93 protein-coding genes and 3 pseudogenes are annotated in these 115,343 nt (G+C 58.9%); 51 read left to right on the forward strand and 45 right to left on the reverse strand.

What is annotated here, in order from left to right:
- The first annotated feature begins 213 nt into the window (after nt 1-213).
- Nucleotides 214-4,344: a helicase-related protein gene (locus tag AC2LD7_RS09910; RefSeq protein WP_484597587.1), complete on the forward strand. Its 4,131-nt coding sequence runs from the start codon at nt 214-216 to the stop codon at nt 4,342-4,344.
- A gap of 421 nt (nt 4,345-4,765) precedes the next feature.
- Here the strand turns inward: AC2LD7_RS09910 and AC2LD7_RS09915 are convergent, their stop codons facing one another.
- The 3 genes from AC2LD7_RS09915 to AC2LD7_RS09925 all read right to left on the reverse strand — a co-directional run bounded on the left by AC2LD7_RS09915 (nt 4,766) and on the right by AC2LD7_RS09925 (nt 6,441).
- The gene (locus AC2LD7_RS09915; protein ID WP_045430973.1) at nt 4,766-5,011 is read right to left on the reverse strand and encodes a hypothetical protein; all 246 of its coding nucleotides are present in this window, start codon (nt 5,009-5,011) and stop codon (nt 4,766-4,768) included.
- A gap of 41 nt (nt 5,012-5,052) precedes the next feature.
- On the reverse strand, nt 5,053-5,496 hold the full coding sequence (locus AC2LD7_RS09920) for a hypothetical protein (RefSeq protein WP_045430974.1): 444 nt from the start codon (nt 5,494-5,496) through the stop codon (nt 5,053-5,055).
- A gap of 108 nt (nt 5,497-5,604) precedes the next feature.
- Complete coding sequence (locus AC2LD7_RS09925) at nt 5,605-6,441, reverse strand: FAD binding domain-containing protein (RefSeq protein WP_052649222.1); 837 nt, start codon at nt 6,439-6,441, stop codon at nt 5,605-5,607.
- Here AC2LD7_RS09925 and AC2LD7_RS09930 point away from each other — a divergent pair.
- Nucleotides 6,400-7,698, forward strand: a pseudogene (locus tag AC2LD7_RS09930) (transposase); the annotation flags it as partial. The gene AC2LD7_RS09925 and the pseudogene AC2LD7_RS09930 sit on opposite strands and share 42 nt — an antisense overlap.
- A gap of 698 nt (nt 7,699-8,396) precedes the next feature.
- On the opposite strand, the gene AC2LD7_RS09935 reads toward AC2LD7_RS09930, so the two are convergent.
- The 4 genes and pseudogenes from AC2LD7_RS09935 to AC2LD7_RS09950 all read right to left on the reverse strand — a co-directional run bounded on the left by AC2LD7_RS09935 (nt 8,397) and on the right by AC2LD7_RS09950 (nt 12,673).
- Complete coding sequence (locus AC2LD7_RS09935; protein ID WP_196766729.1) at nt 8,397-10,352, reverse strand: c-type cytochrome; 1,956 nt, start codon at nt 10,350-10,352, stop codon at nt 8,397-8,399.
- A 52-nt stretch (nt 10,353-10,404) separates the two neighbouring features.
- Complete coding sequence (locus AC2LD7_RS09940) at nt 10,405-11,739, reverse strand: molybdopterin-dependent oxidoreductase (protein WP_196766728.1); 1,335 nt, start codon at nt 11,737-11,739, stop codon at nt 10,405-10,407.
- A gap of 187 nt (nt 11,740-11,926) precedes the next feature.
- Nucleotides 11,927-12,175 (reverse strand): annotated as a pseudogene (locus AC2LD7_RS09945) (putative sulfate exporter family transporter); the annotation flags it as partial.
- Between the two features lie 90 nt (nt 12,176-12,265).
- Nucleotides 12,266-12,673 (reverse strand): hypothetical protein, encoded by a 408-nt coding sequence (locus AC2LD7_RS09950; protein WP_045430986.1) that lies wholly within the window; start codon nt 12,671-12,673, stop codon nt 12,266-12,268.
- A gap of 160 nt (nt 12,674-12,833) precedes the next feature.
- Between AC2LD7_RS09950 and AC2LD7_RS09955 the strand changes: the two genes are divergently transcribed.
- Nucleotides 12,834-13,346, forward strand: a complete 513-nt coding sequence (locus AC2LD7_RS09955; RefSeq protein WP_045430988.1) for a sigma-70 family RNA polymerase sigma factor — start codon at nt 12,834-12,836, stop codon at nt 13,344-13,346.
- Nucleotides 13,347-14,524: 1,178 nt separating this feature from the next.
- On the opposite strand, the gene msrQ is transcribed toward AC2LD7_RS09955, so the two are convergent.
- The 3 genes from msrQ to AC2LD7_RS09970 all read right to left on the reverse strand — a co-directional run bounded on the left by msrQ (nt 14,525) and on the right by AC2LD7_RS09970 (nt 17,460).
- Nucleotides 14,525-15,172: a protein-methionine-sulfoxide reductase heme-binding subunit MsrQ gene (gene msrQ, locus AC2LD7_RS09960; RefSeq protein WP_045430994.1), complete on the reverse strand. Its 648-nt coding sequence runs from the start codon at nt 15,170-15,172 to the stop codon at nt 14,525-14,527.
- The gene (msrP, locus tag AC2LD7_RS09965; RefSeq protein ID WP_045430997.1) at nt 15,172-16,185 is read right to left on the reverse strand and encodes a protein-methionine-sulfoxide reductase catalytic subunit MsrP; all 1,014 of its coding nucleotides are present in this window, start codon (nt 16,183-16,185) and stop codon (nt 15,172-15,174) included. The genes msrQ and msrP overlap by 1 nt, the downstream gene beginning before the upstream one ends.
- 276 nt (nt 16,186-16,461) lie before the next feature.
- Nucleotides 16,462-17,460, reverse strand: a complete 999-nt coding sequence (locus tag AC2LD7_RS09970) for a YeiH family protein (protein WP_045430999.1) — start codon at nt 17,458-17,460, stop codon at nt 16,462-16,464.
- A 99-nt stretch (nt 17,461-17,559) separates the two neighbouring features.
- On the opposite strand from AC2LD7_RS09970, the gene AC2LD7_RS09975 reads away from it, so the two are divergent.
- Together AC2LD7_RS09975 and AC2LD7_RS09980 are read left to right on the forward strand one after the other, a co-directional pair.
- Nucleotides 17,560-18,507, forward strand: a complete 948-nt coding sequence (locus AC2LD7_RS09975; RefSeq protein ID WP_045431003.1) for a LysR family transcriptional regulator — start codon at nt 17,560-17,562, stop codon at nt 18,505-18,507.
- Between the two features lie 712 nt (nt 18,508-19,219).
- Nucleotides 19,220-19,525 (forward strand): histone-like nucleoid-structuring protein, MvaT/MvaU family, encoded by a 306-nt coding sequence (locus tag AC2LD7_RS09980; RefSeq protein WP_081262867.1) that lies wholly within the window; start codon nt 19,220-19,222, stop codon nt 19,523-19,525.
- A gap of 178 nt (nt 19,526-19,703) precedes the next feature.
- Here the strand turns inward: AC2LD7_RS09980 and AC2LD7_RS09985 are convergent, their stop codons facing one another.
- The 3 genes and pseudogenes from AC2LD7_RS09985 to AC2LD7_RS09995 all read right to left on the reverse strand — a co-directional run.
- Complete coding sequence (locus tag AC2LD7_RS09985; protein WP_045431008.1) at nt 19,704-21,164, reverse strand: YncE family protein; 1,461 nt, start codon at nt 21,162-21,164, stop codon at nt 19,704-19,706.
- Between the two features lie 13 nt (nt 21,165-21,177).
- Nucleotides 21,178-21,609: a DUF305 domain-containing protein gene (locus AC2LD7_RS09990; RefSeq protein ID WP_045432266.1), complete on the reverse strand. Its 432-nt coding sequence runs from the start codon at nt 21,607-21,609 to the stop codon at nt 21,178-21,180.
- 205 nt (nt 21,610-21,814) lie between these two features.
- Nucleotides 21,815-21,886, reverse strand: a pseudogene (locus AC2LD7_RS09995) (integrase); the annotation flags it as partial.
- On the opposite strand from AC2LD7_RS09995, the gene AC2LD7_RS10000 reads away from it, so the two are divergent.
- The 7 genes from AC2LD7_RS10000 to AC2LD7_RS10030 all read left to right on the forward strand — a co-directional run bounded on the left by AC2LD7_RS10000 (nt 21,879) and on the right by AC2LD7_RS10030 (nt 37,914).
- Nucleotides 21,879-22,496 carry a hypothetical protein gene (locus AC2LD7_RS10000; RefSeq protein ID WP_484597663.1) on the forward strand — a complete coding sequence of 206 codons (618 nt, stop codon included), beginning with the start codon at nt 21,879-21,881 and terminating at the stop codon, nt 22,494-22,496. The pseudogene AC2LD7_RS09995 and the gene AC2LD7_RS10000 overlap by 8 nt on opposite strands.
- 16 nt (nt 22,497-22,512) lie before the next feature.
- Nucleotides 22,513-23,169 carry a hypothetical protein gene (locus AC2LD7_RS10005; protein ID WP_156155734.1) on the forward strand — a complete coding sequence of 219 codons (657 nt, stop codon included), beginning with the start codon at nt 22,513-22,515 and terminating at the stop codon, nt 23,167-23,169.
- 1,361 nt (nt 23,170-24,530) lie between these two features.
- Nucleotides 24,531-28,001, forward strand: a complete 3,471-nt coding sequence (gene recC, locus AC2LD7_RS10010; protein ID WP_484597588.1) for an exodeoxyribonuclease V subunit gamma — start codon at nt 24,531-24,533, stop codon at nt 27,999-28,001.
- Complete coding sequence (gene recB, locus AC2LD7_RS10015; protein WP_484597589.1) at nt 27,998-31,672, forward strand: exodeoxyribonuclease V subunit beta; 3,675 nt, start codon at nt 27,998-28,000, stop codon at nt 31,670-31,672. Before recC ends, recB begins: the two co-directional genes overlap by 4 nt.
- Complete coding sequence (gene recD / locus AC2LD7_RS10020) at nt 31,669-33,786, forward strand: exodeoxyribonuclease V subunit alpha (RefSeq protein ID WP_484597590.1); 2,118 nt, start codon at nt 31,669-31,671, stop codon at nt 33,784-33,786. Before recB ends, recD begins: the two co-directional genes overlap by 4 nt.
- A 117-nt stretch (nt 33,787-33,903) precedes the next feature.
- A complete protein-coding gene (locus tag AC2LD7_RS10025; protein WP_484597591.1) occupies nt 33,904-36,249 on the forward strand; it encodes an McrB family protein in 2,346 nt (781 codons plus the stop codon).
- Nucleotides 36,250-36,252: 3 nt separating this feature from the next.
- The gene (locus AC2LD7_RS10030) at nt 36,253-37,914 is read left to right on the forward strand and encodes a nuclease domain-containing protein (RefSeq protein ID WP_484597592.1); all 1,662 of its coding nucleotides are present in this window, start codon (nt 36,253-36,255) and stop codon (nt 37,912-37,914) included.
- A gap of 874 nt (nt 37,915-38,788) precedes the next feature.
- On the opposite strand, the gene AC2LD7_RS10035 is transcribed toward AC2LD7_RS10030, so the two are convergent.
- The 4 genes from AC2LD7_RS10035 to imuA form a co-directional block, all read right to left on the reverse strand.
- Complete coding sequence (locus AC2LD7_RS10035; protein ID WP_484597593.1) at nt 38,789-40,183, reverse strand: tyrosine-type recombinase/integrase; 1,395 nt, start codon at nt 40,181-40,183, stop codon at nt 38,789-38,791.
- Between the two features lie 964 nt (nt 40,184-41,147).
- On the reverse strand, nt 41,148-44,225 hold the full coding sequence (locus AC2LD7_RS10040; protein ID WP_484597594.1) for an error-prone DNA polymerase: 3,078 nt from the start codon (nt 44,223-44,225) through the stop codon (nt 41,148-41,150).
- Nucleotides 44,222-45,634, reverse strand: a complete 1,413-nt coding sequence (locus AC2LD7_RS10045) for a Y-family DNA polymerase (RefSeq protein ID WP_484597595.1) — start codon at nt 45,632-45,634, stop codon at nt 44,222-44,224. The genes AC2LD7_RS10040 and AC2LD7_RS10045 overlap by 4 nt, the downstream gene beginning before the upstream one ends.
- Nucleotides 45,635-45,641: 7 nt before the next feature.
- Nucleotides 45,642-46,259, reverse strand: coding sequence for a translesion DNA synthesis-associated protein ImuA (gene imuA, locus AC2LD7_RS10050; RefSeq protein WP_484597596.1), 618 nt, complete (start codon nt 46,257-46,259; stop codon nt 45,642-45,644).
- Nucleotides 46,260-46,690: 431 nt separating this feature from the next.
- Between imuA and ccoN (AC2LD7_RS10055) the strand changes: the two genes are divergently transcribed.
- The 11 genes from ccoN (AC2LD7_RS10055) (at nt 46,691) to rpsA (ending at nt 61,980) form a co-directional block, all read left to right on the forward strand.
- On the forward strand, nt 46,691-48,136 hold the full coding sequence (gene ccoN / locus AC2LD7_RS10055; RefSeq protein WP_484597597.1) for a cytochrome-c oxidase, cbb3-type subunit I: 1,446 nt from the start codon (nt 46,691-46,693) through the stop codon (nt 48,134-48,136).
- A 119-nt stretch (nt 48,137-48,255) separates the two neighbouring features.
- Complete coding sequence (locus AC2LD7_RS10060; RefSeq protein ID WP_484597660.1) at nt 48,256-48,546, forward strand: alpha/beta hydrolase; 291 nt, start codon at nt 48,256-48,258, stop codon at nt 48,544-48,546.
- A 74-nt stretch (nt 48,547-48,620) separates the two neighbouring features.
- Complete coding sequence (locus AC2LD7_RS10065; protein ID WP_484597598.1) at nt 48,621-49,259, forward strand: peroxiredoxin; 639 nt, start codon at nt 48,621-48,623, stop codon at nt 49,257-49,259.
- 347 nt (nt 49,260-49,606) lie between these two features.
- Nucleotides 49,607-50,683 (forward strand): S-methyl-5-thioribose-1-phosphate isomerase, encoded by a 1,077-nt coding sequence (mtnA, locus tag AC2LD7_RS10070; RefSeq protein WP_484597599.1) that lies wholly within the window; start codon nt 49,607-49,609, stop codon nt 50,681-50,683.
- A gap of 196 nt (nt 50,684-50,879) precedes the next feature.
- Complete coding sequence (gyrA, locus tag AC2LD7_RS10075; RefSeq protein WP_484597600.1) at nt 50,880-53,681, forward strand: DNA gyrase subunit A; 2,802 nt, start codon at nt 50,880-50,882, stop codon at nt 53,679-53,681.
- Between the two features lie 142 nt (nt 53,682-53,823).
- Nucleotides 53,824-54,909 carry a 3-phosphoserine/phosphohydroxythreonine transaminase gene (gene serC, locus AC2LD7_RS10080; protein WP_484597601.1) on the forward strand — a complete coding sequence of 362 codons (1,086 nt, stop codon included), beginning with the start codon at nt 53,824-53,826 and terminating at the stop codon, nt 54,907-54,909.
- Nucleotides 54,909-56,006, forward strand: a complete 1,098-nt coding sequence (pheA, locus tag AC2LD7_RS10085; RefSeq protein WP_484597602.1) for a prephenate dehydratase — start codon at nt 54,909-54,911, stop codon at nt 56,004-56,006. Before serC ends, pheA begins: the two co-directional genes overlap by 1 nt.
- Nucleotides 56,007-56,089: 83 nt before the next feature.
- On the forward strand, nt 56,090-57,199 hold the full coding sequence (gene hisC, locus AC2LD7_RS10090; protein WP_484597603.1) for a histidinol-phosphate transaminase: 1,110 nt from the start codon (nt 56,090-56,092) through the stop codon (nt 57,197-57,199).
- Nucleotides 57,196-59,439: a bifunctional prephenate dehydrogenase/3-phosphoshikimate 1-carboxyvinyltransferase gene (locus tag AC2LD7_RS10095; protein ID WP_484597604.1), complete on the forward strand. Its 2,244-nt coding sequence runs from the start codon at nt 57,196-57,198 to the stop codon at nt 59,437-59,439. The genes hisC and AC2LD7_RS10095 overlap by 4 nt, the downstream gene beginning before the upstream one ends.
- On the forward strand, nt 59,436-60,122 hold the full coding sequence (cmk, locus tag AC2LD7_RS10100; protein ID WP_484597605.1) for a (d)CMP kinase: 687 nt from the start codon (nt 59,436-59,438) through the stop codon (nt 60,120-60,122). Before AC2LD7_RS10095 ends, cmk begins: the two co-directional genes overlap by 4 nt.
- 172 nt (nt 60,123-60,294) lie before the next feature.
- Nucleotides 60,295-61,980, forward strand: a complete 1,686-nt coding sequence (gene rpsA, locus AC2LD7_RS10105; protein ID WP_484597606.1) for a 30S ribosomal protein S1 — start codon at nt 60,295-60,297, stop codon at nt 61,978-61,980.
- Between the two features lie 104 nt (nt 61,981-62,084).
- Here rpsA and AC2LD7_RS10110 read toward each other — a convergent pair whose 3' ends face one another.
- A complete protein-coding gene (locus tag AC2LD7_RS10110; RefSeq protein ID WP_484597607.1) occupies nt 62,085-62,528 on the reverse strand; it encodes a MarR family winged helix-turn-helix transcriptional regulator in 444 nt (147 codons plus the stop codon).
- Nucleotides 62,529-62,608: 80 nt separating this feature from the next.
- Between AC2LD7_RS10110 and AC2LD7_RS10115 the strand changes: the two genes are divergently transcribed.
- Together AC2LD7_RS10115 and AC2LD7_RS10120 are read left to right on the forward strand one after the other, a co-directional pair.
- Nucleotides 62,609-63,775, forward strand: a complete 1,167-nt coding sequence (locus AC2LD7_RS10115; RefSeq protein WP_484597608.1) for an aminotransferase-like domain-containing protein — start codon at nt 62,609-62,611, stop codon at nt 63,773-63,775.
- 36 nt (nt 63,776-63,811) lie between these two features.
- Nucleotides 63,812-64,417: a glutathione S-transferase family protein gene (locus AC2LD7_RS10120; protein WP_484597609.1), complete on the forward strand. Its 606-nt coding sequence runs from the start codon at nt 63,812-63,814 to the stop codon at nt 64,415-64,417.
- Nucleotides 64,418-64,516: 99 nt separating this feature from the next.
- Here AC2LD7_RS10120 and folE read toward each other — a convergent pair whose 3' ends face one another.
- From folE to AC2LD7_RS10140, 4 genes are all read right to left on the reverse strand, one after another.
- Nucleotides 64,517-65,062 carry a GTP cyclohydrolase I FolE gene (gene folE / locus AC2LD7_RS10125; protein ID WP_484597610.1) on the reverse strand — a complete coding sequence of 182 codons (546 nt, stop codon included), beginning with the start codon at nt 65,060-65,062 and terminating at the stop codon, nt 64,517-64,519.
- 106 nt (nt 65,063-65,168) lie between these two features.
- Nucleotides 65,169-65,726: a Smr/MutS family protein gene (locus AC2LD7_RS10130; protein ID WP_484597611.1), complete on the reverse strand. Its 558-nt coding sequence runs from the start codon at nt 65,724-65,726 to the stop codon at nt 65,169-65,171.
- A gap of 98 nt (nt 65,727-65,824) precedes the next feature.
- Nucleotides 65,825-66,142 (reverse strand): hypothetical protein, encoded by a 318-nt coding sequence (locus AC2LD7_RS10135; protein ID WP_484597612.1) that lies wholly within the window; start codon nt 66,140-66,142, stop codon nt 65,825-65,827.
- 89 nt (nt 66,143-66,231) lie between these two features.
- On the reverse strand, nt 66,232-66,825 hold the full coding sequence (locus AC2LD7_RS10140) for a cysteine hydrolase family protein (protein WP_484597613.1): 594 nt from the start codon (nt 66,823-66,825) through the stop codon (nt 66,232-66,234).
- A gap of 188 nt (nt 66,826-67,013) precedes the next feature.
- On the opposite strand from AC2LD7_RS10140, the gene prmB reads away from it, so the two are divergent.
- Nucleotides 67,014-67,934, forward strand: a complete 921-nt coding sequence (gene prmB / locus AC2LD7_RS10145; protein ID WP_484597614.1) for a 50S ribosomal protein L3 N(5)-glutamine methyltransferase — start codon at nt 67,014-67,016, stop codon at nt 67,932-67,934.
- A 42-nt stretch (nt 67,935-67,976) separates the two neighbouring features.
- Here prmB and AC2LD7_RS10150 read toward each other — a convergent pair whose 3' ends face one another.
- Both AC2LD7_RS10150 and AC2LD7_RS10155 read right to left on the reverse strand, forming a co-directional pair.
- Nucleotides 67,977-68,765, reverse strand: coding sequence for a hypothetical protein (locus AC2LD7_RS10150; RefSeq protein ID WP_484597615.1), 789 nt, complete (start codon nt 68,763-68,765; stop codon nt 67,977-67,979).
- Between the two features lie 68 nt (nt 68,766-68,833).
- Nucleotides 68,834-69,799, reverse strand: coding sequence for an alpha/beta hydrolase family protein (locus AC2LD7_RS10155; protein WP_484597616.1), 966 nt, complete (start codon nt 69,797-69,799; stop codon nt 68,834-68,836).
- Nucleotides 69,800-69,953: 154 nt separating this feature from the next.
- Between AC2LD7_RS10155 and aroC the strand changes: the two genes are divergently transcribed.
- From aroC to AC2LD7_RS10195, 8 genes are all read left to right on the forward strand, one after another.
- Nucleotides 69,954-71,045 carry a chorismate synthase gene (gene aroC / locus AC2LD7_RS10160; protein ID WP_484597617.1) on the forward strand — a complete coding sequence of 364 codons (1,092 nt, stop codon included), beginning with the start codon at nt 69,954-69,956 and terminating at the stop codon, nt 71,043-71,045.
- Nucleotides 71,046-71,113: 68 nt separating this feature from the next.
- Nucleotides 71,114-72,265: an MFS transporter gene (locus AC2LD7_RS10165; RefSeq protein ID WP_484597618.1), complete on the forward strand. Its 1,152-nt coding sequence runs from the start codon at nt 71,114-71,116 to the stop codon at nt 72,263-72,265.
- Nucleotides 72,262-72,891, forward strand: coding sequence for a methylthioribulose 1-phosphate dehydratase (locus AC2LD7_RS10170; protein ID WP_484597619.1), 630 nt, complete (start codon nt 72,262-72,264; stop codon nt 72,889-72,891). The genes AC2LD7_RS10165 and AC2LD7_RS10170 overlap by 4 nt, the downstream gene beginning before the upstream one ends.
- 79 nt (nt 72,892-72,970) lie before the next feature.
- Complete coding sequence (locus AC2LD7_RS10175) at nt 72,971-73,516, forward strand: 1,2-dihydroxy-3-keto-5-methylthiopentene dioxygenase (RefSeq protein WP_484597620.1); 546 nt, start codon at nt 72,971-72,973, stop codon at nt 73,514-73,516.
- A 2-nt stretch (nt 73,517-73,518) separates the two neighbouring features.
- Entirely contained in the window at nt 73,519-74,202 is a 684-nt protein-coding gene (gene mtnC, locus AC2LD7_RS10180; RefSeq protein WP_484597621.1) for an acireductone synthase, read from the forward strand.
- Between the two features lie 74 nt (nt 74,203-74,276).
- Nucleotides 74,277-74,486 (forward strand): PLD nuclease N-terminal domain-containing protein, encoded by a 210-nt coding sequence (locus AC2LD7_RS10185; RefSeq protein WP_255976634.1) that lies wholly within the window; start codon nt 74,277-74,279, stop codon nt 74,484-74,486.
- A gap of 4 nt (nt 74,487-74,490) precedes the next feature.
- Nucleotides 74,491-74,682 carry a PLDc N-terminal domain-containing protein gene (locus tag AC2LD7_RS10190; RefSeq protein WP_484597622.1) on the forward strand — a complete coding sequence of 64 codons (192 nt, stop codon included), beginning with the start codon at nt 74,491-74,493 and terminating at the stop codon, nt 74,680-74,682.
- A gap of 27 nt (nt 74,683-74,709) precedes the next feature.
- Nucleotides 74,710-75,237, forward strand: coding sequence for a histidine phosphatase family protein (locus AC2LD7_RS10195; protein ID WP_484597623.1), 528 nt, complete (start codon nt 74,710-74,712; stop codon nt 75,235-75,237).
- Here AC2LD7_RS10195 and AC2LD7_RS10200 read toward each other — a convergent pair.
- Complete coding sequence (locus AC2LD7_RS10200) at nt 75,194-76,138, reverse strand: DNA-3-methyladenine glycosylase family protein (RefSeq protein WP_484597624.1); 945 nt, start codon at nt 76,136-76,138, stop codon at nt 75,194-75,196. The two genes, AC2LD7_RS10195 and AC2LD7_RS10200, sit on opposite strands and share 44 nt — an antisense overlap.
- Nucleotides 76,139-76,305: 167 nt before the next feature.
- On the opposite strand from AC2LD7_RS10200, the gene speE reads away from it, so the two are divergent.
- Nucleotides 76,306-77,166, forward strand: a complete 861-nt coding sequence (gene speE / locus AC2LD7_RS10205; RefSeq protein ID WP_484597625.1) for a polyamine aminopropyltransferase — start codon at nt 76,306-76,308, stop codon at nt 77,164-77,166.
- Between the two features lie 348 nt (nt 77,167-77,514).
- Entirely contained in the window at nt 77,515-77,856 is a 342-nt protein-coding gene (locus tag AC2LD7_RS10210; RefSeq protein WP_484597626.1) for a ribonuclease E inhibitor RraB, read from the forward strand.
- A 13-nt stretch (nt 77,857-77,869) separates the two neighbouring features.
- Here the strand turns inward: AC2LD7_RS10210 and AC2LD7_RS10215 are convergent, their stop codons facing one another.
- Nucleotides 77,870-78,826 (reverse strand): LysR family transcriptional regulator, encoded by a 957-nt coding sequence (locus AC2LD7_RS10215; protein ID WP_484597627.1) that lies wholly within the window; start codon nt 78,824-78,826, stop codon nt 77,870-77,872.
- Nucleotides 78,827-78,932: 106 nt separating this feature from the next.
- Between AC2LD7_RS10215 and AC2LD7_RS10220 the strand changes: the two genes are divergently transcribed.
- A complete protein-coding gene (locus AC2LD7_RS10220; RefSeq protein WP_484597628.1) occupies nt 78,933-79,688 on the forward strand; it encodes a sulfite exporter TauE/SafE family protein in 756 nt (251 codons plus the stop codon).
- 19 nt (nt 79,689-79,707) lie between these two features.
- On the opposite strand, the gene AC2LD7_RS10225 is transcribed toward AC2LD7_RS10220, so the two are convergent.
- Nucleotides 79,708-81,096: an MATE family efflux transporter gene (locus AC2LD7_RS10225; RefSeq protein ID WP_484597629.1), complete on the reverse strand. Its 1,389-nt coding sequence runs from the start codon at nt 81,094-81,096 to the stop codon at nt 79,708-79,710.
- 122 nt (nt 81,097-81,218) lie between these two features.
- Here AC2LD7_RS10225 and pdxB point away from each other — a divergent pair, with 122 nt between their 5' ends.
- From pdxB to AC2LD7_RS10265, 8 genes are all read left to right on the forward strand, one after another.
- Nucleotides 81,219-82,364, forward strand: a complete 1,146-nt coding sequence (pdxB, locus tag AC2LD7_RS10230; protein ID WP_484597630.1) for a 4-phosphoerythronate dehydrogenase PdxB — start codon at nt 81,219-81,221, stop codon at nt 82,362-82,364.
- Between the two features lie 114 nt (nt 82,365-82,478).
- Nucleotides 82,479-84,521: a DNA polymerase III subunit gamma/tau gene (gene dnaX, locus AC2LD7_RS10235; RefSeq protein ID WP_484597631.1), complete on the forward strand. Its 2,043-nt coding sequence runs from the start codon at nt 82,479-82,481 to the stop codon at nt 84,519-84,521.
- Between the two features lie 15 nt (nt 84,522-84,536).
- Complete coding sequence (locus tag AC2LD7_RS10240; protein WP_484597632.1) at nt 84,537-84,863, forward strand: YbaB/EbfC family nucleoid-associated protein; 327 nt, start codon at nt 84,537-84,539, stop codon at nt 84,861-84,863.
- A gap of 154 nt (nt 84,864-85,017) precedes the next feature.
- On the forward strand, nt 85,018-85,617 hold the full coding sequence (recR, locus tag AC2LD7_RS10245) for a recombination mediator RecR (RefSeq protein WP_255976611.1): 600 nt from the start codon (nt 85,018-85,020) through the stop codon (nt 85,615-85,617).
- A gap of 199 nt (nt 85,618-85,816) precedes the next feature.
- Nucleotides 85,817-86,806 carry an ABC transporter substrate-binding protein gene (locus tag AC2LD7_RS10250; protein WP_484597633.1) on the forward strand — a complete coding sequence of 330 codons (990 nt, stop codon included), beginning with the start codon at nt 85,817-85,819 and terminating at the stop codon, nt 86,804-86,806.
- 94 nt (nt 86,807-86,900) lie between these two features.
- Nucleotides 86,901-87,644, forward strand: a complete 744-nt coding sequence (locus AC2LD7_RS10255; protein ID WP_255976607.1) for an ABC transporter ATP-binding protein — start codon at nt 86,901-86,903, stop codon at nt 87,642-87,644.
- The gene (locus tag AC2LD7_RS10260) at nt 87,644-88,417 is read left to right on the forward strand and encodes an ABC transporter permease (RefSeq protein WP_484597634.1); all 774 of its coding nucleotides are present in this window, start codon (nt 87,644-87,646) and stop codon (nt 88,415-88,417) included. The genes AC2LD7_RS10255 and AC2LD7_RS10260 overlap by 1 nt, the downstream gene beginning before the upstream one ends.
- Before the next feature lie 38 nt (nt 88,418-88,455).
- Nucleotides 88,456-89,139 (forward strand): type 2 periplasmic-binding domain-containing protein, encoded by a 684-nt coding sequence (locus AC2LD7_RS10265; protein WP_484597635.1) that lies wholly within the window; start codon nt 88,456-88,458, stop codon nt 89,137-89,139.
- A 23-nt stretch (nt 89,140-89,162) separates the two neighbouring features.
- On the opposite strand, the gene AC2LD7_RS10270 is transcribed toward AC2LD7_RS10265, so the two are convergent.
- The gene (locus AC2LD7_RS10270) at nt 89,163-89,771 is read right to left on the reverse strand and encodes an SCO family protein (protein ID WP_484597636.1); all 609 of its coding nucleotides are present in this window, start codon (nt 89,769-89,771) and stop codon (nt 89,163-89,165) included.
- Nucleotides 89,772-89,790: 19 nt separating this feature from the next.
- Nucleotides 89,791-90,339, reverse strand: coding sequence for an adenine phosphoribosyltransferase (locus AC2LD7_RS10275; protein ID WP_484597637.1), 549 nt, complete (start codon nt 90,337-90,339; stop codon nt 89,791-89,793).
- A 301-nt stretch (nt 90,340-90,640) separates the two neighbouring features.
- On the opposite strand from AC2LD7_RS10275, the gene nadE reads away from it, so the two are divergent.
- Entirely contained in the window at nt 90,641-91,468 is an 828-nt protein-coding gene (gene nadE, locus AC2LD7_RS10280; RefSeq protein ID WP_484597638.1) for an ammonia-dependent NAD(+) synthetase, read from the forward strand.
- 71 nt (nt 91,469-91,539) lie between these two features.
- Here the strand turns inward: nadE and AC2LD7_RS10285 are convergent, their stop codons facing one another.
- The 9 genes from AC2LD7_RS10285 to ccoN (AC2LD7_RS10325) all read right to left on the reverse strand — a co-directional run bounded on the left by AC2LD7_RS10285 (nt 91,540) and on the right by ccoN (AC2LD7_RS10325) (nt 100,198).
- Nucleotides 91,540-92,274 (reverse strand): sulfite exporter TauE/SafE family protein, encoded by a 735-nt coding sequence (locus AC2LD7_RS10285; RefSeq protein ID WP_484597639.1) that lies wholly within the window; start codon nt 92,272-92,274, stop codon nt 91,540-91,542.
- A complete protein-coding gene (ccoS, locus tag AC2LD7_RS10290) occupies nt 92,267-92,473 on the reverse strand; it encodes a cbb3-type cytochrome oxidase assembly protein CcoS (RefSeq protein WP_484597640.1) in 207 nt (68 codons plus the stop codon). The genes AC2LD7_RS10285 and ccoS overlap by 8 nt, the downstream gene beginning before the upstream one ends.
- A 49-nt stretch (nt 92,474-92,522) precedes the next feature.
- Nucleotides 92,523-94,967 carry a heavy metal translocating P-type ATPase gene (locus tag AC2LD7_RS10295; RefSeq protein ID WP_484597641.1) on the reverse strand — a complete coding sequence of 815 codons (2,445 nt, stop codon included), beginning with the start codon at nt 94,965-94,967 and terminating at the stop codon, nt 92,523-92,525.
- Nucleotides 94,968-94,974: 7 nt separating this feature from the next.
- Nucleotides 94,975-95,478 carry a FixH family protein gene (locus AC2LD7_RS10300; protein WP_484597642.1) on the reverse strand — a complete coding sequence of 168 codons (504 nt, stop codon included), beginning with the start codon at nt 95,476-95,478 and terminating at the stop codon, nt 94,975-94,977.
- Between the two features lie 11 nt (nt 95,479-95,489).
- Entirely contained in the window at nt 95,490-96,902 is a 1,413-nt protein-coding gene (gene ccoG / locus AC2LD7_RS10305; RefSeq protein WP_484597643.1) for a cytochrome c oxidase accessory protein CcoG, read from the reverse strand.
- Between the two features lie 138 nt (nt 96,903-97,040).
- Complete coding sequence (gene ccoP, locus AC2LD7_RS10310) at nt 97,041-97,958, reverse strand: cytochrome-c oxidase, cbb3-type subunit III (RefSeq protein ID WP_484597644.1); 918 nt, start codon at nt 97,956-97,958, stop codon at nt 97,041-97,043.
- Nucleotides 97,959-98,141, reverse strand: a complete 183-nt coding sequence (locus AC2LD7_RS10315) for a cbb3-type cytochrome oxidase subunit 3 (protein ID WP_255976578.1) — start codon at nt 98,139-98,141, stop codon at nt 97,959-97,961.
- Nucleotides 98,142-98,147: 6 nt separating this feature from the next.
- On the reverse strand, nt 98,148-98,759 hold the full coding sequence (gene ccoO / locus AC2LD7_RS10320) for a cytochrome-c oxidase, cbb3-type subunit II (protein ID WP_484597645.1): 612 nt from the start codon (nt 98,757-98,759) through the stop codon (nt 98,148-98,150).
- An 11-nt stretch (nt 98,760-98,770) separates the two neighbouring features.
- Nucleotides 98,771-100,198: a cytochrome-c oxidase, cbb3-type subunit I gene (gene ccoN / locus AC2LD7_RS10325; RefSeq protein WP_484597646.1), complete on the reverse strand. Its 1,428-nt coding sequence runs from the start codon at nt 100,196-100,198 to the stop codon at nt 98,771-98,773.
- A 598-nt stretch (nt 100,199-100,796) separates the two neighbouring features.
- On the opposite strand from ccoN (AC2LD7_RS10325), the gene AC2LD7_RS10330 reads away from it, so the two are divergent.
- Complete coding sequence (locus AC2LD7_RS10330) at nt 100,797-101,423, forward strand: alpha/beta family hydrolase (protein WP_484597661.1); 627 nt, start codon at nt 100,797-100,799, stop codon at nt 101,421-101,423.
- On the opposite strand, the gene AC2LD7_RS10335 is transcribed toward AC2LD7_RS10330, so the two are convergent.
- Nucleotides 101,413-102,981, reverse strand: coding sequence for a methyl-accepting chemotaxis protein (locus tag AC2LD7_RS10335; protein ID WP_484597647.1), 1,569 nt, complete (start codon nt 102,979-102,981; stop codon nt 101,413-101,415). The two genes, AC2LD7_RS10330 and AC2LD7_RS10335, sit on opposite strands and share 11 nt — an antisense overlap.
- 185 nt (nt 102,982-103,166) lie before the next feature.
- Nucleotides 103,167-105,842: an aconitate hydratase AcnA gene (gene acnA / locus AC2LD7_RS10340; RefSeq protein ID WP_484597648.1), complete on the reverse strand. Its 2,676-nt coding sequence runs from the start codon at nt 105,840-105,842 to the stop codon at nt 103,167-103,169.
- Between the two features lie 301 nt (nt 105,843-106,143).
- On the opposite strand from acnA, the gene rlmM reads away from it, so the two are divergent.
- The gene (rlmM, locus tag AC2LD7_RS10345; RefSeq protein ID WP_484597649.1) at nt 106,144-107,193 is read left to right on the forward strand and encodes a 23S rRNA (cytidine(2498)-2'-O)-methyltransferase RlmM; all 1,050 of its coding nucleotides are present in this window, start codon (nt 106,144-106,146) and stop codon (nt 107,191-107,193) included.
- 282 nt (nt 107,194-107,475) lie between these two features.
- Nucleotides 107,476-107,727, forward strand: coding sequence for a sulfurtransferase TusA (tusA, locus tag AC2LD7_RS10350; protein WP_484597650.1), 252 nt, complete (start codon nt 107,476-107,478; stop codon nt 107,725-107,727).
- Between the two features lie 54 nt (nt 107,728-107,781).
- Here tusA and AC2LD7_RS10355 read toward each other — a convergent pair whose 3' ends face one another.
- Genes AC2LD7_RS10355 through coxB form a run of 3 tightly spaced genes read right to left on the reverse strand, consistent with a single transcriptional unit; the run spans nt 107,782 to nt 111,562 of the window.
- A complete protein-coding gene (locus AC2LD7_RS10355; protein WP_484597651.1) occupies nt 107,782-108,141 on the reverse strand; it encodes a hypothetical protein in 360 nt (119 codons plus the stop codon).
- On the reverse strand, nt 108,141-110,672 hold the full coding sequence (gene ctaD / locus AC2LD7_RS10360) for a cytochrome c oxidase subunit I (RefSeq protein ID WP_484597652.1): 2,532 nt from the start codon (nt 110,670-110,672) through the stop codon (nt 108,141-108,143). Before ctaD ends, AC2LD7_RS10355 begins: the two co-directional genes overlap by 1 nt.
- Nucleotides 110,669-111,562: a cytochrome c oxidase subunit II gene (gene coxB / locus AC2LD7_RS10365; protein ID WP_484597662.1), complete on the reverse strand. Its 894-nt coding sequence runs from the start codon at nt 111,560-111,562 to the stop codon at nt 110,669-110,671. Before coxB ends, ctaD begins: the two co-directional genes overlap by 4 nt.
- A 144-nt stretch (nt 111,563-111,706) precedes the next feature.
- Between coxB and AC2LD7_RS10370 the strand changes: the two genes are divergently transcribed.
- Nucleotides 111,707-112,171, forward strand: coding sequence for a DUF2231 domain-containing protein (locus tag AC2LD7_RS10370; protein WP_484597653.1), 465 nt, complete (start codon nt 111,707-111,709; stop codon nt 112,169-112,171).
- A gap of 74 nt (nt 112,172-112,245) precedes the next feature.
- Here AC2LD7_RS10370 and AC2LD7_RS10375 read toward each other — a convergent pair whose 3' ends face one another.
- Complete coding sequence (locus AC2LD7_RS10375; protein ID WP_484597654.1) at nt 112,246-112,659, reverse strand: CopD family protein; 414 nt, start codon at nt 112,657-112,659, stop codon at nt 112,246-112,248.
- 160 nt (nt 112,660-112,819) lie between these two features.
- Nucleotides 112,820-113,671: an ion transporter gene (locus AC2LD7_RS10380; RefSeq protein WP_484597655.1), complete on the reverse strand. Its 852-nt coding sequence runs from the start codon at nt 113,669-113,671 to the stop codon at nt 112,820-112,822.
- Between the two features lie 329 nt (nt 113,672-114,000).
- Between AC2LD7_RS10380 and moaA the strand changes: the two genes are divergently transcribed.
- Nucleotides 114,001-114,996 (forward strand): GTP 3',8-cyclase MoaA, encoded by a 996-nt coding sequence (moaA, locus tag AC2LD7_RS10385; protein WP_484597656.1) that lies wholly within the window; start codon nt 114,001-114,003, stop codon nt 114,994-114,996.
- The last annotated feature ends 347 nt before the right edge of the window (nt 114,997-115,343 follow it).

The following is a 115,343-nucleotide window of genomic DNA, read 5'->3' on the forward strand; positions in this document are numbered from 1 at the left end:
TGAGAAGCGACATTTACTGAGCCTGGAAAGTGTCTAAGAAATCCGGGGCGATTCATCACTACTGACATCGTTTTCTTCCAAAAACTAGAGGCTGGCAGCAAGGCCGCCGATAGAACATGGCTCGATGTCGGCGAAGTACGAGACAGAGAGAGTGGAGAGGCAATATCGATCAATCGGTATTTTGCCGAAAATCCGCAGCAGATGATCGGACACATGGCGATTCAGCATCGCATGCACCGCGATGCTGCGGACTGCATCGCACCTCCCGGCACTGACCTTCGTAGCGCAATCACGACGCGCTTAGCTTCGATTGCGCCACGCTACAGTGCCAGCCATGCGGAAGAGCCTCCCCAAGATGTGAAACCGACGCTCAGTCTGGACCCGCACTTGAAGATCGGCTCGCTGTTCGTCACGCCGGATAGACAGATAGCGAGGCGGCTCCCTGATCTTCTGGACCAGCCCGACTACCAGATTGTGGTCCCGAAAAATGAGCGGTCGGCGGCGCGGATCAAGGGCATGATTGAGGTCCGCAACGCTCTGACTGAGTTGATGCGGGCCGAGCAATCTCCCACTGCGGCCGGCGCAGACATAGACCGGGCGCGCCTTACCTTAAATCACGTCTACGATCGTTTTGTATCTCGGCATGGCCACGTTAGCAGCCAAGCTAACAAGCTGGTAATGGCTGAAGACCCCGAGTACCCACTGCTCAACGCTCTGGAGAGCAACTACGATAAGGGTATCTCCCGTGACGTTGCGCGCAAGCATGGCGTAGAGGCGCGACCGCCATCTGCCGAGAAGGCGGCGATATTTGTAAAACGGGTTATGTCGCCTCGCGTGTCGGTAGAGCGTGTTGATACTGCGAAAGAAGCGCTCGTGGTTTCGATGAATGAAGCCGGTCGCGTTGACCTCGGGCGGATGATGCGACTGACGTCAAAAGCAGAAGCTGACCTTGTGGCCGAGCTGCAGGGTTTGATCTATTTCAATCCCCAGGGGCAGCGATGGGAGACATCCGATCAATACCTCACCGGCAACGTGAAGCGGAAGCTGCAGGAGGCGGAAGCGGCTGCTGAGCACAACCCGAACCTCAACGCTAACGTCGAAGCGCTGCGGTCGGTTCAGCCCCAGGACATCGAGCCCGTCGACATCTCGGTTCAGCTGGGCTCAAGTTGGGTACCTGCGCGTTACGTCGAAGATTTCATTCGGCACACGTTGGGAGACGTGACTCAATCCGTGTCCTACCAGGAGGCGCTGGGGAAATGGATTGTCAAAATCACCGGTGGTGACCATACGACGAATTCCGTCACTTGGGGAACTGACTCGTATCGGGCGCCTGAGCTTATCGAAGCAATCCTGACCAACCGGCCTATTCAGGTAAAAATTGAGATTGGGCGCGACGAGCAGAACCGTCCGATCTACAAGATCGATGATGCAAAGACCGCGGCAGCGAACCAGAAGGCCGACGAAATCAAGCAGGCGTTCTTGGATTGGGTGTGGGAAGACAAAAGCCGGCGAGAACACCTTGCCGACATCTACAACAGCCGATTCAACACGAATGTTCCAGCTCGTTACGACGGGTCCCATCTCGAGCTTCCGGGCGCGTCGCTTGGGATCAGTTTGCGACCGAACCAGAAGGACGGTATCTGGAGAGGCATTCAAGACGGCACAGCACTATTCGATCACGTCGTAGGCGCAGGCAAAACCTACACCTGCATCGGGACAATTATGGAAAGTAAACGCATGGGCCTGATGAACAAGCCCATGCTTGTGGTTCCGAACCATTTGTTACTGCAATGGAAGGACGCTTTCTATTCGCTATACCCGCACGCGAATGTTCTCGTGGCAGAGAAAACGGACTTCAAGAAGGAGAATCGTGAGCGCCTATTCGCGCGCATTGCGACTGGCGATTGGGATGCAGTGGTCGTCGCACATAGTTCTTTCAAAAAGATTGGAATGCCAGCCGATACGTTAAATGAGATTCTCTCGGAGCAGATAAGCGACCTGACTCGCGCCATCTCTGAGTTGAAAGCTGAGAGAGGCGACCGCATCACGATTAAGGAAATGGAAAAAGCGAAGGAGCGCATGAAGGAGAGGCTTGAGCGCAAGGCGGATACCGGCGCGAAGGACAAAGCAGTCGACTTTAGCCAACTTGGTGTTGATGCGTTGTTCGTCGACGAAGCCCAAGAGTTCAAGAATCTTTTCATCACCACAAGTCTTAGCCGAATCTCGGGACTGGGCAATTTGTCCGGTTCTGAAAAAGCGTTCGATCTTTTCGTTAAGTGCCGCTATCTACAGAAGAACAATGACGGGCGCGGCGTCTTCTTCGCGACCGGAACGCCACTAAGCAATACTATCGCTGAGCTTTACACCATGCAGCGATATCTTCAGTACGACGAATTGAAGGCGAGAGGCATAGTGCATTTCGATGCATGGGCCAGTACGTTCGGGCAAGTAGTGACCGGATGGGAGCTTGATGCTACCGGCGTAAACTACAAACTAAATAGCCGTTTCTCAAAGTTTCAAAACGTCCCTGAGCTTACCTCGATGTATCGCACGTTCGCGGACGTAATCACCAAGGCTGACCTTGATCGTCAGGCAGAAGAGCGTGGAACACGTTTTCCAGTTCCAAAAATGAAGGATGGCAAGCCACAAAACATCATCGTTGATCGAACAGAGGCGCAGGCAACCTATATGGGTGTTCAAACCCTTGTCGCAGACGATCAGGGCCAGCCAGTCATCCGGCCCGACGGAATGCCAATCCGACAGTGGAACGCCGGCTCAATCATCCACCGGATGGAGAACTTGCCGGATGATCCGAGGATCGATAACCCGCTGAAAATCACCAACGATGCTCGTAAGGCCGGTTTGGATTTCAGGCTTATCGATCCGGAGGCAGCGGACGAGCCCCAGACTAAGATCAATGTGGCGATCGAGAACATTCTTAGGCTCTATTACGAGTGGAGCACCGATCGCGGCACTCAACTCGTCTTCTGCGACTTATCGACACCAAAAGCTAAGAAGCAAACGTCTCTAACGCCCAGCGGTGCGGCTGAAGATGGTGACGACGTTCCGGCGCTTTCAATGGATGAGATCTTGGCCGGAAGCGCTAAATGCAGCGTGTACGACGATATCAAAGCGAAGCTACTAGCGAGAGGCATTCCCGAAAGCGAAGTGCGCTTCATCCATGACGCGACTACCGATCTGCAGAAATCGAAGCTCTTCGACGAGATGAACCGGGGCGACGTGCGGATTCTGCTCGGCTCAACAGCCAAGATGGGGGCAGGCACCAACGTCCAGCGCCGGTTGGTGGCCCTACACCACCTCGATGCGCCTTGGAGGCCTAGCGACCTTGAGCAGCGGGAGGGGCGCATCCTGCGGCAAGGTAACGCCCTGTATGAGCGTGATCCGGACAACTTTCAGATTGAGGTACTTCGGTACGCGACTAAGCAAACGTATGACAGCAGGATGTGGCAGACCATTGAGTACAAGGCGGCGGGGATTGAACAGTTTCGCAAAGGCGACAGCCTTCAAAGGGTGATTGAGGATGTGGCCGGAGAAGCTGCAAATGCGGCCGAGATGAAGGCAGCAGCAACCGGCAACCCTCTGATCTTCTTGCAGGTCCAGCTGTCCTCCGACCTCAAGAAGCTCGAGGCTTTGTATTCCAACCATAAGCGGAACCTCCATTCCCTTGAACGGCGGATAGAGTGGCTATCCTCGGCTGACGAGCGAGCAGACAAGGCTGTTCAGCGCTGGACCAAAGAAATCGACCGGCGGAATGCGGCAGCGACACCCGACTTTAAGTTCGTGGCGGGAGGGCGGACCTATGGAAGCGACGACAAGCCGGCGCTAGTAAACCGATTTGCCTCAGTGATGAAAGAGGCGCATCAGATGAAGACGGCGTCACCTTGGGAAGCGCCCCGGCTTGTAGACGTCGGAGAGTACCGCGGCTTTAAGGTGCAAGTGTCGGTGCATTTAGATACCGCACGGTTCACCGTCTTTGGCCATGACAGTTACGAGCCGGACAATATGCGCTACTCCAAGGACGACAGCTTTAGCCTCAACGGATTTATCAATCGGATGGACAATTTCCTAGATAAATTCGAAGCGTGGCGTGCCGCAGCGGAGCACGGGCGACACCGCGAGAAAGAAGAGCTCCAGAAAGCCGTGGCTGAGAAAGCCAAGCCGTTCTCTCAACAGGCGCGCCTGGAAGCTCTGCGTCAGGACGTGCGCGACGTCATGTCCGAGTTGAAAATTATGCAAGGCGATCCGGAGTACGTGTCCACATGGAAACCTAGTAGCCAGCAACAAAATGACCAGAGCCGGTACAGGGCTAAAGCCGCTAGCTAGTGGTAGTTACCATCGATCTGACGTCAGCAAGAACTTAGCGGCCGGTGTTGCGTGTACGCCTCTAGGGGCGTACATTAGCCGAATCAGGGGACGGTAGAGAAAACGGACAAAATCGTACGCTAAGCATGCGGCCTGTCAGGTTGAGGCCATAGAGTTTGACGTTTAGGCGTCAGATAATGCAGAAAGCGGCCCTAGTCTGACGCGATGCCAGTGAGCCGACTGACGCCCAGTTGAGGTGTACCCTAACTGGGCGCGGCTTCTGCGACTGCGTGACATCCGTAGCTTCGCACTTAAAATTGTCAGTTTCAGAAGACGACTGCACGAAATGTCAGAAGTCGACTGCACTGCAGTCGGTAGAGCTGGATTGGGATGGTCGGTGAGGCGCCTAGATGGTCGGGCCGCTATCGACCCAGAGCCGGCATCACGGGCGGCTCTCGGCGTCGTGGGCGTGGCCGATCGCCTCCCGCAGGCGCCGGTCCAGCTTGCCGCAGTCGAAGATGACTTTCTGGAAATGCACCGCCTCGACGGCATCCAGCGGGACGTGGAAATCGCCCGCGTTCTCCACGTACACCACCAGGCTGTCGGCGGAAACCTCCCGAATGGCGCCGAACGCATCGTCTCCGTCGGAAACGAATGTCTGATAGCCGATATCGATCTGCTCGCGCATCATGCACCTCCTTTCACGTGAATCCAGTGTACGGTGAGTCGTCAGCCACGCAGCAGCGCCGACTCCTCCAAGTCGAGCTCGCGCTGTACGCGACGGAAGGCCTCATTGCTCAGCCGGCCATCGTCGCGCAGCCGAACGAACTGTTCTCGCTCGGCGGCAATCATTTCGCGCGCGAGCTGGCGGTAAGTTTCTCCTGCAGATGCCTCGGGCTCGCCCTCGTCGAGCTCCTCCTGTGCGGCCGTCTGGCGATTCTCGGCGCGTTGGCGGAGCTGGTCGACCACTTCCGTACGCGCGACCCCCGCTTCCACGATCTCGTCCAGGCGATGCAATGCAGCCGTCGCCGCCGCGCGGCGCGCCTCGACCTCCTGCTCGGTATCGCGCCGGGCCTCCTGGTCCGGGTGCGATGACCGCGGCATCGGCAGGGTGAACGCCTTGCCGTCGGGGCCGCTGTACTCGCGGTCGTCGTTGGGCCGGCGAGTATACACGTTGCAAACGGCGTTTCTATCGCCATTGACATTCGGATCAATCGTAGAATATCGGGCCTTGAGCGGCTGCCCGCGCCGAACCCGCGCGGCCGCGCGGCCGCTCGGGCGCTAAGCGCGCCGGGCCGGCCAGTCGCTGCCGAGTGCGATACCCTGCTCGACCAGCCGCCGGCCGTAGCGCAGTTGCGCGCGCTCGGCCGCAGCGAGCGCGGCATCGATATCGTTCCCAGCATCGACCAGCGCCGCAGCCAGCCGGGCCGCATCGAAACAGGCCTTGGCCGCCGCAGCGGCGGTATGCGGGCGTACCAGAAAGGCGGCGTCGCCGAGCAGCATCACGCGCTCGAACACCGTGCGCTCCACCGCGATATCGGTGATCTTCTGGATGAACGGCTCGGCGGTCGCGGCCACCAGCTCGGCCATGACCGGGGCGAGCTCGCCCTCCGCCCGCCGTCGCAGCGACACGAGCGCCGTTTCCGAGGCACTGCCGCGCGGCAGCGAGGCGTGGTGGCGCGTGCCAAAGCGGTCGGTGAGGCAGGCGGCGAGTTCGTCGTCGTCGGCAGCCACGTACCACACCCAGTTCAGCCGCCGCTGGCCGACGCGCACATCGGCACCGTCACCGGGAATGAGATAGACCAGCATGTGCCCGCCGGAGCGCGCCTCGCAGAAGGTGAAGCAGTCATCGAAAGCCGCCAGCAGGTCGGCGCCGACCTCGGCTTCGGGTACCGTGCCGCGCCAGGCAATGTAACCGGCGTAGCGGGACTCGACCCGCGGTTGCAGCGCGCGCCGGGTGGCTGAATGGGCGCCGTCCGCGGCCACCAGCAGATCGGCCTCGATCGTATCGTGGTTGACAATTTCGACCGCGACGCCGCGCGCGCTGTTCTCGTAGCCCGTGACCTGGGTGTCCAGGTGGAACACGGTTTCTTGCGCGTGCGTTGCGGTGACTGTCATGCGGAGCGGCTCGTGGCTTTCAGTTGCAAGCGCCGGGGGTTTTGCCCCAGTTGCGGGGCCCGGCGCATGGCCGAAGCCGCGGCGTTGCTGGTGGACGAGGTCTTTCCTGAGCAGCCGGTCAGACAGTGGGTACTGAGTTTCCCTTATCCGCTGCGCTTTCTGTTCGCTAACAAACCCGAGGTGATGACCCGTGTGCTGGGCATCGTCTACCGGGTTATCGCCACGCACTTGATTAGCAAAGCCGGCTTCACCCGCACCCATGCACGCACGGGCGCAGTCACCCTGATCCAGCGCTTCGGTAGCGCCCTCAATCTGAATCTGCACTTCCACATGCTGTTTCTGGACGGGGTGTATGTTGAGCGCGGCGATGGCCGGATTCGCTTTCGCTGGGTCAAAGCGCCGCTGAGCGCGGAGCTCACCCACTTGGCCGACACCATCGCGCGCCGGGTCGGGCGCTACCTGGAGCGCCAGGGACTTTTGGAGCGCGATGCCGAGCATAGTTGGCTGGCAGGCGAAGACCTTGATCAAGACCCTATGAGCACCGTACTGGGGCATTCGATTACCTATCGTATTGCGGTGGGGCCCAACGCCGGACGCAAGGTGATGACGCTGCAGACCCTGCCGGCGGAGGATCCCCCGTTTGGCGAGCAGGCGGGACAGGTCAGCGGCTTCTCCCTGCACGCCGGCGTGGCCGCGCGCGCGGATCAGCGGGACAAGCTGGAGCGACTGTGTCGCTACATCAGCCGACCGGCGGTGTCGGAAAAGCGTCTGTCACTGACAAACAGCGGCCTGGTGCGTTACCAACTCAAGACGCCGTACCGCGACGGCACGACCCACATCTTCTTCGAGCCGCTGGATTTCCTGGCGCGCCTAGCCGCTCTGGTGCCACGGCCACGGGTGAATCTCACCCGATTCCATGGGGTGTTCGCACCGAATAACAAGCTGCGGGCGCAGGTGACACCGGCCAAGCGTGGTAGGCGGCGCCACGGTAGCGGCACCGAATCGGATGACAAAACCCCTGCCGAGCGCCATGTAGCCATGACCTGGGCGCAACGTCTCAAACGCGTCTTCGATATCGACATACAAACCTGCCAAGCGTGCGGCGGCGGCGTCCGGATCATCGCCGCGATCGAGGATCCCGCGGTGATCAAGAAGATACTTGACCATCTGGATCGACAGGGCGCCCTGCCACTGGCGAACCATCAACCGGTGGCGCGCGCGCCACCCGTCCCACAGCTTGTTCCGATTCTGCATTGACGCTTCGGCGCCGTTGACTCACACGACGGCAAGGTTGAGTTCGTGCCGGCGTTGAGGATGCGGCCTTCTGAGGCGCTCAGGGGTTGATTCTGACCGTATCGCGCGCCTGCCGCGCGCAGATTGGCTCAGCACTGGGAGAGACAACGCCCCCACATTGCCCCAAAGCCTGACACGAACTATGATCAGCTACTCGGGAAAGGGCGTTTGTTGTTCCTATACTCGCTAATGCTACGCCGACAGCGTGGCCAGCGAAAGCACGCAACACGCATGGCTGCAATGCATTCAGGCTATGGACGGTGGAATCAATATGGGTATCACCACTCACGCGCCTTATACGCAACGCTGAACTCAGCCGATGCCTTTTCGATGCATATGCCCACAATCAATTTCGGGCTAGACGATCCGCCCACACTGACCTTAAACCGCGCGGACGATAGCTGAGACCGTCAGCCAAGGCGCATTTTGCACTGGCCGCGGCGCCCATTGCACTCACGTCGCGAGCGGGGCGCAGCGACCCGCGTCATGAGGCAACAAAACCTGTCGATTTGTTCGCCGTGGTCATCGCAAATACGCTTTGGATGAAACACCGGACCGTTCGCCTATCCTCGACAGGGCCGTTTACATCGCTACAAAGCAGCCACCATCGATCCTATCCACGACTCAGGGATAAGGTCTGAGCACGGCTGGCAACAGTCGTGTCATGCGTTGCCCGGGACCGCCACCCAGAAAGGAAATCCGCCCTGAGTCGCTACGTCCCGCACGACCTTGAAGGTATTCATATCAATCACCGCGATCTTGTCGTCCGCAGTCACGCTGACATACAGCCAGCGCCCATCGGCGCTCGCACGCACTCCATGTGGGCTCTGGCCCACTTCGATCGTGGTGACCTTCTTCAATGTCTTTTGATTGAGGATCGTGACTTCGCGACCTCCGATGGCAACCGTGGCTACGTAATCACTATCTGGAATCACGTCGATGCCCCCGTGACTGGGCCCGATGTCGAAATGCGCCAGAACCTTCTGCGTGGCGATCTCCAGCACGGCCACGTGGCCCGTGAAGTCGCGTATCCACAGGCGCTTGCCGTCGGGAGACAGATCCAGGTTATGTGGCGTGGGCATCCCCTCGACCGGGATTTCGCCACTCTTCGTCTGCGTTGCCATATCGATGACGGCGATAGCCCCGCCGCCCTGCAGGGTCACATAAGCGGTCTTGCCGTCGGCCGTGAAACGCGCATTGTGCGGCGTCTTTCCGACCGCGATCTTCTTGATTAGCTTGTGCTTTTCAAGATCCAGCAGCGCAACCTCGCCGGGACCCGGCACGGCCGCCAGGCCGTAGTGGCCGTCGGGCGAGATCTTGACGCCCTGGGCGGCTTCGCCCACATCGAAGGTGGCCAGCTTCTGACCGGAACCGGTATCGAGCAGATAGACCGCGCCGGTATCGATATTGCTGACCAGTAATTGCTTGCCGTCTGCGCTCAGTGAATCGTAGTGGGCGCTGCCCATATCCGGGTAGACCTTGCCGGACGCAATATTCTCGACCGCATTGGCGTTTTGCAGCGCGGCATAGACAGGCCCCGGCACAGCCGTCGCCAACGACACGTCGGCCTTGAGCGGCTTGCTGGCCTTGGCCGCCTTGTCTTGCTCTGAGTCGGCAGCCGTGGCGCCTGCATCGGCCCCGAGATTCAAGCTCGAACGCGCATCGTGAACCGCGCTGGCACTGAGCGATTTGCTGCGCTCGGCGGCGATTTCCTTAGCCGTGTACGGCTTGAAATCGGCCGATAGATCCTGGTTGTTGCCCCAGGCTGTCAGCACATAATTGAGTGCATCAGCGATCTGGGTATCGTCGAGTCCATCTGCCCAGGGCGGCATGGCGCCGTTGTAGGTCGTGCCGTCGACGTCGATAGAGCCGGTCAGCCCGAACAGCAGCACATGCGCCAGATACTCGCGGCCACCCTCGACTGCCAGCACCGACGGCGCATGCCCGGCCTGAGGCGGAAAGGCGCCGGGTATGCCCTTGCCATCGGCCTGATGACAGGCCGCACAGTTCTGGTTGTATACGGACGCGCCGGGGCCGTCGCTTTTGGCGGGCGCGACCGCAGCAGACGCCTGATCGCCCGAGCCACCCGCGGCAGACGACGACGCGCCCGCGGCCTGTGCCGAGCTATCGCCGCTCTGACTGACCTGTTCCGGGGTGACCGTATCCTGATCTATGGTGTCGGGCGTGTAATGCGATTGCAGATACTCGATGATCTGCGGCACCGCGTTTTCCGGTATGTACTGCTTGGCACCAAAGGTGTTGAGCATCTTGTGAACGGTGTCGTCCCATTGCTGGGCGGACAGCGGCGGCTGCATGCTGATATAGGTCGTGTTGTGACAGACCGAGCAATAAGCCTCGACCTGGGCCTTGCCCTTGCCGTCCGCCAGCGGCGGGGTATAGCTCGGCCAGTCGCCGTGAATACCGTAGCTGGATCCGGTATCCAGGCTCTCCGGTTTGGGCTGATCGGCGCTGCCGAGCACGCCCTGGCCGTATTGGCCTTCGCTGACATAGCCCGGCGGATTGGCGTTCGCGCCGGCCTCGTCGGACTGATATGCCCAGGCGCCACCGGCCGCAACGACAAACGTGACCGCCAGCATCGGGATGGCCGCGCGCCGCAACCGTCTTGTATGTGTCTGCTTCATGTTGTTCTCCCTGCCTGCTGTACCGCGCTCAAGCCGCCGGCCCGACGGTGAGTTGTTGTTGTTCGATCTTGTTCCATAGATAACCACCCGGGTTCCAGAGCCCGTCCTTTGGCTGGATATTGCCCTTGGCGTCGGTAGCACGCACGGCGAGCATGTACTGGCCCGGCTTGTCGGGCGTGAAGTCCGCATGCCATTCGCGAAAGCTGTAGGGGCCGTGATCGGTACCCAGCGTGGCCTCGCGCCAGTTCCGGCCGCCGTCGGTGGAGAACTCCACCCTGGTGACCGGCCCGGTACCGGAGAACGCCACCCCGCGCGCGGTCAGCGGCATGCCGGCCACGGCCTTGGTCGCGCCGTCGGGCGTGGCCATGAACGAGCGCACCGGCATGTTGACGTTGCCGATCGGCACCATCGCGACCTCGTCGTTTTTCACGGCCTCAGGCGTGGTCGCACCATCGGGCGTATCCGGAATCTTGTAGGCCTTGGCCATCCAGAAGTTCGTATCCTCGTGGTCGAGCAGGCGAATCCAGGACACGTGCTTGACCCAATAGGTCGCGAACTTGCCGGGAAAGACCATTCGCGTGGGAAAACCGTTGAGCATGGGCATCGGCGCGTCATTCATGGCATAGGCAATGATCGCCTCGTCCAGCGCCGGGTCGTCGATATCCCACGATTTCATGAACGCATGCGACCCGTAGCCCGCCGGGCCCTTGCCGAAATCCAGGCCCTGGAACTGGATCTGCACCGCGCCCTTGGTCACGCCCGCTTTTTCAAGCACATCACGCAGACGCACGCCGGTCCATTTCGCGTTGGCGATCGCGCCGTTGCCCCACTGGCCACCGGCCATGCGCGGGGTGAAATAGCTGCGGCTGTTGCCCGAGCATTGCAGCACGGCCGCTACATCGTGCGGCTCGTAGTCGTTGAGCAGGTCGGCAAAAGTCAGCGACAACGGGCTGTCGACCTTGCCTTCGACCTTGAGCCGCCATTTGGCCAGGTCGACGCGGTTGGGTTCGCCCGGCAGGTGATAACGCACGAACATCGCCTCGTTGGGCGTAAACGCAGACGCGAAGTAATGGCGCGGCGTCTCCAACTGCACCGGGCGATCGGTCAGGCGCAGCAGAGGCAGCTTCTGCGGAAAAATGACGTACGGCCCGATCGAGTTCCAGTAGGGATTGGGCTCGGGGCCGATATACGCCGGCATCGCGGTTCCGGTCTGATTGGCCACCGCCGCATTGGCCCGCCCGCTTGCTGCCTCCAGGCCGAGCCCGGCAAAGGCCAGCCCGGCCGCGCCCATGCCGGCGCCGCGCAGCAGCGCGCGCCGTGACGCATCGGTCGGCTTGTTGTCGCTTGGATCGTTATCTCGCATGGTCTGTCTCCCGTTATCTATTTATTCAGCTATACCCCGCGGCTTGCCGCGGCCACCTTCCCAAAGGGTGAGAGACATCAGTTCTCCTCTGTGGTCGACCGCGTGGTTTCATACCGCACGGTTGAAAGACATTTGATTGTGCTGCGGCGTTTGCGTGCCGCTTGTGTCGACTGTACGACCCGGCCTGTCAGCCTGCAAGCAGCAGGCCACCGCCCAAGGCCAGGCCACTGATCCACAGCGCGACGACCGCGCCCAGAAACAAAGGCTTCCACCCCAGCCGGGCAACCGAGACCAGACGTGTCTGCAACCCCATGGCCACCATGGCCGCAGCCAGCAACGCGGAATCGGCCGTGATCAGCGTATGGTGCATCGTCTCGGACATCGGTACGAAAGAGTTCACGACCACCATGAGCACGAACAACAGTACGAACAGCGGAAACGGTGACCCGGCCTTGGCCTCGCCGGCCCGCCGAAGGCCGCCTTAGGGCAGCTAAAAAGCGATGCTCTTCGCTTGAGCGGAGGCCTTCTACTTAACAGCCCAAACCTCGTCCGCCAGCTGACCCTTCCGATAGGTCATGGTTTGAATAACCTGAAGCTCTTTTTGGCCTTTATACAGGACCCTGGCAGAGACAGTTGTTTCGTCCACAGATGCTTTCTCAACCAGCTCTTCTATGTTTGCGGATAGCGGACCTTGGCCTTCCACGAACTTTTGCCACACTTTTTCGATCGAGTCTGTACCGTCATACGATCCCTGCAATGGCCCACCTTTCCAGGAAAGATGGGCATAGGGTGCATACTGGCCTAGCAACGCTGGCAGGTCATTTTCCGCTATTGCCCGGATGTGTAGCCTGGCGTCATCTTCAGCCGTGCCGGCTTGTGCAAGACCTGCAGAGGCCAGGAGAAAGAGAGTCATGGGGAGTGCTTTGATATTCATAGGGGCGTCCTAAAAGGAAAGAACCAGCGTACTCCGTGTGAGCACACGCTAGTACTACGCCCCGCTAAGGTTTTTATTCCGAATTTTTTCTGGAGACTGGAATAATTTGCTCACCTGATCGTCTAGCGTCTGACAGCTAACCAAGCAGGCCTCTAATCAAATGACGCAAGGGATCACAGACGAACAGTTCCGAGAGCTTCTTCCTCGTCTTCGCCGTTTTGCTCTATGGCTCACGCGAAACAGCGCTACCGCTGACGACCTAGTGCAGTCTTCGGTCGAGAAGGCTTTAACTTGGCGCGGTACGCGTCAGGAAGACGGCGATCTACGCGCTTGGTTGTTCACCATTTTGTATCGGCAGTTCATCGACGGCCAGCGTCGCCAGCGTCGCTATGCTCGAATACTTTCAATTTTCACTTATGTTGACGAAGAGACCAGCGCTACTGAGGATGTAGCCGAAGCGCAATCCACGCTTGAAGCTTTCGGCAAGCTCACAGCTGAGCAACGAGCATTGCTCCTCATCGTAGGAGTTGAAGGGCTAAGTTACCGCGAAGCGGCAGAAAGCCTGGGTATTCCTATCGGGACCGTAATGTCCCGGCTGGCCCGCGCCCGCCAAGCGCTACGCGTTTTAAGCGAAGGGCAGATTAATCTTCCATATATGCGGTTACTGAAATGAAGCCGACCCTACCGACCTCAGATGAATTGAGCGCTTTCATAGATGGCGAACTCCCACCACGTCGAATGGCAGAAATCGAATCGTTAGCGGCCAAGGACTCAGAGCTAGCTCAAAAAGTCGCCTCGCTTGAATACGATGCTCAGCAGCTTCGGGCAGCGTTAGCTGGGCTTCCTACAAGTGCGCCTGCGATTGAGTTAGATCCGGCACGGCTTCGAGTTGAAATAAAGCAACGGCGGCAACGGCTCGTTGCGACTGCGGCTTCGCTAGTCCTAGCGCTAACGCTTGGCATCACTGGGGGGTGGCATGGTCGAGGAGCATTCACTCCATCAACTGGCCTGCCGATGGCTGACGCTGTTGAAGCCTATCGCTTATTTAACAGCGTTAGCTCTCCGGCCGTTGATCTCGCTACCCATGAAACCAGCACACTGCAGCGTTGGCTTGATTCGCACTTTGAGGCCGCAGCACCCATGCCGGACTTCGAACCGTACGGATTTCGGCCGGTCGGCGCGCGCTTGATGGCCACCGACCAAGGAGCCGCCGCCATGGTGCTGTATAGGGATGATCGAGGCGAGACCATACTGTTTTACGTTCGGCCTCCAGGGCACAAAACTATTGGCCGAGGTAGCCGACGAGCTGAGGGCTTAGTCGCCCAATACTGGGCGGACGGGACGTATCACTATGCTGTTGTGAGCCAAGGCACCAGTCCAAGATCCGCAGCCGTACAGCAAGCTATAGCTCCTTTGATATAGCGCGAATCGATAGAGCAGGTCCGGTGTAAGGTTCAGACGTGAGGAATGATAACGGCCTGTAAGCAAATATTAACAACTGGCCTATGAATGCGATATTCCAGGCAAAGGCGCGTGAGAAGCTCTGGGCGATATCTCGAAGACTGGAACCAGCCGGCCGCTTACAGATGACGGAATTAGGGATTCCTCTACCGCCCCTGCAGCGAGTCCATCCGGACGCTTAGAGTGGGTTGAGGCGTTCCGATGTGAGGCCGAACTGCGCTTCGGCAAGCTCCACCATCGTCCGAGTCGAGTTCGCCAGTGCAGTGGGCCGGGGTAGCTTCCGCATCCGTGCTCAGTGTCGATCAGGTATTTTGAAGAGTGGGCAAAGTAGGCCTAGCCGCTTGGCACCCCGAGAGCGCGGCCCTGTCATTGTTCGGCGCCCCCTTACTCTCAGTGATCCGCACTGGCATGTCGCGCTGAGGCGAGCCTGCCAGTTCGCGGCGGGGGTTGTCGGAGCTGCTTTAGACATCCCCTGGCCCGTGGTGTGCGCAACAGCATCAAAGCTGCGCCCAAGCTGAAGTAAAGTGTCCAAAGTGCGATATCCGATCGAACCACCCACAACATGTGCAGCAGCACTAAGCCGAGTATCAGGTAGACCAGCCGGTGCAGTGTTTTCCAGCGAGCACCAAGCATACGCATGCTAAAACGGTTAGATGTCGCCGCGAGCACGAGCAGACTCAGCCACGCCAGTGCTCCAACGATGATGTAGGGACGCTCGGTCAGCTCTGTACTGAGCTGCGACCATTCCTCCCCTAAGATAAACAGCAGATACGACACCAGGTGTAAGCATCCATAGGCGAAAGTCCATAGGCCGAGCTGTCTTCGGACTAGAGACCAGCCGGCCCAGCGCGTCACCCATTGCAAAGGCGACAGCGACAGCGTGAGGAGCAGGAGAATTAGGCCTCCAAGCCCTAGCCGCTCGACCAGTACTTTCCCCGGGTCAGGCCCGAGCGCAGAAGTCCACGCCTGATAGAGCCATAGCAGCGGCCAGACGGCCGCAGCGATGAACACTGCGCTGCGAAAGACCGGATGCTTCATCAGTAGAACTTGCTCAGATCCATCCCCTGATAAAGGCTCGCCACCTCGTCCTCGTATCCATTGAACATTAGCGTGTCGCGTACGTTCGGGCTGAAGAGATTGGTAGGCAGGCGCCGCTCGCGGGATTGCGTCCAGCGCGGGTGATCCACCTTGGGATTAACATTGGCGTAAAAGCCATACTCCTGAGGCGCAAGATTCTGCCAAGTCGTGTACGGTTGCTCTTCAACGAGGCTGATGCGCACTATCGACTTGATGCTTTTGAAGCCGTATTTCCAAGGTACGACCAGCCGCATCGGCGCACCGTTTTGCTCGGCTAGGACGCGACCATACATGCCGACCGCCATAATCGTAAGGGGATGCATGGCTTCATCCATTCGCAGCCCTTCGCGATACGGCCAGTCAATCAGACCAAAGCGTGACTTCACGGCTGGCATCACTTCGGGCAAAACCGCCGTCTGGAAGCTCACATACTTGGCGCCACCCGTGGGTTCGGCACGCTTGATCAGCTCAGCGAGGGGGAAGCCCAGCCAGGGAATAACCATCGACCAGGCTTCCACACAACGCAGCCGATAGATGCGCTCCTCAAGCCGGTGGGGCTGCACGAGGTCTTCAATACTATAGGTGCCAGGCTTGCCTACCGCGCCGTCTATTTCAACCGTCCAAGGCTGCGTATCCATTGCACCGGCACGTTTCGCCGGGTCATCCTTGTTTGCGCCAAATTCATAAAAATTGTTATAGCCAGTTGCGTCGTCGAAGGGCGTAATGGCTTCTCCACTGGCTATCATTGCCTTCCACCGAGCGGCCTGCAGTTTGTTGGAAAACCAAGCCGGTTGCTTGCCTGGCACCTGAACGTCATATGGCCCCGCTCCCTGCTCCGCGCGGCAAAGCCCCGGCAAGGCGATTGCAGCGACGCCAGCAGCACCTGCTATGAACCGCCGCCTAGATAGATATAAAGCTTCCGGAGTGATCTCCGATGGCTGGCAACGGGAATTGCTTGGTATCTCTACTAGCATGAAGGCCTCGCTATGATTCGTTGGCCTTGCAGCGATCCACTGCGGGCCTTGACCCGTCCGATGCCGCTCCGATTGCGCGTTGCAGGCGTACCTGCCCCAGCCGGGATAACTGCAGCATCAAGTCGGCTGGGATTATGAACGCACTCGGTTGCATACCGGCGTACTCGTATTACGAGCGCCACTACGATTTATTCCCAAAAGCGTTAGGCTTCATCGAAATCTCTTTTCATGGGCATCCAGTGCCTGGAACGAGGACTGCTTCGTAGTCCACTGACGTCAAATGCGAGCAAGGACACTCACCGATGCCAGCCCACCACCGGTCAGAAGGACAAACAGGCACAGCGCGAGAGCAAACGGTTTGATCCCCAATGCAGCCAGCTTTTCCAGCCGCGTCTCGTATCCCAGCGCCGCCATGGCCATGGTTAGCGCGACCTGACCGGCCAGCACCAACCCGTCATGTAGTGCTGTCGGCAGATGCACAATGCTGTTAAAGCCAACCATCACCAGGAACCCAAAGGCGAACCAAGGGATCACCAAGGTCCCCCGCCTGGTGCTATCCGCCGCGGTTCGCCGCTTGAGCCACCATTGGCCTACCAGCAACAGGAAGGGGACCAGCAGCATGACGCGTACGAGCTTGACGATCACAGCGTTGGCCAAGGCCGCTGGTCCCACTGCGTCGCCAGCGGCGATAACCTGCGCCACCTCGTGAATCGTTGCTCCGAGGTAAACGCCAAACTGAGCTTCGTCCATTCCGGTGAGCGGGTACAGCAGTGGATACACGAGCATCGCCAGCGAGCCGAACAACACTACGGTTGCCACGGCCATCGAAGTCGCCGCAGGACGTGCGCGAATGGTCGCTTCGGTCGCCAGTACCGCAGCCGCCCCACAAATCGCACTGCCTGCGCAGGTTAGCAGCGTGGTCTCGCAATCAAGCCCGAGCACCCGGGTGCCGAATTGATACCCGACCAACATCACGGTTCCGATGACGAGTACGTCGAGGAGCAGGATAGACGGACCCAGTGCGCCGATCTGCTGCAGCGTCATCGACAGGCCGAACAGCACGATGCCACCCCGCAGCAACCAGCGCGTAGCGAAATGCAGGCCGGGGCGCGCTGCCGACGCCAGCCGTTCGAGACGGGGCAGATTACCCATAATCAGGCCCAGCAAAAGCGCAAACACCAATGGACTGAATCCGCTCTCGCGCAGCCCAGGGATTAGCTTTAAGCCGTAGCCGCCGGCAGTCAGGATTCCACAGAGCATTAGCCCCTGCCACATAGTCGCTCTCCTCTGGCGCTTGTCGTTGCCCAAGGCTAGGTGCAAGGTAACGGCTATGTGAAAGTGGTTATAACGATATAACTAGTCGGAAAAAACACTATGCATTTAGGAGTTAGTTTTCGTCACCTACAGGTTTTCGTCGCCGTAACGCGCGCCGGCACCGTCAGCGCGGCCTCGCAAAACCTGAGTCTGTCGCAGTCGGCCACCAGCCAGTCGCTTGCCGATCTCGAGAAACACCTCGGCGTGCCCCTCTTCGAGCGACTCGGCAAGCGGTTGCAACTTAATGAGCTAGGCCGTCGACTGCTGCCCAAGGCCGAGCAACTGCTATATGACTTGGACACCTTCGTCGAGTCCGCTCGCGAGCCAGATGGTGAACTCCAAGGCATGCTGACCGTTGCGGCCAGTGCAACTATCGGAACCTACTTACTGCCTGGGCTGGCTGGGCGGTTCAGCGAGCGACACCCAGCGGTGGACCTTCAGATACGGCTTCGCAATACCGGCGAAGTGATCGCTGACCTGTTGCGGCTTGAGGCTGACCTGGGCCTGATCGAAGGCCAGTGCAGAGATCCGAAGCTCAAATCTGAAGTCTGGCGGCACGACGAGATGGTGGTAGTTTGCAACCCGGCGCACTCACTTGCCTCGCAAGGGCGTCTAGCCGACTCGGACATTCCGACCGAGCCTTGGATCTTGCGTGAACCCGGCTCGGGTTCGCGTGCGGTATTCGAAGCGGCCGTCCGTCCGCTCGTCGAGCGCATTAGGGTGCGAATGGAGCTGAGCCAGCACGAGGCCATCAAGCAAGCCGTACGTACCGGCTTCGGGTTGGGCTGCCTGCCGCGGCTAAGCGTGGCTGGTGAACTGGGGCGCGGCGAGCTGGTAGCGCTGGAGACAGACTTGCCGCTGACCCGCACCTTCTCGCTCGTATGGCACCCTGAGCGCTATCGCAGCCCGTTGTGGCAAGCCTTTAAGGTGTTTCTGCAGGAAGACGACCAGACGCTCGCAAAGCAAAAAGCCACCCAGTCAACGGCCAACCAGGTCAGGTCACTTTAATCTCGACCATTAGGCCAGCGATGCACAGCGCGGTGGCCATGAAGCCATCATTCAGGCGCCGCAAGGGAGCGGCGCTTTAGTGTGGCAGGTCGCTTTTCAATCCGTCCTCTCGGCCTGCTTCAGCTGGCCAAAGCCTGTTCATGGGATAAATCCGCGCACCGTTCGTACTCCGTCGGCCCTCTGGCACAAGGTGCCCGTCCTCGAAGATTTCTACGAAACCCTCAATCCGGGCGGCGGTTCGACACATGACTTCATAGGCCAGATATTCTTTGCGTGCTTATAACAAGGAAGGTGTACGCGGATGATGTAGGGGTAGCATGGCGGTGATCGTCCAGCATTTGAAACCCGTTTAGATATCCAGTAGTGAGCTTGGTGATAGCTACGCATGCTGCCGAAAAAGAACTCTTGTCCCTACCTCTAGCTTACCCAGCTCTCTGTGCCGGTGGCTTTACGGTGCGAGGAATGAACGGCTCCGCCCAGTAAGCTTGCTGGCTGAGCACATTGCAGGATCACCGCTGACCTAGTTACAGGCGCGCCAACATGGTAAGCAGCTGACGATACGGTATCAGCGGCGTCGATAATCACCATAACTAGACTTTCTTCTGCATCAGCCAGCGAAACATGATGATGAAGGCATTGGGTAACTCCGCCCGCTTCGACAGAGGATCTATGCCATGAATCATTTTGCCGCCATCGCCAGCATCGTCAATGCATCTGCGTTCAAGCCGATAGTGCGCTGAAGAAAGAAATAGAGTTCGAGCAGAAGCTCAAAGCCCTTCTCGAAAAATATGACATGAGCCTGAAAGATATTATCGGCATCTTCGAACCAGACGCCGGCGGGAATGCGCGTAAGGGCGCAGCGCCCACGGCTAAAATTTCCCGTCGTGAGCGGATCGTTAAACGTTATAAGAACCCGAGCAACGGTGAGATTGTTGAGACGAAGGGCGGCAACCACAAGGTACTTAAAGCTTGGAAGAAAGAATATGGAAATGACACGGTTGAGAGTTGGCGACAATAATTAGGCCTGTTGGATGAGCCGCGCTTGCCTTAGCTCTTTGAGCGCACCCGTTCAACCTTGAACGGGTGCAGTCCTACACGACCGGCCCAAACCAGTGAACTACAAGCGATATTGGATAAACGTTCTTTAGTTCCCTTATCTGCGGCCGACCGCCTGGTCTAGATCCGCGCGTGCTAGGTTACAGGACTTGGCGTTGAATGATATCGCCCAGCTTATCGGCACTGCCGGCGACTATCACTAGGTAACGTTTGAGCCCTTCCTTCGGCTGACTGACGACCTGCCTGATTGGTCCGACAGCGTTTACGATAGCAGCGCCTGCTGGATTGCTGTTAAACGAAGCCAAAGGCTGCAAATGTCCTGTTCCATCCGACCGTTCAGCAAACGCAAGCGTATATGGGTGCTTAGGCTCCAACCCTGTCACCGAAGCCTGTAAGACTTGCGTTAGGCCCTGTTCGAATAGGGTGACTGTAGTCGGGACAGCTTCACTATCTTTTCGTCCAGAAGGAGCAAGCTTTAGCTGAACGGTCTGCGCCGCGAGACCGAGCGGTTGGAGATTTGCCTTTCCATCTCCTTCAGGCACAGCGTTAGGAACGTACACAACCGCCTGAGGTGCTTGGCCTATCGCGATGTTTTTTACGACCTTATTCGTCTTGGTGTCAATTACAGCGAGCGCATCAGCATTTTCTAAACCAACGTACATACGACTGCCGTCACCAGATGGCCAAAGACCATGCGGAAGATGCCCTACGTCGATCGTAGTCAGAAGGTCGAAAGTGTCAGTGTCGAATACTTGAACCTGATTGAGACCACCCACGGTGACATATGCTCGGGTACGCCCATCAACGTGAGCGAGATTAACGTGGTTGGTTATAGGTCCCGTATCAAGTGTCCGCATCAGCTTGAAGGGTGGCCTTGCGTCAAATACCTGGACCTTGCCAACATCTTTGAGAGTAAGCCATAGCTGTTTGCCGTCGGGGGACGCTGCTAGATCGGGGCAGAAAGGGCTTGCCTGTGGGAGCGTTCCGACAACCTTATGGTTAGCTAGATCGATTACGCTAGTTTCAGGGCTGAATGACGAGCAGACATATCCGTACTTACCGTCCGGAGAAAATATCTGCATTCCAGGCCCCGCGGGGACTTTGATCCGTGTCTTCTGCTCAAAGGTCTTCGTATCGATCACAGCGATGTAATCTTCCCCGCGGACTGTCACCCACACTTCCTTCCCGTCAGGGGTAAAAAAAGCTTCGTGAGGTGAACGGCCTAGATAAGTCACGTGCTTGATTGAGTTGGTTGCAGTATCAATAAAGCTGACCGAATTTGAGCCGATTGAAACGACCGCTAGCGTGCGGTGATCCGGTGAGAAGCCCAAACCATGTACTAATACCTGGCCACGATACAAAGGACTGAGATTTCCCGGCTGTGGATCGCCAAGACGTATTACCCCCAACAGTTCATTGCTGGCTGGGTCAGTAACAGAAACCGTATTGGAAAATTGTTCTGCAGCATAAACACGGTCACGATGGCTGATTGGGATGTCGGGCTTGTTGGTTGAGCCGGGAACTTGTCCAGCGAACAATGGCGCCGAGAGCGTTACCAAGGCGGCCGCAATCGCCGCGCGGAGACGTAAGCGATGTGTCATAGATAGCTCCGATTTAGTGGGGGGTATGGTGCGGATTGGTAGGAGATTGCTGAACCGAAGCAGTAGTTTGTGTCGGCAATGGATCGCCGATAGCGAGTCTCATTGCAAAGATTTCTTGCTCCTGAGTGATGATGATTTCTTGAGCTAAGCGCTTCAGGGGTTCGCTAGTCCCGTAGCGGAGCATGGCTTGCGCCATGTCTATCGCACCCTGATGGTGCGGAACCATCATCTCAACGAAATCGCGATCAACGTCGCCTGTTGGAGATACGTGCATGGCTTCCATCATGCGTGCCATGGCAGCATCGTTATCCGCTACAAAACCAGATGGTGCTGAAGAGTGGTCCGTATGACCTTCACAAGCGAAAGCGGTGGTGCTGCAAGCTAAAACACTGAGAAACAGTACTAGCTGGGCAGTTGGGTATGTCGGTAGCGCTTTGGTTGTCATCGCTCGATCCTGAAGTGCGTTGTGTGCAGTCAGGACGAACCGCGTGCGTATATATTCCGCGGGAGCAAACTTATTTTGGCGGCGGCGATTGGTAGCGTCGGTCGCAAGCGAAAGTCTGACGCTACGCAGCCGTTGACCTTTGCGAACGAGCTCTATTGGCCGGTTAGCGACGGCTTGGCCGTGGCCGTCGCTATGCATCGCACGGTCAAACTTCGGTAAGCTCCGCCATCTCCAAGGCGTCGTCTATCTCGGTCCCGAGGTATCGGACAGTGCTTTCCGGTCGAATTAAGGAAATATCCAAAAGATATCAAAATAGAATTAAGTCTTTTGAGGCGAAGCATGAGGAACTCCTGCGCATCTTTAAAAATACGCCGTTGAGTAACGACATGGCGGCTTATGAGGAGGCAGTGGAAGAGGCTTATGGGTTGAATGTGCAGGCGGGATGGATCTCTGATTACGGAGAATTCGATCAGTCGGATTACTTTGATCTGCTTATTAAGCAGGATTACAGGGGTAGATCAATCAAGAAACTCAAGGATATCCCCGTTGAGCTAAAGGGGAATTTTCCGGATTTCGATGAAGAAGACTTCGCTAGCTATCTGGCAGAGCTAAGGCAGGACTGCCGGTGTGCATACGATGAAATGGCCGAGGTATATGTTGGTTTAGAGAACAGCTTGTCCTCATCCGATTTTCTAGACATGGTTTGGTCTGTGCATGAGGAGATGACCGAACAAGATAGTCTTCAACTTGGCGTGCTTGTCGATAATCTTTGTGCTCTATGGGAAGAGTACGTAGGGCTCGCGAAGAGCCTTTTATGCATGGCACATGATTTTGGCGACCTTGATAGAGATCCCAGTTTGATGCGTGCCCTGCTTTTTAATGAGTGATGTTTGGGATGCGAGCATGAAAGATTGTTTGGTTTCTGTTTCTGACCACGTTTTTTTTAACGTGGTGACATCCGCGCTTGAGGCTTATAAATTGGCCCACGTTACTGATGGTGGATCCTGTTCTCACGTGGAGACCTTCGGGCATTTATGGGGGTACGCTACGAAAGACGCGCTGGGACTAGCTACTGTATATCGTCTGGTTTGGTCGGACACGTCAACCGCCGTTAAAAGGTCAAAGGATTCGGTTACGTTTGACGACGAGGCCTACCAGCTGAAGGAACGTTTTATAGATAGCTTTTTTCCGGAAGTTTCTTATATGGGTGATTTTCACAGCCATCCATATAGCCTAGAGGATGACAAGATCAAAACCGAACTTGAGTTGGAGCGAAAAAAACTTTACCAATTCTCTAAGCCAGACTTCGACTCTGTGCGCCAACTGCAAAATGACGGAGCGGACTACAGAGTCGGCTTGGTTGCGACAGTCTACAGTCGTGACAAGAAAGTAAACAGATCCACAGCTTGGTTAGATGATCAAAGCTGTTTGAGGTTTCAATATGATGAATTGACAATATGGCTGAAGGCTTATGTCTGGTCTGGTGATGCTATTGATGGCTTCCGGAGAAAGACAGATAAAATGGTTCGCCTCATTTGCCCTGCAGTAGGAGCTGTATAATTCTGGAGCAAAGACGCCGTTGCATCGTTTTCAGGATGTTGAGTTGCTTCCATACCTGCCTTCGGCTGAAACCTTCAGCCTGGATGGTTACTTTAAGAGCGATGCGTTGTCTTCGGCCAACTGGACACGAAAAAACTGCTCGCCTCCAGGTTCGCTTCATGCATTCGATTGAACCATATATCGCACAGCGAAGCGTTGACGCATATGGGAAAGGTGTATTCCCAAAAAGAAGAAGCCGACCGGCAGTCCAATAAACTCTGTCTCTTGCTAACGCCAGTGCTGCAGGTTCAAGTAGGTAATCGGAGCGAAAATTTAATGCCGCACCCAGAGGGTGACACATGCCGGTGCATATCAGACTTGCTCGCACGGCAAGCGAGGAGGCTCCGGACCAATGGCGTATCGTCATCTGACGCACCAGCGTCTCGGGCGACAGTGCGACAACGAAAGCTGGCTATTGCTGTGGTTGAAGTTTCCCGGAGCCTTCAACAGTAAGGAGCTCGTTGCGGCAGACTCTGCAAGAAACGTCACGAGCTCATCTGTTGCATGGGTCGAATCGTGCGCGACCCATGATGTCGTCATCGAGCGCAAGAATGTTTGCTCTTACGAATGAAGTGTCAATCGTGAGAAATCAAGAAAATACTGCGGCCAAAAAGTGATCTGATAACGGCAGCATGCTGTGCTCTCGCTTACCATTTCAAACACATAAGATCGTAGATTGCGGCCTGGCTGCGAACCTTGGCGAGCTGCTTTGGGATAGGTAGATCCGAACCCCATAATTTGCAGGAGCAACTGGTGGGGGACGCGTCCTGAGTGCCTCCAGGATTCAAGGGGAGCGGCAAGCCGGTGTTTCTCTGGTGATGGGGCATAGCTATGAAAACTGAAGGAACTTATGAAATCCGGGCTGCGTTGTCGGAGCGCGATAGCCCAACAACAAGGGCGCTTAGGTATTTCGAGTGCGAAAGCTGCGGTTACGAACGCCGGATGATGATTGGGGAAACGCCGCACAGGACTGTCACGATTGAATTGAGCGTCGAAGGCTATCTTCTGAGCAAAGAATATCTGCATCCTGAGGTCGTTCGGCGAACGACCTGCCGACAAGGCGCTGCGGACCCCGGATCGGGCACGCTGCCCTGAGTGTCACCTCGATAGCGTTCGCATATGTGGCTATGCCGATGTTTGCTAGCCCGAATCCAGCACAACTTAAAGCCACAGCTATAGGTCGGGTAAAACTGACTGTTTCTAGGGGCGGGTTCCCGACAGGCAGTCGAGCAGGTTTCAAGTCGTAACCATGTCGGATTACAGTGACGAGTTTTTTGCAGCTCTGTACCGCGGGCTAGGCGTACATCACTGAGGGAAGCGTTATGCAGGATGCTGAGTCGTTGAAGCCTGGCTTCATGATCGTTCACGGGAATCGTCTGGACGATCTGCGTGAGCTAGCTGTGAATTGGATGCAGCGCTACCCGTTAGCCCCGCTGGAAAATGAAGTCGTACTGGTACACAGCAACGGCATTGCTCAGTGGCTGAAGCTTGCGTTGGCCGACGATCCAGTTAATGGTGGCTGCGGTATCGCAGCAGCACTCGATGTCCAACTTCCTGCGCGTTTCCTTTGGCAGGCCTACAGGTCTGTATTGGGGACCGAGACCACGCCAGAGTCCTCGCCGCTGGACAAGGCGGCACTGAGTTGGCGACTAATGCGCTTGCTACCTCAAGTGCTAAGCAAAACCAATTTCCGCAGCTTGCGGCGATTTCTTCAGGAGGATGGCGATCAGCGCAAGCTCCATCAGCTTTCCGAGCGGCTGGCGGACCTGTTTGATCAGTATCAGGTCTACCGCGCCGATTGGCTGGAGGACTGGGCGGCCGGGCGTGATCAGCTAAAGCATGTCAACGGCGGTGTGAAGCCGCTGGATCCCGACAACCTGTGGCAAGCGGAGCTGTGGCGTGAAGTTTTGGCGGATGTTGGCGAAGGCGCTCTTGAACAGAGCCGTGCCGGCGTTCACAAGCGTTTTGTCACACGTCTGCGTAACGCAGGAGCGGCCCCGAATGGTTTACCTCGGCGTGTAGTGGTATTTGGCATTTCGTCCATGCCGGCGCAGGCTCTCGAAGCCTTGGCCATACTCTCGCGCTACAGCCAGGTGCTGCTGTGTGTGCACAACCCTTGTCGCCATCACTGGGGCGACATCGTTGCTGACAAGGACTTGTTGGGCCATGTCTATCGCCGTCAGGTAAGCAGAAGTACTTCTATGGCGGCGAGCCAACATGGCCAGCCATTGCTTGCCGCTTGGGGTAAGCAAGGTCGCGACTACATCAATTTGCTCGACCACTATGACGAGCCGACTAGTTATCGACACCTGTTCGAAGGCCTGAACGGCGGACGTATCGACCTGTTCAATGACGAGCCACCTTCAAGCCTGCTAGGTCAACTGCAAAGCGACATTCTTGAATTGCGTCCTTTGGCTGAAACCCGCGAAGTATGGGGCCCTGTCGAGGTTACGCAGGATCGTTCGGTACGCTTTCACGTGGTCCACAGTGCGCAACGTGAAGTGGAAGTGCTGCACGATCAGTTGCTTGCTCGCTTCAGTGCCAATCCTGAGCTAAGCCCGCGTGATGTGATTGTGATGGTGCCGGACATCAATGCGTATGCACCGCATATTGAGGCCGTGTTCGGTCAGGTGCCGCGTCATGACCCTCGTTATCTGCCCTTTACCCTGGCCGACCAGGGGCAGCGTGGCCGCCAGCCATTGCTGATCGCCCTCGAACACTTGCTCAAACTGCCCCATAGCCGCTTCGCCGTCAGCGATATTCTCGACCTGCTGGATGTGCCGGCGCTGCGGGCGCGCTTCGGCATCAAGGAAGCGGATGTGCCGATCCTACAGCGCTGGATCGATGGTGCCGGTGTGCGCTGGGGACTCAATGCGCAACAGCGCGAGAGCCTGGACATGCCCGCAGGCCTTGAGCAAAACACCTGGCGTTTCGGGATGCGCCGCATGCTGCTGGGCTACGCAGCTGGCCGAGGGCCCGAGCTGAATGGCATCGAGCCTTACGATGAAGTGTCCGGGCTGGAGGCGGCATTGGCAGGGCCTTTGTTGACCCTGCTCGATCACTTGGAAGTCGCCCGCGAAGACCTGCAGCAGCCAGCGACACCGGTGATCTGGGTGGAGCGCCTGCAATCGCTGTTGAAGGTGTTCTTCCGTCCGGTGGGGGATGGCGAAGAATTACTGGTCAACCAGTTGCTCAAACTGCTCGATGACTGGCTGCGCACCTGTGAGTCCGCGCAATTCAACGAACCTTTGCCGCTGAGCGTGATGCATGAAACCTGGCTATCCGGCATCGAGGATAGCGGCTTGTCGCAACGTTTTCTCGCCGGTGCGGTGAACTTCTGCACGTTGATGCCGATGCGTGCGATTCCTTTCAAAGTGGTGTGCCTGCTGGGCATGAACGATGGCGATTATCCGCGCCAACAGTCGCCAGTCGATTTCGACCTTATGCGCAACGATTACCGTCCCGGCGATCGCTCGCGCCGCGAAGATGATCGCTACTTGTTACTGGAGGCCTTGTTGTCGGCCCAGGAACAGCTGTATGTCAGTTGGGTTGGCCGCAACATCCGCGACAACAGTGAGCGCGTACCTTCGGTATTGATCGGGCAACTGCGTGATCACCTGTCCAGCGGCTGGCGCTTGGCGCAGCCTGGCAAATTGCTGCATGCCTTGACCCAGGAACACCCGCTACAGCCTTTCAGCGCCGCCTACTTTGCCGACAAGCCGGGGCCGGACGGGCTGTTCACTTACTCTCACGAATGGCGTGAGGTACATGATTCGCCAGATCTGCAGCCATCGGAAAACCTGTTGCCAGCACTAGCCCAAGACACGCCTTTAACCCTGCGCCAACTGGCCGGGTTTGTGCGCGACCCCGTCGGGGCGTTCTTCCAGCAACGGCTCAAGGTCAACTTCGACAATGACGAATTGACCAGCCGCGACGACGAAACCTTTCAGCTCGACGGCCTTGAGAACTGGCAGCACCAGGAACGGCTCAGCCAGGCGCTCAAGCGTTGGGTTGAAGAGGATTATCAGCCTGATGGCGCCGAGGCTGAGCTTGATCTGCAGCTTCAGCGCTTGCAGCGCGAAGGCAAGTTGCCGTTGGGTGGCTTTGGCACGTTGAGCGCATCGGCCTTGGCCGAGCCGCTGCCGGATATGCTCGAGCGTTACCACGTGCGGTTGCAGGCGTGGCCGGAGGTCGAGGAGGGCCAAACCGCTGCAACGATAGCCGCTCAAGAATCGGCCCCGGGATTGAGTGACTGGCTGGGCGGTATTCGCCGCAATGCCCAAGGTGAACGTGCCTACTTGCAGCTGGACAGCAAGAAACTGTGCAACGACGACAGTTGGCGCTGGCACAACCTGGTTCGTCCCTGGGTGCGCCATCTGGCGCTGCAGCTGAGTGAGCCGGGCTGCATCTCAATTCTGGTCAGTTTGAATGGGGACGTGGTGTTCCGGCCAATGGCCTCACGAGAGGCGCAGACGCAGTTGAAGCCGCTGCTCGAGGCCTGGGTGGCAGGCATGCGTGAACCGCTGCCGATCGCCTGTAAAAGCGCATTCGCCTGGCTCGAAGAAGCGAAGGAGGGCGGGGAAGACAACAACTCGGCGTCCGAAAAGGCCCGCGAGACGTTCGAGGGCGGGTATATGCGCTCTGGCGAGGCAGACAGCTCCTTTGCCTTGCGCCGTGCGTACGCGGATTTCGACCAACTGTGCGCCTCCGGTCATTTCACCTCATGGGCCAAGCGCCTATATGGCGGCCTGTTCAATCATCTTTCTTCGAGCCGCGCAGGGAGCGACCAATGAATCAGCTGACGCTGAACCCCCTCGACTTTCCTTTGCATGGCAGCCGACTGATTGAGGCGAGTGCCGGTACCGGCAAAACCTTTACGATCGCCTTGATGTACGTGCGCCTTGTCCTGGGTCATGGAGGCGAGGCCGCCTTCAAGGATCAGCTGACACCTCCGCAGATTCTGGTCGTAACCTTTACTGATGCCGCTACTCAGGAACTGCGCGACCGTATTCGTGCGCGCTTGACCGAAGCGGCGCTGTGCTTCCTGGAGCCTGATCACCAACACGACAATTTGCTGGAGCAACTGCGTGCCGATTACCCGCCGCAGGAATGGCCCAATTGCGCGCGCCGGTTGCAACTGGCAGGTGAGTGGATGGACGAGGCGGCGGTCTCGACCATTCATGGCTGGTGCTATCGGATGTTGCGTGAGCACGCCTTCGACAGTGGCAGCCTGTTTACTCAAACACTGGAAACCGACCAGAGCGAACTGCTGGCGGAGGTGGTCAGGGATTATTGGCGTCGGCATTTCTATGCCTTGTCACCGGCGCTCTCCAAGGTGGTGGCCGATTGCTTCAAAACCCCGACTGATCTACAGAAAGCGCTCAGTCCTCTGCTATCGCGGGCAGACGCGGAGTTCCGGCAGGCAGGGGTATCGATCAGCGCTCCGGCACGATTGGATGCGCTTCTGCAGTCTCCTATCGATTGGGAGCAGCGATGTGTTGCGCTTGAGGACCGTGCCAGAGCTGAGTGGTCGCGAGATGTCGCCGGGATAAATACGCTGCTGCGTGATGTACGAACGAAGTTGAGCGGAAAATCCTATCCAACCAAGACTCCCGAAACTTTCGAGCAGCTACTTGGTGAAATCGCGAAATGGAGCTTGGGGGACGAAGCCTGTGCTCATGTTCGCAAGTGTGGGCAAACCCGGTTCAGTGTGAACAAAGGCGGCGTTGTCAGCGTGCACCCCGCTTTTCAGGCCATCGATACGTGGGTCGATCATCTGGAGTCAAAAACCGAGGTGCGCGCGCAACTGCTGCTGCATGCACTGCGTGAGGTGCAATATTCGTTCAATGCCGAGAAAGTGCGCAGGGCGCAAATCGGTTTCGACGACCTGCTCAATCGCCTTGACCGGGCCTTGCAAGGCCCGTCGGGCCCGCGTCTGGCCGAGACCATTCGCAAGCAGTATCCGGTCGCCCTGATCGATGAATTCCAAGACACTGACCCGGTTCAGTACCGGATTTTTGAAACCATTTACCGCATTCCCGACAACTTGGGTGACTGCGGCCTGTTCATGATTGGCGACCCGAAACAGGCGATCTATTCCTTTCGCGGTGCGGATATTTACACCTACCTTCAGGCGCGACAAGCCACGGCTGGCCGTCACTACACACTGGGAACCAACTATCGTTCCACCAAGGCGATGGTCGAGGCGGCAAACCATTGCTTCCGCTACGCCGAAGCTCAGCCTCGGGGTGCGTTTCGGTTTGCTACGCAAGATCAGGACAACCCGGTACCGTTCATCGGCGTCCGTGCCAATGGGCGCGACGATGTGCTGCAGCTCATCGGTACGAATCAAAAGGCCCTCACGTTCTGGCAGCTGAAAACCGAGGGTGTGATCAATAACGCCACCTACTTGCGTAAAGCCGCTGAAGCTTCGGCGTCGGCGATTCAGGCCTGGCTTGATCCCGCTGCAACCCAGCGTTCCGGTTTACTGAAGGGCAACGGTGAATTCGTTGCTCTGAGGCCCGCCGATATCGCCATTCTGGTGCGCAATCGCAACGAGGCCGAAGCCATCCGTAAAGCCCTGGCCCATCGGCAACTGGCCAGCGTCTATCTCTCCGACAGAGACTCGGTCTTTGAAAGCGAAGAGGCCAAGGACCTTTTGTATATCTTGCGTGCGTGCGCTCAACCCACCAGCGATCGGCTGTTGCGAGCGGCAATGGCGACCCGCAGCGTCGGGCTGACATGGCAGACGCTGGAGCAATTGAATCAGGATGAGCTGTTCTGGGAACAACAGGTTCTGCTGTTCAAGGATTTTCGCGTGTTGTGGCAGCAACAGGGCGTGCTGCCGATGCTGCGAAAACTGCTTGCCACGTTCAAGGTCCCGGCCCGTTTGCTTCTGGAAGACCAGGGGGAGCGTCGCCTGACCAACCTGTTGCATTTGGCCGAGTGGTTGCAGCGCAGCGCCGCCGAACTCGATGGCGAGCATGCGCTGATCCGTCATCTGGCCGAGCAGGTGGATGGCCAGAGCGAAGAAGAAATTCTGCGCCTGGAAAGCGATTCGGACCTGATCAAGGTCATCACCGTGCACAAATCCAAAGGCCTGGAATACCCCTTGGTGCTGCTGCCGTTCGCCTGTAGCGCAAGGGAGGTTGATGGCAAAAGCACAACACCGCCGATGTTTCACGACAACATGGATCTGGTCATCGAGCTGGCCAAAGGTAAACAGGCCGAGACGGCACAAGGGTGTGCCAACGATGAGCGCATAGGCGAAGAAATGCGCCTGCTTTACGTTGCCTTGACCCGAGCCCGTTACGCCACCTGGATCTGCGTAGCGCCCAAGGGATTTAAGACCGGAGGGAAATCGACAGATCTGCATAAGGCAGGCCTCGGTTACATGCTGGCGGGTGAGAAGCCGATAGCCCCAGAGAGTCTGCCCGGCGTGGTCGAGGGACTGGCCAGTGGCTGCCTTGACATTGAGGTGTGCGCAGCGCCAGAACCATCGGAAAATGTCCACACGGCACCCACTTCACCACCGGTGGGCCCAGCCTTGCGGCCCTTGCACAAGCTCGCGGCAAATTGGTGGATTGCCAGTTACTCTGCCTTGGCCATTGCCGACGGATATGTCCTGATGGGGGCGGAGCCGGGTATCTGCCTGGAGCCGGCGACCGCGTTGGAAGCCAACTTGCAGGAAGAGGACGAAGCTGAAGCCTTGCCGGTAGGGGCCCCCGGGATTCACGGTTTCCCTCGGGGCGCAGAACCTGGCACCTTTCTCCATGGACTGTTCGAATGGGCCGGTCGCGAAGGTTTCGCCAAGACCGCTGGAGATCCGATCACCCTCCATAACACCGTTGCCCGACGCTGCAACCTGCGCGACTGGGAAACCTGGATCGAGCCACTGTCCGCCTGGCTGGGCAGGTATCTGAATGCACCGCTGCGGTTCAACGGTACCCAATGCAAACTCTCGACCCTGAGCACCTATCAGGTGGAGATGGAGTTCTGGTTTTCCAGCCGGTCGGTGAACGTTAAGCGCCTCGATGCACTGGTGCGTCAATATACGTTGTGTGGTGCACCGCGCCCAGTACTGGCTGCCAACGAGTTGAACGGCATGTTCAAAGGCTTCATCGACCTGACGTTTGAGCATCAAGGTCGCTACTACGTGGCGGACTACAAATCCAACTGGCTGGGCAGCAATGACCTGGCCTACGACGCCGAGGCGATGGTTGCGACGATGCTGGACAAGCGTTACGACCTGCAGCTGTGCCTGTACCTGCTGGCGTTGCATCGTCAGCTCAAGCTGCGTCTTCCTGCTTATGACTACGACCAGCACATGGGCGGGGCGGTGTACCTGTTCGTCCGTGGACACCAGGCGCCCACCCATGGTGTGCATTTCGAACGACCGCCACGGCAGTTGATTGAACAACTGGACCAACTCTTCATGGCCCAACACGCGGAGGTCAGCGCATGAGCCAGACTCTTAAGCAGCTGAGCAACAGCCAGCGCGCCATTGATCACCCGCCGTTGTTCGTTGGCGATGCCGACAGCAGCGAGCTGCTGCATCAACTCGACAATTGGGTGAGCCGAGGCTGGTTGCGCGCACTGGATCGCTCATTCGCCACCTTCATACTTGAACAGGATCCCCAGGCCCAGGCCAGTGTGTTGCTGGCCGCCGCGATGACCAGTTATCAACTGGGTCGCGGCCATACCTGCCTGGATCTGGTCGCTACCCTGCAAGCGCCTGACTTTGTGTTGTCGTTACCTCCTGAAGGGGAGGAGAGCGGCCAATCACCGTCGCAATGGTTGCTGGGCCTGGATGTCGCACAATGGCGCCGGGCGTTATGCTTGAGCGCGATGGTGGAGGATCGGGACGAGCCGCAGCGATTTCCGGAGCGGCCGCTGGTGTTGACCGGACAGCGTCTGTACCTGCGTCGTTACTGGAACTATGAACGCAGCATTGCCCAGGCGCTGAGCGCCCGTTTGAGCGTGGGCGCGGTAACACCGGCAAAACTTTCCAGTCGGCTCGATGCCTTGTTCCCTGACACCTTCGAAGTTAACGGTGAACGCCGTAGCGACTGGCAAAAAATTGCCTGTGCGCTGGCGGCACGAGGTAACTTCAGCGTCATCACCGGCGGCCCCGGCACCGGCAAGACCACCTCGGTCGTGCGCTTGCTGGGGCTGTTGCAAACACCGGCCGTGGAGGAAGGGAAGCCGCTGCGAATTCGTCTCGCCGCCCCCACCGGCAAGGCAGCAGCACGCTTGTCCGAATCCATTGGCAAGGCCGTCCGTGCGCTGCCGGTCAGCGCCCCGGTGCAGGAGACGATCCCGACGGATGTTTCCACATTACACCGTCTGTTGGGGAGTCGACCGGATTCGCGCAACTTCATTCACCACCGGGATAAGCCACTGGAGCTGGATGTATTGGTGGTCGATGAAGCGTCGATGATTGACCTGGAAATGATGGCTTGCCTGCTCGATGCCTTGCCTCGGCAGGCGCGCTTGATCCTGTTGGGTGACAAGGATCAGCTGGCATCGGTGGATGCAGGCTCCGTGTTGGGCGACCTTTGTCGCAACGCTGAAGCCGGCGGCTATAGCGAGCAAACAGTGGCCTGGCTAGAGGCCCACAGTGGCGAGTCGGTCAGCGCTCCGGGGTTGCAAACGGCAGTCGGTGCTGGCGATCCGCTGGCCCAGCAAACCGTCATGCTGCGCTACTCCCGACGCTTCGACGCCCAGCAGGGCATTGGGCGTCTGGCCAGACTGGTCAATGAGAAAAATGCCGACGAAGCACGAAGCCTGCTTGATCAGCAATTGCCTCAGCTGTTCAACCTCAAGTTGCGAGGCGAGCATGATGCCGCACTCACCGAGTTGATTATCAACGGCAAAGGCGATGCTCCTGGTTATCGCCATTACCTTGAGCAGCTACGAGACCAGCGTCCTGCGAAAGACACTCCCTGGGACAGTGCCCTCTGGGCCGGTTGGGCTGGCAAAGTATTGGGCGCATTTGATAAGTTCCGTCTGCTCTGTGCGCTGCGTCGCGGGCCTTGGGGAGTTGCGGGGCTAAATCAGCGAGTAGTCGCTGAATTGAGCCGCTGTGAACTGTTGTCGGCGGATCAAGGCTGGTACGAAGGGCGGCCAGTACTGGTCACCCGAAATGACTACAGTCTGAACTTGGTGAATGGTGACATCGGCATCGCCCTATGGGTGTCTGGTCCCTCTGCAGAGCTGATGCTGCGCGTAGCTTTTCCAAGGAATGATGGTAGCGGCGGTATACGTTTCGTGATGCCGAGTCGTCTGGTGGAAGTCGAGACGGTCTTCGCCATGACCGTGCACAAGTCCCAAGGGTCTGAATTCAACCATACGGCGTTGGTGTTGCCCGACGCGTTGAACCCCGTGTTGACCAAGGAGCTGTTGTACACCGCCATCACCCGTGCCAAACGATGGTTCAGCCTGGTCGAAACCAGGCCAGGCGTGTTTGAAGGAGCGGTGAGTCGCAATGTGCAGCGTACCAGTGGGCTGGCGCTGCAATTGCAAGGCGAATTGGCAACACTCCAACACTCCAACACTCCAACGCACTTGAGCAGGTGAGACATTTTTAGCCCGTTGCTGGCTTCAACTGGGGCTCTACCATCACATTTTATAATTCATTGATGGTGGCATTTAGCTGGCGGTACGGCCACGCTATTCGATGACCGCTCGGTAAGTTTGAACTTATGCAATGAAGGTTTTTATCAAAAACGTATGGGCGAGGTCGCCCAAACAAAAAAACAACAAGGGGCATGGGCTGTGGCGGTAGATCTGAGGGATGACGCAAATCTTAGGGCAGCCTGTGAAGCAGTACTGGCCCAGCATCGCGAGCTGGCTTGGTATCAGAACTGGCTGAAAAAGTTGTCGGAGTTCCTGCAAAGAGTTCAAGACGCCGATCAGGATGAGTTTTGTAGCCCTGAGTTTCAGGAGCGACTATGGGAGAGTGAGGACATCACTAAAACCGGCATGGGTACTGTCAACGTATCCGAGGTGGTGACCGATCCTAGCGTTGCCAAATGCCTTTGGAATATTCGGGTATCGCTTAAAGCTGCTGACACTCTCATCCATGAGCAAGTGCTCATGGAAGGCTGGCGGGAGCTGAACCAGCTAGTCGCTCCGCCCCTCGTGCGCCGAAATCCACGGCTCAAAAAGTATCGTTTATTCGCAGCGCTATGCCCGACCGAGCTGACTACGCTCGCTCACTATCCGAAATTGCGCAACTTGGCGTCATTAATAGGGGTAAGCGGCGCGGAGCAGGAAATTTCTCTCCACCGAGGTGTGCTTGAGCGCCTAGACGAAGTTCTGGGCAAACGGGATAAGACACTATCAACACCAATGCTGGAACGCATGACTCTGCCTTGGCTCCTGTACTTGAGATTCGTACAGGAGCACGAAGCTGAAGCTACCGCGATCGCTGATCTCAGCACGGGCCAGGAGCGCCTCAAACCTTTACCCGCGGAGCGCCGCCGCCGCGGGATGCTCGCCATTGGTGGTGGTGTCGCCACTATCAGGGCCATCATTGAGTTCGCCAAAGAGGGATGCAAACGAGAGGATCTGGTTGAGCACATGAGCTCGATCAACCCAAGTCACGCGCCTTCAAGCATCCGAACGCAACTTAACTCACTGATTGCAGAATGGGGTGTACTAAGAGCCCAAGGCGACGATATCCATCTAACACCACGAGGCGAAGGGCTGCTGGAGACAGGCGAGCCAGATGAGGTATCGGATTGGCTGCTGACCCGGGTGCTCGGGGTTGATCACATGCTCCATGCATTGCGTAACCGCCCGATGTCTGTCACTGCCTTGAATGATGTGTTGAGAAAGGTGAACCCCAGATGGACCAGCGACCGAGCCTTGACCAGTCTGACCTTCTGGCTGCGTGCTTTGCAATTGGTCGAAACCAGAGCTGACAAAATGCTGTATCTGACTGAGCTTGGCGATACCTGGGCAGCGCAGATCCACTGGGAGCCACAACCGCTTGCTCCAGAGATAGGGGCTTCTACCGGCAGCGTAGTGCCATCTAATGAAGAGTCCGCGCTGTTCGAGCGTCCCTCGCTGGAAGCCATCCAATATAGTTTCCCTAAAAGCATCGCCTTTCCGATCAGTTTGGTTGCGCGCCTTGATGCCGGTCTCTGGAGCCATCCGCGCCGCCATTTTGCTGTACTCACCGGGCTCAGCGGTGCCGGTAAGACGGTATTGGCTCGGGGATATGCTCTTGCGTTGCAAGATGGCCAAACCCACCGTTCTGAGGGCCTGCTTACTGTCCCGGTCCAGCCGGGTTGGCACGATCCATCTTGCCTGCTGGGTTACGTCAATCCATTAAATTGCGAGAGCTATGTACGTACGGCATTTGTCGACTTTCTGCTTCGGGCCAGTGCCAACTCCGGCCGCCCATATACGGTTGTGCTGGACGAAATGAATCTGTCTCACCCGGAGCAATACTTAGCACCCCTGCTTTCGGCCATGGAAACAGGTGGTCACATTGAGCTCCATGCCCAAGACACTGACATCAGCGGTGTGCCGGCAACCATCACGTACCCGAGTAACCTTGTGATCATTGGCACCGTGAATATGGATGAAACGACACATGGTCTGAGCGACAAGGTGCTTGATCGGGCCGCAGTGATCGAGTTCTGGGATATTGATGTTGATGCGTTCCCCGGGTGGGAAACCAGCGCTTTGGCTGAGGCGAAAATTGCCAAAGTGCGCGATACCCTCAAGGGCTTGGTCAAGGCATTGCGCCCGGCACGCCTGCATTTCGGCTGGAGGACCATCCATGATGTCATTGGTTACATTGAGGAGGCCGAACGTCGCGGTGTAATCGATTTCAATGCAGCCTTGGATCAAGCCATCTACGCCAAAGTCTTGCCCAAACTACGCGGTGAAGACATACCTCGGGTCCAGGCCGCTTTTGCGGACACCAGCAGTCTGTTGCAGGAGATGAGGCTGGCAGACTCGGCAGCCAAGGTCGCCGAATTGCACGACGATCTGCGCTCTTTAGGTTCTGCCCGGTTCTGGCGCTGAAATATGGCGATCATCCGATGCATTGACAAACAGGGAAGCGCGTTCACTGTCGCCCCCAAAGGCTTGGTTTCTGGCTTCACGGAACGCGGCACCTATTATTTTGAGGTTATCCCAGGGTGGCGACTGTTTGTAGACGATGAGCCTTTGGAAACTTCGCGTCATGAGGCATTTAACGCTTGGCGATGGCAGCCGGGATTTTATGCAGGCAAAGTCATCGCTGAGTTAGTTGATTCGACTGGTAAAGTCGTAGCGACTTACCACTTTGATGTGGCTCCGGATCAAAACAAACTCGGCGAGACTTCGTTCGCAGCGATGCTCGACGAGCTTCTAACCTTCGATCTCCGTTTGCTTTTGGGCAATGAATACGCCCAGATAGAGGTTGGACGTGCAGGTCGAACCAGCGACCCACATCTGCAGTATGCAAGGCTGAAACGTTATGGGCCGGAGCTGTTATCTGCGTTCGCCGAAGTCTTGCGCAAGCCGCTAACCTGGTTGCGCCGAGAGCGCATATTACGGCCAGCACATCAATTACGTCGTATTGATCGCCAGACCGTGCGCCGTGCCTTGCAAGACCCAGCGGCGACGGCGTTGCTCTATAACCTCGGCCGGGTGAGTGCCGATAGTGAGGTGCTGCACTTCGATGTGCCCAGTGTGCTCGAGAATCTCGATAACCCAGCCAACCAGGCATTGGCCGTTGTCCTGAGCGAAACCCTGCGACGCAGCCGACACGTCATTGCCGAATTGCAAAAGCTCATTGCTCATGAGCGCGACACGGGCGCTCGCTCTGCCCTGGCCCCTCGGCTTGGACGCCGTGTTGAGTTCCTCGAAGGCTTGCACAGCGCCCTCCGGAGGATTCAGCGCAAGGAACCCTTTTGTTCGCTGAGCCAGCCTTGTATTAGTGCTGCGGGACTCAACGCGATTTCCGCTCATCCTGTATATGCCCGGGCTTATCGATACGCTTGGTACGTGCTGCGCCCGGGAATTGATGGCAGTAGCGAGGGAGAACGTTTGTGGATCAGTCCGACGTGGGAGATCTACGAGCGTTGGTGCTACCTCCAAGTGGTCGGCATGATGAAGACGATCTATCCCGACTTGCAGTGGATTTATCGTTGGCCCGGCTCGCGCGTGGACGTCATACGTTGTGAAGGAAGGACTACCGACACACAGGTCGATGTCTGGCTACAGGTACGCTGCCCAGCTTTCGACCAACCACCCTCTCACGGTTTTTCCAGTATTTCCGGGGAACGCCGCCCCGACATTGTCGTCACTGTGAGTAGCCCGGCTGGGCGCTCATTCATTGTAATAGACGCCAAGTACCGTGTTGGACGCGAGTGGGTGTTGGAGGGTATGGAGTCTGCGCATCTGTACCGGGATTGCTTGCGTTGGGAAGGGCGAAAGCCGGATTTATCAGTATTGCTGGTACCCCGTGGAGGAGGTGCTCCATTGTTGGAAACGATGAAGTACCGGAAAGACAATGGTGTTGGCGTTGCGGTGCTGAGCGCTGAAAAGAACGGACTCCACGAGGTGCTACGGTCCTATTGGACGGGCTCCCCTGATTTAGAATCAGGGGAACATCCTATGGGTTCTGATCCTGGCTTCCACAGCCTCCGTTACGTGCCGCCGTGCGCAGACGAAGCTGATAGCCCAAGCCAGAGACGCGACTGACCAGCTCCGGTAATGTGTCACCAGCCGATCGGGTTCTATCCCATTTCCACGGACAGCTTGAAAAGGGCTAGCACCAGCATAGTTCACCCAATGTATCCTCTACTTGCTTGTAGTCGTGCTGCAGGATCTCCATTTTGCGTTCCATGCGGCAATGTCGAGAGCATTGTCGTCGCCGCTAGGCTTTTTCTTTCTCTCGGTGAGCATTCTGGTCGCGTCGCCGCCAGGATGGCAGATGGGCATTCAGAGCGTGAGTAATTCGGCCCGGATAGCGAAGGTTGCTGCGTTAGCTTTCTCAATTGGGAGCAGCTCGGATCCTTACCGACTTGCTCGGAAGAGCTGTCCCTTCAAATACTCTACTTGTCCCTTCTCAGCCCTCAGGCCAGCGGCCAGTTCAGCCTTCTCGCTCTCCAACCGCCGGATGATTTCGCCCAGGCTCTGTACCAGACTGCGCAGAACACTGAGCTCTGCCTTGTGCTGTTGTGTGTGAAGCCATTGCAACCAGAGTACGATTGACTGCACTAGTACTACACAAAATGAACCGCCCACTACCAGCCAAGCCATGCTAATCGCATCCATCGCTAATTCCTTCTGTCCTCTCGCCGTCAGCACGGCCAACAACTGAACAATATGTCGTGACTCAAGACACGTCGATATTGTTTGCATGAACAGGTAAACAAAGACAGCAGGTGTCTCCAACGGCTCAAGCGGGAATTAGCTGAGCTGTTTCTGTGGTGACGGCGCGATGGATGGGGGCAAGTAATGTACCGTCATTAAAATTTACATAACTAGAGGCGGCGTCCCGAGTCGCTCGTGGGGCCTCACGCTTGTAGTGCTGCTCGCTAAAGCCGCTTTTGCCCGGTTCCTGTTGAGAAGGCTAGCCAGCTGCTGATGTTGCTAGGATCGTTTCTAGCCTTTTGCCCAGAAGGCGCCAAGCCTCGGTTTTTTCCTTGGCATAGTCGTGATGCAGATAGTGCCGACGCACCTTGGATCCGCCCAGCAGGTGGTTCTGGCAGCGGTCGATGATCTCCAAGGTAATACCGAGCTCCTGCATCATTGTCGCGCCAGTGCGGCGCAGATCATGCGGCGTCCATTCACCTCTGGCTCCATTGCTCAGTACTAGCGAGTCGTCATGATGCCGGCCGGCCAGAGGCTTGCTGCGGTTCTTGAAACGGCACTGCCGATCTCCGATGAGTTTGCTGACCGTCTTAGTATCAACATGGCTTTGGCTGTCCTTGCTGGGAAAGCAGAACGGTGTATGGCCGGTCTCTTTTTGTAGGCGCTTGAATTGCGCTATGGCGAACGCTGACAGGAACACATGGTGATCCTGGCGTTTGCCTTTATGCCCTTTGGTAGCCTCGGCGGGGATGAACCAGGTGCCTTTCTTCAGGTCCAGGTAGCGCCACTCGGCCTTAAGCAGCTCGCCGATACGGCAGAGGGTGCTCAGGCAGATCCACAGAGCGCACTGGACGCGCGTGTTGACCGGGCGAATGCCCGAATACTTCTGGCCAGCGGGAAGCCCTTCGTAGTCTTTCTCTAGGCGTTCGAGGATGTCACGCAGCTCGCGAATCTCGTCGGGGGAGAGCAGGCGGTCGCGTTGTTCTTCATAATCGTGATCGAGCAGCTTGCTGACATCTATAAGGTCGGCTGGATTTCCGTCAGTCATCAGGCCTCGCCAGGGTTTTCGTTTCTCACCCCAGTGCAGCATCTGGCCAATGTCGTTGTTGCGGATGACGACGGTGCGATTCAGACCGCGGGCTTTGACTGAGCGCAGCACCGTGAGCAGATCCTTTTCGGTCAGGCTGCGCAGTGGTTTCTTGCCAATCAGCGGTAGGACATCTTTCTTGAAGCTGCGGATCAGTTCGGCATTGCCATCCTGGCGGGAGACGCCGTCGCGAATCCATTCATCAAACAGGTCGGTCACCGTCTTGTTCTCGGCAGCTTGGCGTTCGGCTTCGGCAATGGTCGCTGCGACTGCAGCTTGAGCTTCGATCTTGGCAGCTTTGCGGGCAGCGGTTGGATCGATGCCTTTTGCGGCGGTCGCTCTAACCTCATCACGTTCGGCACGAATCTGAGCAAGAGATTTCTTTGGCCAGCTGCCCAGACTTTGATCGCGTTTCAATCCGTCTTGTTTGAATTCGTAGCGAAACTGCACTGTTACACCACGGACGCCTGCGCGAACTCTGGCAACCAGCCCACTGTCCTCCCGAAGGATTCTGCCGTCATCGGCAGAAGTAAGTGCCTCAAGCTGCTTCGCCGTCAACTTTGCCACTCTCTACCCCTTGCTTAATCCGGTTGCCTTAGAATTTTACCCCACTTTTACCCCACCGAATCGCTTGGCTGGTGGTGGACAGCATTGTACGCTATGGGACGGCAGAATAGCCTGTAAGCCCCGTATTTGCTAGGATTCGTGAGTCCATTAGAGTCCGTGGTGATCTATAGGAATCCACCAAAAAAGCGCATGGGGTGCAAGGGGTCGAGTGTTCGAATCACTCCGTCCCGACCAAATATTAACGATAGGCCAGTTCGAAAGAACTGGCTTTTTCGTTTAGAGGACTTTTCGAGCTTTTTGCAGCCTGCCTTCTTCTCAATATTGTGCGCGCCATTAAGTCTTTCGGATAACTATTGGCGGTACCGACCATTTGCTTTCGACGGCTGCGTTTCTGCAATGAGCAGACCTTGTATTCTTGGTAACTCTGGCGTGCTAGTCGAACTAAGGTCTGCGTCAGGCTGTATGCTCGAGTCGGAGTTAAGAATAGCGGCCCGGGGTGCCGCATCCGCTTACTGCTGGATGACGCTGGCGGTGTTTTCGCTACCGTTCTGAACGATGTTGGCGGAATGGTCTGGGAGCGCCAGAGCATCTTGTTGCAGGAAAAGTTCGGGTTTGTTGCCCTCTGACTGATGAATGCCTCGGGGGGCTCGGTGCCGCTCTGGCGCCATTTCATATCTGCTCTAACAATATTATTGATGCCGCTTTGATCGGCTTTGGCCAAGTGTTTGTTGGCTATAGCGCTATCGCTTGCCACTAGCAGAAGCGCTGCAGCGCCTGGTTTCAAGGGAATCAATGGATTCGTGCTCTCGCCAATGTGAATTGATGTGGCTGGCGTTCAATGGCGGGCGGGGCCTCATTGTTTGCCAACTGAAGCATCTTCGTCGCGATTGTGTTCAATGTAGTGGACGGCGCGCCGAGGCATAACTCGGAACAACTTAATACGAGGTGTTCCTACAACGGCGTATCACTGGAAATCTCGACTGCGTACATCCAGACCTGTCAGCAGTGGCGTGAGGTCGCTCAGGCGCCCAGCGATGATGTGGCGCACGCCGTGTGCTGACTCCAGATGGCCGTCGATTCGGAGCATCTGAGACTGTATGAGTACACGCCGCTGGCGCTCAGCCAAGTCGTGCCAGACCACCACGTTGATCATGCCGAACTCGTCCTCTAGGGTGACGAAGATCGCCCCACTGGCCGTTTGTGGACGCTGACGGCCGATCACCAAGCCGGCGACACTGAGCGGGCGTCCATGCTCTACACTGGCCAATTCACGCGAGCTGCGACAACGCAGTGCTCTCAGCTGACCGCGCAGCAGCATCAGCGGGTGCGGACCGAGTGTGGTGCTGAGGGTGGCGTAGTCCGTCAGTAAATCTTCGCCGACTGTGGGAAGCGGTAGAGTCACCGGTGCTTCTTGTCGCGTGACCTGTCCAACGAATAGCGGCAACTGCGGCTCTATTCCGGCCACCGCCCAGCGCGCTCGGTGGCGATGTCCGACGAGGCCGCGCAGAGCTCCGGCGTCGGCCAGTCGCTCACGAGCACGAGCATCCAGCCTGGCGCGGATGCACAGATCACCGACGTCGGCAAATGATCGAACCCGACGGGCCGCCTCGATGCGTCGGGCATCTTCCTCGCGGAAGCCGCGTACCAGGCACAGGCCCAGGCGGATCGCCGGTTGTTCGCTGGCGGTTGGCTCCAGACTGCAATCCCAAGCGCTGTGGTGGACATCCACCGGACGAATCTCCAAGCCATGGCGGCGCGCGTCCTGAAGTATTTGATCGGGATTGTAAAAGCCCATCGGCCAGCTATTGATCAATGCACAGGCGTAGGCGGCCGGTTCGTGGCATTTCAGCCAGCAACTGGCGTAGGTGAGCAGGGCGAAGCTGGCGGCGTGAGATTCGGGGAAGCCATAACTGCCGAATCCTTTAATTTGTTCGAAGATGCGTGAGATGAAATCCGCCTCGTAGCCTTTGGCGAGCATGCGTTCGGTCAGTCGCTGGCGGTGGGGCTCCAAGCCGCCATGACGTTTCCAGGCGGCCATGGATCGGCGCAGTTCGTCGGCTTCGCCGGGCGTGTACAGGGCGGCGACGATTGCCAGCTCCATTACCTGTTCCTGGAAAAGCGGCACGCCGAGGGTGCGCTCGAAGACGGGTATCAGTTCGTCGGATGGGTAATCCACGGGTTCTTCTTTATTACGTCGGCGCAAGTAGGGGTGAACCATATCGCCCTGGATCGGACCCGGTCGCACGATGGCAACTTGGATCACCAAGTCGTAAAACTCTTTAGGGCGCAGCCGTGGCAGCATGGCCATCTGCGCCCGCGACTCGATCTGGAACACGCCAACAGTATCGGCGCGGCTGATCATCTCGTAGGTTGCGCGGTCTTCCCGGGGCAGCGTGGCGATCGTCCAGCGCGTGCCGCGATACTGTTCGATCAGGTTGAAACAGCGGCGCAATGCGCTGAGCATGCCGAGAGCGAGGACATCGACTTTGAGCAGGCCGACCAGATCAAGGTCATCCTTGTCCCACTGAATCACGGTGCGCTCGGCCATGCTGGCGTTTTCCACCGGTACCAGGGTTTCCAGGGAATGTTCGGAGATGACGAAGCCGCCTGGGTGCTGCGACAGATGGCGAGGGAAACCGATCAGCTCGCCGGTCAGCGTCAGCGCTCGGCGCAGTACCGGACTGCTCGGGTCGAAGCCGGCTTCTCGCAGACGTTCGTCGTCTGGAATCCGGTCGCTCCAGCGTCCACAACAGTCAGCCAGTGCATTGACTTGGTCCGGTGGCAGGCTGAGGGCCTTGGCTACGTCACGTAAGGCACCGGTGGCGTGATAGGTACTGGCGACGGCAGTCAGCGCGGCTCGATCGCGGCCATAACGGCGAAAGACATACTGGATGACTTCCTCGCGGCGATCGTGCTCGAAGTCGACGTCAATGTCCGGTGGTTCGTTGCGCTCGCGGGAGAGGAAGCGTTCGAACAATAACTTGCTCCGTGCCGGGTCGAGTTCGGTGATGCCCAGCACAAAACACACTGTCGAGTTGGCTGCCGAGCCGCGACCCTGACAAAGAATGTGTTGATCACGAGCGAAGCGAACGAGGTCATACACGGTCAGGAAGTAGCTCTCGTATTTCAGTTCGGCGATCAGTTGTAGCTCGTGTTCGATCTGTGCGCGGACTTTCGCTGTGACGCCATCCGGCCAGCGCCAACGCGCGCCGTCCTCGACCAGTTTGCGTAGCCAGGAGGTGGGGCTGTGGCCCGTAGGCACCAGTTCGTGCGGGTAGTGGTATTCCAGCTGGCTGAGGTCGAACCGGCAGCGCTCGGCGATGCGCAGTGTTTCGGCGAGCAGTTCGGTTGGATACAGCTGGGTCAGTTCCTCGTATCGGCGCAAATGACGTTCGCCGTTAGGGAATAAATAACGACCGGCCTCTGCCACCGGCAGGTGATGCCGGATCGCGGTCATGCAGTCTTGCAAAGCGCGGCGGCCACGAGCATGCATATGCACATCGCCGCAAGCCACTGCGGGGATGTTCAGACGCGCGGCCAGCGCCTGCCACTGACGCAGGTGCAGCATGTCGTCTGGCCCGCGGTGCAGCTCGATGCCCAGCCAGAGGTGCTCTGGAAATCGCTCGTGTAGCCAGCGACCCTCGTCGTCAGCATCGGGCTGGTGGGTAATCCAGATGGCCAGCAGTCCATCCAGCGGTTCGCTCAGGTCTTCACAAAGAAGCTGGTAGCGACCCTTCTCGGCGCGTCGGCGGGCCCGGGTGATCAGCCGGCACAAGTTCTGATAGCCGGCCAGGTTTTCCACCAGCAGAACCAGTTTTGGTCCACCTTCGATCTGTATTTCGCTGCCGATAATCAGCGGCAGGCCGACATCTTTCGAGGCCTGCCACGCCCGTACGATGCCGGATAGCGTGCATTCATCCGTGATGGCAAGGGCTCGGTAGCCAAGCCGGACGGCGCGCTCGAACAATTCCCGGGCACTGGAGGCGCCACGTTGGAAGCTGAAGTTGGACAGGCAATGCAGTTCGACATAGGCGGCTGTCATGCGAACCAGCCGTGCAGCAGCAGCGGTCCCCCAGTGACGGGGCGGAAGGCCCAGCCGCGCTGCCCTGCGCGAGTTTCCACCAGATAATAGTCACGTCGCACATCACCGCCGTCCCACCAGCCGGATTCGATGCGCTCGGGCCCGGCGAGAACGCGAAGGGATGCCTCGTGTAATGGTTTCGATTCGGCCAGCAGCCAGCCGGGACGAGGGCCGGTATAGGGTGATAGCTCATTCTGAGCGACGTGCTGCGGCTGCCACGCACATTCGGGGCGGTGGTCGGCCTGAGCCCCAAGGCCCTGCACGGCGTCATCACCCAGCCGGGCTCGCAAACGCTCACGCAGTTGCTCCCAGGGTAACGATTGCTGTGGGCGCTCGTCGAACAGCTCACGGTGCTCGGGGACGAAGGCCGGTAGCTCGCGTGCCACCAGGCGCACCGCCAGTACCGGTGCCGGCAGTTGCAGGTGTTCCAAGCGGCCGCGGGTCAGTTCGAAAAGCATGGCCGGGTCGCGCTCGGCGCTGAGCAAACCGACCGGTACTTGGCTATCGGCCAGGTTGCGGTGCTCCAGATGCAAGGTGAAACGCTGTACACCGCTGTCGCGACCGGCCAGGTAAGCGGCGAGATCGGCGGTCAGGCGGCGCAGCGGGAACAGCAGTGCCTGGTGCGACTCGACTTCGAAGTTCAGCTCGATCCGAGCATCGAAGCGGTCTGGCGGCCGGTAGAAATCCAGCGCCAATGGACGATGTTCTTGCAGCGTATCGAGATGCCTCAGCGCGTCTGCTGGAAAACGCCGCGCCAGACCATCGCGGGGCAGCGCGAGCACCTGCTTCAAGGTCCGAAGGCCCATCCGGACAAAAGCGGTCGTCACTTCGCGCGACAGGCCGATACGTTCTATCGGCAGTGGGCCCAGTACAGGCTGCAATGTCTCGGAATCCATTACGGCTAGGCCGTCATGGACGTTGGCCAGGACGCGTGCGGCGGCCGGGTTGGGTGCGAGGGTAATGCGATGTTGAAAGCCCAGCGCGGCTAATTCCTGACGCAGACGTGCCTCCAAACGAGGCCAAGGGCCGAACAGGCCAAGACTGGATCGCACTTCCAATAGCAGGCAACGCGGGTAATGCAGGCTGACCTGCGAGCTGAAACCATAGGCCCAGGCGGCAAGAAATTGCTGCCAGCGCTCGATTGACTTCAAGTCATAGTCGGCTGTGGCGAACGCGCGAGTCAGCGCCTGGGCGGCGATCAACGATTGCCCTGGTTTGAGGCCGAGCGCCCGCGCGGCTGGATTGACCGCCTGCAACACGCGGCGCTGTGGCGTGCCGCTCAAGAGCGCCAGCGGCGCCTCGGCATCGGCGCGGCCGCGCAGCGCACCGTCCATGGCCAGTTGCGGCAGCAGAATGCAGGCCCAGAGCATGGTCATCTCAATGCCATGCCGCAGCGGGGATCGGGCGCGCCGGAGCCAGGCCGCCGCGGCACTTGAGTACACGCAGTTGCGCTGGCTTGGCTTCGATGGCCAAGCGTAGTGCCGCTGGCGAAGAATTGACCGCCTCGCGCAGTGGACGATAGGCAAAGGCCAGGGTCTGGCCTGTCTCGGCAGCAACCTGCAGGCGACGCAGGGCGCGATCATCGGCTTGTTGCGGCCAGCACAACACCGCACCACAACTGCCTGAACGCAGACATTGCTCGGCAGTCCACAAGACGTCACGCCCTTGCGCCTTGATGATTACCAGCTGACGCAGGTCCACACCGGCGGACAGCCAGGCCTGAGGGTAGGGAACATGAGGAGGCGCCACCAGCACCACGCGCTCACCGCTGATGGTCAACCGCGCCAGGGTCGGCCAGAGCAGGCGCAGCTCGCCGATACCGGTGGTGGCGAAAAGTATTTCACTCAGAGCCGATTCCGGCCAGCCGCCGCCGGGCAGCGCTGCATCCAGCGCGGCATGCCCGGTTGGCTGGGTGTTGGGTGGGAAGACTCTGCTCTGGCCACGCCACAGGTGGCGTGCATCGAGCAGATGGTTGAGAGCGACTACGGAAGTCATGGCAATGAGGGTATTCCGAAAATACTGTATATGAATACAGTATTTAGCTTGGCGGAATAGCGGTCAAGCTGGCGCGATGAAACGCGTTTGGAATAGAAAAATTTCGGCGTGCTTGCTGACAAGACTCTACGAGCTGGCTTCTCTGCAATCGGTGCTGTGGTCTGGCGAGGTTGCCAAGTTGCTTCGGGTGAATCTGCTACTGATCGCTCTTGTACGGAGCGGTTGCGACTGTTGTTCCTCTACGAACCGTCGCTATCTAAGATATAGATGATTATTTATGCATTTAAAGTTCATCAATATTCGTTATATTTATTTTATCTGCCGCCGCACACTTTCCTAGCTTCGCTCGATCATCCTTGCCGACCTTGGATTTCGCTGGGTCGGTATGAGGTTGGCGTTGAGCTGCCACTCAATTTTGCTTTGGAAACGTTATGGCCGATGCTTCTTTAGATGACACCGCTCCGACATACAACTACGAGGTTGTCCGTCGTTTCACTCTCATGACGTTATTCTGGGGCGTCGTTGGGATGGGGATGGGGGCAATTATCGCGGCGCAGCTGGTCTGGCCGGAACTCAATCTCGGGTTGCCCTGGACAAGCTTTGGACGCCTCCGCCCGGTCCACACCAATCTGGTGATATTTGCATTTGGCGGAGGTGCGCTGTTCGCGACCTCGTTCTACGTCGTGCAACGCACCTGCAGGGTACGGCTGGTCTCGGATTGGCTAGCCAACTTCGTTTTCTGGGGCTGGCAGGCCGCGATCGTAGCGATGTTGATCAGTTACCCCCTCGGCATCACCTCATCCAAGGAATACGCCGAGATGGAATGGCCCATTGCGTTATGGGTCACGCTGGTTTGGATGGCATATATGTATCTCTTTTTCGGAACGATCGCACGGCGCCGGACCAAGCATATCTATGTCGCTAACTGGTTCTATGGCGCTTTCATCATCGTCACGGCAATGGTGCATGTCATCAATCACGCCGCCATTCCGGTGAGCCTGTTCAAGTCCTACTCGTTCTATTCTGGCGCAACGGACGCGATGATCCAGTGGTGGTACGGGCACAGCGTGGTGGGCTTCATTCTTTCCGTGGGGTTCCTCGGGATGATGTATTACTTCGTGCCCAAGCAGGCCGAGCGGCCGGTGTATTCCTATCGGCTATCGATCGTGCATTTCTGGGCCATCATCAGCCTTTACATCTGGGCCGGCCCGCATCATCTGCATTACACCGCGTTGCCGGAATGGGCCCAGAACCTGGGCATGGTGATGTCTATTATTTTGCTGGCACCGAGCTGGGGCGGGATGATCAACGGCATGATGACGCTATCGGGCGCCTGGCATAAGTTGCGCACCGACCCTATTCTGCGTTTTCTGGTGGTGTCGCTGGCGTTCTACGGCATGTCGACCTTCGAAGGTCCGATGATGGCGATCAAAACCGTCAACGCCCTGTCCCATTACACCGATTGGACCATCGGCCATGTACACGCCGGTGCGCTGGGGTGGGTCGCTATGATTTCCATCGGCACGCTCTATCATATGATCCCGGTGCTGTGGAATCGCGAGCGCATGTACAGCGTGCGCCTGATCAATGCGCATTTCTGGCTAGCGACCATCGGCACTGTGCTTTATATCGCTTCGATGTGGGTCAACGGCATCACCCAGGGCTTGATGTGGCGCGCCGTCAATAATGACGGCACCTTGACCTATTCATTCGTCGAAGCGCTGGAAGCCAGTCACCCAGGCTATATCGTGCGTCTGATCGGTGGTGGAACATTCTTCCTTGGCATGCTGCTAATGGCCTTCAACACTTGGCGAACTGTGCGTATGACTGCGAATGCAGAGCCTGGCATTGCCGGTGCGGTGGGGCAGGTCGCCTGAACAGCGCTGCGCTGGCCGAACGCGTTTTAATGTTTATGGAATAAGTAAATATCTTCTTATTCTTTTTGTCCTTCGTGGCTGTGACTAGACTGGCTTCATTACATTTGAAAGGCATCTCGATGGGCAGCGAGTCGATCCGCTATCCGATAGTGCTGGGCTGGCAACGCTCGCATGAGCACTGGCAAAACCATTGGCCGCACAGCCTGCCTAACAGTGCCAGGTTGAACAGGCGGACCGCCAGTTCCCAGCGAGCGTTCGAGCTTGGCCGCGACTGGGGTAGCGAGACCTTCATTCTCAGCCGTGCCGGGCACATCAAGGCCAAATCCGGGCGCAGCCGCTGGGAAGAGGGTTTCGCCTACCTGTATCGATTGCTGAACCGTATCGAACAACAGGCCCATGAAACGGCCTGAGCGCAGGCATTGATCCACCCGCACCGGCAGCCGTATGGCCGGCTTAACGCAACTGTCATAAGAGGAACAAAGACATGAGCATTCGTCTCGGCGACATCGCACCCGACTTCGAACAGGACTCCAGCGAAGGCCGCATCCATTTCCATGAATGGCTCGGCAATAGCTGGGGCGTATTGTTTTCCCATCCAGCCGATTTCACGCCGGTGTGCACCACCGAGCTTGGCTTCACCGCCAAGCTGAAAGATGAGTTCGCCAAGCGCAACGTCAAAGCCATCGCGCTCTCGGTAGATCCAGTGGATTCGCATGTAAAGTGGATCGACGACATCAACGAGACCCAAAACACGCGGGTTAATTTCCCGATTCTGGCCGACGCTGATCGCAAGGTATCCGAGCTGTACGACCTCATCCACCCCAACGCTAACGATACCCTGACGGTGCGTTCGCTATTCGTTATCGACCCGAACAAGAAGGTGCGTCTGACCATTACCTACCCGGCGAGCACTGGACGCAATTTTCACGAGATCCTACGCGTGATCGATTCGCTGCAGCTGACCGACAGCCATAAGGTCGCCACGCCGGCCAACTGGCAGGACGGCGACGAGGTGGTGATCGTGCCTTCGCTCAAGGACGAGGAAGAACTCAAGCAGCGCTTCCCGAAGGGCTATCGCGCGGTGAAGCCCTATCTGCGTATGACGCCACAGCCGAATCGTTGATCGGACGCTGACAAGCCCGTAGGGGCGCGAAAATCCGCGAAATATAGGCGCAGGGCAGGGGGGCGGGACGGTCAGTGCTTCGATCAAACAGGGGTAAGCGATCACGCTATTCGCACGCATCGATTGCATTGGGCTGGCTTTGCTTGTGCTAGGAAAATCAGTCGATTAGGATTCGCGCCCGGGTATGGGGCGCAAGTGCTCGTATCACTTCGTCATGACATATCGAATGCTGAAAGCCCGGCTCGGAAACGGCCGGGTTTTTTCATGTCTCCGGCTCGCAAGATGGTGAACGGACCGGTTCTGTACCTGCGGGTCGGGAATGCAAGTCAAGTAGAGAGAGGATTGCCATGCGTGAGCGCTTGTTGGCCGCAGAAAAAGTGAAGGCTATCGAGTGGCAGGGCGGGCAGCTGCGTTTGCTCGACCAGCGCAAACTGCCGCTGGAAGAGCTATGGCACACCTACGATTCTGCTGCGGCTGTTGCGACGGCCATTCGCGAGATGGTCGTGCGCGGCGCTCCGGCGATCGGGATCAGCGCGGCGTACGGGCTGGCTCTGGGACTCAAGGCCCGGCTCGCCGAAGGTAGCGACTGGCGTGCGGCGCTGGAGGAGGACTTCAAGATACTTGCCGACTCACGTCCGACCGCCGTCAACCTGTTCTGGGCGCTGAATCAGATGCGTGAGCGGCTGGATCGGCTGAAACCAGGCGAAGATCCGCTGGTGGCTGCCGAGGCTCAGGCGGCCTCCATTCACGCGAGCGATCGCGAAGCCAATCTCACCATGGCGCAGCTAGGCGTCGACCTGATTCGCAAATATCAGGGCAATCCTCAAAATCTGCTCACTCACTGCAATACCGGCGCGCTTGCTACCGGTGGTTTTGGCACCGCACTCGGTGTGCTCCGTGCCGCGCACTTGGAAGGGCTTGTCGAGTGCGTTTACGCAGACGAAACACGGCCTTGGCTACAGGGCTCGCGCCTGACCGCATGGGAGCTGGCGGGCGAAGGCGTGCCGGTCACCCTGAATGCCGACTCGGCTGCGGCGCATTTGATGAAGACGCGCGGCATCACCTGGGTGATCGTGGGTGCTGATCGGATTACCGCCAATGGTGACGTTGCCAACAAGATCGGCACCTACCAGCTTGCCGTGCTGGCCATGCACCATGGCGTGCGGTTCATGGTGGTAGCGCCGAGCTCGACCATTGATATGGAGCTGGAGACCGGCGATGACATTCCTATCGAAGAGCGCGCGGGCAGCGAACTGCTGGAGGTTAATGGGCAGCGATTTGCGGCTGACGTCGATGCATTCAATCCGGTATTCGATGTGACGCCTGCTGATCTGATCGACGCCATCGTCACTGAAAAGGGTGTCGTCGAACGCCCGAGCGCGGCCAAGCTGGCTGCCTTGATGAGCCGCAAGCGGCTCCACTGAAGGACGAATAACGCGGCTGGAGGCTGAAGGCTGGACGAATAATGGCAAGACCTTGTGCCCTTTCGTTAAATCAGCGAACGGCACGGGCTCGAAGCGCTTTCTTCGTTAAGCCTCCAGCCTCCAGCGGCATGCCTCCTTGTGATACCATTCCGCGCTTAATCGCAGGACCCTGCTGACTATAAGGAACCAGGCTTCCATGGGCGAACTGGCCAAAGAAATCCTCCCGGTCAATATCGAAGACGAACTCAAGCAGTCCTACCTCGACTACGCCATGAGCGTAATCGTCGGACGAGCGCTGCCGGATGCGCGCGACGGATTGAAGCCTGTGCATCGCCGTGTGCTTTTTGCCATGAGCGAACTGGGTAACGACTGGAACAAGCCATACAAGAAATCCGCTCGTGTGGTCGGTGACGTGATCGGTAAATACCATCCCCACGGTGATTCCGCGGTCTACGACACCATCGTGCGGATGGCGCAGCCATTCTCGCTGCGCTACATGCTGGTCGACGGCCAGGGCAACTTCGGTTCGGTCGATGGCGACAACGCGGCGGCCATGCGTTACACCGAAGTGCGGATGGCCAAGCTGGCACACGAACTGCTGGCCGATCTGGACAAGGAAACCGTCGATTGGGTGCCCAACTATGACGGCACCGAGCAGATTCCGGCGGTCATGCCGACCAAGATTCCGAACCTGCTGGTCAACGGCTCCAGTGGTATCGCCGTGGGTATGGCGACCAATATTCCGCCGCACAACTTGAGCGAAGTGATCGATGGTTGCCTGGCGCTGATCGAGAACTCCGAGATCACCATCGATGAGCTCATGCAGTTCATCCCCGGTCCGGATTTCCCGACAGCAGGGATCATCAACGGGCGTGCCGGCATCGTCGAGGCCTATCGTACCGGTCGCGGACGCATCTATATGCGCGCCCGCTCGACCATCGAAGACATCGACAAGGTCGGCGGCCGCCAGCAGATTGTTATTACCGAGCTGCCTTATCAGTTGAACAAGGCGCGGCTGATCGAGAAGATCGCCGAGCTGGTCAAGGAAAAGAAGCTCGAAGGCATCACCGAGCTGCGCGACGAGTCCGACAAGGACGGCATGCGCGTGGTTATCGAGCTGCGTCGCGGCGAAGTGCCTGAGGTCATCCTCAACAATCTGTACGCTCAGACCCAGCTGCAGAGCGTGTTCGGCATTAACGTGGTCGCGCTTATCGATGGCCAGCCGCGCACGCTGAACCTGAAGGAGCTGCTCGAAGCCTTCGTTCGTCATCGTCGCGAAGTCGTGACCCGCAGGACCGTTTACGAGCTGCGCAAAGCGCGTGAGCGTGGGCACATCCTCGAAGGTCAAGCGGTCGCGCTGTCCAACATTGACCCGGTCATTGCCTTGATCAAGGCGTCGCCTACTCCGGCTGAAGCCAAGGAAGCGCTGATTGCCGAAGCATGGGAATCAAGTGCCGTCGAATCGATGGTCGAGCGTGCCGGTGCCGACTCTTGCCGCCCCGAGGGTCTCGATCCGCAGTATGGTCTGCGCGACGGCAAATACTATCTGTCACCGGAACAGGCTCAAGCCATTCTTGACCTGCGCCTGCATCGCCTGACTGGCCTCGAGCACGAGAAACTGCTCAGCGAGTATCAGGAAATTCTCACCCAGATTGGCGAGCTGATCCGCATCCTGACCAACCCTGTGCGCCTGATGGAAGTCATCCGCGAGGAGCTCGAGGGTGTCAAGCGTGACTTCGGCGACGCCCGTCGTACCGAAATTCTCGAGGCGCGTCTGGACCTGACGCTGGCTGACTTGATCACCGAAGAAGAGCGCGTGGTCACCATCTCCCATGGCGGCTACGCCAAGTCCCAGCCGCTGGCAGCCTACCAGGCGCAGCGTCGAGGCGGTCGCGGCAAGGCGGCGACGGGTGTCAAGGAAGAGGATTACGTCGAGCATCTGTTGGTCGCGAACAGCCACACCACGCTGTTGCTGTTCTCCAGCAAGGGCAAGGTGTACTGGCTGAAGACCTACGAGATTCCAGAAGCCTCACGTACTTCACGCGGCCGTCCGCTGGTCAACCTGCTGCCGCTTTCCGAAGGCGAGCACATCACTGCCATGCTGCAGGTCGATATCGAGGCTGCGCGCCAGCAACAGCTGAACGGCGATGACGATGTCGAAGATGCGGAAATCATCAGCGAGATTGATGAGGCGGAAGAGTCGCTCGATGGCGAAGAAGCCGACGAGTCGGTAGACGAGCCCACCGGCACCTACATTTTCATGGCGACCGCCAAGGGCACTGTGAAGAAAACGCCTCTGTCGCAGTTCAGCCGTCCACGTAGCGTCGGCCTGATCGCGCTCGGCTTGGAGGAGGGCGACACCTTGATCGCGGCTGCCGTCACCGACGGTGCGCGCGAGGTGATGCTGTTCTCCGATGGCGGTAAGGTAATTCGCTTCAAGGAAAAGCACGTTCGCACCATGGGCCGTACTGCTCGTGGCGTTCGTGGCATGCGTCTGCCGGAAGGTCAGCGTCTGATCTCCATGCTGATTCCTGAGCCAGATGCGCAGATCCTCACCGCGAGCCTCAATGGCTACGGCAAGCGCACCGTGATCGATGAGTTCCCGCGCCGCGGTCGTGGCGGCCAAGGCGTTATCGCTATGGTCGCTAATGAACGTAACGGCCGGCTGGTCGGTGCCGTTCAGGTGCAGCAGGGCGAGGAGATCATGCTGATTTCCGACCAGGGCACGCTGGTGCGTACGCGCGTCGACGAAGTATCGTCGTTGGGCCGTAATACCCAGGGCGTCACTTTGATCAAGCTGGGCAAGAACGAACACCTTGTCGGTCTCGAGCGGGTTCAAGAGCCTTCCGAGGAAGATGTCCTCGAAGATATCGAGGCGGTTATCGACGAGGATGCACTGGATAAGAAAATGCCCGTTGTCAGCACCGAGCCCAGCGAAGATGAGTTGCTTGGGGGCGGTGGCGACGTTCCGCCAGATGTAGTGCCGACCGACGACTGATCGAGCGGCGGCGCAGCCTTCACGGGCTTCGCCGCTGTTTCGTTGTATGCCTGCTGCGGATGAAGGAGTTGCGAGCGCTGCCCCTGGCCTCATGGTCCTGGGCTGAGCGAGCATGGTATCGACCGTTTTTGAGAGAACGAAGATGAGCAAACGCGCGTTTAATTTCTGCGCCGGCCCGGCCGCGCTTCCCGAAGCCGTGCTGCAACGTGCCCAGGCCGAGCTCCTCGACTGGCAAGGTCGTGGCCTGTCCGTCATGGAAATGAGCCATCGCAGCGACGATTACATGGCCATTGCGGAAAAGGCCGAACAGGATCTGCGCGATCTGCTGAACATCCCCTCCAACTACAAGGTGCTGTTTCTGCAGGGTGGCGCCAGCCAGCAGTTTGCCGAGATCCCGCTGAATCTGCTGCCCGAGGATGGCGTAGCCGATTACATCGATACTGGCATCTGGTCGCGCAAGTGCATTGAAGAGGCCAAGCGTTTTGGTCAGGTCAATGTGGCCGCCAGCGCCAAACCCTACGATTACTTCGCCATTCCCGGTCAGAACGAGTGGGCACTCAGCGACAACGCGGCCTATCTGCATTACGCCAGCAACGAAACCATTGGCGGGCTGCAATTCGACTGGGTGCCGGAACTTGGCGACACGCCGCTTGTAGTCGACATGTCTTCCGACATCCTCTCGCGTCGGCTGGACGTTTCCCGCTTCGGTCTGATCTACGCCGGTGCGCAGAAGAATATCGGTCCGTCGGGTCTGGTAGTGGTGATTGTTCGCGAGGATTTGTTAGGTCACGCACGTTCCAACTGCCCGACCATGCTCAATTACAAAATCGCCGCGGACAACGGCTCCATGTACAACACGCCAGCGACTTTTTCCTGGTATCTCTCCGGCTTGGTCTTCGAATGGCTGAAGGAGCAGGGCGGGGTCGAGGCGATGGAACAGCGCAACCGAGCCAAGAAGGAACTGCTCTACGGTGCAATCGATTCCAGCGATTTCTATTCCAACCCGATCGCGACCAATGCCCGCTCATGGATGAACGTACCGTTCAGGCTCGCTGATGAACAGCTGGATAAGGTATTTCTGGCTGGTGCCGATGCGCGCGGTCTGCTCAACCTCAAAGGCCACCGTTCAGTCGGGGGCATGCGCGCCTCCATTTATAACGCGGTCGGTCTGGATGCGGTCGAGGCCTTGGTCGCCTACATGCGCGAATTCGAGAAGGAGCACGGCTGATGAGCGATGTCGACCGGCTGAAGGCGCTGCGTGTACGCATCGACAGTCTCGACGAGAAGATTCTCGAGCTGATCAGCGAACGCGCCCGTTGCGCCCAGGACGTAGCTCGGGTCAAAACCGCATCGCTGGCTGAAGGCGAGGAGGCGGTGTTCTATCGCCCCGAGCGTGAAGCTTGGGTTCTCAAGCACATCATGGAGTTGAACAAGGGGCCGCTGGTTAACGAGGAAATGGCGCGCCTTTTCCGCGAGATCATGTCCTCCTGCCTGGCGCTTGAACAGCCGTTGCGAGTGGCTTATCTCGGGCCTGAAGGTACCTTTTCCCAGGCTGCGGCGCTGAAGCATTTTGGTCAGGCGGTGATCAGCAAGCCGATGGCAGCGATCGATGAAGTCTTTCGTGAGGTGGTCGCCGGTGCGGTCAATTTCGGCGTGGTGCCGGTGGAAAATTCTACCGAAGGCGCTGTTAACCACACGCTCGACAGTTTTCTCGAGCACGACATCGTCATCTGCGGCGAAGTCGAGTTGCGGATCCACCATCATCTGCTGGTGGGCGAAACGACCAAGACGGATCGGATCACACGTATTTATTCACATGCTCAGTCGCTGGCGCAGTGCCGCAAGTGGCTCGATGCGCATTACCCGAACGTCGAGCGTGTCGCGGTATCCAGCAATGCCGACGCCGCCAAGCGCGTGAAGAGCGAGTGGAATTCCGCGGCAATCGCTGGCGATATGGCGGCGCAGCTCTATGGCCTGACCAAAATTGCCGAAAAAATCGAAGACCGTCCGGATAACTCCACGCGCTTCCTTATCATTGGTAGCCAGGAAGTGCCGCCTACCGGCGACGACAAGACCTCGATCATTGTTTCCATGCGCAACAAGCCGGGTGCGCTGCATGAACTGCTGATGCCGTTTCACTCCAATGGCATTGACCTCACGCGTATCGAAACCCGTCCTTCGCGCAGCGGCAAATGGACCTACGTATTCTTCATCGACTGCATCGGCCATCATCAGGATCCGCTGATCAAGGATGTGCTCGAGAAGATCGGGCGCGAAGCGGTGGCATTGAAGGTGCTGGGGTCCTATCCGAAGGCGGTACTTTAACTGCGGCTTCAGGCTGCAGGTTGCAGGCGACAGGCGAGCGGCTTGTACCTGCGGCCTGTGAGCCTGCAGCCTGAGGCCTTTTTATGAGTTGTGATTTCCTCGCCCTGGCGCAGCCAGGCGTGCAGAAGCTGTCGCCTTACGTGCCAGGCAAGCCGGTCGATGAGCTGGCTCGTGAGCTGAACCTGGATCCACTTACCATCGTCAAACTGGCCAGCAACGAAAACCCGCTGGGTCCCAGTCCCAGAGTTGTCGAGGTGATTAAGGCGCAGCTCGACGAGTTGACCCGCTATCCCGATGGTAACGGGTTCGTACTCAAGCAGAAATTGGCTGAGCGATATGGCGTCGACATCGAGCAGGTGACGCTCGGCAATGGCTCCAACGATATCCTCGAGCTGGTCGCGCGGGCCTACCTCGCGCCTGGTCTCAACGCGGTATTCAGTGAACATGCATTTGCGGTCTACCCGATTGCCACTCAGGCCGTCGGCGCGCGTGCGAAGGCTGTTCCAGCCAAGCAGTGGGGCCATGATTTAGACGCCATGCTGGCCGCTATCGACGACAATACGCGTGTCGTGTTCATCGCCAATCCGAACAATCCCACCGGTACCTGGTTTGGCGCTGATGCGTTGGGTAGCTTTCTGTGCAATGTTCCCGCGCATGTTCTGGTGGTGCTGGATGAGGCTTATATCGAATACGCAGAGGGCGGCGAACTGCCGGATGGATTGGAGTTTCTGGCTTCGCATCCCAACTTGCTAGTATCCCGCACCTTTTCCAAAGCCTACGGGCTGGCTGCGCTGCGCGTGGGTTATGCGATCTGTTCGGCGCAAATTGCCGATGTGCTGAATCGGGTGCGGCAACCGTTCAATGTCAACAGCCTGGCGCTCGCAGCGGCTTGCGCGGCGCTCGATGATAGCCGCTATCTGACCGAGAGCAGGGCTTGCAATAGCGCCGGTATGCTCCAGCTCGAGGCGGGCTTCAAGCAGTTGGGGCTGGACTGGATTCCGTCGAAGGGCAACTTCATTGCGGTCGATTTTGGTCGTGACGCGGCGCCAATAAATCAGGCACTACTACGCGATGGCGTTATCGTGCGGCCGGTCGCTGGCTACGGAATGCCGACGTTCCTGAGGGTTTCCATTGGCACCGAAGCGGAAAATGACCGTTTTCTGGATGTCCTTCGCAAGGCTCTCGGGCGTTGAGTCGAGACGTTGAACGGTGCTCCGGCGTGCCGCTGGTGCGCCGTCTGGCCGTTGTCGGCCTCGGGCTCATTGGCGCCTCGTTCGCCAAGGGCCTGCGTGAGCGCGGGCTTTGTGGCGAAGTAGTCGGTTTCGATCTCGATCCGCGCTCCCGCGAACTTGCTGTCGAGCTCGGCGTGGTGGATCGGTGTGCGGATAATCTAGCGGAGGCCTGCCAGGGGGCGGATGTCATTCAGCTGGCTGTGCCGATCCTGGCGATGGAGCGGTTGCTGGCGGAGCTCGCCATGCTCGATCTCGGTGATGCAGTGCTTACTGATGTCGGCAGCGCTAAAGGCAATGTGGTGCGTTGTGCTGGTGAAGTGTTCGGTCGGATGCCGCCTCGTTTCGTGCCGGGCCATCCGATAGCCGGTTCGGAACAGAGCGGTGTCACTGCTGCCCAAAGCACGCTTTTCCGTAGGCACAAGGTGATCCTGACGCCGTTGGAAGATACCGATCCCGCTGCGCTGGCGCTTGTCGACGGGTTGTGGCGCGCACTGGGCGCCGATGTCGAACATATGGATGTCCAGCATCATGATGAGGTGCTCGCTGCTACCAGCCATCTTCCGCACTTGCTGGCATTTGGCCTGGTAGATTCGTTGGCGAAGCGAAACGAGAATCTCGAGATATTCCGTTATGCGGCGGGTGGTTTTCGTGATTTCACCCGTATAGCGGGTAGTGATCCGGTGATGTGGCATGACATCTTCCTCGCCAATCGTGAGGCGGTGCTGCATACCCTGGATGATTTTCGTGCCGACCTCGAGGCGCTGCGCGCTGCGGTCGATGAAGGAGACGGGCATACGTTGTTGGGCGTGTTTACTCGCGCCAAGGCTGCCCGAGAACATTTCAGCAAAATACTGGCTCGCAGAGCCTATGTGGACGTTATGCATTCCAATGAATTGATTTTCCTCGCCAACCCTGGCGGCAGTCTGAATGGCCAGCTTCGTGTGCCAGGTGATAAGTCCATTTCCCATCGTTCCATCATGCTCGGCTCGCTTGCCGAGGGGACTACCGAGGTGGAGGGCTTCCTCGAAGGAGAGGATGCGCTCGCCACCATTCAGGCATTCCGCGACATGGGCGTAGTGATCGAAGGGCCGAATCAGGGACGGGTTACGGTCCATGGTGTCGGGCTTCATGGCCTAAAGGCGCCACCGGGACCGATCTATCTGGGTAACTCGGGTACCTCGATGCGCCTGTTATCCGGGCTGCTGGCGGCGCAGCCGTTCGACACCACGCTTACCGGAGATGCCTCGCTGTCCAAGCGACCGATGAACCGGGTGGCTAAACCGTTGCGAGAAATGGGTGCCGTGATTGAGACGGCAGCTGAAGGCCGACCGCCATTGACCATTCGCGGCGGCCAAAGGTTGTCCGGCATGCATTACGAAATGCCGATGGCCAGCGCTCAAGTCAAATCCTGCCTGCTCCTGGCTGGCCTGTATGCGGCTGAGAAGACTTCCGTTACCGAACCGGCTCCAACGCGGGACCACACCGAGCGAATGCTGCAAGGTTTCGGCTATCCAGTGCAGGTAGAAGGCAATACCGCTACGGTCGAGTCTGGCCACACGCTGCGCTCGACTCAAATCGAAGTGCCTGCCGATATTTCTTCTTCGGCTTTTTTCATGGTCGCGGCCAGCATCGCACCGGGTTCCGATATTACGCTTGAGCATGTCGGGATCAACCCGACGCGTACTGGTGTTATCGATATTCTCAAGCTGATGGGTGCCAACATCGAGCTGACCAACCTGCGTGAAGTAGGCGGTGAGCCGGTTGCAGATATCCGGGTGCAAGCGGCACCGCTCCGGGGCATCGATATTCCAGAAGACCTCGTTCCGCTCGCGATCGATGAGTTCCCTGTGCTGTTCGTTGCCGCGGCCTGTGCCGAAGGCCGAACCACTTTGCGTGGTGCCGAGGAGCTGAGGGTCAAGGAGTCCGACCGTATTCAAGTCATGGCCGATGGTCTGCAAGCGCTCGGCGTGAAGGCTACACCGACTCCAGATGGGATTATCATCGAAGGCGGCACCATTGATGGTGGCGAGGTCTGGGCGCACGGCGATCATCGCATTGCGATGTCCTTCAGTGTTGCGGCGCTTCGAGCTGGTGCGCCGATACGCATCCACGATTGCGCCAACGTGGCCACTTCGTTTCCGAATTTCCTCGCGCTGGCCGAGAAGGTCGGAATGCGGATAGGCGTGGAGAGTCATTCATGATCAGGCAGGTCCCGGTCATCACCATCGACGGCCCGAGCGGCTCCGGCAAGGGCACGGTTGCGGCACTGCTGGCGGGTAAGCTGGGATGGAATTTTCTTGATTCCGGTGCGCTTTACCGCCTGCTCGCCTTCGCCGCGTATAACCATGGTGTCGACCTGACTAACGAGGAGGCGCTCAAGCTACTGGCGGCTCATCTGGATGTGCAGTTCGGCGCAGCCAAAGACGGCCATGGCATGGAGATCGTCCTCGAGGGAGAGGAGGTCACCAACGCTATCCGTAACGAGCATATCGGTGCCGGTGCTTCCCAGGTTGCCGCATTGCCGGCTGTGCGTGATGCACTATTGCAGCGCCAAAAGGCGTTTCGCGAGCTTCCCGGGCTCGTTGCCGATGGGCGGGATATGGGAACGGTGGTTTTTCCTGACGCACCCTTGAAGATATTCCTTACTGCAAGTGCTGAAGAAAGGGCACGTCGCCGCTTCCTGCAGTTGAAGGCCAAGGGTGATGATGTTAATCTCGCGAGTCTTCTCGATGAGATACGGGCGCGCGATGAGCGCGATACCCAGCGTGAAGTGGCTCCGCTGAAGCCGGCAGACGATGCGGTACAGCTGGATTCCACCGAGCTTTCTATCGAGCAGGTGTTAGGACAGATTCTGAGCGAAGTCGCCAAGCGCGATTTTGCCTGATGAGCGACCGTCGAGAGGCGGCCTGACAGCTCTGTAATTTCAGGGCCGTTAACAAGGAGGCATGTGGGAGACCAGATCTAGTCCCGCAGGCCTTTTTTTATATGAATGAACCCACTTCTATCTGGGATGTGGAGATTGGGCGGATCCTCGCCTGAAAACAGCAGGAATAAACATGAGCGAAAGCTTTGCAGAACTTTTTGAAGAAAGCCTAAAAACCCTCGACATGCAGCCGGGCGCCATCATCACCGGCATCGTGGTCGACATCGATGGTGACTGGGTCACTGTCCATGCCGGTCTGAAGTCCGAGGGCGTCATCCCGGTCGAGCAGTTCTACAACGAGCAGGGCGAACTGACCATCAGCGTGGGTGACGAAGTTCACGTTGCGCTGGACGCGGTTGAAGATGGCTTCGGTGAAACCAAGCTGTCCCGCGAAAAAGCCAAGCGTGCCGAGTGCTGGATTGTTCTGGAAGCGGCTTTCGCAGCTGAGGAAGTGGTCAAGGGCGTTATCAACGGTAAGGTTAAGGGCGGCTTCACTGTCGACGTTAACGGCATCCGTGCGTTCCTGCCAGGTTCCTTGGTCGATGTCCGTCCGGTGCGTGATACCACTCACCTGGAAGGCAAAGAACTCGAGTTCAAGGTCATCAAGCTGGACCAGAAGCGCAACAACGTTGTCGTTTCCCGTCGTAGCGTCCTGGAAGCCGAGAACAGCGCCGAGCGCGAAGCTCTGCTGGAATCGCTGCAGGAAGGCCAGCAGGTCAAGGGTATCGTCAAGAACCTCACCGACTACGGCGCATTCGTCGACCTGGGCGGCGTGGACGGCCTGCTGCACATCACCGACATGGCCTGGAAGCGCATCAAGCATCCTTCCGAGATCGTCAATGTTGGCGACGAGATCGACGTCAAGGTGCTGAAGTTCGACCGCGAGCGCAACCGCGTCTCCCTGGGCCTGAAGCAGCTGGGCGAAGACCCATGGGTTGCTATCAAGGCTCGCTACCCAGAGAACACTCGCGTTGTTGCCAAGGTTACCAACCTGACCGATTACGGCTGCTTCGCTGAGCTGGAAGAGGGCGTCGAAGGTCTGGTGCACGTTTCCGAAATGGACTGGACCAACAAGAACATCCATCCGTCGAAGGTCGTACAGGTCGGCGATGAAGTGGAAGTCATGGTTCTGGACATCGACGAAGAGCGTCGTCGTATCTCCTTGGGTATCAAGCAGTGCAAGTCCAACCCATGGGAAGACTTCTCTGGCCAGTTCAACAAGGGCGACCGCATCTCCGGCACCATCAAGTCGATCACCGATTTCGGTATCTTCATTGGTCTGGACGGCGGCATCGACGGTCTGGTTCACCTGTCCGACATCTCCTGGAACGAAGCCGGTGAAGAGGCCGTTCGCCGCTTCAAGAAGGGCGACGAGCTGGATACCGTCATCCTGTCCGTCGATCCAGAGCGTGAGCGCATCTCCCTGGGCATCAAGCAGCTGGAAGACGATCCGTTCTCCAACTACGCCGCCGTCAATGACAAGGGCAGCATCGTTCGCGGTACCGTGAAAGAAGTTGACGCCAAAGGCGCCATCATCGATCTGGGCAACGATATCGAAGCAACACTGAAGGCGTCCGAAATCAGCCGTGATCGCGTCGAAGACGCGCGCAACGTGCTGAAGGAAGGCGAAGAAGTCGAAGCCAAGATCATCAGCATCGACCGCAAGAGTCGTGTCATCAGCTTGTCCATCAAGTCGAAAGACGTTGAAGACGAGAAAGACGCGATGAAGGAACTGCGTACCAAGCAGGACGTAGAGCCAGCAGCCGGTCCGACCACCATCGGTGACCTGATCCGCGCACAAATGGAAAATCAGAACTAAGTTCTGCGATCCATTGAAAAAGGGCGACTTCGGTCGCCCTTTTTTGTACCTATAATTTTGCTGCTATTTCATGCACATAGTCGATGAGTTGCTGAGCGCTTCGCCTAGCTGCGACTCGTGCCGGTGGCCAGTGCCTGATTCACCGAGAGCCAGCCAGAAACCGCGTCCTCTCCCGCCTCGTTGAACGCACGCTCAAGCAGGCGCACTTGCTCTCGTCGCAGAGCTTGTTCCAGTTTCGCTCCGTCACTAGTGAAACGCAGCATGCGTTTGCGTTTATCGTCTTCAGCGGCCCGACTTTCTACCAAATGCATCTCCATCAGCTGTCGCAGCGGAGTATTCAATGCCTGCTTGGTGACGCCCAGGTAGCCGAGCAATTCCTTCATGCTCAGGTCAGGGTAGGTCGCGATAAAAAACAGGATCCGATGGTGCACTCGGGAAAGCCCGCGACGGGCAAGCATTTCGTCCGGTTTGGCAGTGAAAGCTTGGTAGCCGAGGAAGAACCTTTCCATTATCTGGCGCTGGACCATGCTTTTTTTTAGGTCAGGCATATTGACGTATTCCTGATGGGGAGCGTAATTTTGGTCAAGTAGTTTGACTTATTTTAATTGCCCTTGCATCTGGTGCCCCCATGGCTTTCTCCGAACGTGTCGATCGTCTTAAAAGCTCGCTTATCCGTGAAATTCTCGCCGCGGCGCAGCGGCCGGAAGTGATGTCGTTCGCCGGCGGGCTGCCTGCAGAGTCGATGCTGCCGAATGTCGAATGGGCTGACATGCCGTTGAGTATCGGCCAGTACGGCATGAGTGAAGGAGAGCCGGCGCTGCGCGAGGCCATCGCCGCCGAGGCGCGTCTGCTCGGCGTACCCTGTGAGGCCAGTCAGGTACTGATTGTCAGCGGTTCGCAGCAGACGCTCGATCTCGCTTCGAAGCTATTCATCGATCGCGGTACGGAGGTATTGCTCGAGGCCCCGACTTATCTGGCAGCGTTGCAGGCGTTTCAGCTGTTCGGCGCTGAGTGCCTGACCGTGCCGCAGGCAGTCGATGGGCCGGTGTTGGCTGCCTTACGCAAGCGTCTGGAACAACATAAGCCAGCTTTCGCCTACTTGATTCCAACCTTCCAGAACCCTTCCGGTGTGCGCTACAGCGAAGAGAAGCGCGATGCAGTCGCCGCGCTGCTCGACGAATTCGGTGTGACGCTGATCGAGGACGAGCCTTACCGCGAACTGGTATTCGACGAAAGCAGCGCCAAGCCCATCGTCAGTCGCATGCGCAAGGCCAGCTGGATTTATACCGGCACCGTGTCAAAGACACTGTTGCCGGGATTGCGTGTCGGCTACCTGATCGCGACGCCCGACCTGTTTCCGTATCTGCTGCGGCTAAAGCAATCAGCAGATCTTCATACCAATCGCGTCGGTCAATGGCAGGCGTTGCAGTGGCTGGGCAGCGACCGGTATCGCTCGCATCTGATGGAGTTACGGCGTTTTTACCGTTTACGCCGTGATGCGATGCAGGTTGCCCTGAAGGAACACTTTTCCGATCTCGCTAGTTGGGAGCTGCCACAAGGAGGGCTGTTCTTTTGGCTGCAACTCAAGCAGCCACTCGATACCCGTACTTTGCTCAATCCGGCTCTGGCTCGGGATGTGGTATTCATGCCGGGCGAGCCTTTCTTTGCCGAGCCGGAGCAAAACCTGGGATATCTGCGGCTGAATTTCAGTCACGTTGCGCCCGAGCGCCTATCTGAAGGTGTCCAGAGATTGGCGAGCGTGATCCGGGAAGCTGGCGTCGTCGCGGCAGCCTAATTACAACACCAGGCGATTGTGCTGTGCGGAGGGGAAATGGCATACAAGGTTTATGGCGATTATCGGTCCGGCAACTGCTACAAAGTGAAGCTGATGCTGCATCTGTTGGGCCGAGATTACGAATGGGTTGCGGTCGATATTCTTCGCGGTGAAAGTCGCGAAGAGGCTTTTCTGAAAAAGAATCCCAACGGCAAGATACCCGTGCTTGAGCTGGAAGACGGCACCTGCTTATGGGAATCGAACGCGATTCTCAATTTTCTGGCAGAGGGAACCGAGTTCCTGCCCTCGGATGCGCGGCTGCGTACCCAGGTTCTGCAATGGCAGTTCTTCGAGCAGTACAGTCATGAGCCGTTTATTGCCGTGGCGCGATTCATCAAGCTTTATCTGGGCATGCCGGATGATCGTCTCGATGAGTACGCGGCCAAGCAGCTGGACGGTTATCACGCCTTACAGGTGATGGAGCAGCAGTTGCTGCGCACCCCGTATCTGGTTGGCGAGCAGTACTCCATTGCCGACGTTGCGCTGTACGCCTATACGCACGTGGCCGAAGAGGGTGGTTTTCGGCTAGCCGGATATCCGGCGATCGGCGCATGGCTGCAGCGAGTCGCCAGCCACCCGCGGCACGTCGGGATGTTCGATTAAAAAAACGGGCAAAACGGCTGGAGACTGGACGTTAGACTTAGACGAAGCTGGAAGCTAGGCAGGCTTCCGCATTCTGCAGGTCTAGCTTCCAGCTTTGGATTATCTGACCAGCCCGAGAAACTCGCTGCGGGTGGCGGCGTTCTCGCGGAACTGCCCGAGCATTACCGAGGTGACCATCGAGGAGTTCTGCTTCTCGACGCCGCGCATCATCATGCACATGTGCTGTGCTTCGATTACGACTGCTACGCCCCAGGCGCCTGTGACCTTCTGGATCGCCTCGGCAATTTCGCGCGTGAGGTTTTCCTGGATCTGCAGTCGGCGAGCGTACATATCAACGATGCGCGCCACCTTGGAAAGCCCGAGCACTTTGCCGTTGGGCAGATAGGCTACGTGGGCCTTGCCAATGAACGGGAGCATGTGGTGCTCGCACAAGGAGTACAGCTCGATGTTCTTCACTAGCACCATCTCGCTGTTGTCGGAGCTGAACAGCGCGCCGTTGGTGACTTCCTCGAGAGATTGCTGATAGCCCTTGCACAGGTACTGCATGGCTTTGGCGGCGCGCTTGGGCGTATCGAGCAGGCCCTCGCGGTTGACGTCCTCACCCAGCTGGCCAAGGATCGCGGTGTAATGAGTTTCCAGGGACATTTGACTACCTGTCAGGCTTGCAGAAAAGCGCGAATGCGAAGGTTAGGGGCTCAGCGGCTGGGCTGCAAGCAGCACGCCGAAGAATGCATGGCTGAGCGCGCGACGGTTATTCGTCACGGCCTTCCAGCATGGTTCGCTTGAGAATGACGTAGACCGCACCGGTACCACCATGTCTCGGTAGACACGAGGTGAATCCGAGTACCTGAGCGTGCTGGCGTAGCCAGGTGTTGACGTGGCTCTTGATCAGCGGCCTTTTGCCGTCGATTCGCGCGGCCTTGCCGTGTGTCACCCGTACGCAGCGGATCTCGAATTTGCAGGCTTCGGCAAGAAAATCCCAGAGCAACTCGCGGGCTTTCTCAACGTTCAGTCCATGCAGGTCGAGGCTGCCTTCGAAGGGAATCTGGCCAGCTTTCAGCTTACGCATCTGACTGTCCTGGACACCGTCGCGCACCCAATACAATTCGTCTTCTGCCGTTACATCGATGACGAATTGATCGGAAAGTCCATCTATTCGGGCCTCGCCATCATTGATAACTGCGTTCGCTCGCCGAGTGGCTATCTGCGCCTTGTTGCTGCGTGGTTTGCCAGTGTCGGCACGGTTATGTTCGATCGGCTTGACACCGCGAACCGCAGATTTGAACAAGGAAAAGTCATCTTCTTGCATGGGGCCTCCGCATTGGTCGGCGATTTTACCCCAAAGGTTTCGTCGTTATCGCTTCCATTGGCAAAAGCGGATGCGAGGCAGAAGGGTGGCTTTACCGATCAGCGTTTCTTTCTCAGACCGGGGGAGAGGCTGAGTCCGCTGGGCTCGTGTAAGCGGCGGCGCACTCTGCGTCTGATTAACGCGCCGATCAATAACAGAACCAGGCCCAGCGCGAGCAACGTTACGGCAGCCTCGCGATCGAATGCCATGCTGGTAAAGGCTTCGTTGCCGCTGAACAGGGATGCCGCACCAGAGGCCGTCAGGAGAACGCCGACGAGAATCAGCAGCAAGCCAAGAATCGCGCCGAAACGTGAGCCCCAGCTTCGCCGCTCGCGTGGGCGGAGGCGGCGTGCATCGAAACCGTCGGTTCGTTTCATTCCGATTACCTCGTCGGGAACAGGGCTATGACCGGGACTGCCCGGTCAGGTTCATTCGCCTGTCTGGCAATGCTTGATGCCCGACCTGCTTATGCAAGCGCTCCGACATCGGCGACACAGACGGCGAAGTTATCCGCAAGAATGGTCATTTCCATGCGATGTACCTGCGCGGCATCGAGCGTACCGTCACCCATCGGCAGATCGCGGGTGGCGCAGGCTTTATCCACCAGCGTACAGCGATAACCATAATCCTTTGCCGCGCGAACGGTGGTGCTCACGCTGGAGTGAGTCATAAAGCCGCAAACAATCAGGTCCAGACGGCCATGTTGTTGCAGCAGCTCGTGCAGCTTGGTCCCCGCGAACGCGTTGGGCAGCGTTTTGCCTATCACCGCCTCGCCGGGTAGGGGAGCTGCCTCCGGCATGATCTGTCCTCGAAGGCCTTGGGGATCGAACAGACCGCCGGGAATGCCAAGATGATGTACATGCACGACGGGCGTTCCGGCTGCGCGGGCTGCGGTCACCAGGCTGTTGATCTCGTCCAGCGCCGAGCTCAGGTTCGGTAACGCGAGAGTTCCTGTCCGATATTCTTCCTGAACGTCAATGACCACAAGGGTCGCATTAGCCAGAGTCGCCGGTGCATAACTGCGGCCACTGAGCTGAAGCATGGTCTGTGGCTTGGACATGACTGACTCCTTGTTGTGAGAGGGGCATGATTGTGGCGCCAGATGACCAAGATGTGAACTGCCCAAACCGATGATTCGTCAACTGAATCGGCAATAACCGGCGATAGGCCAGTACTGCGGCTGCAGAAGCCTGAGAAACCCGACTGTCCTTCGGCTAAACTTTCGCGCTTTTGACAGGAGATGCCGACGTGACCGCTTCGCCTTCCCGCTTGCGCACCTTGCGTGACCACATTCGCTGGGCTGTCAGCCGTTTCCATGCCGAGCAATTGTTCTTCGGCCATGGCACCGACAATGCCTGGGACGAGGCGCGCCAGCTGGTGCTCGGCGCTTTACACCTGCCTTGGGAAATCGCCGATAGCTATTTGGATTGCCGTCTGGAGGATGACGAGCGCGAGCATTTGCAGAGCTTGCTGCGCCGTCGGATCGAGCAACGCGTGCCCACCGCCTACCTGCTTGGGCAATCCTGGTTTTGCGGACTTCCGTTCATTGTCGATGAACGTGTACTGATTCCACGTTCGCCAATCGGCGAGCTGATCGAACGACGTTTCGAACCTTGGCTGGAGCGGAGTCCGGCACGAATCCTGGATCTTTGTACCGGCTCCGGTTGCATCGGCATTGCCTGCGCCTACGAGTTTCTCGATGCTGAGGTGGTACTGGCCGATCTATCTTTCGAGGCGCTCGAAGTGGCCAATCGCAACATAGAGCAGCACGGTCTGGAAGAGCGGGTGTATACGGTGCAAAGTGATGGATTCAATGGGTTGCCCAAGCAACGCTTCGACCTGATCGTCTCCAACCCGCCTTACGTGGACTCGGAGGACTTCGCCGACATGCCAGATGAATATCATCACGAACCCGCCATAGGGCTGGCTTGTGGTGATGATGGTCTGGATCTGGTGCGGCGGATGCTGGCTGAGGCGGCAGACCACCTGACCGATACCGGCACCCTCATCGTCGAGGTCGGCAATAGCCAGGTGCATGTCGAGGCGCTTTATCCGGAGGTGGATTTCACTTGGCTGGAATTCGCCGCGGGCGGGCATGGCGTGTTTCTGCTCGCCGCGAGTCAATGCCGTGAAAACCAAGTGTTGTTTCGCGAGCGGCTCAACCGCTAATAGGACGGTGAGGCGCCGCCATGTTGCGCGGCGCCAGCTCTGTTAGCGAGTCGCGATCCAGATCAGCAGGCCTGCCTGAAATAGCGAGAATGCGACGAGACAGGCAATGGTGAATCTGAGGGTGCCATCTTCCCGGCGAAATTTGTCTAAACGCTCCTGGATATCGCGAATCTTTTTTTCTTGCTCTTGCAGATTGCGATCAGCCTGCTCGAGCATCGCCGCAGCATCCTTCAGCTCGATGATCTGCACCTTCTCTGTATTCCAGTCGGGGCGCAGCGTGCTGACACGAGGGACGCCGTAGGTTGCTTTGAGCTGCTGGGGGTCGGGATAGAGCACCTCGAAGCCTTGGGTCTGCAGGCAATGATCACGTCGCAAACGCATGTCTTCGCCCGTTACATCCTTGGCGGGAAGGGAGCCGCCTTCCACCAGGTAGTGCGCCCAACGCTTCTGCGCCCAAAGGGCTCCCTGCGCCAGTAGAAAGCGTCCGAGGCCGCGATTGGTTGGTTCCATATGCAGGCCGGAATCGGGGCCGAAGCGCAACTCCTTGGCCCGATGATCTGCCCAGATTTCCAGTACGTTGTGTTTCTTCGACAGCAACTGGCCAGGTAGTCTCACAAACAGCTTCAATAGGCTCTGCTGCGGCGTATGCCGTTCTATCTGTGCCAGCTCAACGAACCGTAGCGGGCGCGCACCGGTATCCCGGTCGGTCGCTAATGGCGACAGGCGCAGCAATCGGAAGCGATCCGGGGCAAGCTCGGCCCAGGGGTGCGGCTGTGGGGTTTCGGGCGCTTGGGCCTCGTCGTCGTTCGGTGCTGGTGAGCTATCGGTCATGTTCGGCGTCCTAAGCCTGGGCGGTTGAGTCATTGCGGCAGGCAAGGTGCGTATCGGCCGCCGATAGGCTAACTGGAGGCTGGCAATACGCCATATTCCTGCAAAAACCGGCTGATTCGCTCGGTCAACGCATAGGCGATAGGCAATTCAGGCTGGTTATAGGACGCGGTCTGCCTGTCGCGGTCCATCGGAACGATGCGCAGCACGTGATTCATCCCCGGTATCAGCGCCAGCTCGGCGTCTTCGCGGGCACGTTGCAATGCTTCGGCATCTTCGCGATCGACCTGTATGTCATGCGTGCCCTGGATGATCAGCGCAGGCGCAGTTACGTTGGCAAATGCTTGTATCGGATCCTGGCGGAACAGTGAAATCAGGTAGGGCTGCACGCTTGGGCGAAACAGAATCTGCAGTGCTTCCGGTACTTGCTCATGGGTGCGCCCCGCATTGAGTTCGTCGATCAGATAATGCGCCGTCGCCAGCAGCGGTGGCGGCAGACGGCCTTGCAGTTGTTCACGCAGCAGCCGATCGATGGGACGGCCGCTGCCGGCAATGCTGATCAATGCGGCCGGTTCGACGATTGGTGCGGCGAGGCTGGCGATCAGCGCGCCCTCGCTATGGCCGATCAGTACCACTGCGGAGAAGCGTGAGTCGGCTTCGAGCTGTCGTGCCCATGCCACCGCATCGGCGACATAATGCTCCACGCTCAGTTGCTCTTCATTCGGTGCTACGGCGAGGCTCTGTGCGACACCGCGCTTGTCGTAGCGCAGACTGGCAATGCCGCGTTTGGCAAGCGCTTGCGCCAACCGCTTGAGGCTGTCACTCCTTCCCATGGGGTTGTTGCCGTTGCGGTCGGTAGGGCCCGAGCCGGCGATCAGCAAGGCCACCGGCAAAGGCTCGGCGGCCTTTGGTAGCAGCAGGCTGCCCTGTAGACGGCCGTCCGCCACTTGCACAGTCATCCTCTCGTTCAGCAGCGTCTGGGCGTATATGTGAGAAGTGGGCATGGCAAAAAGGACAAGCAGGAAAAGAAAACGCATGGCAGAGATTCGATCATCGACGAAGCGGGTTGGATGCGATGCAGGACGCTTGGTTCGCCGGATAGCAGTATGCGCCGTCACCCAAGGCAGTGAAACCTTCGGCGGCTCGGGTATACTTCCGCCCCCTGTTTAGGTCGATCGCGGAGCGCCCTGCATGTCCGGCAACACATACGGCAAGCTGTTCACCGTCACCACCGCTGGTGAAAGCCATGGCCCGGCACTGGTCGCCATCATCGATGGGTGTCCGCCGGGGCTGGAGCTGTCCGTTGCGGATCTGCAGCGAGACCTCGATCGCCGCAAGCCCGGCACCAGCCGACACACCACCCAGCGTCAAGAGGCCGACGAAGTCGAAATCCTCTCCGGCGTGTTCGAGGGACGCACCACCGGCTGCCCTATAGGTCTGCTGATTCGCAACACCGATCAGAAATCCAAGGATTACTCGGCAATCAAGGATCAGTTCCGGCCTGCTCATGCCGACTATAGCTACCACCACAAGTACGGTCTGCGTGATTATCGCGGCGGCGGGCGCAGCTCGGCGCGCGAGACGGCGATGCGCGTCGCAGCCGGCGCCATTGCCAAGAAATATCTAGCGACGCTGGGCATTCAGGTGCGCGGTTATATGAGTCAGCTGGGCCCGATCGAGATTCCATTCAAGACTTGGACAAGTGTCGAACAGAACGCTTTTTTCAGCCCCGATCCAGACAAGGTGCCGGAGCTGGAGGCCTATATGGATCAGCTGCGCCGTGACCAGGATTCGGTCGGCGCGAAGATCAGCGTAGTCGCCGAGGGCGTGCCACCCGGGCTTGGCGAGCCGATCTTCGACCGCCTTGATGCCGATCTGGCGCATGCGTTAATGAGCATCAACGCAGTCAAGGGCGTCGAGATCGGCGCCGGTTTCGCCAGTATTGCCCAGCGCGGCACCGAACACCGAGACGAGATGACGCCGGAAGGTTTCCTGTCGAACAACGCTGGCGGTGTCCTCGGCGGCATCTCTTCAGGTCAGCCGATCATCGCGCATCTGGCGCTGAAGCCGACCTCCAGCATCACCACGGCAGGGCGCTCGATCGATGTCGATGGCAATGCGGTGGAAGTCATCACGAAAGGCCGTCACGACCCCTGCGTTGGCATCCGTGCCACGCCGATCGCCGAAGCGATGATGGCGATCGTGCTGCTGGATCATTTGCTGCGCCATCGTGGGCAGAACGGTGACGTGCGGGTGGCGACGCCGGTTCTAACGCAACTGTGAGCTGCAGGCTACAGGCCGCTGGCTGTAGGCGAGAGCGGCTTCGCCCTGAGGCCAGGTGCCTGTAGCCTATGGCCGCTTCATTGCCTTACTGGCGCCTGTCCGGCTTCTATATTTTCTATTTCGCCGTGCTGGGTGCCGTTGCGCCGTATCTCGGGCTTTATTTCGACCACCTCGGTTTCTCCGCCGAGCGCATTGGCGAGTTGGTGGCGATTCCTATGTTGATGCGCTGCCTGGCGCCGAATCTGTGGGGCTGGCTTGGTGATACCACAGGTCAGCGCCTGGCTATCGTGCGCATCGGTGCGCTCTGCACGCTGCTCTCGTTCAGTCTGATTTTTTATAGCAAGAGTTACGCCTGGCTCGTGCTGGTGATGGCGCTGCACGCGTTCTTCTGGCATGCCGTGCTGCCACAGTTCGAAGTCATTACCCTGGCGCATCTGCGCGAGCAGGCGTCACGCTACAGCCAGATTCGCCTGTGGGGCAGTATCGGTTTCATTTTGGCGGTGGTCGGGCTTGGGGCGCTGTTCGAGCGCTTTGGTTTGGACGTTTACCCCATCGCGCTGATGGCGATCATGGCAGGCATCGTCATCAGTAGTGCGTGGGTACCTAATGCGGCTCCAGAGCAACGGCCAGAGACCGCGGGGCAGGGTGGTTTCATGCGCCAACTATGCCGTCCGAGTGTGCTGGCGTTCTTCGCCTGCGTTGGCCTGATGCAGGTCAGCCACGGTCCTTACTACACGTTCTTCAGCATCCACCTGGAATCGCTCGGCTATGGGCGTGGCACCATTGGCCTGCTTTGGGCGCTGGGTGTGATCGCCGAAATTCTCGTGTTCCTGATCATGGCCGCGCTGCTCGCGCGCTTCTCGCTGCGTCAGGTATTGGCGGCAAGCTTTGTTCTGGCGGCGATCCGCTGGTTGCTGCTGGGGACGCTGGCCGATCATCTTGCGGTACTGCTGGTCGCTCAACTGATGCATGCGGCGACCTTCGGCAGCTTTCACGCAGCGGCAATCCACTTCGTCCAACGGAGTTTCGGCCACCGTCAGCAGGGGCAGGGACAGGCGCTATACGCGACGCTTGCCGGTGTCGGCGGAGCGCTGGGCGCACTTTACTCAGGCTACAGCTGGGAAAGCCTCGGTCCGATATGGACCTTCGCGATCGCGAGCCTGGCGGCCATGATCGCAGCCGTTATCATTGCCATCCCTACGCAGGAGAACCGGGCATGACAGCCATCCGTGAACACTTGTCCCAGGCGATCATCGACGCGGGGCGCTTCCTCTATGGCCGCGGCTGGTCACCGGCTACCAGCAGCAACTATTCGGCGCGTCTGAACGATGCCGAGGTGCTGCTGACCGTGTCCGGCAAGCACAAGGGCGAACTCGGGATTAGCGATCTGCTAGCGGTCGACATGAGCGGCTGTAGTCTGGAAGAAGGCAAGAAGCCTTCGGCAGAAACCTTGCTGCATACGCAGCTGTATCGCTGGAAGCCGGACGTTGGCGCGGTTCTGCATACGCACTCGGTCAACGCCACTGTGTTGTCGCGTGTTTGCCTCAGCGATTCACTGGTGTTCGCGGATTACGAGTTGCAAAAGGCGTTCAGCGGTATTGCCACTCACGAGTCCCAGGTACTGGTGCCAATTTTTGATAACGACCAGGATATCCAGCGGCTCGCTTCCCGCGTGCAACCCTGGCTTGATGAGCATCCTGATTGCGTTGGCTATCTAATACGCGGCCATGGCCTGTATACCTGGGGCGCACAGATGAGCGATGCGCTGCGCCAGATCGAGGCCTTCGAGTTCCTCTTCGAATGCGAACTGAAAATGCGGACGCTGCAATGCGTGAACCGCCAATAGTTTTACAGCACGCGGCGCGTGTCGCCGAATTACCGACGACAAAGCCGGGTGAGCCACGCCCGGCCGGAGAGACAATCACATGAGCATTCTCAGCGTTTATCAGGACACAGTCCCCGAGCAGCCACTCAAGGTTCTCACTCACCTCGAGGACATTGCCGCCACGCTGGCCGAGGTCGGCGTACATCTCGAGCGCTGGGAGGCCAGCGCGCCGATCGGTGCCGGTGCCAGCCCGGAAGAAGTGATTGCGGCCTATCGTCCCCAGATCGATCGGCTGATGAGCGAGCGCGGCTATGTCACCGTCGATGTGATCAGCCTATCCAGCGACCATCCGCAGAAGGCCGAACTGCGTGCCAGATTTCTCGAGGAGCATCGTCATGCCGAAGACGAGGTGCGCTTCTTCGTTGCCGGCCGCGGGCTCTTCACGCTGCACATCGAGGATAAGGTCTACGCCGTGCTGTGCGAAAAGAATGATCTGATCTCGGTTCCCGCCGGAACCCGGCACTGGTTCGACATGGGCGAGCACCCCCATTTCGTCGCCATCCGCCTGTTCAACAATCCCGAAGGTTGGGTCGCGCAGTTTACCGGTGAAGATATCGCCGGCCGCTTTCCGCGTCTGGAGGACTGAACATGCCGATCAAAGCCATCCTCACCGACATCGAAGGCACCACCAGCGCGGTGAGCTTCGTCTTCGATGTGCTGTTTCCCTATGCTCGTGAGAACTTGCCTGCGTTTGTGCGCAACCATGCGGCCGAGCCGGTGGTGGCGGAACAGATCGATGCGGTGCGCCGTGAGAGTGGCGAATTGGATGCGAAGCTCGAACGTGTGGTGGAGATTTTGCTGGATTGGATTGCCGCGGACCGCAAGGCCACTTCGTTGAAAGCGCTACAAGGAATGGTTTGGGCCGAAGGCTATCGCGCCGGTCAACTCAAAGGCCACGTCTACCCCGATGCGGTGGGTGCGCTGCGTAGCTGGCATGAGCAAGGCTATGCGCTATACGTATATTCGTCGGGCTCGATCCAGGCACAGAAGCTGATCTTCGGCTGTGCGGAGGTGGGCGATCTGACGCCGCTGTTCTCCGGCTATTTCGACACGGGCTCCGGCCATAAGCGCGAAGCCGAGTCCTACTCACGAATCGCCGGTTCGATCGGTCTGTCGCCCAGCGAGATCCTGTTTCTTTCCGATGTGGTGGGCGAGTTGGATGCCGCACGTAAAGCAGGTATGCACACCTGTGGTTTGGTTCGCGACGGTGGCGAGCTGGCTGGTCATCAGATTGTCGACAACTTTGGTTCGATCGATCCGGCTCGCTATTGAGCAAGTCGCGCTACTGAACCCTCAAACCGCCCAGGCATCCTAATTACGAACCCACCGTAATTTGGAGTCTCGCCATGACCGATGCCTTCGGCGGTATTTTCGGCCTGCTTATTCTTGCACTGGACATCTGGGCGATCGTCAGTGTTGTGCGCAGCGACGCCACTACCGGCAAAAAGGCACTCTGGGTGCTGCTGATCGTGATCCTGCCGGTTCTCGGCCTGGTTATCTGGGGCATCATGGGGCCACGTGGCAACCGTCCCGATGACAGGAATCTGAGGCCATAGGCGCGTGGAGACATGGAGCGCTCTGCTGGCTGTCGTGGTGCTGGTGGCGGACCTGCTAGCCATCTTTCAGGTCTGGCGCAGCCGCATCGAGATTGGACGCAAGATCATCTGGAACCTCGTCATCGTGCTGCTGCCAGTTGTCGGTCTGATCATGTGGCTCGTTGCTGCCGGGCATTTCGGCAAGGTCAGGCTATAGCTTGCCTGGCATGGATGGCTGCCGCTGATGCTATGCGCGTTAAACGTCTGTGCCGCTGATGATGAAGCTTGGTCAGCACTGCGCGAGGGCAAGGCAGTTCTGCTGCTGCGCCATGCAACCGCACCAGGGTTGGGCGATCCACCGGGCTTCGTTCTTGGAAATTGCGCGACCCAAAGAAATTTGAACGACGCCGGGCGGCTAGAGGCGCAGCGTTGGGGCGACCTGCTTCGCCAGAAGGGTATTTCCAGACCGAGGGTACTCAGCAGTCGTTGGTGTCGCGCGTTGGAAACCGCCGAGCAGATGGGGCTGGCTACGGCTGAACCCGTGCCGGTACTTGATTCATTCTTCGCTCAGTCCGATCGGAAGTCCGGGCAGACCGCGGCGTTACGCGAGCTAGTCAATTCCCTGCCGGCAATTCCTCCGGTGGTGCTGATAACGCATCAGGTCAACATAACCGCTTTGACTGGGGTAGTTCCTCGTTCCGGTGAGGGACTGATTCTGGCCTTGCCAATTATCGAGCCACCGAAAGTAATGGCGAAGATTCCACCGCCTTGACCTGCTTCGTTACCGTTATGGCATCGCTATAGTTCTGCCAGATATGTACCGCAGCATAGGCCCGCCAGGGCCGCCACGCTTGCGACCGTGCCAGCAATTGTCTGGCTGTGATGCCTTCGCTTCCCCACAGCGGAGCTTTGAGCAGCCCAAGATCCGCGGCTGGAAAGGCATCCGGCTCACCGAACCCCCGCAAGGCAATATATTCGGCAGTCCATGGGCCGATCCCAGGCAATTCGCATAATCGCTTGATCAGCTCATCCGCACCGTTTTCGACGTGCAGTTCCAGCGCGCCGTCAGCCACGGCGGCCGCCAGACGCTGTAGCGTCGCGACGCGTTTGCCAGGCATGCCGATGTTGTCCAGCAACGTATTGGCCAGAGTTTCGGGGCCGGGGAAAAGTCTGAGTAAACCGGTTGCTTCGTTTGCTGGAGCTGCAGGCAGTTTTTCGCCGAACCGCTCGACCAAACGCCGAGTGATAGTGACTGCTGCCTTGACCGTCACTTGCTGACCGACGATGGCCCGCACGGCTTGTTCGAACGGGTCGAACGCGCTAGGCAGGCGCAACTCCGGATTGGCAGCGACAACTGGACCGAGCAGCGGGTCGTCAGCGAACTGCCGCGCTACGATTGCCGGATCGGTATCGAGATCGAACATCCTGCGAACCCGCGATGCCAGCTCAGATGCATGCTCTTGTAGCGAATCGCTAAGTGTCAGTTCTAGGGCGGATTGCTCTGGCGACGGCCGAACGCTGATCCAGCCGACGCTGCCACCGACGCGCACGGTGCGGCTGTAACGCTCGGTATCGAGGGCCTCGACACCCGGCAGCAGGCGCAGCGCGAAGTGCTGATGAAATTGCGGCCAGCTCCAGGGGGCAATATAAGGAAGATGCATTTGCGTTGTCATAACCCGACGATAGCCACCGTTGATGGCGCTGTCTTCACCGAATGCGCTTTGAAAGCATGAGGTTTCGCCTGTCATGGGACCAAAGTAGAATGCCCGTCTTTGCCAACGGGCGAGCCGCGCGGCCTGCGGGCTGCCTGTCTGTTATGCCATCCATCAGGGAGACACCCATGAGCGACTATCAGGAAACTCTCTACGAGGGGTACGGCCAGCGCTTCAGGATCGACAAGATGCTGCACGAAGTGCGCACCGAGCATCAGCATCTGGTCATCTTCGAAAACGCGCGCATGGGGCGCGTCATGGCGCTCGACGGCGTGATTCAGACCACCGAGGCAGACGAGTTCATCTATCACGAGATGCTCACTCACGTGCCGATTCTGGCCCATGGGTTGGCGCGGCGCGTGCTGATCATCGGTGGTGGTGACGGCGGAATGCTGCGCGAAGTCGCCAAGCACCGTGATGTAGAGAGCATCACCATGGTCGAGATCGACGGCACCGTGGTGGAGATGTGCAAGGCGTTTCTGCCGGAGCATTCGAAGGGTGCGTTCGCTGACTCACGGCTGAATCTGGTGATCGACGACGGTATGCGCTTCGTCGCCACCACCGAAGAGAAATTCGACGTGATCATTTCTGACTCGACCGATCCCATCGGGCCGGGTGAGGTCTTGTTTTCCGAAAACTTCTACCAGGCCTGCCGCCGCTGCCTCAACGATGGCGGCATCCTGGTCACGCAGAACGGTACCCCATTCATGCAACTGGCCGAAGTGCAGACCACCGCCAAGCGCATGACTGGCTTGTTCCCTGACTGGCATTTCTATCAAGCGGCGGTTCCCACCTATATCGGCGGCGCTATGACCTTCGCCTGGGGCGCCTGCGATTCGGAAAGTCGCAAACTGTCGTTGGAGACGCTCCGCCAGCGTTTCGCCGGTAGCGGTATCGTCACGCGCTACTACAATCCGCACATCCATCTCGGCGCGTTCGCGCTGCCTCAATACGTGCTGCAGGCCATCGGCAAGCCCAGCAACGACTAAACCGCTCAGCGCCTCGCAGCGTCTGCTACGGCGCGCCGCGGGGTCGGTGCCTGGCCTTGGCCGGCGCAAATAATCCTCCCGACGACAAGCCCCATTGCAGCGGCATTGCATACGCCGTATGTTCGAAAGGCGGCTGCGTGCTGCTGCAAAGCGTAATAGTTTGCGACTTCGTCCGAATCGAACTACCTACCGCTGCAGAGGACTATTAGTAATACCGATCAGGTTTATCGCGCCCGGCGCTCGCAGTCCAAGGCACCCGCTGGCGCTGTTCCAGCAATCATCCGTAACGAGGCTTACTGCGCTATTCCTAAAAAAACCGTTCATCCATGAGTGAGAGGAGGTTGTTTTATGAGTACCACCTTCCATGAGGATGTAAGCAGCAACGTGCTACTGAGGATGAAAGAGGGCGGTTTCGATTTCGCCCGTGTCCATCCGATCGAGTTCTACGCCGTTTTTCCCGACCGAGAGCGTGCATGCGCAGCCGCGAGTAACTTTCACGGCGAGTGCGTCAATACTCAGATATCGCCCCGTGAAGACGGCGCCTGGGATCTCCAGGTCAGCAAGGTGATGTATGCCACCTTCGATGGCATCGGTGACTTCGAACAGGATCTGGAGAACCTGGTCGAGCCACTTGGTGGTGTAGTCGACGGCTGGGGTGTGACCCAGGAGCTTTCGGGCTGCGCTGTCTGATCTGCAATCTTCTTCAACCAAAACCGAGTCCGCTTTGCAGTGCCTGGTCCCATGGTGGGACTGGGCCGAAGCGGCTTTTAAGAAACTCCAGCAGTAGCCGGCTGCGCGAATCGGCTTCCCTGGTCAGGCGCAGGGCGTAGATACCGCTCGCCTCTGGCATTGGCAAACCATGCTCGCAGAACAACGGCAGCAGCTCGCCACGCAGTAGATGGTCGCTGATCAGCCAGGTCGGCAGATGCGCGATACCCAAACCTGCTAGCGTCCCGCTGAGTAGCGCTTCGGCGTTATTGGTGACCATTCGCAGGCGACGCGGGCGCAACAGCTGTCGTTTCCCCTCATGCTCGAACCGCCAGGCATGAGGGGGTGCCAGTGCATCCCAGTCGAGTCCGTCATGCTCCGGCAGTTCCGCCACGCTGCGCGGCATGCCTCGCTGTTCCAAATAGGCGGGGCTGGCGCAGGCTATTCGCATCATTGGCGCCAGCGGTGTGGCGACCAGGCGTGTGTCGGCCAGCGGTCCGATGCGTAGCACCAGATCGACTTCGCCCAGATGTTCGCCTTGCAAGTCGATGAAGCTATCGATCAGACGTAGTTGTATATCGACGCCCTGATAGGCCAGCAGGAATTCCGCAAGCGCGGGCGCCAGATGCCGGCGACCGAAAGGCGCTGGCGCATCGATGCGGATACGGCCTTCGGGTGCGCTGTGCAGCGACGTCATTTCGGCACGGGCCAGGTGCAGCTCCTGAACGATGCGTCTGGCGCGCTCGGCAAAGGCCTGGCCCGCTGTGGTGGGCTTGATCGAATGGGTGCTGCGGCTGACGAGCTGGCAATCGAGCGAACGTTCCAGCGAATCGATGCGCCGCGCGACGGCGGAGGGTGTGAGTGCATGCAGGCGAGCCGCGGCGGAGAAGCTACCGGTTTCGAGCACATCGAGGAACAGCCTGAACTGATCGGTCAGGGCATTCGCGTCCATAAGGTTCGTTCCACTTTTGCGTGAAGGGCAAAGCGATTGTGCGTGGCTTTGCATGTTCGTGCCAGCCGGCGCTGAGTAGCATTGCTGTTTTTCAGGAAGTGAATTGATGGATTTCCTCGGATTCGGATTGAATGTCGTGTTGGGGTTAGCGCTGGGAACCCTCGGCGGGCTATTCGGAATCGGCGGTGGGTTGATCGCGATCCCGGTGCTTGGCGTGCTGTTCGGTCTGGATCAGCAGGTCGCGCAAGGCACGGCACTGGTAATGGTGGTGCCGAACGTGTTGCTTGCTATCTGGCGCTATCACCAGCGCAACCGTATCGATCTGCGCCATGCGGCGGCCCTAGGCATTACCAGCTTCTGCTTCGCGATCGCTGGCGCCGCGGTTGCGGTTTCTCTGGACGCTGGGCATATGCGCATCGCCTTCGTCGGTTTTTTACTGGCTTTGGCTGCCTATATGCTATTGCGAGTTTTTTTCCAGCCGCAGCCCGGCGGTACCGAACTGCGCCATCCCTGGCCCTGGCTGGGAGCGCTGGGGGCTGGTGCAGGAGCGCTGGGCGGGTTGTTTGGTGTAGGAGGCGCAGTACTCGCCACTCCGGTACTCACAACGGTGTTCGGTACTTCACAGGTCGTCGCCCAAGGTCTCTCCCTGTCCTTGGCGGCACCCAGCACTGGCGTGACGCTGGTCACTTATGCGACCCATGGACAGGTCGACTGGTCGCTGGGGTTGCCGCTCGCCGTGGGTGGTTTGCTGAGTATCAGCCTTGGTGTGAAACTGGCGCACGCATTACCGGAGCGCCTGCTGCGCCTGCTTTTCAGCGCTTTCTTGCTGCTGAGCGCAATGATGCTGGCTTACGAGGTCTGAGCGTCTGAATCTTGCCGGGTTACGCTGCGGTCAGGCTCGCCTGACGGCGTATCTCGCGGCGGGCGCTACGCACAAGACGGATAGTCAGCAGTATCGCGGCACAGCTCAGGCCGGCGATCAGGCCCTGCCAGAGTCCTGCTGGCCCGCTCGGCTCGCCAAACCTGTCGGTGAGCCCAAGCATGTAGCCCACCGGCAGACCAATTCCCCAATAGGCGAAAAGCGTGAAAATCATGGTCATGCGCGTGTCTTGATAGCCACGCAGGGCGCCGGCGGCGGTGACCTGTACCACGTCGGAGAATTGAAACAACGCGGCATACAAGAACAGGCTGGCAGCGACGGCGATGACGGCTGGATCGGTGGTGTAGATACGAGCGATCTGCTCGCTGAACAACAGCATCGCGCCGGCCGAGAAGCAGGCATATACCAGACTTGAAACGATCCCGACGCCGGCAACGAAGCGCGCATCCCGCGGCGCGTTACGACCCAGTGCCTGGCCGATACGCACGGTAATGGCCATGCCCAGCGACAAAGGGATCATGAAGATCAGCGAAGTGAAGTTCAGCGCAATCTGATGCCCGGCCACCACGGTCGCACCCAGGCCGCCAATCAACAGTGCGATCACCGAAAAGATACTGGCCTCGGCAAACACCGCGATGCCGATCGGTACGCCAACGGAAAGCAGGCGTTTGAGTACCGCCCACTGCGGCCAGTCGAAATCAGCGAATAGCCGACTCGGCTGGTAATAGTTGGCCCGCCGCACCCAGAACAGCATCGCCAGCAACATGAAGCCCATGACCAACGCCGTGGCCCAGCCGCAGCCGACGCCACCCATGGCCGGTAGGCCCAACTTGCCATAGATGAAAATGTAGTTCAGCGGGATATTGAGCATCAGGGCGAGAATGCCCACCACCATGCTCGGCCTGGTGTGTCCGAGCCCATCGCTGTAGCAGCGCAGCACCTGATACAGGGCCACCGCCGGAAAGCCACAGGCGACCGCACGCAGGTAGGCCATGGTCGGATCGATCAAGGCCGGTTCGACCTGCATCAGGTGCAACACCGGCTCGGCATTCCACATCAACAATGCGAACAGCGAGCCGACGCCGAAACCCATCCAGAGCGCCTGGCGTACCAGCGGACCGATCTGCTCGTGCTGGTCACTGCCGAAGCGCTGAGCAACGTTGGGTGTCGTTGCCAGAATGATGCCGGTCACCAGCAAGAATACGGGAACCCAAATGGAGTTCCCCAAGGCTACCGCGGCAAGATCCTGCGGGCTGACGCGCCCGGCCATCAAGGTATCGACGAAGCCCATGGCGGTGTTCGCCAGCTGGGCAATCATCATCGGTAAGGCAAGGGCGAAGAGGGTGCGCAGTTCAACGCGAACCCGTCTGAGTCTCAACTCAGTGGGCATGCAGATTTATCCGAATTGTATACAGGAAGCGGACTAGTCTACGCCGCGCGAGGCGCTATCGGGAAGGCAGCAGAGCGGCTCGGCGCGGTCTAGAATGGACCGATTACTGACGGAGCCCGCCAATGCGCATCCTTGCCGACGAAAACATCCCACTGGTCGACGCCTTCTTTGCCGAACATGGCGAGATTCGCCGCATGCCCGGACGCAGCATCAACAGAGCGGCGCTGGAGCAGGCCGAAGTGCTTCTGGTGCGCTCGGTCACCCGCGTCGACCGTGAGCTGCTCGAAGGGAGTGCGGTGCGTTTCGTCGGCACCTGCACCATAGGCACCGATCATCTGGACATCGACTATTTCGAAGAAGCGGGAATTAGCTGGGCCAGCGCGCCGGGATGCAACGCTCGAGGCGTCGTCGATTATGTGCTCGGCAGCTTGCTGGCTCTGGCAGAGGGCGAGGGTGTCGATCTGGCTAGCCGCCGGTATGGTGTGGTCGGTGCTGGAGAAGTCGGGGGAAGGTTGGTGGAGGTCCTTCGCGGCTTGGGCTGGGATGTGCGCGTTTGCGATCCGCCGCGCCAGGCGCGCGAAGTAGGTGAGTTTGTCGGCCTGGACGAAATACTCGCGGAATGCGACGTCATCAGCTTGCACACACCGTTAACGTTGGAGGGTGAGCATTCGACGTTCCACTTGTTTGACCCGTCTCGCCTGGAGCAACTGCGCTCGGGCGCCTGGCTGATCAACGCAGCCCGCGGTGCAGTTGTCGACAACGCAGCCCTGCGTGGCCAGTTGGCCAGGCGCCCCGACATCCAGGCGGTGCTCGACGTTTGGGAGGGGGAGCCGCAAGTCGACGTTGAGCTGGCCGAGCTGTGCTGGATCGCGACGCCGCACATCGCTGGCTACAGTCTGGACGGTAAGTTGCGCGGAACAGCTCAGGTATATCAGGCGTTTTGCGCCAGCAAAGGACTGGAGCCAAAGGTTGAGCTGGCTGAGCTGATGCCTGTCCCGCCGCTGCGCGCGATGTCGTTCGACGCTTCGGCCGAACCAAACGACGTGCTGGCGACGATCTGTCGGGCCGTCTATGACCCGCGAAAGGACGACGCTGCCTTCCGTCGAAGCCTGATTGAAGACGAGGATCAGCGCCGTATCGGTTTCGATCAATTGCGCAAACAGTACCCGCCGCGGCGCGAGATAGATGGGTTGCAGATCGAGATTGATGCCGGTCAGCCGCAGTTGGAGCAACTTGTCCGTGCCCTCGGCGCGACCTTGAAGAGCTGACTGGCGGACGGCGCAATTGGGATGCGCATCAGCGTTGCTTATGACAGGCTGGATGCAATTTGCGGCCTGCTCCGCTAGCATTACCCGTCCTCTGCTTTATCCCGCGATGGTGTTATGAGTTATCAGGTTCTAGCCCGTAAATGGCGTCCGCGCTCGTTCCGCGAAATGGTCGGCCAGACGCATGTGCTCAAGGCCCTGATCAACGCGCTGGACAGTCAGCGTCTGCACCATGCCTATCTATTTACCGGTACTCGGGGGGTGGGTAAAACCACCATTGCGAGGATCATCGCCAAGTGTCTCAACTGCGAAACCGGTGTCAGCTCAACACCTTGCGGCGAGTGCTCAGTCTGTCGCGAGATCGATGAGGGGCGCTTCGTCGATTTGATCGAAGTCGACGCTGCCAGCCGAACCAAAGTCGAGGATACCCGCGAGCTGCTGGACAACGTGCAGTACGCTCCCAGCCGCGGTCGTTATAAGGTTTATCTGATCGACGAAGTTCACATGCTCTCGTCGCACTCGTTCAACGCGCTGCTCAAAACCCTTGAGGAGCCACCGCCGCACGTCAAATTCCTGTTGGCCACGACGGACCCACAAAAGCTGCCGGTGACCATCCTCTCGCGCTGCTTGCAGTTCTCGCTGAAGAACATGCCGCCGGAGCGCGTGGTCGAGCATCTGACCCACGTGCTCGGCGTCGAGCAGGTGCCTTTCGAGGAGGATGCGCTCTGGCTGCTCGGGCGCGCCGCCGACGGCTCGATGCGCGACGCCATGAGCCTGACCGACCAGGCCATCGCGTTCGGCGAGGGCAAGGTTCTTGCGTCCGATGTCCGCAGCATGCTCGGCACCCTCGATCATGGACAGGTCTATGGCGTGCTGCAGGCCTTGCTGGAGGGCGATGCGCGCACGCTGCTCGAAGCGGTTCGTCATCTGTCTGAACAGGGGCCCGACTGGGGCGGTGTGCTGGCGGAAATGCTCAATGTGCTGCACCGCGTCGCTATCGCTCAGGCGCTGCCCGAAGCGGTGGACAATGGGCAGGGTGACCGCGATCGGGTATTGGCATTGGCGCAGGCGCTGCCCGCCGAGGATGTGCAGTTCTATTACCAGATGGGTTTGATTGGCCGGCGCGATCTGCCGCTGGCACCCGATCCGCGTAGCGGCTTCGAAATGGTCCTGTTGCGCATGCTCGCGTTTCGACCCGCCAACAGTGAAGACGCACCCCGAACATCATTAAAGAACTTGGGAGTCAGTCCGGCCACGACTGATTCCAAGACAACAGCCGTGGCCGGTACAGCAACCTTGGCTGCACCGGTCAATGAGCCGGCTGCAGCGCCTGTTCCAGCGCAACCAGACCCAGATGTACCTTCATTGGCGTCACGTCCGGAGCCGGTTCCAGTCCAGTCCAGCCCGACATCGGAGTCGGTGCAAGAGGTCGAAGCCGAGCCGGTTGTTGCGTTGCCCATATCTGCAGAGGCGGAGCCCGTCACCCCTCCGATTGTCGACTTGCCTTGGCATGAGCCACCCGCTACGCCGCCGGTTGCGGTGCAAAGCGAGGCGCTGGAGCAGCAGGCTGCGCCGCTCGATGAACCCGTCCAGCATTCTGCTGAAGTCGTCGAGGTCAACGAGCCGGACGACGATGAGCCGCCGCTGACCGACGAGGACTATTTCGAAGTCGAGACGCAGGCTGAAGCCTATCTCGATGGGCTGGGTGAACGGGTATCAGAGCCGCAGGCAACCGAGCCGGCGCTAGCTGTCAAGCCGGCAACCGGACTGGCCGCGGAGTGGCTCGATATCTATCTGAAACTCGGCCTGGGTGGTCTGACTGGGAGCATCGCGGCAAACTGCACGCTGATTTCCGTGGAAGGCGATTGCTGGCTGATGCACCTGGACCCAGCGCAGAGTGCGCTGTTCAACGCGACTCAGCATCGGCGCCTGAACGATGCCCTGAACCAATATCATGGACGGACGCTGCAGCTGGATATCGAACTGCAGACACCGCAGCAGGAAACGCCCGCCCAGGCGGCAGCCCGGCGCCGTGGCGAGCGGCAGCGGGCAGCCGAGCAATCGATCCAGGCTGATCCCGTGGTACAGCAACTGATGCAACAGTTCGCCGCGGTCATCCGCGACGGTACCATCGAACCCGTAGAACACTCCGAACCCTGATCCGAGGTAAATCCCATGATGAAAGGTGGCATGGCCGGCCTGATGAAGCAGGCACAGCAGATGCAGGAAAAGATGCAGAAGATGCAAGAGGAGCTGGCTAATGCCGAGGTGACCGGTCAATCCGGCGCTGGCTTGGTGAGCGTCGTGATGAACGGCCGGCACGACGTCAAGCGCGTCAGTCTGGACGACAGTCTGATGCAGGAAGACAAGGAAATTCTTGAAGATCTGATTGCTGCAGCGATGAACGATGCGGTGCGCAAGATCGAACAGAACAGCAAGGAAAAAATGTCGGGCATGACCGATGGCATGCAACTTCCGCCAGGTTTCAAGATGCCTTTCTGATCCACCTGTTGGGCGCCGTTCCAGGTGCGCATCGACCGGATTGGGGCAAGCCTGCACCGCGTCTATCGTGACAGCAGCGCCAGTGCCCCGGTCCGGCACTTCTGTCTCTTCTCGCTGCTATTGAGCGTACCTTCTGCCTCTGCCCGGTGATGCCATGTCTTTTAGTCCTCTCATCCGCCAGCTCATCGATGCTCTGCGCATTCTTCCCGGCGTCGGGCAGAAAACCGCGCAACGTATGGCGCTGCAGATGCTCGAGCGTGATCGTAGCGGCGGATTGCGATTGGCACAGGCGTTGACGCGTGCGATGGAAGCGGTGGGCTACTGCCGACAATGCCGGACGCTGAGCGAGGACGAACTCTGTCCGCAGTGCGCGGATCCGCGGAGGGACGATTCCCTTCTGTGTATCGTCCAGAGCCCGGTGGATGTATTCGCTGTGGAACAAACCGGCTTTCGCGGACGCTACTTCGTACTTAAAGGACATCTTTCGCCGCTCGATGGCCTGGGCCCTGAGGCCATTGGTATCCCCGAACTACTGGTGCGGGTAGCCGAAGGCAACTTCAGCGAGGCGATACTGGCCACCAACCCTACCGTCGAAGGCGAGGCCACGGCTCACTATATTGCGCAGATGTTGATTCCGAAGGGGTTGACGCTCAGCCGTATTGCTCACGGTGTGCCGCTTGGTGGCGAGCTCGATTTGGTCGACGGCGGCACGCTGGCCCATGCATTGGCAGGGCGCAAGACAATCACCCTCTGAATTCGTAGTACGGCTCGTATCGGCTGCGAGGCAGTCGGAACTTATAACGGCTGGTTTGTGGTTTATGCCTGCCAGGTAGTGCCGATACCGGAACACTTCGTGTAAAGTTCTAAGCCAGACACGGTTAATAACCAAATATAATTAAATCCTTTCGTTTGGTTATATAACTTCAACACTGCTTGCGATCTCGAGGTTGAGGATGAAGGTAAAACACTGGCTAGTTCCCGCGCTCCTGCTGTTGAGCACGTTTGCTCAGGCTCAGGACACGTTCAAGGTTGGTTACATCCGCGTCATGGATGATGCCCAGGCGATGGTTGCTTACGAAGGCGAGCTGTATAAGAAGCACGGCCTCGACGTCGAACTGGTCGAATTCAGCTCGGGCACTGATCTGATCAAGGCCATCATTGGCGGCCAGCTGGATACGGGCGTGCTTGGTTTTACCAATGCGGTTGCCTGGGCCTCCAAAGGCGCTGATCTGAAGGTCGTCGGTGGCGCTCAGCAGGGTTATCACTCCATCGTGGCCCGCGAGGGAACCGGCATCGAAAAGATCTCCGATCTGAAAGGCCATGTGCTTGCCTCGCAAAAAGAAGGCAGCACAGCTGATGCGGTACTGCGCGGCGTCACGCTGAAGGATGCTGGTGTGTCGCCGAGCGAAGTGAACATCATGGGCACAAGCCCGGCGGTTGCGGTGCAGTCCCTTGTCTCGGGACGCGCCGATGCGGCGTTTCTCTTCGAACCCTACGACCGGATCGCTCAGCTCGTCGCACCGGTGAAGCAGATCTACGAAATTGGTGAGGTCTGGCCGTTTCCCTGCATGGTGGTGATCACCTCCGGCGAAACCCTGGAAAAGCGCAAGGACGCAGTCTGGAAGTCGCTTGATGCTCAGCGCGAGGCGATCGATCTGCTGGAGAACCAGCCGGCCGAAGCGGCAAAGCTGATCGCTGACTACTTTATCGCCGAACCGACGCTGAAGACGCTCAATCGCGGTGATCTGCCTCGCGAAGTGGTCATTGAAGAAGCCATCGCCACCCAGACTTTCAGCGCCAAGCTTGGCAGCGACGATCTGGAACGCATTCAGGAACTGGCGAACATTCTTCAAGAGCTCGGCTCACTGAAGACTCGCGATGGCCAGCCGTTCGAAACCAGCACAATTCTCGATCTTTCCTGGCAGCAAGCCCGCGAACTCTAACTCGGCGGCAGATCGTTCACACACTGCCCGGCCCCGCGCCGGGCAGTGTCATTCCGCCCTCTGATCGGCAGTTTTTTGAGGTCTTCGAAGCGTTATGCAGCTCAGGTTTGAAGAAGTAGACAAGCATTTCGGCCAGCTGGAAGTCATCAAAGGCTTCAGCGGCGAATTCGCCCAGGGCGAACTGGTTGCATTGGTAGGACCCTCCGGTTGCGGTAAATCGACCCTGCTGCACCTGGCTGCCGGATTGGAGAATCCAACCGCTGGACGCGTGCTCGCAGACGGCAAGAAGATTCCCGGACCGAGCCCTCGGCGCACGCTGGTTTTCCAGGAGCATGCGCTGTATCCCTGGCTCACGATGCAGGCTAACGTCGCCATGGCGTTGGAGCTTCAGGGCGTCGCCAAGGCAGACGCATTCGAACAGGCGAAAGTCTGGCTCGCCCGCGTCAGCCTGGATGGCTTTGAGCACTACTATCCGCATCAGGTATCGGGTGGTATGCGCCAGCGCACCGCTTTGGCTCGTGCGTTCATCGCCAAGCCGGAAGTGCTGTTGCTGGATGAGCCTTTCGGCGCGCTCGACGCGTTGACCCGCATGGCGCTGCAGGACGTGCTGCGTGAGCTGATCGAGGAGCACCAGCCCACGGTTTTGCTGGTAACCCATGACGTTGACGAGGCGCTTTATCTGGCCGATCGCGTAATGGTGTTCAGTGCCCGACCGGCACAAGTGCTGAAGACTTTCAACTTCACCCACTGCGAGAAGAGCCATGATCTTTCCGAGTTCGCGGCCGAGCGGCGGGAAATCCTCCGGTTGTTGGGTATCAAGACGGAGGTAGGGCACTGATGAGCCAGGGACGTCGTCTTACCGGTCCGAAAAAACACCTCGCCGTGGTGCTGGCGATCCTTTTTATCCTGCTGATATGGCAGATCGCGGCATGGAGCCTTCCAGCGTTTCTGATGCCGGGTATCCCCGCCGTTTTCGAGCGCCTGCTCACCACTGTCTGGGAGCCTGAATTCCGCGAGGGGCTCTACGGCAGCATGAGCCGTCTGGGCAGCGGCTACAGCTTCGCATTGCTGTTCGGCATCGGCTTCGGACTGCTGGGTGGGGTGCTGTTCTTCTTCCGCGAAATCCTGCGCTCAGCCATCGTGATTCTCCAATCGATTCCGTCGATCGCCTGGGTACCGCTGTTTCTTATCGTGATGGGCTTCGGCAACCTGCCGATCATCGTCGTGGTTGCGCTGGCGGCGTTCTTCCCGATGGCATTGTCGGTCATGAACGCGACCGAAAGCGTACAGCCGGTCCACGTATCTGCTGCTCGGGTAATGGGCGCGTCGCGTTGGCAATTGCTGCGTCGAGTCTACTTGCCAGCGGTCATGCCGGAGCTGATAACCGGCGCGCAGCTGGCGTTCGGTAATGCGTGGCGCGCATTGATCTCAGCGGAAATGTTGATCGGTTTTGGCCAGGGCTTGGGGCGTTCGCTCGCCTATTCGGGCGAAATTGCCGATATGGCGGGAGTGATGATGAATATCTTGGTCATCGCTATTCTCGCCACCCTGATCGATCAGGTGGTATTGGAAAAATTCAAGCAACGGATGCTTCGCTACCAGTACGTGTGAGAGGTTGCGCGGTGAAGCCATACCTGCTGCGATTAACGATGGTTGTACTCATGGCGCCGGCCAGTGTGTTAGCGGCGTCCTTGCAGGCGCTGTTGGTGGGTGAGTACCGTCCGCTTCGGGCTGCGGAGGCCGAGCAAATCAGCGAAGGCTTCGAAGCGTCGTTGCTTGCTCGTCTGGGTACGGTGCTCGACAGCGAGGTGACATTGGTAGATGCCACGAATCAGACGGATCTGCGGATTGGTGCGCTCGAGTCTGGTGTCATCTATTACGGCAGCGAAGTTGCAGCATTGACATCATCCGAGGGCGGACTTTTCGAATGGACTGACCTGGCGGGGGAAGCCTTCTGTGTCACGACCGGCAGTCCGCATGCCTCGGTGGTTGCCGATCGCTTTGGCGGCATCGCCCGACGTTACCCCAGCGCCGCCCAGGCGCTGATTGGGTTAAAGCTCGGTGAATGCCAGGCGGTTGTAGATGATCGTTTGCTGCTTGAGGAGATTGCTCGCCTGCCCGAGTGGCGTCGCTACAATCGGCTTCTGCCTGCGCTTACCGATTCGGAGCTGGCTTTGCGAATCGAGACGGCGGATACGGCGCTTCAGCGGCGTGTGGAACGGACTGTTTTAGAATGGCGGGAGGATGGCCAGCTGGCGGATCTTACCCAGCATTGGGTAGACGAAGTGGCTTTCCAGGCATATGTGCTGGCCGATACGCTCGATTGTCACTGAGTCGTTTGCGGTACCCGAACGCATCACTCGGCTTCGATCACTTGCGGCAAGGCCTGACGCAGCCCTTGCAACTTGAACGGGGCGCGGATGTGACCGCGCAGCGTGCCATCGGGACCGACGATGGCCAAATTGCCGCTGTGACTGACGCTGTATTCCCCCTCCGTTTTTTCGGCCGGCACGAATGGCAGACCCAGTGCTTTCGATAGGCCTTGCAGCGAATCCATATCGCCCGTTAGCCCTCTGAATCCGGCGCGGTAGTAGCCCAGGTAGGTGCGCAACGCCTCGGGTGTATCGCGTGCCGGATCCGCGCTGACCAGAACGAGCTGCAGCTGTTCGCGGATCTCCGGCTCTAGTTGTTTGAATAACCGACGCATATCGCTGAGCGTTGTCGGGCAGACATCGGGGCAAGCGGTGAATCCGAAGAAAAGCAGGTGCCAGCGACCGCGAAGCGAATCGGTGCTGAACGTGTTGCCATGCTCGTCAATCAATTCCAGGCTGGGTAGCTGCCGCTCGCGGGGCAGGAGTAGCAGGTTGGCCTCATCGAGCAGGGCGTTGCGGTCGAGTGCGAACGCAGGCGAGCACAGTACGATGAGAAGGCCCAGCAGTACCCAGCGGAAATTGGCCAAGCGCATGATCAGTGTCCAGCTACGGCTAGCGCTCGTTCAGCTCGAACGCAGTGAGGGTGAAGGTTGGAATGCCCATGTCCTGCAGCTTGCGTGACCCGCCCAGTTCGGGAAGATCAATGATCGCAGCGGCTTCATAGATACTCGCGCCCATGCGGCGAACCAGCTGAGCGGCGGCGATTAGCGTCCCGCCAGTGGCTATCAAATCATCCAGTAGCAATACCGAATCGCCTTCGCAGAGGCTGTCCGCGTGCACTTCGAGAAAGGCCTCGCCGTACTCGGTGCAGTAGGACTCGGCCAGCACGTCGGCCGGGAGTTTGCCTTTCTTGCGGAACAGAGTCAGCGGTCTGTTCAGTTCGTAGGCGACTATCGAACCGATGATGAAGCCGCGGGCGTCCAGGGCGCCCACATGGCTGAAATCGGTTTCGACATAGCGCTGGATCAAGCTGTCCACCACCATTCGCAGTGCTTTCGGCGACTGCAGCAGCGGCGTGATGTCGCGGAATACCACGCCCGGACTCGGGAAATCCGGAACCGGACGTATCAGTGTCTTGATCGAAAATTCATCGAAGATCATAACGGGCTCCGGGCGGGGGGCAGGGTTCACGTTTGCGCCACGAAATCGCATAACGGGGACGCGCAAGATTAACCCAGGCTGTGCGCACCGCCAATTGGCGCGAGTACCTTGCTTTCGGCCATCTGCAAAGGCGGAGTTCTATTGCGGACGTAGCCGCTCAACTTGACCGGGGGCAAGCGGGTAACGAATCTGCGCCGAGCTTGGGGCCGGCATATACAGAGAGAGATTTATTCGCTGAAATATGGTCGGATGGTCAACTACGGCACTGAATCATATCGTCCAACAGGCATAGGAGACATTCATGCATAGCCGCCAGCAAGAGATCGCTGCCGCACTCAACGTTCGCCCGTCCTTCGACGGCCCGGCAGCCGTTCAGGCTGAGATCGACCGACGAGTTGGCTTCATCCAGGACTGCCTGCGCGAATCCGGTATGAAGACGCTAGTGCTAGGTATCAGCGGTGGTGTCGACTCGACCACCGGAGGCCTGCTCGCGCAACGTGCGGTGGAAGGCTTGCGTGCTGCAGGCGAGGGGGACGATTACCGCTTTATCGCGGTCCGTCTGCCGTATCAGGTTCAACACGACGAGGACGAGGCGCAGCTGGCGGTCGATACGATCAAGCCGGACGAGTGCCATACGGTCAATATCGGCGCAGCCGTACAGGGGCTGTCGCGTGCCACCGAGGCGCTGGATGCCCTCTCTCCGGAGAAACGCGACTTCGTACTCGGCAACACCAAAGCGCGGATGCGCATGGTGGCGCAGTACACCATTGCGAACGCGCGGCAGGGTCTGGTCATTGGAACCGACCATGCTGCCGAAGCGGTGATGGGTTTTTTCACCAAATTCGGTGACGGCGCCTGCGACCTGACGCCCCTGGCTGGGCTGGTCAAGGATCAGGTTCGCGAACTGGCCGCCGCGTTAGGCGCACCTGAGCAACTGGTGAAAAAGGTTCCGACGGCTGATCTCGAAGAATTGTCTCCGGGCAAGCCGGATGAAGCGGCGCACGGTGTGCGCTATGAGGACATTGATGCCTTTCTGCAGGGGCGGTCGGTACCTGACGAGGCGGCTCGCATCATCGTCGAGACCTATGACAAGTCGGCACACAAGCGCCAGTTGCCGAAGGAGCCCTAACCGATACAGTCGAGCCACAAGCGCAGGGGTTGCAGGACGGCCGCTGATCGGCACCGGCATGCGCAGAGCGATTAATGGTGCAGATGCGCGGGCGTCTGTTCCTGCGTTGAAACCGCGCCGGCACCGTGCCCCATGAGCCATTGCTGATGAGGACCGGGCAACGTCCACAGGCCGAACAGTATCACCATTACCCCACCAAGCATCCGCACGCCACGCTTGCGCAGCAGAGCGGTCAGCCGCTCTGCTGCCAGGCCGGTAGCCAGTAGCACGGGCCAGGTGCCGATGCCGAACGCCAGCATCAGCAGCGCGCTATCCAGCGCATCGCCCTGGCTTGCGGCCCAGAGCAAGGTGCTATAGACCAGACCACAAGGCAGCCAGCCCCAGAGCGCACCGAGTAGCAAAGCTCGCGGTATGCTCTTGACCGGCATCAGCCGGCTTGCAAACGGTTGGATATGACGCCACAAGCCTCGCCCCACTGCTTCAACACGTGTCAGCCCGCTCCACCAGCCCGCCAGATAAAGCCCCATGCTGACAAGCAGTAAAGCCGCTACAACCCGCAACGCCATGGCTGCCGGGCTGTTAGCGACGGCCCAGCCGGCGAAGCCGATGAGCAGGCCCGCACTGGTGTAGCTCAGCACTCGCCCCAGATTGTAGGCAACTAGCAAGCGCAGGCGTTTGCTGCGCTGTTCGGCAGGGATGGCCATGGTCAGGGCGCCCATCAGACCGCCACACATACCCAGGCAGTGCCCGCCGCCGAGCAGGCCGAGCACCAGGGCCGACACCAGCAGTGGCAACAGCTCAGCCACGCTCGGATTTCTCCTCGCTGCCCTGGTCCGCTTGTTCGATGCCTGCGCGATGCTTGGGATCTTCTTCATCGAAGAGAATGCTGTGTGCGGGACCATCAAGGTCGTCGTACTGGCCACTGTCGACTGCCCAAAAGAATACCCAGATGGCCAATGCAACCAGAACTACGGCGACGGGAATCAGTATGTAGAGTGCGGCCATGGGGCCTCCAGAAAATGCTGCAGCAGGGCGAGGCTGATCAGGCTCGGAACTATCCTACGCCAGGCAGGCAGGGTTGTCGGCTCGTGGGCGACACCGGTAGCCGGGTTAGCCGTAATGCGTTCAACACCACAAGCAGCGAGCTCGCCGACATACCCAGTGCTGCCCAGAGCGGCGTCACCCAACCAATGGCAGCGAACGGCAGAATCAGGCCGTTATAGAGGCTCGCCCAGGCAAGGTTTTCGATGATGATGCGACGGCTTCGGCGCGCCACGGTGAAGGCCTGTACAAGGCTGTCGAGGCGGTTGGAAAGCAGGACTGCATCGGCGCTGGTCTTGGCCAGGTCGGTCGCCGAGCCCATCGCCACGCTGATGTCTGCCGCAGCCAGGACCGGAACGTCATTCACGCCATCGCCGAGCATGAGTACGCGACGGCCTTCGGCTTGGAGTCGCTGCAGATGGGCGAGCTTGTCAGCCGGTGTCAACCCGCCGCGTGCTTCTTCGATGCCCAACTGTTGGGCTATGTCGCCGACCATCGGCGAGCTGTCACCGGACAGCAAAATCGTTTTCCAGCCTCGGTGCTTGCAGGCTTGTAACAGAGCAGGCGCGTCGTCGCGCAGGTGATCGTTCAATACCAACCACGCCAGCGGGCCCTGCGCGTCGCCAAGCAGCAACCACTGACCCTGGCTGCCCGGAATATCGGGGGCCGACCCTGCATAACCAGCGGCAACGAACGCTGGCTGACCGATACGCAACGAGCGCCCGGCGACCGAACCCTGGAGGCCCAGCCCCGGCACGCTGTCCACCGAATCGGCCGCTTGCGGCGCTCGACCGAAAGCCTTGGCAATCGGATGTTCGGAGCGGTTTTCCAATGCGGCGGCGAGCCCCAGGCAGGCGTCGGCATCCAACTCGCCCAATGGGCGAACCTCGCTCAAAGTAAGGCGACCTTCGGTAAGTGTGCCGGTCTTGTCGAAAATCACGGTATCGATGTGGTTGAGACCTTCCAGAACATGTCCGCGGGTGAGTAACAAGCCAATTTTGTGCAGCGTGCCGGTAGCTGTGGTCAGGGCTGTCGGGGTGGCCAGCGACAATGCGCATGGGCAGGTGGCGACGAGCAGGGCGAGGACGATCCAGAAAGCCCGTTGTGGATCGAGCTGCCACCAGACGATGCCGACAATAGCGGCGGTCAACAGCACGACCAATAGGAACCATTGGGCGACACGGTCGGCCAGCTCGGCGAGGCGCGGCTTGTCCGATTGGGCACGCTCCAGCAGACGCACAATGGCGGACAGCCGGGTGTCGTCGCCCAGCGCCTGGACCTCGACAGTCAACGCGCCCTCGACATTGAGGGTGCCAGCAGTGACTGCATCACCGGCGCTTCGGGGCTGCGGCAAATATTCGCCAGTGAGCACCGATTCGTCGATGCTGGATTGCCCGTTGACGATGCGACCATCAGCCGGGACCAGAGCGCCTGGCTGCACCAGTACCCGATCACCGACCTGTAGTTCTCTGAGCAGAATGCGCGAGGACTGACCATCGTCGGCGAGTTTCAGGCACGATGCTGGCAATAGATTGACCAACTGAGATGTCGCTGCGGCAGTACGTTCCCGCGCGCGGCGTTCCAGATAGCGCCCGGCAAGCAGAAACAGGGCAAACATGCCCACGGCATCGAAATACAGCTCGCCCTGGCCGGTCAGGGTAGACCAGATGCCGGCAAGATAGGCGCCGCCGATGGCAAGGGAGACCGAAACATCCATGGTCAGGTGGCGGGTACGCAGATCTCTCAAGGCGCCTTTAAAGAAATCTGTGCAGCAATAGAAGACGATAGGGGTGGTCAGCAGCAGGGCGGTCCAGCGCAGGATGCTGGCCATGCCGGCCGAGAGGTCGATATTGAACTCCGGCCAAGTCGCCATGGTTGCCATCATCACCTGCACCCAGAGCAGCCCGGTCACACCCAGCTGGCGCATGCTGCGGCGGTTTTCCTGTGCGAGCCGCTCTGCCGCCTGATCGGCCCGGTAGGGGTGGGCGGCATAACCGATGCGTCGAAGCTCGGCGAGCAGTTCGCTGAGCGGCAGCGTTGAATCGTTCCAGCGTACCCGTAGGCGATGGTTGGAGAGATTCAGGCTCGCCTCGGCAATACCGCCGACGCTGCGCAGGTGGCGCTCGATCAGCCAGCCGCAGGCGGCACAACTGATGCCCTCAATCATCAGCGAAGTGCTGGCGAGCTCGCCCTCGTGCTGCACAAAAGGTTGTTGCACATCCTTGCGGTCGTACAGTGCAAGCTCATCGGTCAACGCCTTAGGCAAGGCGTCGGGATTGATCGAGGCTTCGCTGCGATGCAGGTAATAACTTTCCAGGCCACCGTTGACGATCGCTTCCGCTACGGCCTGGCATCCCGGGCAGCACAGCGCCCGCGTCTCGTTGAGCACGCGGGCGTGATAGTCGCCGCCAGCAGGAACCGGCAGGCCGCAGTGATAGCAGAGCAGGGGGCTTGCCATCGGCTGGTCAGTAGCTCAGTTCGAGTGTCTGGCCGCTTGCGATATCCATTTCCTCGAACAGGCGCCAGTCCTGATCACCCTCACGACCGAGCAATTCGACGAAGCGTCGACCTGTTACCGGCTCCTGCATCTGTCCCTGATAGAACCCGTTACCCTGGGTCTGGAGGATGATGCGGCGGTCGCGCTCAGGTTGCGTCGGTGAAAGCAGATTGAGGACTATTTGCTGTGGGCGGCTGTTACCGTCCAGCTGCAGTTCGGCCAGCCCGCGTTCGTCGTTGAGCACCAGCTGCGCCTGTATCTGCAGGCGTTCGGCAAGTTTCTCGCGTTCCAGCGCTTGGTTGATGCCTTTGCCGGCATCGTAGTAGTTGTCCGAGACCAGTGTGTCGGCATTACGGATGGCGATGGTCAGCATCGAGGTGCCGAGGATCACCGACAGCAGCAGGATGCCGATGACAAACCAGGCCCAGAACTGGGTGTACCACCGGGTGTTTTCGTTGTCGGAAGTGCTCATGTACTACCTGTTCAGCGGATGCTCGGGCCGATGAAACGGCTCTCCGACTCATCTTTGATTGAAGGGTCGTCTGCCGATCTGATGTGGAAGACGATTTCGTTTGCGCTCGATGGCAGCTTTTCCGGCGCAACCGAGAGCTCCACCGGAACGGTGATCAGCTCACCGGCCGCGGCGTGGATCTCATTGCGACCTTCATATTGCAGGCCGTTCAGCCCAGTGGCTTCGATGACGAAGGTCTGCTCGTTCTGAGCCTTGTTCATCACTTTGAGTGTGTAAACGTTTTCGATTCTGCCTTGCTCGTTTTCGCGGTAGAGCACGCGATCCTTGAGCACGTCGAGCTTGACCAGCGAACGGTCGGTGACGGCATAGGCGAACACACCCATCATTGCCGTCAGCGCAATGGCGTAGCCGATCAGTCGTGGGCGAACCATGCGGGTCTTTTGTCCGGACAGGTTGTGCTCGGTGGTGTAGCTGATCAACCCGCGTGGGTAGTTCATCTTGTCCATGATGGTGTCGCAGGCGTCGATGCAGGCGGCGCAGCCAATGCACTCGACCTGTAGGCCATCACGGATGTCGATGCCGGTCGGGCAAACCTGGACGCACATGGTGCAATCGATGCAGTCACCGAGGCCCATGGCCTTGTAATCGGCCTCCTTCTTGCGAGGACCACGGCGCTCGCCGCGGCGCGGGTCGTAAGAGACGATCAGGGTGTCTTTGTCGAACATCACACTCTGGAAGCGAGCATAGGGGCACATGTAGATGCACACCTGCTCACGCAGATAACCGGCGTTGCCATAAGTGGCGAGCGTGAAGAAACCAATCCAGAACGTCGCCCAGCCCCCCACCTGTAAAGTGAAGAGGTCCGGTACCAAACCGCGAATCGGCGTGAAATAACCCACGAAGGTAATGGCGATTGCCAGCGAGACGGCCAGCCAGATGGCATGTTTGCCGAACTTGCGGGTGAGCTTGTTGGCGCTCATGGGCGCCTTGTCGAGCTTCATGCGCTGGTTGCGATCGCCTTCAGTGACTTTTTCCGCCCACATGAACACCCAGGTGAACACGCTCTGCGGGCAGGTATAGCCACACCAGACGCGACCGGCAAATACGGTAATGAAGAACAACCCGAATGCGCAAATGATTAGCAGCGCTGAAAGCAGAATAAAGTCTTGAGGCCAGAACGTGGCGCCGAAGATATAGAACTTGCGCTCGGGCAAGTCCCACCAGACGGCTTGTCGGCCGTTCCAGGTCAGCCATACGGTGCCGAAATAAAGCATGAACAGCAGCGCGCCGCCGACGAGTCGCAAATTGCGGAAAAGACCGGTGAACGAGCGGGTATAGATTTTTTCACGGGCAGCGTAGAGGTCTGTTGATGCGTTGACCTTGGCCGGGGGAGTTACATCATGGACGGGGATTTGCTCAGACATCGAATGCGTACCACGGCGGAGGGTGAGTGTCCCGGACGATGCTTGCCGACCGGGATCTTTTGCTTACCTGCTGCGAATGGTACGCCTCGATGGTCGATCTCAGGTGCGACCGTCGGTCGCGCCTGAGGACCGATCGGATCAGTTCTCCGACTTTTGCGAGAGGCTGTACACATAGGCGGCCAGCAGGTGCACCTTGTCATTGCCAAGGTGGTCTTGCTGAGCAGGCATACGACCATTACGACCATAGCGCAGGGTTTGCTGAATCTGTCCGAAACTCGAGCCGTAAAGCCAGACGTTGTCGGTCAGGTTCGGTGCACCCATGGCCTGGGTACCTTTGGCATCAGGACCATGACAGGCTACGCAGTTGGTAGCGAAGATCTTCCGACCTTGCTCGATGTCGGCGTTGATGCCCTCAGGGATATCGCGGCCAGACAGGCTACGAACATAACCGGCGACGTTACGGATGCCATCTTCGCCAATCACGTTAGCCCAGGCAGGCATGGCCGCCTGGCGCCCGCCCATGATGGTGGTCTTGATGGTTTCCGGCTCGCCGCCATATAACCAGTCGTGGTCCGTGAGGTTAGGGAAGCCATAGGCACCCTTGGCGTCGGAGCCATGGCAGACCGAGCAATTCGAAGCGAATAGACGTCCGCCCATCTTCAAGGCCTGAGGGTCCTGAGCGACTTGCTCGACTGGCATTGCCGCGAACTTGGCGTAGAGCGGGCCGTACTGCTCGTTCGCCTTGTCCATCTCGCGCTGCCATTCTTTAACCTGCGTCCAGCCGCCTTCATAGCCAGGCAGCACGCCTTTCCAATTACCCAGGCCCGGATAAAGGGCAAGGTAGCCGAGGGCGAAGATCACCGTGCCGACAAACAGCATGAACCACCACTTGGGCAGTGGGTTGTCATATTCCTCGATGCCATCATAGGAATGGCCGACGGTTTCTTCTGTACTGTCGCCACGCTGCCCCTTGCGGGTCGCAAGCAGCAGCCAGACCAGTGCCGCAATGGTGCCCAGGCTCAGCAGGGTGACGTACCAGCTCCAAAACGTGGTCATTTATTTCTTACTCCTGGAAGCTTCTTCTTCACGCTTCTTGGTGTCGGTCTCATCAGCGAAGGGCAGATTTGCGGCTTCGTCGAAGCTTTTCTTGCGTTTGCTGCTGTAGGCCCAGAGCACGAGGCCAATGAAGGCGACGAAGACCAAAATGGTGCCCAGGCCGCGAAGAGTCCCGATTTCCATCATGCGTTACCGTTTGTTCGTGAGGGAGGTGCCAAGGCTTTGCAGGAAGGCCACCAGAGCATCCATCTCGGTCTTGCCCTTCACGGCGTCTTTGGCTCCGGCAATGTCTTCATCGGTGTAGGGCACGCCTACGCTGCGAAGTGCTTCCAGCTTGGCGGCGGTATGTTTGCCGTCGAGCTTGTTTTCCACCAGCCAAGGGTAGGACGGCATCTTCGATTCGGGCACCACGTTGCGCGGGTTGTAGAGGTGCGCGCGGTGCCAGTCATCAGAGTAGCGACCGCCAACGCGGGCCAGATCCGGGCCGGTGCGCTTGGAGCCCCACAGGAATGGGTGGTCGTATACGCTCTCGCCAGCGACGGAGTAGTGACCATAACGCTCGGTCTCGGCACGGAAAGGGCGAACCATTTGCGAGTGGCAACCAACGCAGCCCTCACGGATATAGATATCGCGGCCTTCCTGCTGCAGGGCGGTGCGCGGCTCCATGCCTTCCACCGGCTCGTTGACGACGTCCTGGAAGAACAACGGGACGATCTGCGTCAAACCGCCAAGGCTGACAGCCAGGGTCATGAACAGGGCCAGCAGGCCAACGTTCTTTTCAAGTAACTCGTGACTTTTCATTGCTCGGCTCCTCAGACGATCTGCGCAGCGACTTCGTATTCAGCCGGCTTGGCGGCGCGCACGGTACGCCAGGTGTTGTAGGCCATCAGCAGCATGCCGGTGAGGAAGAACGCACCGCCCAACGCTCGAACGATGAAGCCTGGATGACTGGCTTCCAGCGCCTCGACGAAGGAGTAAGTGAGAGTGCCGTCTTCGTTGACCGCCCGCCACATCAGGCCTTGAGTGATACCGTTGACCCACATCGAGGCGATATAGAGCACTGTGCCGATGGTAGCCAGCCAGAAGTGGGCATTGATCAGCCCGATGCTATGCATCTGCTCGCGAGCGAAAACCTTCGGAATCAGGTGATACATGGAGCCGATGGTGATCATCGCTACCCAGCCGAGAGCGCCGGCGTGAACGTGGCCGATGGTCCAGTCGGTGTAGTGGGACAGTGCGTTGACGGTCTTGATCGCCATCATCGGACCTTCGAAGGTCGACATGCCGTAGAACGCCAGCGATACCACCAGAAAGCGCAGGATCGGGTCGGTGCGCAGCTTATGCCAGGCGCCCGAGAGCGTCATCATGCCGTTGATCATGCCGCCCCAGCTCGGTGCCAAGAGAATGATCGACATTGCCATGCCCAGGCTCTGAGCCCACTCTGGTAGCGCGGTGTAGTGCAGGTGGTGCGGGCCGGCCCAGATGTACAGCGTGACCAGTGCCCAGAAGTGCACGATGGACAGGCGATAGGAGTAGACCGGGCGCTCAGCCTGCTTCGGCACGAAGTAGTACATCATGCCCAGGAAGCCAGTGGTCAGGAAGAAGCCCACAGCATTATGGCCGTACCACCATTGCACCATGGCATCGGTGGCGCCGGAGTAGATCGAATAAGACTTGAACCAGGAAACAGGGATTTCCAGATTGTTGACGATGTGCAGCATCGCCGTCACCAGTATGAAGCCACCGTAGAACCAGTTACCTACGTAGATATGGCTTACCTTGCGCTTCACGATCGTGCCGAAGAATACGATCGCGTAGCTGATCCAGACGACCGCCAGCAGGATATCGATCGGCCATTCAAGCTCGGCGTATTCCTTGCTGCTGGTGAAGCCTTGCGGCAGGGTAAGGATCGCCAGGACGATCACCGCCTGCCAGCCCCAGAAGGTAAATGCGGCGAGACCGTCGGACATCAGTCGGGTCTGGCTGGTGCGCTGTACCACGTAGAAGGACGTGGCCATGAGGGCGCAGCCGCCGAACGCGAAGATCACCAGGTTGGTATGCAGCGGACGTAAACGACCGAAGCTTGCCCACGGTAGATCGAAGTTGAGTGCGGGCCACACCAGCTGCGAGGCGATAAGAACGCCCAGACCCATCCCAATGATTCCCCACACCACCGTCATGATGGCGAATTGGCGAACCACCTTATAGTTATATGCAGTCTCACTTATTGCTGTGCTCATGCAAGGCTTCCACGCTAAATGGCATTTCAGAGGGGCAAAAACGGCGGCAAGTATGGAGAAAGGAGGGGGGCAATGCAAACGAGGCCCAGGCCATCTCGTGCCGTTCGGACCCTGATCCCAAGCGTTTTCCATGCCTTTTGCAGGGTCGTTTTTCACATCATGCCGATGTGCTGAATCGAGAGCTTCGCCTTGTAGTTCTGCATAGTCCGGCGAATGGAGAAGAATATAGGAGCAGGCGGGCCCAAGGGCAAAGCGAGGATGGACTGGACGGCCTGCGACAGAGCGTCGCACTGCGGCTTTTTGGGGCGGCCCTGGTCGAAAAACAAAGCAGGTATCGTTGTCCTCCCACGGAAGTTCTACTGCTTGGTCGGTTGCTTCGGCTTTTGCGGGAGGCCGTAAGCGTAGGCATAGCAGGCGCATCCTCTATTGATGCTGCGGCGTGTTGCGGCTCGCCTGATTTCCACCATGATGGCCATTTATAGCCATTGCGATGTGTTCATACGCATTGCTCGATAGATATAGAGAAAAGCATGGGGACGTACAGATGACCGATATGCAGCGCGATCAATACACGCCGGGAGACGACGTCCCGCTCGTCATGGTCGATTCCCCGCGCGACGAAGCCTGCGCGAGCCTGATCCTCGCGCACGGCGCAGGGGCGCCGATGGACAGCCCCTTCATGGCGCAGATGACCGAGCGCCTCGTCGCGCGAGGAATCGCGGTGTTCCGTTTCGAATTCGCCTACATGGCCGAGCGGCGCCACAACGGGCGCAAACGTCCACCGAGCCCTCAGGCTCTATTGCTACAACAATGGCGGAACGTCTATGACTACGTGCGGCAGCAAACTGCAGGCCGGCTGGCGATCGGTGGCAAATCGATGGGCGGACGGATGGCCAGCCTCCTGGCCGATGAGCTGGAGGTTGATGCGCTGGTGTGTCTGGGTTATCCCTTTTACGCCGCGGGAAAGCCGGAGAAGCCGCGCGTAGCGCATCTTGCCGGGCTGCGCACGCCGACTCTGATCGTTCAGGGTGAGCGCGACGGGCTGGGCGACCGGAATACGGTCGCCGGATACTCGCTGTCGCCGACGATTCGCATCAGCTGGCTGGCAGCCGCCGACCATGATCTCAAGCCGCTGAAGCGATCAGGACTGACTCACGATCAGCATCTCGATAACGCCGCGAACGCAGTCGCGGCGTTCCTCAGTAGCCAACCACTCAGCGGTTGAAACGCTCCACCAGGGAATATTGCGTCTGAGCGGTTGCGGCCAGTTCCTCGGAAAGCAACGTCAAGCTTTGTGCGTCACCCGAGGTCTGATCGGCGAGGCGGGCGATATTGCTGACGTTGTGGCTGATTTCCTCGGCGACCGCACTCTGCTGTTCGGTCGCCGAAGCGATCTGCGAGGTCATGTCGATGATGCGTTCCACCGCCGTGTTAATACCGGTGAGCGCCTTGTCCGCGTCGATCACCCGCTCCACACCGCGGCTCGCCTGTGTGCGGCCCTGCTCGGTGGTTTCAACGGCCTGACGTGCCTGTACCTGAAGCTTTTCGATCAGTTGATGGATCTGCCCGGTGGCGGTAGCGGTGCGCTGGGCCAGTTGGCGAACCTCGTCGGCGACCACCGCGAAGCCACGACCGCTTTCCCCGGCGCGGGCCGCCTCGATGGCCGCGTTGAGTGCGAGCAAGTTGGTCTGGTCGGCAATGCTTTTGATCACATCGACGACGGTGCCGATTTCGTCGCTGTTCTGCGCCAGCGCTGAAACCGCATCGCCTGTCTCGGTCACTGCGCTGGCCAGCAACTCAATGGCCTTGCGGGTTTGTGCGCTGATTTCTCGACCCTCGGCGGCGAGCCGGCTGGCCTCTTCAGTGGCGCCTGCCGCCAGGGCAACGTTGCCGGCAACCTCCTGAGTCGTTGCGGCCATCTGATTGATAGCCGTAGCGACCTGTTCGGTTTCGTGATGCTGACGACCCAGGCCATCGGAGCAGCTGTGCGCCAGGCCATCCGCGCGTTTGGCTTGCTGCTGAAGCTGCTCGGCGCTGTCCTGAAGGCGGGTCAGACAGGTCTTCAGTCGTGTATGTTCGCTGAGCATTGCCATTTCCAGCCGGGCTTCGGTGCCCTGGGTATCGGTGTACATCTGCGCGATCAGTGGATCGCTGGTGGATTGCTCGGTCAGGCGCAACAGCCGGTTCATCCCACGCATCTGCCAATGACGCCCGGCCAGCCCGAGCGGTACGGACAGCAGGGCAGCAAGGGCAAAGCCCAAAGTATGGTCAAGCCACGCTCCAATCATGAAGCCAATCTGGCTGATGACGACGAAAGGCAGCCAGCTGACTGCGACGGGCAGCCACTTGTCGCGCTGTGGCACGCCGTTCTTGCCCGCGTTGAGTCGCGCATAAAGTGCCTCCGCCCGCTGCACCTGTTCGCGTGTGGGCTTGGTGCGAACCGACTCGTAACCGATGATCTTGTGCTGCATATCGAGCACAGGCGTCATGTAGGCGTTGACCCAGTAATGGTCGCCATTCTTGCGTCGATTCTTGACGATGCCCATCCAGGGTTTGCCGTCCTTGAGTGCCGCCCACATGTGGGCGAACACGGCGGCCGGCACGTCCGGGTGACGTATCAGGTTATGCGGCGAGCCGATCAATTCGCCGCGCTCGAAGCCGCTGACTTCCACGAATATATCGTTGCAGTAGCTAATCTGGCCTTTGAGGTCTGTGGTGGAAATCAGCCGCTGCTGCTCTGGGAATGCATATTCACGCTGAGTGATGGGCTGGTTGTTTCGCATGGGAGTACGCCTGGCAGTTCGAGATGATTTGGTTTGTCTTGGGGCGGTCGGAGACGGCACGCCATGCCTTTAACGGCAGCAAAACCAATCTGTTGAGCGTTGATCGACAAATCATTCGCACAAATTAAAACGCCCGCTGCAGCAGTGCTGCCAGCGGGCGTGAATGGTGCAGAGGTGCCAAATGCTTAAGCTGCGATCAACTGCCTCAAGACATAATGCAGAATGCCGCCGGCCTTGAAGTACTGAACTTCATTGAGCGTGTCGATACGGCAGAGCACCTGGAAATTGTCTCGTGAGCCGTCCTCGCGCTCCACATCCACGGTCAGCAGCTGACGTGGCTTGATGTCGGCACTGAGACCCCGGATGGAGAGCGTCTCGTTACCGGTCAGGTTTAGTGATTTGCGCGTTTGATCACCGACGAACTGCAGCGCCAGCACGCCCATGCCGATCAGGTTGGAGCGGTGGATGCGCTCGAAGCTTTCGGCGATCACAGCTTTTACCCCGAGCAGGTTGGTGCCCTTGGCCGCCCAGTCGCGGCTGGAGCCGGTGCCGTATTCCTTGCCAGCGATCACCACCAGCGGCACGCCTTCGGTCTGGTAGCGCATCGCCGCATCGTAAATCGACATACGCTCGGCGCTCGGCTGATGGAGCGTATTGCCGCCTTCTTCGCCGCCAAGCATCTCGTTCTTGATGCGGATGTTGGCGAAAGTGCCGCGCATCATCACTTCGTGGTTACCTCGGCGCGAACCGTAGGAATTAAAGTCTTCCGGTTTCACACCCAGTTGTTGCAGGTACAGACCTGCCGGCGAACTCGCCTTGATGTTGCCGGCTGGCGAAATGTGGTCGGTGGTGATGGAGTCGCCAAACAGAGCGAGAATGCGCGCATTCTCGACATTCGTCGGCGGCACCAGCGGCTGAGCGATGTCCTCGAAGAACGGCGGATTCTGTACGTAGCTGGAATTGCTGTTCCATTTGTAAGTATCGCCAGCGGTCACCGCGATGGACTGCCAATGCTCATCGCCGCTAAAGACATCCGCATAGCGCGTACGGAACATTTGTCCATCGATCTTGCTGACCGCTTCGTTCACCTCGGCGCTGGTCGGCCAGATGTCCTTGAGATAGACCGGCTGGTTCTGCTCGTCGTAACCCAGCGGGTCCTTGTCCATGTTGATCCGGGTTGTGCCGGCAAGCGCGAAGGCCACCACCAGCGGCGGCGAAGCCAACCAGTTGGCCTTCACCAGCGGATGCACGCGACCCTCGAAGTTGCGGTTGCCGGAGAGCACCGAGGACACGACCAGATCGTTGTCGGTGACCGCCTGGCCAATGGCCTCGGGCAACGGCCCGGAGTTACCGATGCACGTGGTGCAGCCATAGCCAACGAGATTGAAACCGAGCTGATCCAGATAAGTGGTCAGCCCGGCGCGCTCTAGATAATCGGTGACCACCTTGGAGCCAGGTGCGAGGGAGGATTTCACCCAGGGCGCACGCTTCAATCCGCGCTCGAGCGCCTTCTTCGCCACCAGCCCGGCGGCCATTAGCACGTTGGGGTTGGAGGTGTTGGTGCAGGAGGTAATTGCCGCGATGACGACTGCGCCATGCTTGAGACCGAAATCTTCTCCGGCGATCGGGACCGAGCTGTTGGCCTGCTGGGTCTTGCCGCTGGTTTCCAGTAGAAGATCGAAGGCGGCACCGATATCGCCCAGCGAAACCCTGTCCTGCGGGCGCTTGGGCCCGGCGAGGGAGGGCTGCACCTGACTGAGGTCGAGCTCCAGCGTGGCGGTGAATACTGGGTCCGGCGAACTGCTGTCGCGCCACATGCCTTGGGCCTTGCTGTAGGCCTCCACCAGTGCGATGCGGTCCTCGTCGCGCCCGGTCAGGCGCAGATAATCGATCGTGACTTGATCCACCGGGAAAAAACCGCAAGTGGCGCCGTATTCGGGTGCCATGTTGCCGATGGTCGCGCGGTCGGCGAGGGGAAGATTGTCGAGGCCGGGGCCGAAGAATTCGACGAATTTGCCGACCACACCATGCTTGCGCAATATCTGCGTAACGGTGAGCACCAGATCGGTAGCGGTAACGCCTTCGTTGAGTTTGCCGATCAGGCGCATGCCGACCACTTCAGGAATCAGCATCGACACCGGCTGGCCGAGCATGGCCGCCTCCGCCTCGATACCACCCACGCCCCAACCCAGCACGCCGAGGCCGTTGATCATGGTGGTATGCGAATCGGTGCCGACCAGGGTGTCCGGGTAGGCGATGGTTTCGCCGCCTTCCTCTTTGGTCCACACCACTTGGCCCAGGTATTCGAGGTTGACCTGGTGGCAGATGCCAGTGCCCGGCGGCACCACGCGGAAATTGTCGAAGGCCTGCTGACCCCAGCGCAGAAACTCGTAGCGTTCGCCGTTGCGTTGCATTTCGATGTCGACGTTCTGCTCGAATGCCTTGTCGCTGCCGAAGCGGTCGACCATCACCGAGTGATCGATCACCAGGTCCACCGGCGACAGTGGATTGATGCGCTGAGGATCACCACCGGCTCGGGACACGGCATCGCGCATGGCCGTCAGGTCGACGACTGCGGGGACGCCGGTGAAGTCTTGCATCAGTACTCGCGCGGGGCGGTACTGAATTTCGCGCTCGGAGGTGTGAGTCTTCAGCCACACCGCCAGCGAGGTGAAGTCATCGGCACGCACCGTGACGTCATCCTCCCAGCGCAGCAGATTTTCCAACAGCACTTTGAGCGAGGTCGGCAAGCGGCTGATGTCGCCCAGCTGTTTCGCGGCTTCGGGAAGGCTGTAGTACTGATAGGTTTTGCCGTTCACATCGAGGCTTCGACGGCAGTTCAGGCTGTCCAGGGATGGCATTCGTCTCTCCTTGTGCCCGCACGGTCGGGCTGACTGGAATAGGGAGCGTTATGTTGAAACTAGCCCCAGGCGAAGTGTTTCGCCACGAAAGTGGTCATCGATGTCGGCGGTAATGGAATCCTCGCCTTGGCATTTTTTGCAGACGCCTGATGGCTACCCATCAGGGCCCCGATGATCCAGCTAACTGTTCACTGGACCGGGGCAGCGCGCCTGGGGTTCCCCACTCGGCTATGATGTGCGGCTTTGGTCGCAGAGCGCTTGCGCGCCAATGCGCCTTTGCGACGACTACAGGGTTCGTACCATGAAAACATTGTTGCTGCATTGCCGGCCGGGCTTTGAGAGCGAAGTCTGCGCCGAGATCAGCGATCACGCTGCCCGCCTTGATGTGGCCGGCTACGCCAAGGCGAAACCGGACAGCGCCTGCGCCGAGTTCATCTGCAGCGAGGAGGAGGGTGCGGAGCGGTTGATGCGCGGTACACGCTTCGCCCGGCTGATCTTTCCCCGACAATGGGCCCGTGGCGGCTACCTAGCCTTACCTGAAACCGATCGAATCGGTGTGCTGCTCGAACATCTCAGGACGTATCCGGTGTGCGGCAGCCTCTGGCTGGAAGTGCTGGACACTAACGATGGCAAAGAGCTGTCGACCTTTTGCCGCAAGTTCGAGGCGCCGTTGCGCAAGGCGCTGACGAAGGCGGGCCGATTGAACGAGGGCGGTAACGGTCCGCGCCTGCTACTGACCATCAAAAGTGGTCGCGAGGTGTTTCTTGGCCTCGCCGAGCCAGACAACAGCGCCATGTGGCCGATGGGTATTCCGCGGCTGAAATTCCCGCGGCAGGCGCCGAGCCGGTCGACGCTGAAACTGGAAGAGGCCTGGCACCACTTCATTCCACGCGATAAGTGGGATGAGCGACTGGCGGCGGGCATGACCGCGGTGGACCTTGGCGCCTCGCCGGGTGGTTGGACCTGGCAGCTGGTCAATCGGGACATTGAGGTAATGGCGGTCGACAACGGGCCGATGAACGAGGCGCTGCTCGAGTCGGGGCTGGTTGGGCATTATCGTGCGGACGGTTTTGCCTTCCGCCCGAAGCGACCGGTGGATTGGATGGTTTGCGACATCGTCGAAAAACCGGCAAAAAATGCCGCTTTGCTGGAAACCTGGATTGGCGAAGGTCTATGCCGAGAAGCGGTGGTCAACCTGAAACTGCCAATGAAGCAACGCTACGCCGAAGTGAAACGTTTGCTGGAACGCATCGCCGATGGGCTTGCCGAACGAGGAGTGAAGGCCAGCATCGGCTGCAAGCAGCTTTACCATGACCGCGAGGAAGTGACCTGCCATTTGCGTCGGCTGTGACGCTTGGCCTGGTGACCGCACGATAAGTCTGGCGACAATGCCGACCTGTTTTAGCAGGCCGTTGAAAAACTACCTGCATTGGCAATACTGCGTTAAAAACAGCCTCGGTTGCGAGCCCAGTCAGAATGCTCATTTAGAACACCTAAACTCCGCTTCTTCGGCTGTTTTGATTCGCTGCGCTCACCCTTCGGGCCAGCCTGCGGCTGTTACTCTCGCTGGTCGTTGCGCCTTGTCTTGCCTGCCTCGCCTACGTTTTTTCAACGACCTTTTATGGAGCCTGTGATGTCTCATTCTGCTGAACTGTTCGCCGACGCGGTGCTCGATGCCAGCGGTCTCAACTGCCCTGAGCCGGTGATGATGCTGCACAACAAGGTCCGCGGCCTTGAGGGGGGCGAGTTGCTAAAGGTGATCGCCACCGACCCGTCCACCCAACGCGATATTCCCAAATTCTGCGTCTTCCTCGGTCATGAACTGGTCGAACAGCAAGCCGAAGAAGGCACCTATTTCTATTGGATTCGCAAGAAGACCGACTGATGCCTTCGCTCGGGCCTTAAATCGGTTCGTAGGATGGGTCTGTAATCCATCGAATCATATGCATGGCGGCAGAAACGCCAGCTGAAGTCCGACGAATATCGTGGACAGCGCCGCAATGAAGTGGATGCCCGAGGAAATCTTGGTGACGAAGATTTGGCGCTCGTTGAGATCATGCGGCGGACGCGAGAGTTTCCAGGAACGGCGACCCAGCCATAGCAACAGGGCGATTACCATCAGAGTGAACACGCCGAAACTGGCGTTCAGCCAGTTGAAAATACCCTGATTGGGATCGGGTGGTGCGATAGAGCAGATCACTGCATGCGAGCCGTACATGCTGGCGAACCAGAGGCTCCAGATGGTCAGCCCGAACGGAATCTGCACGGGATGAAAGATCGAGGTGCGGCGATGCTTCATCAGGCGGCTCCCCAGGCGGTCGGGAACAGAATGATTGCAGCGTAGGCGCTCCAGACCACGCCGAGGTTGTAATACCAGAGCTGCTCGACCACCACGGTTTCGTAGGGCGCCTTGTCGCCGACATAGCCGTAGATCACCCGCATCGCCTGCAGCACGGTAAGAATCATCGCCAGTGCGCAATGAATCAGGCTGTAGGCCAGCATCACGAAGATCACCGCATCATGTGCGGTTTCGGTTATCTGCAGATTGGCCCCGAGCAGCACCCACAATAGCGTGGCGCATTGCACCAGGCCGATAGCTGCCACGGCGCAGAGATTGCCCAGCAACCGATCACTGTTACCACGGCGCAATCGCGCCGGCACCACGCGCATCCACAACGTCCCGATGGTCAGCAGAACGGCACTGGCGAGCATCAGCCAACCGTTAAGGTCCGACCGCTCCGGCACCTGCCAGTCCGGCGACACCGTCCATAGATAGAACCAGCCGAACAGCAGCGAGAGATAAAGAGTGCCGTTGGCCAGCAGCGTTACGCCCATGCCCCACAAGCCGGGGCCGTCGAAGGTGCGCGAATGCAGCGGCGGCTCGCCGGGCTGGGTATGCGCGTCCGGTGCGGCGACCGGATGTGCGCCGTTTTCCCAGGACCAGCGGAACAACACGATCAGCGCTGCGATGGTTGCGATGAGGGCCATCCAGTAAAACTTATTCAACAGGCTCAGGCAGAGCACGGCGAGAAACACCGAGGCCACGAATGGCAACCAGCTGTTGCCGGGCAGGTGAATGATTTCGCGCACCTTGCCTGTCAACGGGTCCGAGCCCCAGGTTTCCCGCCGACCGTGATCGATGGTCGTCAGCGCATGTTCGCCGCGGGCGATGCTCTCCGGCAGATCCGGATCCTTCCACAGCGGGTGGCGGTCGGTGATTTCCGGCAGGCTGACAAAATTGTACGGGCTCGGTGGCAAGCAGGTGGCCCATTCCAGCGTATCGGCGTTCCAGGGGTTCGTCTTCGCCGGCTGGCCGAAGCGGAAGTGCAACACGATGTCCAGCAGGATGGTGGCAATGCCGATCGCCATGATGAAACTACCGATCGACGAGACCAGATTAGGCATGTCCCAGCCCAGGCCCGTATCGTAGGTATAGACCCGGCGCGGCATGCCGATCAGACCGGTCCAATGCATGATTAGAAAGGTCATGTTGAAACCGATGAACACCAGCCAGAAGCCCCAGCGGCCGAGCCGTACCGAGGGCATACGTCCTGAAAAGTGCGGCAGCCAGTAATACAGCCCGGCCATCAACGGGAAGAACATGCCGCCGACCAGCACGTAATGCATATGTGCGACGACGAAGTGAGTGTCGTGCACCTGCCAATCGAAGGGCACCAGGGCAACCATCACGCCGGTCAGCCCGCCGCAGACGAAGACGATCAGGAAGCCCACCAGCCATAACATCGGCACGTGATACACCGGCTTGCCCAGCCAGAGCGTCGCGATCCAGGCGAATATCTGCACGCCCGTAGGGATAGCGACCAGCATGCTCGCCGCCGAGAAGAAGCCCAGGGCCAGCGCGGGAATACCCACGGTGAACATGTGGTGGACCCATAGTCCGAAGCTCAGGAAGCCGGTCGTCAGCACGCCGAGTACCACCCAGCGATAACCCACCAGGGGGCGCTGACAGAACACCGGCAACAGCGTCGAAACGATGCCGGCGCCCGGTAGGAAAATGATGTACACCTCAGGATGGCCAAACAGCCAGAACAGATGCTGCCAAAGCACCGGGTCGCCGCCCTTTGCGGTGTCGAAGAACGGCAGCCCGGCCGCGCGCTCAAGCTCCAGCAAAATGCTGCCGAGGATCAATGGCGGGAAACCGAAAACGATCATCAGCGCCATGACCAGGATGTACCAGGCGTAGAGCGGCATCTTGTGCAGCGCCATGCCGTCGGTTCGCGTACGCAAGATCGATACCACCAGCTCGACCCCGGCGCTCACCGCTGAGATCTCGACGAAGGTGATGCCCAGCAGCCAGAAATCGGAGTTGACCCCAGGCATGTGCGACGAGCTCGACAGCGGCGTATACATAAACCAGCCGGCCTTGGGCGCCACGCCGAGAAACACGCTGGACAGCAGAATGATGCCGCCGAAGAGGTAGCAGTAATAGCCGAGCGCAGACAGCCTCGGGAAGATTAGATCCCGTGCACCGAGCATCTTCGGGATGAGGTAGACCGCCAGTCCTTCCATCATTGGCACGGCGAACAAAAACATCATCACCGAGCCATGCATGGTGAATACCTGGTTGTAGACGTCCGGCTCCATCAATACGTAGCCGGGCAGGGCGAGCTGGGTGCGGATCAGCATCGCCATCAGGCCGCCGATCAGGAAGAACACCCCGCCTGTGATCAGAAAACGCAGGCCTATGCTGGTGTGGTTGACGATGGTCAGCGCGCGCCAGCCGCGCGGATTGCCCCAGACCTCGTTGAACTGGTCGTGCAGCTGATCCGGGTCCGTAGAGGGCGCGCTGCTTTTGTCGAAATAAGTCATGGCGCGAGCGTCTCCAGCCAATCGGCGATCTGGTCAAGGGTTTCAGGCGGAACGTCGTCGTGGGCAGGCATGCCATTGCCGAACTTGAGCGTCTTGTGCTCGCGCAGCCAGCGGCGGAGACCTTCTTCGTCATTGTCGATCACGCCCGCGCCTAGGCTTGGCCGGGTTGCCAGGTCGGTGAGGTCCGGTGCGCGATTGCCCTCGGTAATCCCTGCGACGCGATGGCATTGGCCGCAGCGGTCCTGAAACACCTGACCTGCCTCGCCGGGCGCGCGCTGCGTAAAGTTGAGGTTTTCTCTCGCGGCAATCCATTCGCCAAAACCACCTTCGTCCAGCGCTTCTACATGCAACTTCATGTGCGCATGCTGCAGGCCGCAGAACTCGGAGCACTGCCCGTGGAATATTCCGGTATGCCCTGCTTCGATACGAATGATGTTGGTCCGCCCGGGCAGCATGTCCATCTTGCCGCCGAGCCGTGGGACCCAGAACGAGTGAATGACATCGGCACTGGTGACATGCACGTCCACAAGGCGGCCGGCCGGGATGATCAGCTGGTTGGCTGTGGTGACACCGCTGTCGGGGTAATGCACCTCCCACCACCACTGATGGCCGGTGACCTCGACCTTCAGCGGCTGCTCGCCCTCCACTGGCAACGGAATCATGCTGCGTCCGGTCGGGATGCCAAATATCAGCAGCACGATAATGCTTACGCTTGGCAACACGATGCCGCCGCCTATGACCCAGCGCCGATTGAGTCGTATTGCTTGTTCATCAGTGGTCTTGCGCGGTTTGCGTGCCAGCGCATAGATCCATAACGCACTCACAACCACCAACACGAGCGTGGCGAAGGCGAACATCCCCCACCAGACATTCGACACCTGCCGCGCCATCGGGCTGGCCGGGTTGAGGGCGGACAGCGGACCGCCGCAGGCGCTTAGCGAAGGAACTGCCAGCGCCAGCGTGGTCCATTTCAAGAGGCTGCCGATTCGTTGAGCGCGAGTGCCCAGTTCCCTTGAATGCCGCCGGAGAGCCGAATGGCCCGATACCGAGACTCCATCCACAGCCGCGCCGCGATTGCCGGGCATCCTTTGCATCCGATGCTGATCCATTTCCCCGTGGCGGCTTTGACCGGGCTGCTGCCGGTCGATATCGCTCATCTCTTTACGCTGGATGATTTCTGGTGGCGTGCCGGGCTTTGGCTGGCCGGCGTAGGCGCGCTCGGAGGCTGGGTCGCCAGCATTTTCGGCTTGATCGATCTGGTTACGGTACCCGAGATTCGGCAGAAGATCACCGCATGGTGTCATGCGATCCTGGCGGTGATGATGCTTTCGCTGGCTTCGCTCAACTGGTTGCTGCGTTACCAGAACGACGGAGACAGCATGCTGTACTGGGCGCTGTATCTGTCGGCAATCACCGCTGCGATGATTTCCCTGGCTGCCTATCTTGGCGGGCGACTGGTCTACGAGCATGCTGTCGGGGTCGATCTGGACAAGGTCTGACCTGGGCTGTGGATGAGGCTTGGATCGTTCGGTCATGGGCTTTATTCGGTTGATCGAGCGGTTTGGGTCGTGAACTAGAACGGCTTGGCCAGTACCAGCCAGAGCGTTGCCGTAATGAATGTCGCGGCAACGACGCCGAGAAAGCGGCAGCGAATGCTCACGCTCTGTTCGGGGGAGCGTTCGATATGCAGCACAAGCACGCCGCACAGGGCATGGCACAGCACCATGCCGGCGACCGTGCTGAGTTTGACGATCAGCCATCCGGCCACGATGCCGTCGCGCAGAAACAGGGCGGTCCCCGATCCAATTGCAATAAGCGCGGCTGGCGTGCCGATGAGGTTGAAAACCATGCGGGTCAGGTGGGCATGGTCTCGATAAAAAAGCGCGTCACTGCGCTTGGTGCCGGCCGCAATGAGCGCCGGCAGATATAAGAGGGTGCCGCACCAGCACAGCAGGCCTGCGAAATGCAGCAGTTTGAGCAAGGGCATTTGCGTCTCCATCCGGCCTGCGGCAAGTCAGAGGTTGTGACAACCCTGTACCGAGGCGGTTCGGATGGAAAATTCTCGGCGACTGGCGATGGACCTGTATGGCTGCTCGGTTGTGTGAGAAGGCCAGCTCATCGCCGTCGATTGATCAGGCCAAATGAGATCAGCTTTCGACGTCGCGTTCTGCTCGATTGAAAAGCTGACTTCCACAGCGACTGCAAAAAGCCGCGTTCGGCTCGTGGCTGAGCTTTTCGCACGTGGGACAGCGATGTTGCAAACTGTCGGCGCGCATCGCGGTCGCCAGTTCCGCCGTAAAAATACCGGTGGGCACGGCGATGATCGAGTAACCGGTGATCATCACCAATGTAGAAACCGCCTTGCCCAGTGGCGTATGCGGGACGATATCGCCGAAGCCCACTGTGGTGATGGTTACCACGGCCCAATAGATGCTCATCGGAATGCTGGTGAAGCCGTTCTCCGGGCCTTCGATCACATACATCAGCGTGCCGTACACGAGCACCATCGTAGTAACGCTGAGCAAAAAGACGACGATTTTCTGCTTGCTGCCACGCAGCGCGACCAGCAGAAAGTTGGCCTGGCTCAGGTATTGCGTCAGCTTGAGGACGCGGAAAACACGCAGCATGCGAATGGTGCGCACCACCAACAGGTACTGTGCGTCCGGTAGAAACAGGGCGATAAATGCTGGCAACACGGAAATTAGGTCGATGGCGCCGTAGAAACTGAAAATGTATTTGCGTGGCTCTGGGTGGCAATAGATCCGCACCAGATATTCGACAGCGAAAACGGCAGTGAAAAACCACTCCAGCCCAGTCAACAACGTGCCGTACTGCTCCCGGTAGGACGCGACGCTGTCGAACATCACCACAACCAGGCTCGCGAAGATAAAGCCGAGCAGCCAGGTATCGAAGCGTTTGCCGGCGGGCGTATTGGTGAAAAAAATGATGATGTAGAGGCGCTCGCGCCAGCCCATCGATCGGAGGGCGTCGTTATCCATCTGTAAAAGCTCCGGTGAATCGGCGAAGGCGAATTATCCTAGAGTTCGAGTCGTGCCATCAAAGTATCGTTGCGCGTTCGCCGAAGATTCATGCAGCCAGTGTTGTCTGTGCCGGGACTTTGCCTGCGGGCGGGCCGCATCGGCTGTGTCGTGAACCGCGTCGCGTGATGGCCGCCCCGTGTAGGTGCAACCCATCAAATGATCAACTCGCGTTTGACGACGCCCGTTGCGTAATGGGTGCTGTTGCATGCCATTCGCCTCGTCACCTTTGCCACACGTCACGTTCCGGCATAGTCTTGTCCATGCGCATCAAGCCGTTGGAGAGCGACATGCCAGATTCCCAGTTGGTCGACCCGTTCGGCCGGCGCATCACTTACCTGAGGTTGTCGGTCACCGACCGTTGCGACTTCCGTTGCACCTATTGCATGAGCGAAGACATGGTCTTTGCGCCGCGCGCGCAAATTCTCACACTCGAAGAGCTCTACGCGGTCGCCGACGCCTTCATCAGCCTGGGCGTCAAGCGCATCCGCGTGACCGGCGGCGAGCCGCTGGTGCGCAAGGGCTTGCCCAGCCTACTGGCTCGCCTGGGTGCGCGCGAGGAGCTGGAAGATCTGGCAATCACCACTAACGGCTCGCAGCTGCCAACGCTGGCGTCAGTCTTGCGCGACGCGGGCGTCAAACGCCTCAATATCAGCCTGGATTCGCTCAAGCGCGAGCGTTTCGCCGAGCTCACTCGTCGCGACAAGCTCGATCAGGTACTCGAAGGGATCGAGACGGCGCGCAATGCCGGGTTCTGCCGGATCAAGCTCAATAGCGTGATTCAGAAAGGTCGCAATGATGACGAAGTGCTCGATCTGGTGAATTTCGCTGTCGAGCGCGGGCTGGATATCAGCTTCATCGAAGAAATGCCGCTGGGAACCGTGTCCAGCCACGAGCGCCAGATCACCTTCTGCTCCAGCGAAGAAGTGCGCGAGCGCATCGAAGTCGGCCATCAACTGATACGCAGCAGTCACACCACCGGCGGGCCGTCGCGCTATTGGCAGGTAGCCGGTAGCGAAACCCAGGTCGGCTTCATCTCGCCGCACAGCAATAACTTCTGCGGCAGCTGCAACCGCGTGCGTATCACGGCCGAAGGCAAGCTGGTGCTTTGCCTTGGACATGAAGGCGCGCTGGACCTCAAAAGCCTGATGCGTCGCTACCCAGGCGACAGCGAGCGATTGCGCCACGCGCTGGTCGACGCGCTGCAGCTCAAGCCGGAGAAGCACGAGTTCCGTACCGACGAGCAAGTGCAAGTGGTGCGCTTCATGAGCATGACAGGGGGGTAATTGACGTCGCTTCTTGCAGCAACCAGCGGCTGAGCTGGATGAATCGCTATCGAGGCGAGCCGCAAGAAAAAGCCTGTTTGGTAAAACACCGAACCCAGCAGTTCCGTAGGGTGGGCTTCAGCCCACCAGACATAATTCCAGTCACGTCGAAGCAGAGTCGGCATCCCGCATGGGCCAACACCACGCTACGTTCATGCCGTTTATTGCGGCTACGAAGTGCCTCGGCTGCCGCCATTGGTGGGCTGAAATCGCTCGGGATCTGGGACGGAGCGCCGCTCGGCCCACGCTACGTCCGCATCGCATCGCGATTGCTTGAAACACTGGCCATCTATGCCTGCGATGGCCAC

The organism is Stutzerimonas sp. (assembly GCF_982611455.1).

Excerpts from the sequence above, each read along its gene's own strand:
- AC2LD7_RS09955 (WP_045430988.1), top strand. The coding sequence starts at position 12,834 with ATGACGCAAGGGATCACAGACGAACAGTTCCGAGAGCTTCTTCCTCGT.
- AC2LD7_RS09910 (WP_484597587.1), top strand. The coding sequence starts at position 214 with ATGGCGATTCAGCATCGCATGCACCGCGATGCTGCGGACTGCATCGCA.
- AC2LD7_RS10130 (WP_484597611.1), bottom strand. The coding sequence starts at position 65,726 with ATGCAAGAAGATGACTTTTCCTTGTTCAAATCTGCGGTTCGCGGTGTC.
- rpsA (WP_484597606.1), top strand. The coding sequence starts at position 60,295 with ATGAGCGAAAGCTTTGCAGAACTTTTTGAAGAAAGCCTAAAAACCCTC.
- AC2LD7_RS10200 (WP_484597624.1), bottom strand. The coding sequence starts at position 76,138 with ATGACAACGCAAATGCATCTTCCTTATATTGCCCCCTGGAGCTGGCCG.
- AC2LD7_RS10115 (WP_484597608.1), top strand. The coding sequence starts at position 62,609 with ATGGCTTTCTCCGAACGTGTCGATCGTCTTAAAAGCTCGCTTATCCGT.
- folE (WP_484597610.1), bottom strand. The coding sequence starts at position 65,062 with ATGTCCCTGGAAACTCATTACACCGCGATCCTTGGCCAGCTGGGTGAG.
- AC2LD7_RS10065 (WP_484597598.1), top strand. The coding sequence starts at position 48,621 with ATGAGCATTCGTCTCGGCGACATCGCACCCGACTTCGAACAGGACTCC.
- AC2LD7_RS10375 (WP_484597654.1), bottom strand. The coding sequence starts at position 112,659 with ATGCCCTTGCTCAAACTGCTGCATTTCGCAGGCCTGCTGTGCTGGTGC.
- AC2LD7_RS10370 (WP_484597653.1), top strand. The coding sequence starts at position 111,707 with ATGGCCCGATACCGAGACTCCATCCACAGCCGCGCCGCGATTGCCGGG.
- imuA (WP_484597596.1), bottom strand. The coding sequence starts at position 46,259 with ATGACTTCCGTAGTCGCTCTCAACCATCTGCTCGATGCACGCCACCTG.
- coxB (WP_484597662.1), bottom strand. The coding sequence starts at position 111,562 with ATGGCGCGGCAGGTGTCGAATGTCTGGTGGGGGATGTTCGCCTTCGCC.
- AC2LD7_RS10355 (WP_484597651.1), bottom strand. The coding sequence starts at position 108,141 with ATGAAGCATCGCCGCACCTCGATCTTTCATCCCGTGCAGATTCCGTTC.
- AC2LD7_RS10060 (WP_484597660.1), top strand. The coding sequence starts at position 48,256 with ATGGGCAGCGAGTCGATCCGCTATCCGATAGTGCTGGGCTGGCAACGC.
- AC2LD7_RS10170 (WP_484597619.1), top strand. The coding sequence starts at position 72,262 with ATGACAGCCATCCGTGAACACTTGTCCCAGGCGATCATCGACGCGGGG.
- AC2LD7_RS10380 (WP_484597655.1), bottom strand. The coding sequence starts at position 113,671 with ATGGATAACGACGCCCTCCGATCGATGGGCTGGCGCGAGCGCCTCTAC.
- AC2LD7_RS09915 (WP_045430973.1), bottom strand. The coding sequence starts at position 5,011 with ATGCGCGAGCAGATCGATATCGGCTATCAGACATTCGTTTCCGACGGA.
- AC2LD7_RS10315 (WP_255976578.1), bottom strand. The coding sequence starts at position 98,141 with ATGGAAATCGGGACTCTTCGCGGCCTGGGCACCATTTTGGTCTTCGTC.
- ccoP (WP_484597644.1), bottom strand. The coding sequence starts at position 97,958 with ATGACCACGTTTTGGAGCTGGTACGTCACCCTGCTGAGCCTGGGCACC.
- AC2LD7_RS10260 (WP_484597634.1), top strand. The coding sequence starts at position 87,644 with ATGAGCCAGGGACGTCGTCTTACCGGTCCGAAAAAACACCTCGCCGTG.
- AC2LD7_RS09985 (WP_045431008.1), bottom strand. The coding sequence starts at position 21,164 with ATGACACATCGCTTACGTCTCCGCGCGGCGATTGCGGCCGCCTTGGTA.
- serC (WP_484597601.1), top strand. The coding sequence starts at position 53,824 with ATGAGCAAACGCGCGTTTAATTTCTGCGCCGGCCCGGCCGCGCTTCCC.
- AC2LD7_RS10030 (WP_484597592.1), top strand. The coding sequence starts at position 36,253 with ATGGCGATCATCCGATGCATTGACAAACAGGGAAGCGCGTTCACTGTC.
- pheA (WP_484597602.1), top strand. The coding sequence starts at position 54,909 with ATGAGCGATGTCGACCGGCTGAAGGCGCTGCGTGTACGCATCGACAGT.
- aroC (WP_484597617.1), top strand. The coding sequence starts at position 69,954 with ATGTCCGGCAACACATACGGCAAGCTGTTCACCGTCACCACCGCTGGT.
- rlmM (WP_484597649.1), top strand. The coding sequence starts at position 106,144 with ATGAAAACATTGTTGCTGCATTGCCGGCCGGGCTTTGAGAGCGAAGTC.
- AC2LD7_RS10240 (WP_484597632.1), top strand. The coding sequence starts at position 84,537 with ATGATGAAAGGTGGCATGGCCGGCCTGATGAAGCAGGCACAGCAGATG.
- acnA (WP_484597648.1), bottom strand. The coding sequence starts at position 105,842 with ATGCCATCCCTGGACAGCCTGAACTGCCGTCGAAGCCTCGATGTGAAC.
- AC2LD7_RS10265 (WP_484597635.1), top strand. The coding sequence starts at position 88,456 with ATGGTTGTACTCATGGCGCCGGCCAGTGTGTTAGCGGCGTCCTTGCAG.
- AC2LD7_RS10150 (WP_484597615.1), bottom strand. The coding sequence starts at position 68,765 with ATGACCGATAGCTCACCAGCACCGAACGACGACGAGGCCCAAGCGCCC.
- AC2LD7_RS10255 (WP_255976607.1), top strand. The coding sequence starts at position 86,901 with ATGCAGCTCAGGTTTGAAGAAGTAGACAAGCATTTCGGCCAGCTGGAA.
- hisC (WP_484597603.1), top strand. The coding sequence starts at position 56,090 with ATGAGTTGTGATTTCCTCGCCCTGGCGCAGCCAGGCGTGCAGAAGCTG.
- gyrA (WP_484597600.1), top strand. The coding sequence starts at position 50,880 with ATGGGCGAACTGGCCAAAGAAATCCTCCCGGTCAATATCGAAGACGAA.
- AC2LD7_RS10005 (WP_156155734.1), top strand. The coding sequence starts at position 22,513 with ATGAAAGATTGTTTGGTTTCTGTTTCTGACCACGTTTTTTTTAACGTG.
- ctaD (WP_484597652.1), bottom strand. The coding sequence starts at position 110,672 with ATGACTTATTTCGACAAAAGCAGCGCGCCCTCTACGGACCCGGATCAG.
- AC2LD7_RS10185 (WP_255976634.1), top strand. The coding sequence starts at position 74,277 with ATGACCGATGCCTTCGGCGGTATTTTCGGCCTGCTTATTCTTGCACTG.
- AC2LD7_RS10165 (WP_484597618.1), top strand. The coding sequence starts at position 71,114 with ATGGCCGCTTCATTGCCTTACTGGCGCCTGTCCGGCTTCTATATTTTC.
- recC (WP_484597588.1), top strand. The coding sequence starts at position 24,531 with ATGCAGGATGCTGAGTCGTTGAAGCCTGGCTTCATGATCGTTCACGGG.
- AC2LD7_RS10330 (WP_484597661.1), top strand. The coding sequence starts at position 100,797 with ATGGTCGATTCCCCGCGCGACGAAGCCTGCGCGAGCCTGATCCTCGCG.
- AC2LD7_RS10270 (WP_484597636.1), bottom strand. The coding sequence starts at position 89,771 with ATGCGCTTGGCCAATTTCCGCTGGGTACTGCTGGGCCTTCTCATCGTA.
- tusA (WP_484597650.1), top strand. The coding sequence starts at position 107,476 with ATGTCTCATTCTGCTGAACTGTTCGCCGACGCGGTGCTCGATGCCAGC.
- AC2LD7_RS10140 (WP_484597613.1), bottom strand. The coding sequence starts at position 66,825 with ATGTCCAAGCCACAGACCATGCTTCAGCTCAGTGGCCGCAGTTATGCA.
- ccoO (WP_484597645.1), bottom strand. The coding sequence starts at position 98,759 with ATGAAAAGTCACGAGTTACTTGAAAAGAACGTTGGCCTGCTGGCCCTG.
- recR (WP_255976611.1), top strand. The coding sequence starts at position 85,018 with ATGTCTTTTAGTCCTCTCATCCGCCAGCTCATCGATGCTCTGCGCATT.
- AC2LD7_RS10250 (WP_484597633.1), top strand. The coding sequence starts at position 85,817 with ATGAAGGTAAAACACTGGCTAGTTCCCGCGCTCCTGCTGTTGAGCACG.
- mtnA (WP_484597599.1), top strand. The coding sequence starts at position 49,607 with ATGCGTGAGCGCTTGTTGGCCGCAGAAAAAGTGAAGGCTATCGAGTGG.
- ccoN (WP_484597646.1), bottom strand. The coding sequence starts at position 100,198 with ATGAGCACAGCAATAAGTGAGACTGCATATAACTATAAGGTGGTTCGC.
- AC2LD7_RS09990 (WP_045432266.1), bottom strand. The coding sequence starts at position 21,609 with ATGACAACCAAAGCGCTACCGACATACCCAACTGCCCAGCTAGTACTG.
- mtnC (WP_484597621.1), top strand. The coding sequence starts at position 73,519 with ATGCCGATCAAAGCCATCCTCACCGACATCGAAGGCACCACCAGCGCG.
- AC2LD7_RS10335 (WP_484597647.1), bottom strand. The coding sequence starts at position 102,981 with ATGCGAAACAACCAGCCCATCACTCAGCGTGAATATGCATTCCCAGAG.
- recB (WP_484597589.1), top strand. The coding sequence starts at position 27,998 with ATGAATCAGCTGACGCTGAACCCCCTCGACTTTCCTTTGCATGGCAGC.
- AC2LD7_RS10040 (WP_484597594.1), bottom strand. The coding sequence starts at position 44,225 with ATGACAGCCGCCTATGTCGAACTGCATTGCCTGTCCAACTTCAGCTTC.
- AC2LD7_RS10275 (WP_484597637.1), bottom strand. The coding sequence starts at position 90,339 with ATGATCTTCGATGAATTTTCGATCAAGACACTGATACGTCCGGTTCCG.
- AC2LD7_RS10195 (WP_484597623.1), top strand. The coding sequence starts at position 74,710 with ATGCTATGCGCGTTAAACGTCTGTGCCGCTGATGATGAAGCTTGGTCA.
- cmk (WP_484597605.1), top strand. The coding sequence starts at position 59,436 with ATGATCAGGCAGGTCCCGGTCATCACCATCGACGGCCCGAGCGGCTCC.
- AC2LD7_RS09925 (WP_052649222.1), bottom strand. The coding sequence starts at position 6,441 with ATGACAGTCACCGCAACGCACGCGCAAGAAACCGTGTTCCACCTGGAC.
- AC2LD7_RS10135 (WP_484597612.1), bottom strand. The coding sequence starts at position 66,142 with ATGAAACGAACCGACGGTTTCGATGCACGCCGCCTCCGCCCACGCGAG.
- AC2LD7_RS10225 (WP_484597629.1), bottom strand. The coding sequence starts at position 81,096 with ATGCCCACTGAGTTGAGACTCAGACGGGTTCGCGTTGAACTGCGCACC.
- speE (WP_484597625.1), top strand. The coding sequence starts at position 76,306 with ATGAGCGACTATCAGGAAACTCTCTACGAGGGGTACGGCCAGCGCTTC.
- AC2LD7_RS10045 (WP_484597595.1), bottom strand. The coding sequence starts at position 45,634 with ATGCTCTGGGCCTGCATTCTGCTGCCGCAACTGGCCATGGACGGTGCG.
- msrP (WP_045430997.1), bottom strand. The coding sequence starts at position 16,185 with ATGCTAGTAGAGATACCAAGCAATTCCCGTTGCCAGCCATCGGAGATC.
- AC2LD7_RS10175 (WP_484597620.1), top strand. The coding sequence starts at position 72,971 with ATGAGCATTCTCAGCGTTTATCAGGACACAGTCCCCGAGCAGCCACTC.
- dnaX (WP_484597631.1), top strand. The coding sequence starts at position 82,479 with ATGAGTTATCAGGTTCTAGCCCGTAAATGGCGTCCGCGCTCGTTCCGC.
- AC2LD7_RS10120 (WP_484597609.1), top strand. The coding sequence starts at position 63,812 with ATGGCATACAAGGTTTATGGCGATTATCGGTCCGGCAACTGCTACAAA.
- AC2LD7_RS09970 (WP_045430999.1), bottom strand. The coding sequence starts at position 17,460 with ATGTGGCAGGGGCTAATGCTCTGTGGAATCCTGACTGCCGGCGGCTAC.
- AC2LD7_RS09950 (WP_045430986.1), bottom strand. The coding sequence starts at position 12,673 with ATGAATATCAAAGCACTCCCCATGACTCTCTTTCTCCTGGCCTCTGCA.
- AC2LD7_RS10295 (WP_484597641.1), bottom strand. The coding sequence starts at position 94,967 with ATGGCAAGCCCCCTGCTCTGCTATCACTGCGGCCTGCCGGTTCCTGCT.
- msrQ (WP_045430994.1), bottom strand. The coding sequence starts at position 15,172 with ATGAAGCATCCGGTCTTTCGCAGCGCAGTGTTCATCGCTGCGGCCGTC.
- AC2LD7_RS10155 (WP_484597616.1), bottom strand. The coding sequence starts at position 69,799 with ATGCGTTTTCTTTTCCTGCTTGTCCTTTTTGCCATGCCCACTTCTCAC.
- AC2LD7_RS09975 (WP_045431003.1), top strand. The coding sequence starts at position 17,560 with ATGCATTTAGGAGTTAGTTTTCGTCACCTACAGGTTTTCGTCGCCGTA.
- AC2LD7_RS10215 (WP_484597627.1), bottom strand. The coding sequence starts at position 78,826 with ATGGACGCGAATGCCCTGACCGATCAGTTCAGGCTGTTCCTCGATGTG.
- ccoG (WP_484597643.1), bottom strand. The coding sequence starts at position 96,902 with ATGTCTGAGCAAATCCCCGTCCATGATGTAACTCCCCCGGCCAAGGTC.
- nadE (WP_484597638.1), top strand. The coding sequence starts at position 90,641 with ATGCATAGCCGCCAGCAAGAGATCGCTGCCGCACTCAACGTTCGCCCG.
- AC2LD7_RS10210 (WP_484597626.1), top strand. The coding sequence starts at position 77,515 with ATGAGTACCACCTTCCATGAGGATGTAAGCAGCAACGTGCTACTGAGG.
- pdxB (WP_484597630.1), top strand. The coding sequence starts at position 81,219 with ATGCGCATCCTTGCCGACGAAAACATCCCACTGGTCGACGCCTTCTTT.
- ccoS (WP_484597640.1), bottom strand. The coding sequence starts at position 92,473 with ATGGCCGCACTCTACATACTGATTCCCGTCGCCGTAGTTCTGGTTGCA.
- moaA (WP_484597656.1), top strand. The coding sequence starts at position 114,001 with ATGCCAGATTCCCAGTTGGTCGACCCGTTCGGCCGGCGCATCACTTAC.
- AC2LD7_RS10300 (WP_484597642.1), bottom strand. The coding sequence starts at position 95,478 with ATGAGCACTTCCGACAACGAAAACACCCGGTGGTACACCCAGTTCTGG.
- AC2LD7_RS10220 (WP_484597628.1), top strand. The coding sequence starts at position 78,933 with ATGGATTTCCTCGGATTCGGATTGAATGTCGTGTTGGGGTTAGCGCTG.
- recD (WP_484597590.1), top strand. The coding sequence starts at position 31,669 with ATGAGCCAGACTCTTAAGCAGCTGAGCAACAGCCAGCGCGCCATTGAT.
- ccoN (WP_484597597.1), top strand. The coding sequence starts at position 46,691 with ATGGCCGATGCTTCTTTAGATGACACCGCTCCGACATACAACTACGAG.
- AC2LD7_RS09940 (WP_196766728.1), bottom strand. The coding sequence starts at position 11,739 with ATGCGAGATAACGATCCAAGCGACAACAAGCCGACCGATGCGTCACGG.
- AC2LD7_RS10110 (WP_484597607.1), bottom strand. The coding sequence starts at position 62,528 with ATGCCTGACCTAAAAAAAAGCATGGTCCAGCGCCAGATAATGGAAAGG.